The following is a 115,343-nucleotide window of genomic DNA, read 5'->3' on the forward strand; positions in this document are numbered from 1 at the left end:
CTGAAGCCCTAAGGCAACTGGGCAACGCGGTTCATCAACAGGCCGGATGTACGACTGCAGCCGCTTCTCTGTCTACGCCTAGATCCAAAAAGCTCGACTGCCACTTGCGGGAGGAGTCCATGTACGCCGGGTTAGGCTGCAACGCGATGATCTTCAGGCACGTCACCTTCCGGGAACTGCCACCCTTGCTACGCTTCATCTCGGTACTTCCTGGCCGACTCGATCATATCCACGTAGGCCTTATCATTATCTGGGGATAGCGACCATTCCTCCTCCTCGTCCAGCGGCATCCGATATTCGCTAAGGAGCGACTCGAGCGCCTCAATCACCGTCATGGGAGCGTCCGATACAAGCGCGTTCCTACAAGTCCACTTAGGATCCGCACCTCGGGACAGCAGAAACGCAAACATCTCGGTATCAAGGGCACGAAACGCCCCAAGAAGAAAAACACATCCATTTGCCGGACTGATCTCAGCCCCACGGTGCAGCATCCAGTCTACGGCCTTCTGGTTTGCTGTGCGGCAGTGGTTCCGTTGTGTAGGTGAGAAGTTGGGGTGCCTACACCAGCTGTGCCGGTCAACCAATCGGACCAGGGTCGGCATTTCCGAACCCTCGCCTATTATGAGAGCACGCTCCTCAAGAGCACTATCCTCGAATCGCTCGGCCGCTATACACGCAAGATACACCTCTAGCCTAGAGAAAATCGGCTCGCTAACATCAATGCCGATTGGCCCGGATCTACGGGTGTATACCGGTGTCCCCGCAAAGCAAGTGAGCAGCAGATTGTCCACGTAGAGCGTATCCCCAACGTGGTACCAACTCACTCTAGTGCGGATATGCGAGGCCACAGCAAGGGCAATGACTGCCACCACGGCAATACACCCAACCAGAGCCACGTTGCGACCGTTCATTGCAGCCTAACAGCCAATTCTATCGACACCGCGACAATTTCCCACGCGACGTAATCCCAGGCTGGTTTTCCGCAAGTGAGCTACTAACACTCTGACCTGCCGACAGCTTTGACCGACGAGGCCTCGGTTGCAGTCTCCGAAGTTTGGCGCAAGCGCATCAATTTCCCACGCGACCTTTCCACGTTCCTGGGCCACAACCTACCAATCGCAAATCCCTGCGAGGACAGCGAAAATTCCATCAGCATGCGGGTTATATCGCGTGGGAAAATGTCGCAACACGCGACACTCTCCATCCTCGACCCCAATCCCAGGACATCATGCAGGACATCCGCCCAGCCGTACCCCAAAACCCTCCCCGCTTCATGGACCAGCTTCGCCTGACCATTCGCGCCAACGGCCTGAGCTACGAAACCGAGAAGACCTACGTCCACTGGACGCTTCGCTACATCCGCTTCCATTATCGCCGCCACCCGACAGAACTAGGTCCGGCCGAGGTTGAGCAGTTCCTCGGCGACCTTGCCGAGAACCAACAGTGCGCGGTAGCGACCCAGCGCCTAGCGCTCAACGCTATCGTATTCTTATACCACCGCCACCTACGAACCCCTTTGGGACACCTGGACTACCGCCCTGCCAAGCGCCAACGTCGCATGCCCACGGTCTTTACCCACGCCGAGGCCCAGGCAGTCATCGCCGAACTCACAGGCACCGGCAAAGTCATCGGATCCTTGCTCTACGGGTCGGGCCTACGCGTCTCGGAGGCACTACGCCTGCGCATCAAAGACCTGGATTTCGTCTCCCGCCAAATTACCGTCCGCGACGGAAAGGGGGGCAACGAACGGGCAACACTCTTGCCTACCTCGCTAGACGAGGTGCTGGAAGAGCAGATCCGAGAGGTCGAAGAGCTCCACGCCTACGATCTAAACCGCGGCTACGGCGAGGTCTGGATGCCGGATGCGCTTGCGCGGAAGTACCCGCGGGCGGCGAAGAGCACGCCGTGGCAGTTCCTGTTCCCTGCTACTCAGCTAGCGCCGGACCCTCGCAGCGGCGTTGTCAGACGCCACCACGTCCACCGGTCGGCGGTCCAGCGCGCGGTCGCCAACGCCATCCGGGCGTCCGGATTTCGCCGCCGCGCGAGCTGCCACACGTTTCGCCATTCCTTCGCCACCCGCCTGGTGGAGACGGGCTACGACATCAAACTCGTCCAATCCCTCCTTGGTCACCGGGACATCCGGACCACCGAAATCTACCTTCACGTGGTCCGCAATCGCGCGGGAGCCATCGAGAGTCCGGTAGATCGCGCGCCTTAGCCGCACTTGCATCGCTTCACCAATGGCCCCAGGTCCCTCCAAACCCGTGACCTTGGAGCCCCCACCGCTCCACCAGTACCATAGGCGGCTGCCCTTCCCAACACCCTGACCCCAAAGGCCCGCAGCGCATGGCGCCATCCGATAACCAATCCGACGAGCAACCCCAAGACTCCGCCACCTTCTCCTTCGTCGAGATGGAGCACGCCATCCTGGCCTTCTGGGAGCGCACCGGCGCCTTCGAGCGCAGCCTCGAGCGGACCCGCGACGCGAAGCCGTACATCTTCTACGACGGCCCCCCGTTTGCCACCGGCCTGCCCCACCACGGCCACCTGGTGGCAAGCACCCTGAAGGACATCGTCCCGCGCTACTGGACGATGCAGGGTCGTTACGTCCAGCGCCGCTTCGGCTGGGACTGCCACGGCCTGCCCATCGAGCACGAGATCGACAAGCAGCTGGGCATGTCGGCCCACGAGGCGGTGGCGAAGCTGGGGATTGCGGGCTACAACGATGAGTGCCGGGCGATCGTTCAGCGCTACGTGAAGGAGTGGCGCCACACGATCACCCGCCTGGGGCGCTGGATCGACTTCGACAACGACTACAAGACCATGGACCCCTGGTTCATGGAATCGGTGTGGTGGGCCTTTAAGCAGCTCTGGGACAAGGGCCTGATCTATCAGGGCGTGAAAGTCATGCCGGTGTCCACGGCGCTGGGCACGCCGCTGTCGAACTTCGAGGCCACCTCGAACTACCACGACGTGCAGGACCCAGCGGTCACGGTGCTGATGCCCCTGCGCGACGAGCGGGCGAGCCTGGCCATCTGGACCACCACGCCCTGGACCCTGCCGTCCAACCTGGCGGTCTGCGTGGGCGCGGATATCGAGTACGTGCTGGCGGAGGACAAGCAGACCCAGCAGCGCCTGTACCTGGCATCGGCGCGCCTTGAGGCCTACGGGGGCGAGGAGCGTCTAACGGTCCTTGAGCGCCTAAGCGGCGACGCTCTCGTCGGCAAGGCCTACGACCCGGTCTTCCCCTACTTCGCGGACCAGCGCGAGCAGGGTGCCTTCGTGGTGGTGAGCGATGACTACGTGACCACCGACAGCGGCACGGGGCTGGTGCACCAGGCGCCGGCCTTCGGTGAGGACGACTACCGCGTGCTGCGCGCCCACGACATCTCGGCCTTCGCGGCGCCGGTCACGGTAAACGGCGAGTTCACGGCCCAGGTGCCGGACTACCAGGGTCAGCACGTGAAGGAAGCGGACAAGGGGATTATCCGCCGCCTGAAGGACACGGGCGCGCTCTACAAGCAGGACGTCATCGACCACAGCTATCCCTTCTGCCCGCGCTCGGACACGCCGCTCATCTACCTAGCGGTGCCGTCCTGGTTCGTGAGTGTCACCAGCATTCAGGAGAAGCTGGTCGACGCCAACGAGCAAATCCGCTGGGTGCCGGATCACATCAAGCACGGCCGCTTCGGCAAGTGGCTTGAGGGCGCCATCGACTGGGCGATTTCGCGCAACCGTGTGTGGGGCACGCCCCTGCCCATCTGGATCAACGATGAGACGGGCAGCATGAAGTGCTTCGGCTCCATCGCGGAGCTGGCCGAGGCGACGGGCGTCACGGTCACAGATCTGCACCGCGAACACGTCGATCCGTTGACCTTCACGGTCGACGGCGAGGCGGGCACCTACGCGCGCATCAGCGAGGTGCTGGACTGCTGGTTCGAGTCGGGCTCGATGCCCTACGCGCAGCTGCATTACCCGTTCGAGAACGAGGAGCTCTTCCAGGAGGGCTTCCCGGCGGAATTTATCGCCGAGGGCCTGGACCAGACCCGCGGTTGGTTCTACACGCTCACGGTGTTGGCGGCGGCGATCTTCGATCAGCCGGCGTTCCAGAACGTGATCGTCAACGGCATGGTGATGGCGCAGGACGGCAAGAAGATGTCCAAGCGACTGCGCAACTACACGCCGCCCGACGACCTAATGGAAAAGTACGGTGCGGACGCCCTGCGCCTGTACCTGATCAACTCGGGGCTGGTGCGCGGCGAGGAGCAGCGCTTTGCGGACAGCGGCGTGCGCGACATGACCCGTCGCGCGTTGCTGCCCTGGTACAACGCCTTCTCCTTCCTCAAGACCTACGCGGAGATCGACGGCTGGTCGCCGGGCACCACCCACGCGGGGAGCGACAACGTCCTGGACGCCTGGCTCATCTCCCGCCTGCAGACCTTGAAGACTCGCATCGCCGAGGAGATGGAGGCCTACCGCCTCTACAACGTCGTGCCGCAGCTTTTCAACTTCATCGAAGATCTGACCAACTGGTACATACGCTTAAACCGCTCGCGCTACTGGGGCGAGGAGAACACGGCGGACAAGCAGGCGGCCTACGCGACGCTGTACACGGCCCTGATGGAACTATCCAAGGTAATGGCACCCTTCACGCCGTTCCTCTCGGAGCACCTGTACCGCCAGCTGGCGGGTCTTGCAGGCGCTGGCGCGGCGCCATCGCCGGAGTCGGTGCACCTATGCGACTACCCGAAGGCGGACGAGTCGCTCATTCGTTCGGACCTGGAGACGGCCGTCGACCGAATGCAGCAGGTGATTCTGTTAGGTCGTCAGAAGCGCGAGGAGATGAAGATCGGCCTGCGCACGCCCCTAGTGAGCCTGACCGTCGTCAGTCGCGACACGCACCTGCTGGACGACATGCGCGCGCTCGAGTCCTACCTGCGCGAGGAGCTGAACGTGCGCGAGGTAGGCTACGACAGCGATGAGTCGGCCTATATCGAGCTGGTGGCGAAGCCCAACTTCAAGCTGCTGGGTAAGCGCTTGGGTAAGCGCATGAAGACCTTCCAGCAAGCGATCCGATCCTTGAGCCACGAGCAGATCAGCAAGTTGCAGTCTGCGGGGGAAATCACCCTCGAAGATGAGACCTTTACAACGGAGGAGATCGAGGTTTTGCAGCAGGCGAAGCCGGGCACGAACACGGTGTCCAACGCGCGTATCGCCGTGGACCTCGACTGCAAGCTCACGCCGGAGCTGATCCGCGGCGGCTACGCCCGTGAGATCGTCAATCGCATCCAGCGTTCGCGCAAGGAGATGGGCCTGGAGGTGAGCGATCGCATCGAGGTGGTGTACGCGGCCGAGGGCGATTTAGCGACGGCAGCGATGGAGCATGCGCAGTACATCGCGGGCGAAGTGCTGGCGACGTCCTTCGCCAAAGGACAGCCGGATCAGCTGAGCGCGCAGATCGATGGGATGGACCTGCGCTTCTCGATCACGCGCGTCAGCTGAGCGGCCTCGCTGCCGCAACAGCAGAACACCTGCGGCCTCGGCGGGGAGAGGATGCAGCTAAGTGGGGGCGGCGGGCAGCAACTTGCGTCGCCGTCTCACCCTACCACCGCGCTGTAGCACGCTCGTAGGCCAGCCGCTCCTCGCGCCGATCGAGTTCGATTAGCAACTCGGTGATCTCGCTCTCCAGCGCCCCCTGCTCCTCCGCCAGCGCCTTCACCTGCGCGAGCAATTCGGCGCGGCGATCGGCCGTCACGCCGTCCCGAATCAGCTCGGCCTCCGCCTCCTGCACATCTTCCTTCACCGAGGCCAAGCGCGACTCCCTACGCTGCAACTGCTGTTCCGCCTCACGCACGGCCGACGCGACCTCCCAGATCTGCCTCCCGGCGTTCCAGCCCATCAGGAAGTCCGCCTCCAGATCAGCCGGACAAGCGCCCCGGTAGGCATTTCCGGACTGGCCCTGATCGAAGCCGTTAGCTGGACGGCAGAACTGGCGTAAACCCGCTTCTCGGCCATCCTGGTACGCGGCCAGGTCCGGCGATACCCCATGCCGGGCGCACACCTCGCGGTGCTTCGATATGCGGGACGCATCGAGCCCCCGGGCGCCGTCCTCGAAGCCAATCGTGCGCCAATCCGCGAGCTGGCACTGCTCTTCGTCCATGTGCGCACAACCGGCGAGCAGCCCTGCCAGCACGGCGAGGGTACCGAGCCGACGCGTGGGGGAAACGGGGTGAGAAAGAAGCATGGAGGCACCTGAGAGCGACGGTAGTATGAGAGCGACTGTCCCGGGTGCGACGCTGATCGCCCCGACTGCCGAACCCTACCTGCTCCACCGAGCGGCCTGCGTGCACTGACACACGTTTGCGTTATTGCAGCGCCCGACGGCGGGACATAATGCCCGTAGAAGGCTGCGGCACAGCTCAGCCTGATCATCGATGGCTTGCCCTCGACTAGCGCGCAGATCGCCCTGGCAGTGGAGCTGATGATCGCCTTCGCCTGCACGTTGCGTTCCTAGTCCCACGCCCTCGTGCGCGGGACTGAGCAGGGGAAGACCCGGCGAGCCAAGCGCGGTATCAAGCTACACTCCCTTCACCCACCACGGCTCAAAAGGAGTGCTGCTGATGCGCGCGCTAATCGTACTGATCATCACCACGGCAGCGGCGGCCTACGCCCAAGCCCCAACGGGGAACGCGGACGACGCCTCGATCACGCAAGCCAACAAGGCCCTGGCACGTGGCTTCTACGACGACCTGTGGTTCAACGACCGCACGGACCGCTACGAGCAGTACCTGGCGCCTAACTACGTGGCCCACGACATCGGCGATCGCAAGGGCGTGACCGAGCCCGCCGCGGAGCAGAAGCTGATCGCCGATCAGTTCTGGGACAACGGCGACATGTCCGCATCTTCCCTCGACTACCAGATCGCCGAGGGCGACCTGGTCGCCACCCGCTGGACCTGGCGCTACGAGCCCGAGACCCTCTTCGGCAAGCTCCTGTTCGGCAGCACGGACATTCCCATCATCAATGTGTTCCGCGTTGAGGACGGGAAAATCGTCGAGCTGTGGAATCACCGCCACGATATCGATACGGGCATGACCAAGATTTTCATGGCCAAGGGTCTGGGCGTCGGGTTACTGATCGCGCTGATTCCCACGCTTTACGCCTTCCGCCTGCGAGGCAAGTTGCGCGCGGCGCTGGCCGCCCACTGAAAGCCCAGGACTGCTAAAGCTGATCCCGGGCATGGAGTCCGTCGTTTAAAGCAGGATTGAGCGAAACAGGCGAACCCTCGAGCTGAACTCCCGACAAGACTCAACCTTGCGTTGGCAATTGGGTCTCCCTCCACTGCCCTCGATAGCCGCTGCCGGGCGGATGGCCGCACGTCGCGGCCATCCATAGTTAGGGAGAAAGCGCCCGGGCGCGCTGTTAGTCCTCAAGCGCGTCGACGAGTTGGCGCAGCATCGCCACTGACTCAAGCGACGGGGCCGCACGCAGGAACGGCGACGATGAGGCGACCGGCGTCTGCCGTGGATCGCAGAGCACCTCCAGGCATCGCTGCAGCTGCTTCGGCTCGAGGCCGCAGCGCTCCAACCACGCCTTCGCCTTCGGCGACGACTCCACTTGCTTGAGCAAGCACTCCAGGAAGCGGCACCAACGCTCGGTGGCGCCATCGGGTTCGTCGCGGCCCGTGGGCGGCGGGTGGTTGCCCCCGTGCCAGGCGGCGCCGGTCACGATCTGCTCCCGCGTGAAGGGCCGCTGGCGCAGCGTGTTGCCCTTGGCCCGCAGGAGGAAGCGATAGACGCCGTTCGCCGTCGCCGTGGTGCTGGTGCGAAACACGCCGGGCTCCTCCTCCACCAGGGGCAGGCTCACCTGCGTACCGTCGGGTCGGGTGATTTCGGCGTGCACGCTCGCCCGTTGCTCCACGGGTAGACCGTACTCGGTCAGCACCGCTTGCACGCTCATCTCGGCACCCGCCTCGTAGCCCGTCTGCGCCAAACTCGCGCGCATGCGCAGGTTGCTGTAGCTGTGCACGTTTAGGCTATAGCGGATCCCATGCTGCAGGGTTTGCTCGTAGAGGGCGAAGTTCTCCTTCTCGAGCCGACTGAGGTAGCGCTTGTAGGCGCGATCGTCAATCTCCAGCACCGCGCGCCATTGCCCCGCCGCCGCGCCGGCGCCGAGCGGTACCGGTAGGCTCATGCGGTAGTAGCTCGTGTTCTGGCCGGAGATGTACTCGGTGCCTGGCAGGGCGCTGGCGACGCTCGGGGTCAGCAGCTCGCCGTCGGGCGTGAGCAGGGAGAAGCAGATCACCTCCGGCGCGGGCGTGAGCAGTATCACGTCGCTGGTGATATCGGTCTCCGTGAGGTTGAAGGGGATGCAGTGTTGCTGGCGCGCGCCGAGGAATCCCTGGGGGTCGAGCACGATGTCCTCGTTGGTGACGCCGGCGAGGATCTGCAGGTAGTACTTGGCCAACAGGAAGTAGTCGTCGCCGGCGAGATCGCCGGTCAACAGCAGGTAGCCGCCGGTGCCGTTGGTCAAGGCGGTCAGCGCCGTCGGCTGGATGACATCGGCGGTGCCGAGGCCGATCGCGTACACGCGGTCGTCGATCATGTGATCGACGTCGGCGATGTAGTCGGCGGCGGTCTCGTGACCGTCGGTGAACACGATCATCGCGCGCACGTCGTAGCTCGTCTGCGGGGCGAGCGCGCCCTGCGCCTGCTGCACGCCGTCGCCGATGGCGGTGGCGCCAGCCGGGTTAGGCGTATGGCCCTCTACGGCGATCTTGGCGGCGGCGCGACCGGCACCGAACACGGGCACGCCGGCGACAGTGACGGGCATGACGTCGTAAGCGTCGTGGTCGAAGCTAACGATGCCGATCGCATTGTCCTCTTGAATCACCTCGAGCAGCGGTGGCACCGAGGCCTTGAGCACGTCCACGCGCTTCGGTAGATCCGAGAGGCCCGACGCCCAGCCCATGCTCTGGGACTGGTCCAGCACGAGCTCGACGGCCACCGTGGGGCGCGTCACCGTATTGGCGCTGATCGGGATGGTCCATTGCTGGCCGGTCTCGACCCATTCGATGGTAACGCTGCCGTTCGCCGTGTCGCCGTCGTTGGTGGCCGTGTAGGCGAGCCAGAGCTTCGCGGGCCGTGGCCCGAGGTCCGCCGAGAAACCCAGCGTCTCGGTGATGCCGAGGGGCGTCGAGAACGGACCGCTTGGCCCGGCGACGATCGTCAAGGTGACCGGCTCGCAGGACTGCACGGTGAAGTCAGCGGCACGCACCGTCGTCTCCCCTTCAGGCACGTCGTTGAAGTTGATGCTCAGCGAATCCAGGGTCACGGTGGGGTCGACGCCGCACACGGCACTGGCCGCATTGATGCGGCCGAAGCCGTACCACTGGCTGAAGCCGCCGATCCACTGCCCGACGGGGTCGGTGTTGGCCGCATCGATCTGCACGGCCGTGTTGCGCAGGCGGTCGCGCACGGCGGCACGCGACAGGGAGTCGTCGTTCGAGAGCATCAGCCCGGCCACGGCGGCCACCGTGGGCGCGGCGGCCGAGGTGCCGCCAAAGCTCTGTTCGCCACCGGACGCATCGAGCGAAGGCGCGCCGGCGCCCTGGGCACACACGTCGATCTCAGGTCCAAAGTTCGAGGTGCCCGCCTTGCGCTCGACACCGGTACCGTCTGGCTGCAGCGAGTTGGCCACGGCGATCGTGTCGGGGTGCGCGGCCCAGGTACGAAAGCCCGTGATCAACGTGTTGTCGTTCCCGGCGGAGTAGACCACGACCGTGCCGAGGCCGCCTCGACCGTTGTTGGCGAGGTCCTGGAAGGTGTCGTCCATGATGCCGGAGAGGGCCAGCCCGTTGCTGCCGTGGGAGCAGCTGATGATGTCTGCGCCGTTCGGGAGTGGCTCCGCTGGCCAGCCGCTGCTGCTGTTGCCGGTGCTAAAGCCGGCGGCCCACAGCAGCACATCGGGGTAGTTGGCGTCGGTGAGGCTGGGGCGTTCCATCACGATCTGATGGGTATTCGAGGCGATGCCTGCGACGCCCGTGTTGTTGTCCGTGCGGGCGGCGATGATCCCATAAACGCCCATGCCGTGATCGGTGTCCGGCGTATAGCCGGCCACCGTGCACTCGCGCAAGCCTGAGAAATCGTAGCAACGCGCCACCTGGTTGGTGCCATCGGTCAGGTTGCCGCCGATGTCAGGATGATCCGTGTCGAGGCCGCGATCGAGGGAGGCAATGTAGATCTGAGGTCGGCCGAGCGTATGGTCGGGATCCGCACTGTTGAGGATCTGCCAGGCGATGTCGACGTTTTGCAACGTCAGGTTGGCCTGGGTGGCGTAGGTGGGATCGTCCGGTGCGTCCTGCGGGAAGGCATCGTCGGTGATCTCCGCCATGATGTCGGGCTCACCGTAGACCAGCAGGTCATCCTGGTACCATTGCTCGATGATCGCCAAATGCTGCCGATAGTCCCCTGGAGGAAGCTCGATCAACCAACCGTTGCGGGCCTGGCGGAAGCCGCGCAGGATCGTGCCACCGGCCTCAGCGACCAGCTTGTCGACCTGCGCTCGCTCCACCCCCTCGCGGAAGCGCACGACGAAGCGATTGTCGATCACCTTGCAGCTGCCTGGCGTAAGATCGGTGGGGACGCCGATCCGTGCCTGATCTCCGGTTATCTTGCGAATGGCGTGATGAAGTTCGGCGCGCGCGGCGTCCGTGTCATCATCGGTGCAGCGGAAGGTCCAAACGGCGCCTTGCGCCTGGATGAACGCAGGTTGATCCTCCTCCCCGCTCTGCCCGTCCAGAGGCGCGGGATCGAGGGGAAGCGTCTTGAGGATCTTGGAGCAGATCCTATCCGCCTTCTTGGCGTCCGGCTGGCCCGCGGGGAAACAGACAGCGAGTAGATCGCCCGGCGGCTCAAACGGCACGGTGTTTTGGCCGAGGCGGTAGAACGGCCAGTCCGGATCGCCCACATACGCCGAGGCGGTGGCCCCCGCCGCCCCGACCTCTAGTGAACGTGCGGGCGAGAGCCCCGCTGCGCACGCGACGTGTAGGGTGTAGGTGCCTTCGGGCGCGTGTACTTCGTAGGCGGCGCTGGCGCCCACTTGGTCGAGCGCATAGGTACGATCGTGTGCGCGTAGCTCGACCTTAGCGGCGGCGACGAGCGGCCTGCCGTGAACATCGTGGACGGTAACGCGCACCGGAACGGCGCCGGGGACCTCATTCGGGTCAGTCTGTTTTTTCTTGCTCATTGTGTTGTCTCCTGTGGTGCTTATCCCGCCCATTCTTTTTCTTTGGCCTCTGTCAGCACAGCGATGGTCGAGTACTTGCTCCTTCACCGATCGCCGGGAGGCGCTCGCAAGATCGTGCGACGGTGTTAGCGAGCGCTGCCCTGAGGGCGCTCCCTACAGGCCTCAGGACTCCCTAGCGCCGTCGATGCCGCAGTCTCGCAAGGCGTCTTTAAGTTGCGTAATCAACGACTTAAAGCGCCGCTCAGCGACCCGTCGACCGCAGCCCAGGCGCTCGCCGATCACCCGAAAGGAAGACCCCTCCTGCACGCGCAGGGTGAGCAGATGCCGCTGGCTCTCGTCGAGGTGGACACGCGCGCATAGCGCGTCGAGCGCACGCTTGTATGCACGGGTGGACAGGGTGTCGTCGTCGCTGGACGGGTGATGGTGCCGGTTCGCGCTGCTGGCCAAGCGGCCGAGCGTCGACAACAGCAGCTCCCGCTCGTCTTCCAGCAAGCCTTTGTGCTGAACAGCAAGCTCTAGGGGAACGCCGAGCAGTACCTCCCCACAAGGCGGGCCAGCGCCCGCCCCGGCTGTCTTAAGTTCGCGAAGGATCGCGACCACCTCTGCCTGGATGACCTCATCGCCGCGGCTTACACGCTTGATGATCGCCTCGTCTGGCTCGTGCTGGACACGCGCGCTGAACACGCGAACCCACAGGGCGCCGCGCCGCTGCACCCAGGCCGGGGGACGGCGCCGCCCCATCTTTGCTCTGGCGTAGTTCTCTAGTAGCCTATAAAAACAGGTGGCCAAAAAAGCCTCGGGCGCGCCAACCTGCCGATAGCTGCTGCGCAAGATGGCCCAGCCATCTTCGCTGAGCGCACACAGCGCGTAGTCGAACGCGGCAGCACCGTCCGGACTCCACCGAAAGCGCCGCTCCGCGCGCGCATCGAGTTGCTCGTAAAGCGAAAAGAAAACGCGGCCCCAATCGACCGAGTCACCCGGTTCAGCGTCGACAATCGGCGCGGCGATAGGCGGAGAAATAGGCGGATTGTTAACGGCTTGCGACGTACTTGCGGACACGGTCGTCACCTCCCTTAGGCGAGGACGACATACGGCCCTCACAAGGGAGAGCCCGCCCCCGTCCTATCAATCCGAATCCGGTAGCGAAAGCGGGATCGGAGGGAAAATCCCGCTTTTGGCGGCGACTTCGGATTTTCTGTAGAGGAGGACGTCGATCGGAGAATGAGGCGTCTACGGTCAGTCACACTTGACTTCAGGGAAATGAAAATGAGCAGTGTTTTTGATCACCGCGATGCAACGATCTACTGCCACGTAACCCACGTGGTGAAGAACGACTATGGAGAGATCGTTGAACTAGCCAACCCAGAGGCAGAGCCGTGCTGGAGTGTTCCCTTGAACATGGTGCGGGAACAGCTGACTGGGGGGTTCGCGCGCTACTTTACGCGGGAGACTGTAGGCAGCACGGAAAAGGTGTTCGAGATCAGCCAAACCGCCACGGGCGTGGAACTTGATCCAGACGCACCTACGCCGCTGCATGAGCTACCCGTGCTCACTGAGCCGTGCGAGGAAGATACGGCGACCCTGATAGGAGCCGTGCAACAGGTCGCTCGTTTGCTTTACGCCTTGCCGGCGGACCTGCCCGCTGTGAGAGAGCTGCAGATCGCTTACGGGGACGTCACGCGAGCGACGGCAAGAACGGCAGCAATCCTACGGCTGGTGACGGACGGGGTTGGGAACAGCCGCGGCCACACCTCAGACCCTCCTAAGGAGAGGGAACTGGGCATCTCGCCATAGCGCTGCGTACACGCTCGATCTGCTCGAAGATGGGATGATCTTCTGGCCAATGCACTCGCAGCATCCGTTCGGCCTGATGAAGGTGCATCACGCCTTCATCGGGCCGACCACCCTGAATGAGAGCGGTAGCGTAGCTCACGCGCGCCTGGTTGGCTGTGGTATTGGTATCGCCATAGCGTTTGCTCATGGACGAATACGCGCGTTCGGCAAGTACGAGGGCGCGTGGGGGATCCGTGCACCGCTCGTTCAGATACTCGGCATAGTGTAGGCGGGCGTGGTTTTGTAGGAAGTCTGCCTGTCCCTTCTCAAGCGCTAAAGCCTGCTCGAACTTCGCACTCGCTCGCTGGTCATCAGCCGCTCCCATGGCGCGGGCGAGGCGGGCTTGCATGAAAGCCTGAGTCTCCACAGCAAACCGCCTACTCACAGCAAGACCTTCAGCTCGAGTCATCAGATCGACCGCTTGCTCCGCGCGATCGGTCGCCTCTAGGACAGACGCTAGGTAGGTAAGCGTCCAGGCGATCTCAAGGTGCTCCTCGCGGCCGATGGTACGCTCGAAGGTGGCGAGTGCATGACGATAGTGACGCTCGGCCAACGCGTAATCGAACATGCGAGCCGCCACCTCTCCGATATTTCGCGATAGGTAAGCGTGGTCGACATGGGTCTCGGGCAAAATCGCCTGCAGGATAGCCTGCGCTTGCCCGAACAGATCCAGCGCCTCCGTGAAGCGCCTGCGCTCGGCAAGAACGCCACCAAGGGAGATGAGCGCGTTGGCGTATTCGGAGTGTTGATCCCCGTACACTCGCTGCGCGCAAGCGACCGTGGCGCGGCCCCACCGCTCGGCTTCCTCGAGCTCGCTAGCAATGCGTTCGATACCCGCCAAGCCCGCTTGTGCCCGACAACTTGCGGGCGAAGCATCGTCCAACCCCCGTAGGGCCTTTGAGAACTCTTGACGGCCGCGCTTGGTATCACGTCGTAGATACGCGACATTGCCGAGCACGTTGTGGGCCTGTGCGAGTAACACTAAGTCACTTCGCGAGCGATCGCTGGCGAGGGCGGCACCTATACGAGCCTCGGCGTCGTCCAAGCGATCGAGCTCGACCATGCAGCGCGCCGCGTTGACGCGGGCACCAAAGCTCTCCACACGGCCTGAGAGGTTGATGCAGGCTTCGAACAGGCCGAGGGAACGTGCCGCGCGCCCCAAGGCGTTGATGACCTCATCGGCCACCGCCAACGAGGGCCACTGACGGGTGGTCAGCTCCTGCTCCGCGCCGCTCAGGAGGGCGGCTGCGTCCACCACCACTCGCCCATCGGCGAGCGTGGAGACCGCGGCGTTGGGATCGCTCGCCTCGAACATTCCGCTGATCAGCTGCAACGTGGTGTCGCGAACGAGCTCGGCGCGCTGCGTCTCACGAGACTGCTGCATCACCGAGACCGCAGCACCTAAACCTACGGCAGCTACTACAGCGGCGCTCACCACGGGCGCACGGTGGCGAGCCACCCACTTTCTAACCCGGTAGGCCGTGTTGCCCTGTCGCGCCGATACGGACCGTCCCATGAGGTACTGATCCAGGTTGGCTAGGAACTGCGCCATGCTTCGAAAGCGGGTCTCCGGCACGGGCCGCAGCGCCGTCAATAGGATCGCGTCCAGGTCCCCCCGCAACGCGCGCGACCGTTCGCGCACGTCAAAGCTGGCCGAAGCCGATGACAGAGCCTTGGCGCTCGGCGCGGTTAGCCCACGCTGGACGTTCGCCAGCACCGTTGCGGCGCTTGGTTGCTCACCGTACGGCGCGGCGCCCGTGAGCAACTCGTAGAGCACCAGGGCAAGCTGGTACACGTCCGTCTCAACCCGCGACTGCGCCGAATCGAGCTGCTCCGGCGCCGCGTACGCGAGCGTGCAATACTGGCCGTAGCGCAGGCTGAGGGCCTCGTCGCCATCGACCGGTTGATGCAATGACTTGGCGATGCCGAAGTCCATCAGCTTCGCCTGGCCATCCTCGGTGATCAGCACGTTGCTGGGCTTGAGATCGCGATGGAGGACCGCGCGACTGTGCGCGTAGGCCACCGCTTCACCAACATCGCGAATCAAGCTCACGATGCCTGGCACGTCGAGTCGACGCTCTTGCACGTAACGGTCGATGGGCAGGCCCTGCACGTACTCCATCACGTAGTAGGGCTGGCCATCCGCGCCGACACCACCGTCCAGGAACCGACACAGGTGCGGATGACTAAAGTCCGCGATTAGCTGGCGTTCACGTTCAAAGAGAGCCGTCAGCGCCTCATCGAAGGCGACGCGCGGCCGCTTGATCACCACCTGTTGCTCGAATTGGCCGTCGCCGCGCTCGGCGAGAAACACGTCGGCCATGCCGCCTTGATCCAGCCGTTCGAGCAACCGGTAAGGCCCCAGCATGGCCGGGGCATCCGTCACCTGCTCGAGCTGGACAATCCCCACGACGCAGTCGTCGAACAGCTTGCGCACCTCGTCAGCAAGATCCTGTGACCGCAGTGCGGCAAGCTTCTCCTCGGTGGGATCCTCGCGATACTCATCCAGGAGGGAGCAGACCTGTTTCCAGGTGATCGGGGAGATATCCATGAACCCGTCCTTTGCAAGGCCTCCTAGGCAGACCCTGTCCTCTGCGAGGCATCGCCCCCCCGCTGCTGACATAGGGTGCGAATCAACAGCATGGCGTTGCTGAAGTCTGCCCGCGCCGTACTCTCATCGATGCCGAGATCCTGTCCAATCTGCTTCCAGGTGCGGTCGAACCATAGGCGCTGGATGGCCACGGCATGCTGGCGCTCATCCAGGGCCTCTAGCCGTTGCCAGCACTGGGCGTGCAACACCAGCTCGTCCGTGCTGGGTGCGCTGGCGCCGTGGAGCTCTTCGCAGAACTCCTGCTGGTGCGCCGGGCCGCCCGAGGAGCGCAAGCTCTTCATCCGCTCGTACTCGCGCTTGAGCACCTTGTCGATCGCCCAGGAACACAGGGCGAGCAGATGGTTGGTGTTGTTCGGCCGCTTGCCGTACTGCTGCAGCTTAATAAACGCTTCGTGGAACAGCGCGGTGGTATCGAGATCTCTCGGCCGCAGATTTCGTTGGAGCGCGGCGTGGGCACGAGCGCGTACGATCGGCTGCAGCACTCGCCACAGGCGCTCCGTCGCCACCCGGTCCTCGGGCGACCACGTGGCGAGCACGCTTGCGACCTCGCCGATGATGGGATCTTCCGGATCAGACATGGACCGCTCCAGCACAGGGGAGACTGTTACGATCCTAGCGACGGTTGCGGCCAACAGCGAACCTGCTAGGCACCTCGTCAGTAAGTGCGACGAGGCGCCTAAATTTCGCATGCTGGCGTCGGGGGTGTCTGCACCGGACCCGGTGCCGTTGTTCGCGTCGACGTACTCTCCTGCGCGTTGCAGCGATCAAGCAGCGCAGACCCTCCGCAGCCAACTCTGCTGCGGAGAGCCCACTAGCGCTCAAAAGGTGTTGATGACCAAGTTGGACGTATCGCAGTCCGACAGATCGAGCGCTTGCAACAGGAGGGTCTGGTCCGATGCCGCTTCGGGAACGTTGCGCGTGATGGTGACAACGCCGTCGAGATTCGCATCGCCGCCCAATCCCAACAGGCGCGCGTTGTCCATCAGCAAGTTCGTACTGCACGCACCAACCACCACGGCGGACTCCCCTTCGCTGGTACCGAAGTAGAGCGCCACCTGGCTGCCCAAGCTGCCGTCGATCGTGGTGAAGTCATTGGCTTGGCCCGCCTCCCCGGGATTCGGTGGCAGCAGGGTGAAGCCCTCAGCCGTATCCCGAATATCGGCGGAGATCCGAAAATCCAGGCCATCGAAGCTCACGGTGACGCCCTTGGTGAACCCAGACACCAAGATGGCATCGCGGTTCTTCATGGTCACCAGGCCATCGAATAGCTTGCGCGTGGTTGCACCGTCATCCGTGCTCACGGTCAGGTCTCCCGCGGGGCGAATGGGCGCACCCGGCTCCCGCGTGGCGGGGAAGTCGATCACGCCGACCGTGGTGAAGTTCGGCGCCGCAGACTGGAAGCGGGCGTTGAACTGGTAGCTCACCACGCCCTCCTCGAACTGAAAGTCCGTGATGCCCAGGTGTACATCGCCGTTGTCGAAGCGAGCCACGAAAACCTCATCGATCCCCTCAGGCGAGTCGTTTGGGGTGGGGTTGACGCAGAACTGCGCGCACGGGTCCAGCTCGAGTGGATCCTGGCAGATGATGGCGCAGAAGATCGGTGGAATGTAGTCGAGCGGCGGCTGGATGATCCGCTGCACAAACTCCAAGGGGACGGATGCGCCCGGGAAGATCTGCTCCGGATCCGGCAGCGTACCGGTGACGATGATGTCAGTGCCCGTATCGGGATCGCCGACATCGTCGATTCGTATCGGCACCCTAAACGGTGCCGACTGCAAGAACTCTCCGTTGAGGGTTCCGCTGATGCGAAAGGTGAGGTCCCGCTCTTGAGCCAACGCCTGCGATGCTCCCAACGCCACTCCCAGCAGCAGGGCGAGGCCAGCGCCGATCGAGCGCAGGCGCGGCAACTGATGATTGAGGTCCATAGCTGTCTCCTTGTGTTCTTCTGGTTGAACGCCAAGGTCGAGACAAGCCCCCTCGCTTAGCGCCCATCCTCTAGGAGGGACGGGCACGGCGGATTGGACATCATCGATCAGCCTCGTGTGTCCCCTTTGACACAAGATCATCGGTGACGACGCCACTCTTGGTTGAAGGACCGCACGCGATGTCGGGTCCAAGCTGCGCCGCGGCTGAGCACCCGGCGGGCTCCACGGCTTGCCAGTAGCTCCCGCCGGCAGACAGGGATGTCGCCGAAGCCGCTGGCGAGAAGAACCCGGCGAGTGGTTATCGTGTCGCCACTCGCTGGGTTCGCTTCTCGACGACCCCGGGCGCCGCGGATCCGCGGCACGATGGCAACAAGCTAACGTCTAGTGCCCTGGATCCTCACCGCCACCGTGTCTCCCGGCGCAAACTCCAGAGCTGGCGCCGCGCACTGCCAACGCCCGCCCAGGTCCGTGACCGTAGTGAACAGGCGATCTGCCGTGCGATTGAGGCACAATACGCGCGCCCCTGCCTGCGCGCCGAGCACGCGACCGGATACGGCGGGTACGTCTATCCTCAAGGTGCCTTGCGCCAACAGGGTGAGGGCGTCTTCTGGATCGGCCGCTAGGCCGAGCGCTTCGCAATCCCAGCGTGCCGTGAACGTGTTCTCCGGGAACAGCTCGGACACGAGCTGACCGCTCGAGCGATTGAGACACACGCTGGTGGCCAAATCGAAGCCAGTGATCTCACCAGCAACGCTGGCGCGGCGACCGAACACGACGTAGGCCTCCCCTGACTCGGGTCGCTCCGCCTGCCCTGCGCCTGGGGCGCCGATGATGAGATCAGCAGTGCCGTCACCGTCGACGTCACCCGATCGAGCCAGGGAGCTGCCTGCCAGATCTCCCGCATCGGCACCGTTCATCACGAAACCGCGGCTGCCATCAGCGCCCTGTTCTTCCCTCAGGCTCAGCAGCTCTAGCACGGCCGCGAATGGACGCGTGGAACCGTAGAGAACATAGCCGCTGCCAGCGCGACTCCTCCCGCCGGGCGAGTACACCCCACTCACCAGCAGATCATCAAGCCCATCACCATCGACGTCGCCCACGCCATCGATCGACGCCCCCACGGAGTCTCCAACATCACTGCCGCTGACGACGAAGCCGGCGCTACCGTCTCCACCGAATTCTGGCAATAGGTTGGCGAGCTCTACCTGGGGATCAAAGGGCTCCTGCTTGCCAAACAGCACGTAGACCTCTCCGGCGCCGTAGTTGGCGCCCTGCGCGCCAACCGCAACGTCATCTACGCCGTCGCCATTGAGGTCACCGATACCGGCGACAGCGCTGCCTGCGGCATCATTCGGCCGAGCACCGGTCAGTACGAACCCCTCCTCGCCCCCGCCGCCATTCTCTGGCAGGAGCTCTCCTACGTTCAGCTCCGCCGCCAACTCATCGCTACCGAACACGACGATCGCGCGACCGCCAGTCTCCCGCTCTGGATCCGGCGGACCTCCGCGAGAGCCGATGATCACATCGTTGGCGCCATCACCATTTACATCCCCAGCACCGGCACATCGGATGAAGCCTCCTTCGCCCGGCAGTTCGAAGTTGATCACCATACCGCGGGAGCCATCGCCGCCGTTGACGATGAGCAAGTCCGTAAGATCCACCTCAGGATCCATGCCGTCGATCTGCCCGAACAGCAGATAAGCGCGACCGGCGAACTCCCCGTAGGCAGTCGTGCTACCGTCTGCGCAGATCAAGACATCGTTGATATCGTCACCGTTAACATCACGAATCAGCGCAACATCCGTGCCGGCGAGATCCTGCACTCCGCCCTTCAAGACCACGCCTGTGCTGCCATCGCCATCGTGTTCCTCACGCAGCGCGTTCAGATCGAGCGAGGCACCGAAACCATCGGCACGGCCGAACACCAGATAGCTGATCCCTGCAAGCGCCCGGCCATCGACATCGCTATATCCGTCGCCGAGGATAAAATCCGCTACGCCATCGCCGTTCACATCGACACCCCCAGCGGCTGCCGATTGCCGCGAGGCGCTTAGCGGTGAGGCGACGAAGCCATCCTCCCCATCTCCTCCGTTCTCAGGTCTCAGGGCAGCCAAATCGATATCCGGCCCGCTGCCTGCCGCCGCCCCGAACACCACGTATGCGCTGCCCCTGGACGTCAGCACGACGACGTCATCCTTACCGTCCCGATTGATGTCTCCGACACCCTCAACGCGGACACCGGCAAGGTCCTCGGTGTCACCGAACAGAAAGCCCCCCAGATCTCCGGTCGCACCGTTGACCCCTTGCAGGTCGGCGAGTTCGAGGGTTGTCGGGAACGGCTCGGCCGCATCAGCGGGCGCTAGCGGCAGCGCTACGCATGTCCCTGTTGCGCTAAGCGCTAGCCGCACGGCAAGCGCCAACGATCCGCACGTGGGCCGGTGGTCTCGACAGGTGGTGTGGTCTTGAACGCGCACAGGGAAGCTCCCTCTCCCGCCGTTGGTAGTAGACGGCAGCAACAACGACAAGGTGATGATGTTCTTCGGCAGTACCGTCGATCGCTAACGCGCGTCGCGCATCTCGGGCGCGGAAACCGCTCTGCTCGGTGCCCTCATCGCTGGGCACCGAGCAACACCGGTCACCGCGCTCAGCGCGAACGCACGATCCGCGCGGCCATGGTCTTCATCTCCTGACCGCCCATCTCCTGGAACATGGTCATCGTCTCGGAGTTCTCATCCGGAAAGGTGGAGATCATGCGCGAGGGGATCTTGCCGCCGCCCACGGGGTCGATAGCATCGCCGTGGAACACGAACATGCCCTTCTCTTCGTTCCAGTCGCCATAGGAGACGAACAGGCCCGTTGAGTTGTTGTCGGTCCAGGTGCTCCAGTAGCGACCCGTCACGTTGTCGTAACCGGTACGGCCCATGCCGTGGAAGTCCATGCCCATGACCTGGCCAGTCCAGTGCTCCTCGAGCACGCGACCTCCCATGGTCATCTCCCGGCGCACCTGAAGGGTGCTCTCCATCGGCGGGGCCTCGGGGTCGCCCCAGCTGTTCATGGTGGCCTCGTAAGTGCCCGCCATCTCGGCCAGGCGGCGGTGCGGCGCACTCACGGCTGCAGCGCGCTGCATGGCCTGCATCACGGCGGCTTCGGCGGCGCTCGACGCTTGCGCGTCCTCATGGTGATCCGCCAACGCGGGGGTCAGCGGCGCGAGCAGGGCGCCAACGCCGAGGGCGGCGAGGGTGTAACGCAACGACATGGTCCTTCTCCTTGACCGATGGAGGCCTATGCTCCGGGGTCGCGATACTAACGCCTTAACTTGCCTGGACCGAGCCTAAACTACCCAGACGGTCCGCCGACCCGAGCGCTACCCCCCGGGCAGGAACGCCTGGCACCAGTGGGGCACCCGGATCGTGCGCACCCCTAGGGAACACTCCTTGCGCACATACTGCTCGAGCGTGTAGCACTCACGCTTGGCCAAGCGCGTACCGATCTCGGGACGGCGTTCGCAGATCATCGGCACGCCCGTCTCGTCTGCCTCATCGATGGGTTTCGCCTCTAGCCGTCCTTCCTTCAGGTCCGGAATGAGCTCAGTCAGCTCCTCCCAGGTGTAGGTGCCGCCGTCGTGGCCGAATGAGCCGGCGTCGAACATAGCGTTGTGTGCATCACCCCCGATGGTAGCGGCGGCGGTGGGCAGGGCGTGGCTTAGCCCCAGGGCAGCGGCGAGGGGCCACAGCAGTCGGGAGCGGAATCGGATGTCGTGTCGAGCTTGCATCGTGCCCTCCTGTCGGGATTAGCAAATCGCAGGTCGCTGATCTGGGAACGTATTCGCGTAGGTATCTTCCACGGATCTTAGGCACGGCGATCATTGCTACCCTGCCGTGGCCCTCGTCCTAGGCACCCTTCCCGCCATGCCCGTGCCCTACCGACCCTACGACCCATCGCTGCCCTCCCAGGGAAACCGCCGATGATGGAGTTCGGCCTGGTCGCGGCACTTCTGGTGGGCCTACTCGGCGCTGGCCACTGCTTGACTATGTGCGGTGCCATCGCCGCCGGCCCCAGCCTGGGCGCCCCACAACGCTGCGCAGGCTGCGCCACCTGGCGCCGCACCCTGGCCCCGCGCATCGCTTACAACGCAGGGCGCATCACCAGCTACGGCGTGGCCGGCGCGATCGCAGGCACGCTAGGCGCTGTCCTCGGCTACTCCACGGATCAACTGACGCCGCTGGTGGCCGCCGGCATGCCCGCGGGCCTGGCCTTGCGGGCCGTAAGCGCCATCTTGCTGATACTCGTGGGCCTGCGCCTGATGTTGCGCTGGCACTGGCTCAGCTGGCCGGAGCGCGCCGCCTTGCATCTGCTGCGCCGTGTTGCCCCCAACCTGCTGCAACGGCTCGAGACCGGTCCACCGCGCGCTGGCGGTTCCAACCTGCCCCGCCACGCCACGCTCGGCTTGCTCTGGGGCTGGCTTCCCTGCGGCCAGTCCTACTCGATGCTGCTGGTAGCGGCCGCCACCGCCAAGGCGAGCGGTGGCGCCGCGATGATGCTGGCCTTCGGCATCGGCACCCTGCCCGCCATGCTGGGCGTGGGCGTCGCTGGCGGCCTCGCGACAGGCCTGCGCAAGGCGGGCCCCGTGGCTACGGCCACGGGATGGGTGATGGTGGTGCTCGGCAGTGCCGTGCTGGCGGGCACCGCCGCCCCGCTGCTGTCACATACCCCCGCTGATCTCGCTCAGCCCCCTCAGCACGCACTCGCGCAGGGCCCGCCTGGCTGGCCGGCGCTCTCGCCGCTCGACGCGCCGATGTGCCACCCCCCGCGGTCGACGACACACCCCTGATTTCCGGTGCACGTCTGCGCTGCAGTACATTGGCGCCGATGGGGCCAGCGCGGCACAATACGCGCCCTCATGGGCGTTGCGGCAAGGGCAGCAGATGACGAACAAGCGGGCGTTGATCACCGGCGTCACCGGACAGGACGGCGCCTACCTGGCCGAATTTCTGCTCGATAAGGGCTACGAAGTGCACGGCGTAAAGCGCCGCGCCTCGTCCTTCAACACCGAGCGCGTGGATCACCTCTACCAAGAGCCCCATGAGTCGGACCGCCGCTTCATCCTTCACTACGGCGATCTCACGGACTCCACAAACCTCATCCGCGTGATGCAGCAGGTGCAGCCCGATGAGATCTACAACTTGGCGGCCCAGAGCCACGTCGCCGTGTCCTTCGAGACGCCCGAATACACGGCCAACGCCGACGCCATCGGCCCCCTGCGGATCCTAGAGGGCATTCGCATCCTCGGCCTGCAGGAGAAGACGCGCTTCTACCAGGCCTCCACTTCCGAGCTCTACGGCAAAGTTCAGGAGATCCCGCAGACTGAGACCACGCCCTTCTACCCACGCTCGCCCTACGCGGTCGCCAAGCTCTACGCCTACTGGATCACCGTAAACTACCGCGAGGCCTACGGCCTTTACGCATGCAACGGCATCCTCTTCAACCACGAGTCACCGATCCGCGGCGAGACCTTCGTTACCCGCAAGATCACCCGCGCCCTAGCCCGCATCAAGCTCGGCCTCCAGGACCAGCTGCACCTAGGCAACCTAGACGCCAAGCGCGATTGGGGCCACGCCCGCGACTACGTGGAGATGCAGTGGTTAATGTTGCAACAGGAACAGGCCGAGGACTTCGTCATCGCCACCGGCCACCAGTACTCCGTGCGCGAGTTTGTCGAGCGCGCAGCGGAGCGCCTGGGGATGAAAATCGCCTGGGAAGGCAGCGGCCTCGACGAGCAGGGCATCGACGCCACTACAGGCACGCCGATCATCGCCATCGACCCGCGCTACTTCCGGCCAACCGAGGTGGAGACGCTCCTCGGCGACCCCTCCAAAGCTAAGGAGAAGCTTGGGTGGGCGCCGCGCTGCACCTTCGCCGAACTGGTGCAGGAGATGGTGGCCTCAGATCTTGAGCGCGCCGAACGGGACGAACTGATCAAGAACCACGGTTACCGCCCCCTGGACTTCCGCGAGTAACCCAACCATGAGCACACCTCCCCCAGCTTCAGCGGCCACTGCCAAGTCGCGTATCTTTGTGGCCGGTCACCGAGGCTTGGTCGGTGGCGCCATCGTGAGGCGCCTGCAGCAGGCCGGCTGCGAGGCGTTGATCACCCGCACCCGCGCCGAGCTCGACCTCACCGATCAGCGCGCCGTGGACCTGTTCTTCGCCGGCGAGCAGCCCGAGTTTGTGATCCTGGCTGCCGCCAGGGTGGGCGGCATCCACGCCAACAACACCTACCCGGCCGATTTCATCCGCGACAACCTGGTGATCCAGAACAACGTGATCGACGCGGCCCACCGCCACGGTGCCACCAAACTCGTCTTCCTAGGCTCCTCGTGCATCTACCCGAAGTACGCACCGCAGCCGATGAAGGAAGAGTACCTGCTCACCGGTGAGCTTGAACCGACCAACGAGTGGTACGCCATCGCCAAAATCGCAGGTATCAAGATGTGCCAGGCCTACCGTCGCCAGCACGGCTTCAACGCCATCTCCCTGATGCCCACCAACCTCTACGGCCCTGGCGACAACTTCAACCTGGCAAACTCCCACGTGCTGCCTGCCCTGATTCGAAAGTTCCACGAGGCGCGCGAAGCGGGCGAGCGAACCGTAACCGTGTGGGGCACGGGCACGCCGCGCCGCGAGTTCCTCCACGTAGACGATCTGGCCGACGCTTGCGCTCACCTCATGCAGCAGTACAACGGCGAGGAGCTGGTGAACGTGGGCGTGGGTGAGGATGTCTCTATCGGCGAGCTCGCCGCGCTGGTGCGTGAGGTGGTGGGCTTCGAGGGGGACATCTTCTACGACACGACCAAGCCGGACGGCACGCCGCGCAAACTCCTGGACGTGAGCCGCCTGCACACGCTCGGCTGGCAGGCGAAGATCTCCCTGCGCGAGGGCGTGCGCAGCACTTACGCCTGGTTCTGCGAGCATCAATCGGACTTCCGCGACTGACACGCGAGCCCGCCCTTGAGCGCTCAGGACACCCCGCCCGACGAGGACGTGCTCCTCCTATCGCCCTTCTTCGCTCCCGAGCCGATCTCCACCGGCAGGTACAACGCACACCTCGCCCGCGGCCTGGTCGCGGCGGGTCACCGAGTGCGCGTCATCTGCTCCCACCCCCTCTACCCCGACTGGGTCGCCTCGCAGAGCGACGCGCAGGAAGTGGGGATGGTCATCGAGCGCGGCGGGGCGGGCCTGCGCTACCCCCGCTCGAACGTGCCTCGGCGACTCGTGCTGGAACTGTGGTACGCATGGCACACAACGCGGCGACTCCACGAGCGACGCACTCGCGCCCACCGCGTCATCCTCGTGCTGCCGCCCGTGCTGTTCGCCCTCCCGCTGCTCCTGGGTAAGCGCAGGGGGCAGGTGATCGCAGTGGTGCACGACCTGTACGGCATCATGGCCACTTCGGCCACGGGCCGCAGCCGGCGTTGGGTGGCGGCCCTGGTCGGGCGCATCGAGCGGGCAGTCCTGGGCCGGTGCGATCGACTAATCGCCCTGTCCAGCGCCATGCGCGAGGCCATCGTAGAACGCTACGGCGTGGGGCGCGAGCGCATCGAGGTGGCGTACCCCTTCGAGACCTTGAGTGAGCTGACCGCCTCCAACTCGGCCCTTGCCGGCGAGATGCCAACCGCGCAGCGCCACGTGGTCTACTCGGGTGCCCTGGGCGAGAAACAGATGCCTGGCGTGCTGGTCGAGGTGTTCGAGCAATTGGCCGCCGCCGAGGCCGATGTGGTGTGCCACATCTTCAGCGCGGGCCCCCAGTTCGAGGCGCTCCGTCGCCAACCCAGCCACCACGAGCGGCTACGCTTTCACGCCCTAGTGCCGGAGGCACAGCTGCTGGAGCTCTACGCGCGCTCGACCCTTCAGGTGCTCCCGCAAGCGCCGGGCACCGGTGCCGGGGCATTCCCCTCGAAGCTACCGAACCTCATCGCTGCCGGTGTGCCCGTGTTCAGCATCTGCGATGAGGACAGCGAGGTGGCGCAGGTGCTGCGAGAGGCTGAAGCAGGCGCATGGGTCGCCGGCGTCGATGCGGGCGAGATCGCCCAGGCCATTCAGAACTACCTAGGGCAGCTGAACGATGAGCCGCGGGATGCGCGGCGCGCCCGCCTAGGGGCCTACGTCGATCAACACTTCCGCGTTACGGGCCTGCTGGCCAAGCTGTCCTCAATGAAGAGCTAGCCGCAGGTGCCTGGCCTGGGTTGTGCGCGGGTGTCCGCGCGAGGGCGCCAAGAGCCGTAAACCGCACCGACCGTGGGAGCTATGCACCGGTGGCGCTGAGTTCATGGAGGGCGGCGAGGGCGGCTTCGGCGCTACTCGTGGGCACGAACAGATGATCGTGGAAGTAGCCGGCGATCACATTCACGCTGATGCCCTTGGCGGCCAAGCGCTCGGTCACCACGGCCGTGAGCCCCACGGAGTCGAGGCTCGAGTGCACGCCGAAACTCACGGCCCGGTAGGTGCTGGCGTAGCGCAAGCCCTTCGCATCAGCAGCCTGGCGGGGCACCACCAGCGTAAGGCCCTCGCGCTCCCAGCAGGAGGCGATGGGCTCCATGTCGGCGTGGTCGCCGTAGGCCGCGCCGGGCAAGGTGCAGAACACGTATTCGCCGTGGCGAAGGGCAGGGTCCAGGCTCTGCAAGATCACGGAGAGATTGTTCTCCCCGCGGTCGCTAAAGTCGGTGGGGGACATGGCGGCGTCGGTCTCCTCGGGAACGCTTGGGCACGGCGGATTATAACGATGAAAGGCGGATGAGCTGGTGACCTACACGTGGTTCGACTTCGTGGGCAACCTCGGCGTGATGCTGGTGCTGCTCACCTACGCTATGGTGCAGCTCGGGCGCCTCGGCGCGACCTCGGTCACCTACGGCAGCCTAAACGCCGTAGGGGCTGTTCTCATCCTCGTCTCCCTGAGCAACACCTTCAACCTCTCGTCCTTCGTGATCGAGATCTGTTGGCTCACGATCAGCTTGATCGGTGTTACGCGGACCCTGTGGCGACGCCATCGCGCTCGCCGCGAACACGCTCCTTAAAGGCGCGCCGGTAGCTGTGCAGGAGCGGTTCCGTATAGCCGTTAGGTTGCTCGCGGCCAAGCAGAATCAGATCGCTGGCCGCCTGGAAGGCCTCGCTCTCAATGGGCTCGGGCCCTAGCGGCACGTAGGTGCGGTCGCCGGCGTTTTGCTCATCCACCACAGCGGCCATGCGCCGGAGACTGTCGCGCACCTCGGCTTCGCTGAGCACCCCGTGGCGTAGCCAGTTGGCGAGCAGCTGGCTCGCTATGCGCAGGGTGGCGCGATCCTCCATCCGGCCGACGTTGTCGATATCCGGCACCTTCGAGCAGCCGATACCCTGGTGCACCCAACGCACGACGTAGCCGAGGATGCTCTGCACGTTGTCGTCAAGCTCGCGCTGGCGCCGGGCGTCACTCCACGAGGAGGGGTCTGCTAGCGGTAGCGTGAGCAGGCGATCGAGCGATGCGGGCGCCCGCTTAGCGAGCTGCGCCTGGCGAGCCCGCGCGTCGACCCGATGGTAGTGGAGCGTGTGCAGGGTAGCCGCCGTTGGGGAGGGCACCCAAGCCGTGCTGGCGCCCGCCTCCAGATGGCCTATCTTCTCCTTCAGCATCTGCGCCAACAGGTCGGGCATTGCCCACATGCCCTTGCCAATCTGCGCCCGGCCAGGTAACCCGCAGGCCAGACCCACATCCACATTAGAATCCTCGTAGGCCCCGATCCAGGGCTCGTGCTTCATCGCCGCCTTGTCGACCACCGGCCCAGCTTCCATGCTGGTGTGGATCTCATCGCCCGTGCGATCGAGGAAGCCGGTGTTGATGAAGAACAGGCGATGGCGCGCTTCGTAGAGACAGGCCTTGAGGTTGGCGGAGGTGCGACGCTCCTCGTCCATGATGCCCATCTTGAGCGTGTACCGGTCGAGACCCAGCACATCCTCCACCCGATCGAACATGGTGTTGGCGAAGGCGACCTCTTGCGGGCCGTGCATCTTCGGCTTCACCAAGTAGATGCTGCCGGCGCGACTGTTGCGCAGGGCCTGATCCTGCGGTGCTCTTCGCAGGTCATGGATGCCGATGAGCGCGGTGACCAGCGCATCCAGCAGGCCCTCGGGGGCGGGCTCGCCGTGAGCGTCCAGCACCGAGTCATCCAGCATGAGGTGACCGACATTGCGCACCAGGAGCAGGGCTCGGCCGGACAGGCTGAAGGCCTTGCCCTCGGCATCTCGGTAGTGGCGCGGGGCGGCGAGGCGGCGCTCGTAGGATCTACCGCCCTTGTGCAAGGTGGCAGTGAGGTCGCCGCGCATCAGCCCTAGCCAATGGCGGTAGGCGTGGACCTTGTCGTTCGCGTCCACGCAAGCTACCGAGTCCTCTAGGTCAAGGATCGTGGTGAGGGCAGCCTCCAGGTGCACGTCAGCGATGCCCGCTGGGTCGTCGCGACCGATCGGATGGTCGCGATCGATCTTCAGGTGAACGTGCAGACCGTGGTGGCGCAGGAGCACCGCGTCGGGGTGGTCGGCCGGGCCCGCGATGCCGGCGAACTGGGCGGGGTTCGTAAGGCCCGCCTGCGCCTTGTCAGCAAGGTGTATGGTGAGCGCACCGTCGCGCAGCGTGTAAGCGGTGGCGTCGCGGTGACTGCCGTCCGTGAGCGGGAAGGTTTGATCGAGAAACGCCCTCACGTAGGCGATCACCCGTTGACCGCGCACCGGGTTGTAGCTGCCGTCGCCGCGTTGCGCGCCCCCATCCTCGGGCAGGGCATCCGTGCCATGGAGGGCGTCGTAAAGCGAGCCCCAGCGAGCGTTGGCAGCGTTGAGGGCGTAGCGCGCGTTGGTGATGGGCACCACCAGCTGCGGCGCGGGCACATCTCCCACTTCCGGGTCGATGTGGTGCGTACCCAGCGTGAATGGCGCCGGCGAGGGCACCAGGTAGCCGATCTGCTCGAGCAGCCGCCGGTAGGCGGTCGGGTCGGGCCGGCCAGGGTGCTGCCGATGCCAGCGATCGAGGCGCTCCTGCAGCTCATCACGTTGATCGAGGAGCGTCCTGTTGCGCGGCGCCAGCTCGGCGATGAGCTGCTCGAGCCCACGCCAAAACTCGGGGGCGGCGATGCCCGTGCCCGGTAGGGCCTCCCGGTCGATGAAATCGCGCCATTCGCTGACGACGGAAAGCTGACCGATGGCGACACGAGCAGCTGCATAGGGGGAAGTCATGGGATTGCACTCTCCTCAAGAACTCCAGAGCGCGCGTGTAGCGCCCACCAGATCCTATTGCACCGCAGCAAGAGATGGGAATCAAGTCGCTGGAAACCGCGGTCATTGCGACCGCATTTAGGGGCGTCAGGTACGGAAAAGGCGCGCAGCTCACGCTGCGCGCCTTTGAGAAAGGGTTTGAGGTGACTGGGCCTACGCGCGGCGGCGACGGGCAGCCCCGGTTAGCATCAAGGCGCCAGCGAACAGGGCGAGCGCCGGCGGCACGGGCACCGTGGCCGCCCGTAATGCCGTGACCCGGAAGCCCTCGTCACCGGATAGGCCCACGATCTGGAAGGTGGTGCCTACGCCAACGCTGCTCACGTCGAGGCTCACTATGTTCACGACGTCTTCAGTCAGGTCGAAGACCCCCGCTTGCACACCATCCACCAGGATCGCGAAGAACAGCGGGGTGGTGATGCTGATCTCGTCGAAGGCGATCAGCCGGTCGAGAGATACAGGCTGTGAGAAGGTGAACAGCAGCGACTCGCCTGGGCCGATACGATTGCCCTCAAATGCAGGCGTGTTGCCCACGACGCCGAGGCCCGTATCGCCGTTGATGTGAACAATCCGGGCTTCCTCGCCGGCGAAACCTTCTGCCGTCAGGATGATCCCACCGTCTGTATAGGTTACCGGTGCAGTGCCTTCGCGATTGCCAAGGCCGTCCGCGAAGTTGAATTCGACAGTGGTGGCGTGTGTAGCAGCGGCGCCGAGCAGCGCCGCGGCGGCGGCGAGTGTCTTGAGGTGCAGATTCATGGAGATGAGCTCCTACGACGCCCGTCGAGGGGCGCCAGGTAAACGAGTTCCGAGTGCTCCGATCCTGAGGATCGTGGTTATTTTTCAAACACATTGCGCAAAAGGCGCGCTAGGTGCAAGTGCTTCTTGCAATCGATTTAACATACTGAATTATTGGAACTATCGAGGATAGGCGGCTGGCGCTGCAGGCCGCGCTGCGAGCGGTGCACCGACGGCGCTCTCGTCCGTTGAAACCAAAGCGGCCGTGCGGAAACTTCTCCAGGAAGCTCATGCCACTACTTCGCCTCCAATGCATCGCCCCGCGAAGGCGCCTGGCCAGCCGGAATCGCCTGCGCCAGGCCAGCCCGTGGGCATTCGTGCTCCTGGGGTTGATGAGCGCGAGCGCAGCGTCTGCCGCGGTGGGCGACGCCCTGCGCGCGGCCCTGCTACTGCAGGCGAGCAGTGACCAGGCAATCGAGCGCCAGATCGCAGCCCTCGATGCCCAGCTCGGCGTGGCACCCGTGGGCAGCGAGCTGGATCGGCGCTTGGCCCAGGTGGTGACCCACTTGGGCGAGGTCAATGGCTACCCGCTGAACTACCGCGTGTACCTTGCCCCCCAGGTCAACGCCCTCGCTTTCCCCAACGGGGAGGTGCGCGTGTTCGCCGGCCTGATGCAACTGCTCGATGATGATGAGCTGACGTTCGTCATCGGCCACGAGATCGCCCACGTGGTGAAGGAGCACGGCATGGCTTCGATGCGTCGCCAACAGACGCGGAATCTCGCCGGCATCGCCGCCAGCCTTCTCGGTCTTCCGGCGGCGGGCCCGGGCCTTAACTCCGGCCTTGGCGCCCTTGAACTTCACTTTGGTCGCAGTGCGGAACTCGAAGCGGACCGCTTCGGTCAGAAGCTGCTGGAAGTGCTTCACTTGAACCCCAAGGCTGGGGTCAGCGCACTCACCAAATTGGCACAAGCCAACGGCAGCGCCGGGCGATTTGCCAGCTGGTTCCAGACCCATCCGGATCCGCTCGTGCGCGCGGAGACGCTCGACCAGGCGACCAAGCCGTAGGGGCGCCAAGTCACCTATGTTTCTCATTCGCTCTCTCGCCGAGAGGAGGTAAGCGTGAATCCCCTTGCTCCCCACCGCTGGATGCTCGGCCTGCTGCTCACCGCGGGCAGCACCGTGGCCCTCGCAGATGTCGGCCCGTCCCGCTCCTCCGCCTACGATCCGCAGACCGGTCAGGCGCGCTCGGAGCGCACGTCGATTGCAACCAACACGCCGCTCAGCGTCGTGATCCCCGTGTTCGATCCCGGCCTCGACGGCGATCCGCCGAAGCCCTACCACAAGGACGAGAAGTGGGATCAGGTGTTCGATGAGATCCGACGCACGGAAGCCAACCTGATCGCCGCCGATCTGCGCGATGCCCTGCGCGATACGGGCCTGTTCGAGAAGGTGCGCGTGGCACCGTCCTCGCAAGCGATCGGCGAGCTGTACGTGATTGGACGCATCATGCGCTCGAACAGCGAGGACTTTCACCTGCAGGTACAGGTGATGGACATCTCCCAGCGCGAGTGGTTGAACGACATCTACAAGATTCGCGTAGAGGAAGCTGACGTCTCGGAGACCGCCCGCCTGCGTCGGGTCGATCCCTACGAGGCACTGTACACGCAGATCGTCGATGACGTAGTAGCCGCCCTCGCACGCCGGGACGAAGGCGACCTACGAGAGCTAAGAGGTATCGCCGATATGGTGTTCGCCAGCAGCTACTCGGAGGAGACCTTCGGCCGCTACCTAGGTGAAGATCGCGTGCGCGTGCGCACGGGCGAGCGCTCCACCCGCATCAGCGTGACCACCCTCGAGGGCCTACCGGCTGCGGGCGACGAACAGTACGCGCGCATCGCGGCCATCCGCACCAAGGAGGAGCTGTTCCTCGACGACCTGCAGCGCAACTACGACGAGTTTTCCGGCCGCGTCGAGCCCGTTTACGAAGAGTGGCAAACAGACGCCTACCCCTTGGCCGTAGACGCCCGCAAGGAGCGCGCTAAGTCCACTCGACGCAAGGTCTTCGCTGGCCTCGCTGCCGCTGCCGGCGTCGCCGCAGGCTCGGAAGCCGATGAGTTCAGGACTATCGCTCTGGCGGGCAGCGCGGCGCTCGCCTACACGGCCTATCGCTCTTCGCGCCAGTACAACGCCCTGCGCGAGTCGCTAGCCGAACTCGGCGAGTCCGTGGACATCCAACTGGCCCCGACCAACGTGGAGTTCGAAGGTCGTACGCAGACCCTAGAGGGCAATGCCGCCAAGCAGTACCAAGACATGCGCAATTTCCTACGCGAGGTATACGCGGAGGAAGCCACGCCCGATCGGTCTCTGGTGATCGACGAGGATCTCTGACCGCAGTCTCCGTCCGCGCGGATGAGAAAACCTGCTTGCCCTAGCTTGCCCGGAGCTGGCGCTCAGCGACCCTCGCCCGCCGCTTGCCGCCTTGGAGCGTTAAAACGCCGTGACCGACGACACCATCCCTGCCAAGGAGAGCCCAGACCTCGAGGCGCTCGCCCAAGCGGCACGCAAGCGGCGACGCCACCTTGGACTGTTGAGCGTGTCCCTACTCATTACCGCGGCCCTGGTGGTCGGCATCTTTCTGTGGGTGGAGGCGACCTTCACGCCCGCGGTGAGGACGCTCCCGCAGGCCGAGCAAGCGCGGGTTGAGATCTCTTGCGGCGAGAGCACCGGTGAGGAGTGCTCGCGCCAGGACTTTCTCGACGCCCTGCGCAAGTTCAACTTCGACTCGCGCCCTGCTCTCGATAAGGTATCGCTGGAGCGATGGGATGCTCCACGGGCAGAAGCGATCGATGCGCTGGAGCGGACCGCGCTCGATGCCTTCGACGCAGGCAAGTACCTCGACGCAACCGTCGCCATCACACGGGCCATCGAGGCCGCGGATGAGGCAGTCAAGCACGCCCTGCAGACCTACCGCATTCTGCTGCGCACGGCCCAACGCGCCTTCGCCGACAACGATGCGCCCCTCGCCCAGCAAGCGATTGAGCGAGCGCGCCTGATCGACCCGAACGCCGCCGATGCGCGAGCCCTGAGTGAGCGCATCGCGGTACTGCCCGCGGTGCTGGACGCCCTCGAGGCCGCGCGCGTCGCCGCCGTTGAGAATCGCCCGGAGGAGGAGCTGCGCCAGCTGCGCGCCGCCCTCGTTCTCGACCCGCAACGAACAGCCCTCGGCGAGCGTATCGCCGCCCTTGAGGGTGACGCCCTCGCCGACCGCTATCGATCCGCCGTGAACACCGCCGAGCGCGCCCTCACCCGCGGTGAGCTCGAGCGGACACAGCGGGCGATCGATCAAGCCCGCGCCATCGATCCCGCGCAAGACCTCAGCCTCCTGCAACACCGCCTCGACGCTGTTCGCACGCAGCGACGCCTGGACGAGGCCTTAGCCAGCGCCCAGCGCGCCCGCGACGCCGAGGACTGGCGCAGCGCGCTCGCTGCCTACGAGCGCGCCCTGACTCTGGATGCCGCCAACGCCCAGGCCGTGCGCGGCGCAGACGATGCTCGCGCTGTGGTAGAGGCCTTCGACGAGCTTGCGATCTACCTAAAGGATCCGTTGCGAATCGGCTCGGCGCGCGCCGGCGAAGCAGCCCGTCGCCTGGCCAGTGACCTCGCGCCACAGCGCGGTGTGAGCGCCATTCTCGACGGCCAACTCGATCAGCTCGATGCCTACTTGGCCCTCGCGACGCAACCGGTGAGGATTACCCTGATCTCCGACGGCATGACCGAGATCAGCGTGCGGCGCGTAGGCCAAGTGGGTAAGCGCAAGCGGGCCACGATCGAGCTCACCCCTGGGCGCTACGAGGTGGAAGGGCACCGCGCCGGCTACCGGTCCAAGCTCGTTGCGCTCGATGTGAACTTCGGCATCGAACAGATGCAGGTGGAGGTGGTGTGCGATGAACCCGCCGCTTGACGGGGACTTAAGCGGCGAGACGCCCCTGGACCTCGCCCTGCGCAACGCCCGACGCCAGCGCACAAGACGCCTATTGCTAGGCCTAGGTGCTATCGTCCTTGCCCTGGCTGCCGTCGCCGTATTCGCCGGGCTGTCCCGCGGCGTACGCCTACTGATCACACCGCCGGACGCTGCAGCTACTCCTGCGGTGACCCTACGTGACGGTCTTGGCCTCGTCGTCGGCGAGCGCGTATACACCTTCTCCTCACGCCTTCACGCGATCGTCGAAGCGCCGGGCTTCTTCGCTGAGGAGGTCGCCCTGACCCCAGCACCGGGCAGCAACTACGTCGAGGTGGCCTTACGCGAACGGCCCGCAGAGCTTGCCCTGTCCACAGCCCCTGCCAGCGTCGAAGCGCGGTGGCGCCTGGACGGCGAGATTCTCGGCGACGGCGAATCGCTGGCGCTCAGCATCGAACCGGGCACGCACACGGTGCAGGTAGACAGTCCCTTCCACGACCTCGCCGAACAGACACTCACCCTAACCCGCGCCGAGGAGCGCGCGCTTGCCATCGCGCTGGTGCCTGTTCAGGGGGGGCTGTCCATCAACTCCGAGCCCGCCGGCGCCGAAGTGCTCGTGGACGGCGAGGTGCGTGGCGTAACGCCCTTCAAGGGCGCAGTTTCCGGGGGTGAGTACGTGATCGCTGTGCGCCAGGCGGGCCATGCGGACGTCGTTGAGCGCGCGCGCGTGACCCGAGACCGACCGACGCTAACCCGCAACTACCGCCTGCTGCCCAACCCCGCCACACTGGCGATCAGCGTGAGCCCTGCCGGCGGCACCCTGCTCATCGATGGCACGCGGCGTACGGTCGCCTCATCGCCCTTCCAGGTGGCCTCCAGCGTGGCGCACACGTTGGTCTACTCCTCACCGGGTTACAGCACGGAGGCGCACACGCTCACGCTTGAGGCCGACGAATCACGCCAGCTAGATCTCCGCCTAAGCGCGCAATTTGGTGAGGTCGAAATCGTCGCAGAGCCGCCCGCGGAGGTGTTCGTCGACGGTCGTGCGGAGGGGGGAACGCCGCTGGTCCTAGACTTGCCCGCCCTAGCCCATCGGATCGAGCTCCGGCGCAGCGGCTACGCGACAGTGACCCGCGTGGTCCACCCAACGCCGACGGCGCCCCAGCGCATCGACGCCACGCTCCTCACGCAGGCACAGGCCCTCTCAGCCGAAGCCGCGCCACGCTATCGCACCGTGGGCGGCTTAGAGATGCGACGCTTCGACCCCAGCGCTACCTTCACCATGGGTGCGCCGGCCAGCGAACGCGGTCAACGCGCCAACGAGTACCTGCGCGAAGTGAGGCTGACCCGCCCCTTTTACGTCTCCCGAACGGAACTCACCAATGCCCAGTTCGCTCAGTTCCGCAGCAGCGGTAAGCGCAACAACCTACCCGTGTCCGAGGTTACCTGGACCGACGCTGCCCGCTTCTGCAACTGGCTGAGCGAGCGCGAAGGCCTGCCTCCCGTGTACCGCTTCGCCGGCACGCGCTACCTTGGCGCCAACCTCGCTGCCGACGGCTACCGCCTGCCCACCGAGGCCGAATGGGAGTGGTTGGCACGAGCAGCAGGCCGACGCCAACCGGCGCGCTTTACCTGGGGCAGCGAGTATGAGGTCCCCGCCCAGGCGGGCAACTTCGCGGACGAGACCGCCGCCGCCGACAGCACGGTGCGCGGCGATCTCAAGTTCTACCTGTCGCAGTACACGGACGGCTTCGCCCGCCTCGCCCCTGTCGGTAGCTTTGCGCCGCACCGTTCGGGGCTACAGGATCTCTCCGGCAACGTGCGCGAGTGGGTCCACGACTTCGACGATCTAAACCCACCGCGCGAGGGCATCGCCCTGGACCCTAGCGGCCCTACGCGCGCCGGCGGTGGCAGCCAGGGGCATGTCATCAAAGGCTCCGGGTGGCGTGACGGACGCGTAGAGACCCTACGCGCCGCCCACCGCAGCGCCGGCGGCGACGCGGCGGACGACCTGGGCTTTCGCATAGCCCGATACATCTACTGAGGAGAGCGCCATGGCGCCAGCGACACGACACCGACTGCTCTGGACCACGATGACCGCCCTCGGCGTGCTGTCCGTACTGATCGTCGGTTACGCCGTGGCCCAAAGCGGCGTCAGCCTCGACGCCCCAGCCACCCTACCGGCGGACATCTGACATGGGCGATGCGAAAGGACGCGGCACAGATTGGCGCCGCCTAGCGATTTACTTCGGCCTCCTAGTGGGTATTGGCTTGCTGGTGCACCTACTTTACATCGGTCATATCCGTCCCACCGCGGATGCGCTCATCGATGCCGCGCGTGCCGCCGGCACCTCCGCACCACGCTCCCCCTACGTAGTGCTGCGCGACGGCGAGCAGGAGCTTTGCATCATCCTGTTCCTGTGGAGCTTCGTGCTCACGATCTGGCGCCTGGTGGAGCTGTCCGCCCAATGGGACTACTTCGATGCGCTTGCCACAACGGCCAGCGAGGCCCTGGCGCAGTCCGCTGCGACGGCCAACCACCCACTGATCAAGGCGGTGACGGACAGCATGGCCTTGGGCCAAGACGGCGACATTCACAAAGCGCGAGAGGCCGCGCACATGCACCTGGAGACCTTCGGTCGCACGCTGGAGGCCAGCAACTCCCTTTTCCGCTACGTGATCTGGGCCGTGCCCTCGATCGGCTTCGTCGGCACCGTGCGCGGCATCGGCTCCGCCCTCGGCGAGGCCGACAAGGCTCTGGCTGGCGATATCGCCTCAATGACGGCCAACTTGGGCGTCGCCTTCAACTCCACCCTCGTCGCCCTGGTGCTGAGCCTCGCTCTGATGCTGTTTATGCACGTGCTCGAGGGCACCCAGGACAAGCTGATCATCGATATCGAAGCGGAGTGTGAGGAGCGCATCCGGGCGGCCGCGCGCAAGGCAAAGCCAGCAGCGAGTGAGGTGGCCGCGGCGTGAACGCCGTCGATCGCATGCGCAACCGACGTCGTGGAGCGGGCTCGTCGCTCTCCTTCCTCGACGTCATGTCCTGTGGGCTTGGTGCGGCGATCCTCATTTTCCTGCTCATCAAGCACAATACAGACGCCGGGTCGGTGGAAACCGACCGCCTGCTCGAGCAGCTCGAAACCATGGAGCGGGAGACGGAGCAGTTCCGCGCCGAGATCGCCGACATCGCGCGCCTCAACGCGCAAGAGGAGAAGCTCGGCAGCGAGCTCCTCACACAACGCGAACGATCGCTGGCGGCCCTGGCGGCCCTGGACGTACGCATGAGCGCCCAGCGCGAGGTGAACCAGCAGCTCCAACGCACGGTGCAAGAACGCGAGGATCAGCTGGCGGAGACGGACGTGATCGAGATCCTCGGCAGCGGCCAGGAAGACTACGTGACAGGCCTGCAGGTGAAGGGCCGACGCATCGCGATCATGCTCGATCACAGCGCCTCGATGACCGACGAGATGCTCACGGATATCTTCCGCTACAAGGTGGCGCCGGCGCAGGAGCGCAAGAGCGCCCCGAAATGGGGGCGCGCCGTCAAAGCCTCCAAATGGCTGCTCGCCCGCACACCGCAGAGCAGCCTGGTCGCGGTGGTGAGCTTCGCCGAGTCGGCTGAGGTGCTCGGCTCGGGCAACTGGTTCACCACCTCCAGCGACGAACAGCTCGCCAGCGTACAGCGCGACCTCGAGGCGCTGACCCCTAACGGTGCCACTAACCTCGAGGAGGGCCTCGCAGCCCTCGCAGAGCTCGACCCGCCGCCGACGGACGTCTACCTCATCACCGACGGCCTGCCGACGCGCGCCACCACGGGCGGTCGCTGCGCCCGCGGACCGCGGGTCACAGCGGACTGCCGCGACACGCTCTTTCGCAACGCCACCCGCAACGCCCGCGACAAGCTCGGGGCATTCACCATGAACGTAGTGTTGCTGCCCCTGGAAGGCGACTGGAATGCGGGCCCCGCCTACATGGCCTGGAGCGTCGGCAACGGCGGCACGCTGATCAGCCCGCCGGCGAGCTGGCCATGAACACCGTACGCCGCGCGCGCAGTCGAGACGTCTTCGGCCTCGCCCTGCTGGACGTGGTGTCCTGCGGCTTCGGCGCCATCGTGCTGCTGATTCTGATCTCACGCACAGGCCTGGTGCCGACACCGTCGCCCGCCGTCGACTCGGGCGCACTCCTCACCCGCACCTTCGCCCTCGAGCAGGAACAGCAGCAGCTGGATGACCTCCTCGAGCGTGAGCGCCTGAAGCTCGCCGAATCCCAGGGCAACAACGCCGATGCCCGCCTCGCCCTGCAGCGCCTCGCCGCCACCGAACAGTCACGTTTGGCCGACGCCGATGCTCTGTCCGCCTCCACGGACGTCCTCAAGCAGCGCGGCGAGGACCTGGAACGCACGATCCAGCTCACCCGCAATGACACGGACGCCCAAGACGAGGAAGTCGGTGGCATCCCGGTGGACGGCGACTACGTGATCTTCGTGATCGACACCTCCGGCAGCATGCGCCAGATCTGGAGCTGGGTGGTGCGCGAGATGGACTCCCTGCTCACGATCCACCCGCAAGTGAAGGGCTTCCAGATCATGAACGACAACGGCATCTATATGTACCCGGGCCAACGCGGCGGCTGGATCAAGGACACGCGCGGCAATCGCTTGCAGGCCTTCGCCAAGCTGAAGGCCTGGGGCGCGAACTCCAATAGCAACCCCATGCAGGGCATCACCGAGGCCCTGCGCACCTATGGCGCGCAGATGAAACGCGGCGACAAGGTATCGATCTACGTGCTAGGCGACGACTACACGGGCCCGTCCTACGAGCGCGACGTGACCATCGCCGGCCAGCTGAACGGCGCGCCCGGCGAACGCCTGGCGCGCATCCACGCCCTCGCCTTCTTCGTCGCCCGCACGGCGCCGAAGTTCGCCACCCTGATGCGCGAGATGGCGTATCGCAACGACGGCACCTTCATGGCGCTCACGCGCTAGGGTCGCTCAAGCACCGAGGAGCTTTAGCCATGCTCACCCACACCCAAGCATCGTTGACCCTCGCCCTTGGCCTTACCTTGGGCGCGTACCTAGCCCAGGCACAGCAAGCGGGCGATGCCTACGAGTGCACAGACATCGAGCTCGAGTACTACGACCCGACCTACCCTTACACCGAGCAAGAGCTCATCGCCCTTCGCAGCCAAGAGCTGGACCGCACGCTCGGCGAGCTCAGCTACTGCCGCGAGCAAGCGGGCGAAGGCGACGGTGGCGATGGGGGGGGCGCAGGCGGGGCGGGAGGCGGTGGCAGCGCGAGCGCAGGGGGCAGCAGCGGCGGGCCAATCCCTAGCAGTATCACGGGGACAGAGCCACGGATCCTACCCGCCCTGAGCGCACGACCGTCACGCCAGGGCCGCGAGACCCGCCGAGCGATCGACCAGGAGCAGATCGAACTCACCAATCCTCCACCGCCCCGCGATCAGCAGCAGGCGCCTTCTTCTGGCGATAGCGGAGCGCCGCCCGAGCGGATCCGGCGCGTCGACAACGACGACGCGGTGGCCGCACAGATTCGTAAGGCCGCGGAGGCGGAGACGGACCCAGCTCGCAAGCAGGCCCTGTGGAATGAGTACTACCGCTACACCGGACGCCAACCACCGCAGTCGCCCTAGGGGCGGCTACTGGCCGGGGCGGTAGCGGCGCTCGATGTGCCCGGCAAGCTCGTCGGGCCAAAAGTACACGGGGCGCAAACGACCCTGCGCATAGCGCCTTGCCTGATCGTTGAAATGGGGCGAGGCTGGGTCGCGCGACAGGCCACCGGCGGTGACCGCCACGGCGCGCACGCGCTCGGCGAACTCCACCACAGCCACGAAGCTGTTGCCGCCCGTACCGTACCATCGCCGCGTGCCCTCCTTCGGCCCCGCACCAAACGAAGCCAAAGACCCCCACCGCCCGGAGACGAACCCAACTGGCGTGCTCGGCGCGTCGTCATCGTAGGGCGGTGCGATATCTCCCGTCAGGCGCTGGAAGCGATTGATCTCACCCCAAGGCGTTTGCCACGCGCCGAAATCTTCGCGCAGCTTGTCCACGGCAGCTTGTAACGCCGCTAGGTAAATATCCGACTCCAGGGATTGCGCCATATAGGCGATCACCTCCTGGCGCGCCGCGCGGGCTGCCGCTCGCGCATCTCTCATAAGCGGGTCCGCCCAGAACATGGCCAGGGAGGTGGCAACGGAGTCCGTGCTCCAGCGCCGATCCCAGGCACGCAGCTCCTCGATCGGCGCGGCCAGGGCGCCGCGCCGCGCGTCCTGCGTGGCGAGCCCGTCGTACGCCTGAAAGAGGCCAGGCAGAAGTTGATCAAAGGCGGGCAGGGCGGGGTCATAGGCCAAAGCGACCAGGTCCTCCAAGGACAGCTCTTCCACTTGCGACAATAGCGCGAGGGCGTGCACGCCGCGCGGGTTCTCCGTGCCGATGTCCATGTAGGATGGGTAGTCGGCGTAGCGTGGGCTCGCACCAGGACCGGCGGCGGAGTAGGGCCAGTTGTTGGTGTTCTGTAGCCAACCCGTGGGCGGATTGATCGTGTTGGGGCTCTCCTCTATCGAGTGCAAGCCCTGCCAATCGCTCGCGGGATCCGCACCATCGACAGGCAGGCGGTAGTCGAGGTCCGGGTTGCGCACGGGCACGAAGTTAGAGTGCAAGTAAGCGATGTTGCCCTCGGCGTCGGCGAACACCGTGTTGTTTGACGAGTTGGTGTGCAGGGACATAATGCCGAGGTAATCGGCTAGGTTCATGGCCTTAGTGCGCAGGTACGACTGCATGAGCGCTCGCATGGGTTGCTCCATCAGTGCCACAGCCACCCAACGACCTTGCTCACTCCGCACAACAGGGCCGTGGTGCGTGCGGTAGGTGGTGAAGGTCCGCTCCGCCATACCCTGCTGCGTGCGGTAAGGCACGCTGATCCGGCGCACCTGTACCGGTAACTCGACGTCACCGTAACGATAGGCAAGCCCCTTCTCACCCGCCAGCACCTCCTCGGCGAACTCGTCGATGTTGTCGACGCTGCTTGAGGTGTGCATCCATCCGGCGGTCGGATTGAAGCCTTGGTAGACGAAGAACTGGCCCCAGGTGAGGGCGCCGTAGGCGTTTAAGCCCTCGGCACTGGTCACGTGGGCCTCGTGGCGGAAGAAGAAAGAAGTGTGGGGGTTGATCAGCAGGAGGGCCGCATCGCTGGCGCTCCTCGCGGGAGCGATCGCGATGCCGTTGGAGCCGACCGGCTCGCCCTCGACGCCCGCGGCTTCGGCAGCGCTGGCCGCGAGGCGGATACCGCTCGCAAGCGGGGCGGAAAGTGGGCTGCGCTCGACGCGATGGCGGGCGATCGACGGCGGCAGGTCGTAGAACTCGCGCAGGGCGTCCAGATCGATGCGTTCTATATCGCCGCCGATGCTGCCTTCGCTGAAGGTGAGCGCCATCCATGGCTCGAAGCGCTCGATCACGCGCGGAGTCACCTGTGGATGGGTGTGCAAGAAGAAGTTCAGGCCGTCGGCCCAGGCGTCCATAAGCGCGCGCAGGAACGGTGGACTCTCGGCGTAGAGCGCGCGCATCTCATCGGGGTCGATGAAGAGCCTCATGCGCAGGTCGCGCCAGATCTCCTGCTCTCCCTCGGCCTCCGCCAAGCGACCCTGGGATAGGAGAAAGTTGTGTTCGATGCGGGGGAAGTCGTCTTCGGCCTGCGCGTACATCAGAGCGAAGACCGCGTCCGCGTCCGTGGGCGCCGAGATATGCGGCACGCCGAAGTCATCGCGGGTGATCGTGGTTCGAGCGGCGCGGGCCCGCCAGCGCTCGATCTGCCCATCCACCACCTCGCCACCTTGCGCCGGCACCAGCCAGGCGATCGTCAAGGCCAGCACAGTGATGGCCCGCCCTCGTGTTTCCCTCAGCAACATCCGCGCGCTCCTCCACTGAAAACCGGGTGTACCTACTATGCCAAGCTACCTCGTGTCGCGCGCCTCGAATGCCCCGCGAAAACGCTTGGATCGACCTCGGGTGGATACGAACGGCGTCGAACGACGCGCGCTACCGGCGTTTCTTTGATACTTTCGCCCAGCAGGTGCCGCTAGGCCCGGCGAGCGTCGACCGCTGGCGCTGGACCCAACCCAAGAGATCGAAGGAACGCGAACGCATGACGATTGGCACCCCAGCGCAAGAACAATGGTCGAACCGAGGCGCCTTCCTGATGGCGTCGATCGGCTTCGCCGTGGGCCTCGGTAACATCTGGCGCTTCCCCTACATCACCGGCGAGAACGGTGGCGCTGCCTTCGTGCTGATCTACCTGGCCTGCGCCTTCGCCATCGGCGTGCCCATCCTGATCGCGGAATTGATGGTGGGCCGGCGAGGCCAATCGAGCCCCCCTGGGTCTATGAAGGCGGTGGCCACGCAAGAGGGGCGCTCTGGAAACTGGCGCCTGGTCGGCGACATGGGGGTACTCGCCGCCTACATGATCGTCATCACCTACGCCGCCGTTGTCGGCTGGGTGCTCTGGTACCTCTACAAGGCCGTCCTTACCGGCTTTGCCGGCTTCGATGCAGCCGCCGCGCAAGCCGAGTTCACCTCGGTCACGGCTGATCCGCTCGGCATGATCGTTTGGACCATCGCGGGATTATTCGTCACGGGCGCGATCGTCTTCGCCGGTGTGAAGAACGGCATCGAGCGAGCCGTCACTATCCTGATGCCCCTCCTGTTCCTCCTATTGCTGGTGCTGGCAGGTTTCAACCTCGCGCTCGGCGGCATGAGCGAGGCGCTCACGTGGTTGTTCACGCCCGACTTCAGCAAGATCGACAGCTCCGTATTCCTCGTCGCCATCGGTCAGGCCTTTTTCTCCATCGGCGTGGCCATGGGTGGCATGATGACCTTCGGCTCCTACCTACCGCGCTCGATCTCGATTCCCGGGTCCACCTTGATCGTGGTGGGAGCGGACACGCTGGTGGCGCTGCTCGCCGGTTTGGTGATCTTCCCCATTGTCTTCAACAACGGCCTGTCACCGGACGCGGGCGCGGGTTTGATCTTCCAGACCCTACCGGTGGCCTTCGCGGAGATGCCCGCAGGCTACGTGTTCTCGATCCTGTTCTTCCTGCTCCTCGCCGTGGCCGGAATCACCTCGATGGTGGGCCTGATCGAAACCAACGTGAGCTGGGTGGAAGATCAATACGGCATGTCGCGGCACAACAGCGTGTTCTTGGTGGTGGGCTCGGTCACCGCCTTCGCAGTGGTCAGTGTGCTCGGCTATAACGTGCTCGCCGACGTGACCCTGCTCGGCAGAGGCCTCAACGGCTTGGCGGACTACATCTCCAACCAGATCCTGCTGCCCCTGGGTGGCCTGCTGATCGCTGTGTTCGTTGCGTGGCGCGTGTCTAGGCGCACCAGCGTGGAGGAGCTCGCCATCGGCGAGGGCGGCGCCTTCGGCGTGTGGAATTTCCTCCTGCGCTTCATCGTGCCGCCAGCGGTCGCCATCATCTTCATTACGGGCATCGGCGGCTGAGGCAGCTCTGCGCGAGGTGCTGACCCAGCCTCGCCCTACGCGAGCCTAAGGATACCGATAACATCGGCGTGTTCGGTCAAGCACTGTTGCGCACAGCCCACTCAGGTAAATGCCTGACCCCGCGGGGCATCGATTCCCCTCACCGCCCGTCGGATTAATTTACAAACGGCGATTTAGCGACACCCCGCTCTCCTCGCTGCGCCCTGCTACAACAGCACTCTCCGGGCCCTGGCGCAGTACTTGCTTACCATAAGCCTGGTTTGCACACCCAAATAACAACGAGCATTGGAAGGATCATCGATGTCCCGCACACCCACTTCAGTTGGCGCAACCATAGTCGCCACCTTTGCCCTGCTACTGGGCGCCCAAGTCACCCACGCCATGCCGGTGACCCTCACCTTTGACGAATTCAGTGTCGGCCAGCTGGACGGCACCACTGTGTACCAGCCGTTCGGTATCGATAACTTCGAGAACGTCTCGCAGACCTTGAGCGGCCTGTTCGACGACGGTGTCGGCATCACCAACTCGCCGGGCACCGTGGGCGCGATCGACTTCATCAGCGTCGTGACCGACCTCAGCTTCACCTGGGTGACCTCCGGACCCGGCGTCAACTTCATGGCCGAAGCCTTCGACACGGCCGGCAACCTGCTCGATACCTTCTTCTTCGATGGTTCGGGTACGCCGGACGCGACCGTGGGGGTTGGTTCACTGGCCGGCTTGGACATCGCGCGCATCGAGTTCCAGGACGGTGCCGCACAGGTGGCGATCGACACCCTGAACTACGTGATCGTCGACAACCTCGCCGTGAGCGAACCCGCCGTCTTGGCGCTGTTCGGCTTTGGACTGGCAGGTGTTGCAACGGCCACCCGCCGGCGCCGCACAGCTCAGTAGGAACCCCGAGCACCCCGCCGGCCCCATTGGCGGACCGGCGGGGTGAGAGAACGCCAGCACCTGCCGTTCTTCATCTCTCCTCCATCGGGAGGCCACGCGCACTACCGGTCGCTGCGCTGGGCAACGGCACGAGCGCTCCCACATAATCCGCCCATGGCAGATACGCTGGGCGATCACATCGCGCGCATCGTTGACGGCGACCGCAAGGCCATCGCCTGGCTCTACGACACCTTTGCCCCGGTGTTGTTTCGACGTCTTCGCGCCCGCTACGGCTTCCCTGGCGGGCTAGACGCGCAGGAACTGCTGCACGACGCCTTTGTGTTCTTCCTTCAGCACGACGCACGGGTCCTGGGCCAATTCCTCGCCCGCACGGACGATGATGAGCGCACGCTCGACGCCCTTGAGCGACACCTGTGGGACCTGGCCTGCGGCGTGGCCAGCAACCGTCGACGCGAGCGGAGCAGGCGCCCGGAAGTCGCTCTAATCGATGCTGACGCGATAGGCGACAACGGCGATCCCGCTGAGTACTCACTCAAGGAAGACGTGCTCCTGCGCCTGGACGACTGCCTGCGCCAGCGCAACCCGCGCGTCTACCTCTACTTCACCCTGCGCTACCTGGACGGCCTGAGCCCCGAGCAGATCGCCCAAAGCACGGGCTGGTCGCGCAAAGCCACCTACAAGCTGCGCCAGGCCTTGAACGACGCGGTTAGCGAGTGCGCCGAGCAGCTGCACCTGTCGTGAGGTGGGCGCTGCTGGCTTTGGTGATCGCCGCCCTGAGCATCTCCTGCACTAAGGGGCCAACTGCACTCGTTGGCGACGACACCTCCATCACTCTGCGCGATCACACCGAGCTCCTCTTGGGCGAGGACGGTGCGGTGCTCCCCCTGCACATAGGCGGTGACAATCCGCCTCCCCTGACCCTATGTCTGGCACCACCGGCGAGCATCGACACCAGCCAGTGGCAGATCCGGCTGCACCTCAAAGGGCAGCTTGCCCCCGGCGAGTTCTCGCCGCCCACCACACGCTTGGGCGCCACCTTGTGCTTCAGCGCCGACCTCCAGCCTTGGGCGCGCGAGCGTAAGGCAGCCCTATGCGGGGAACTAGCCGATCGCTACGACGGCAGACGCCAGCGGCTGCCTTGCCAATCCGTGGTCCTTCGCGGCCATGACGCGCCCCGCCAAGCCGTGCTCGAAGCCTTGGTCGATGTGTTGTCCACCGTCGGCGATCGCGCGGACCCAGCGACGGTGGCACGGCTTCGCGAACTGCAACAGCGCGCCATCACCTATCCCCTGCTGCACACGCGCCTGCGCCTGGTGGCAAGCTTCTTCGCCAGACGAAGCGGCGACCCCATGCTGCTCGACTGCGCTCGCCGCGACCTCGCCGATGCGCCTCCTTGGCTAGATGCCCCTCCCGCGCTGGCATGGAAAGCCCAATGGCGCTACGAGAGCGCAGCCCTAGCGCTGGAGGCACCGGCGGATTTGCAGCAGGCGTGGATCGCCCTGCGCGATTCCGAGCGCGCCTACCGCACCATTGCCCATCCCAAGACGATCGCCGCGGCCATGAAGCGCAGCGAGGTACTCACCCGTCTGGGCAACGCGACTGACGCCACCCACCGCCTCGATGCGGCCCTTAGAGACTGCGCCACCGCACGTTGCGACCCACTCCTGCTGCCCTATGTTCGCAACACGCTCGCCTGGGCCCTGCTGATGCAAGCCGACCCCGACACGCCAACGCTGGCCCACGCGAAGGAGATCCTCGAAGACGCGCTCATCACCCAAGGCGATGATGCCCCGCTGGAAAGAGCTAATATTATCATTAACTTGGCCCTGCATGCGGTACGCGACGGCGCCTCCCCAACGAAATTCTTAGCGAAAGCCGCGGCGCTACTGGACGCAGCCCCCAACGCCAGATCAGGGCGCGCGGGCGCGCTCAGCGAGTGGGCGACGTTAGTCAGCGCCGACTACGCGCTGTTGCGAGGCAATACCGAGCGTGTGCAAGCGCTCGCCCGGCCGCTCGCTGGGACCTCCAGGCAACCGCGGGTGGCCGCCTGGGCCTTCAGCCTGCTCGGTCGCGAGGCCCGCCAGCGCGGGGCACTAGATGAAGCCGCCAGCGCCTTCGAAGCAGCGCTTATCCTCCACGCGCAACGCGATGCGAGTGGCGCCACGGCCAGCGCGAGCGCGCCCGGGCTATGGGCCGACGACGTCTACCGAACGGCCCGCGTGGCCGTGGAGCGCGGACGGGCCGAGGACGCCTGGCAGCTGCTCGCTTCGCTGGATGACGTGCTCATCAGCACGCCTTGCCCAGCTGTAGACAACGGGTCCGATCAGGCCAGGTATACCTACCTGCTGGGGGAACTCGCCGCCTTGCAAGCGCCCGCATCGGGTCCGCGGCGCGCACAGCAACGAAGCGCCCGGCGCATCCTCCTAGACGAACTCCTACAGCTATCGCGCGATCGCTGCCCCTCACCGCCAGCGGCATCCTCCTTAGGCACCGCGGCGCAGCTGCGGGCCTTTGCGCTGCCCGATGAGATCCTGCTCTTGCATCGCCAGGGTGACAGCGACGTGCAGCTCTACCGTCGCACGACCTACGCGCGAAGCACCTTGAGAGCTGACCTAGCGAAACTCGAAAGCGCTATGGCACGCACGGTCGACGACCGCACCTGGCGCGCCTTGGCGAAACCACTGGCCGAGGCCTTAGCGCCCCGCGCCGAGGACTTCCCGGCCGATATCCCTCTGCACGTCGCCCTGCACGGACCCCTTCAGCGCGTACCGCTCGAAGCCCTGCCCACAGGCGACTCGCCGACCTCGGTTTGGGTGGCAGACGCGCTCACGGTGACCTTAGGCACTGGCGGCGTGCGCAGCATGGAGCCACGCCTCGTCGAGACCACGCGCACGCCCCTGTTCGTGGTCAACCCGAGCGCCGATCTTCGCGCTGCGGCCTCCGCCGCCCCACGCTACCGACGTTGGTTCCCCTCGGCCCTCGTGCTAAGTGAACAAGAGGCACGCTACGAGGCGGTCAAGCAGGCTCTGGCCCAGGCCGAGTTCATCCACGTAGATGCCCACGCGATCTACGATCCTGCGTTTCCCGGCCTGTCGCAGATTCGCCTGGCCGGTGAGCGTGGTCTGCTCGCACAAGATCTCGTGCGCGCGGATGCGCCCTACGCCTTCGTCAACCTGAGCGCCTGCGACTCCGGCCGCTGGCCCGAGTCCGCCGGCTCCGGCGTCTACGGCCTAGGCGGTGCCGTAGCTCGCGCCAGCGCGGCGTGGGTGATCGCCGCCCGCGCGCCCCTCGCCGACGAGGTTGCCGCCACCCTGAACAACAGCTTTTACCAGCGCCTACGCGACGGCGCAGACCCCGTGTCGGCCTATCGCTTCGCCCACGCGCAGGTTCGCCAGCAACACCCCGCCTCGCGCTGGGGTCCGCTGATGTTGCTTGGTGGCGTGGGGGGCAAAGCATCGCAGCGCTGACTCCTCGTACTTCTAAAGGGGCGTGCAAACGCCAGGAGATGGATAGATGAAGCCGAACACGCTGCTATGGCAGCTCACCCGGAGGGTGAGGCGCCAGCGGGCCGAAGCTAGGCCGCTGGATGACGCCACGCTCATCGCCTTTCGTGAGGGTGCCCTCTCTAGCGCCGATCAAACCCAGGTCGAGCGTTGGCTCGCAGACAATCCGGCGGCGCGAGCCCGCCTAGCGGCCCTCAGCGGTGTGGTAGCCGACCCCGCACCCACCACCGTGCGCGAACGCCTGCTCAGCGCCGACCCCGCACCGCCCGCAACCCCCGCCGCCCAGCCACAAGCAAGCGCCACGCGTGGACGCTGGGCGCTGGCGGCGGCCGCACTCGGCATCGCCGTGTTGCTTCCCTTTTTGGCGCGTCAGGGGGCGATCGAACCCTGGGTGGGCGATAGCGCCTTCGACGTGAGCGTCGAGGCACTCGCTAGCACCCGCGCTGCGGATCGGCAGACCGCAGATGCGGCGACGCCGATCAGCGCCCACGCCGACACCCAAGTCACCATCACCGTGCAAGCCCAGGGCGGCGCTCGTGAGGGGCTCGAGTACGCGGTGTTTCGACGGGACGAAGGCGGCCGACTCGCCCCCATCAACAGGGGCGTGGAGATCACCCCTTACCGCGGCGCTGCCACCCTCAGTGCGCCCGCTCGCAACCTGGTCGGAGAGCAACCCGGCGTCCGTACGCTATGGGTGGTAATCGCGGAGGCGGGCGCCATGCCGAGCGCAGCGAGGGCCGCGGCGCCGGAAGAACACTTGAATGGCCCGCGCAGTCGCGCCTACCGCTTGCAATTGCAACTGCTACCGCAGGAGGAGCGCTAGTGGTCACCAGCAGCTGATTCAGTCGCGATGGGGGGGATTTGCCGTCGCGCCGAGCCAGCCGAGCGCCAGCCTCGCGACACCCGGTCTGTCCCAAGATCCCGCCCCTTGCGCGATGAGCGATCCGCAACACGCGCTGGATCAGCTGCTGGAGCCCATCAACCCTCCTCGGTGCATTGGAGACAAGGAAGTTGACGATGACAACTAAGACCGCTCACTCGCGAACCCCTCGCCCACGCACGCCATCGGCGATCGCCATCGCGGCGCTGATTGCCGGCATCTCCCCTGCATTCGCAGGCACACCCTGGGCGCTCTTCGAGCGGAGCTGCCCGCGTGGCACATCGACGCTGGAGGTACCGTGCGGCGACTTGGGGGTCTACCACTTCGTCGATGTGGTAGCGCCCGCCGGGTGTAGCGCCCTGGACTCGGGCGTGGACGAGAACACCGCCTACCCGGTTCCGCGCCAGAGCCAGGAGGCCGGTGGCCCGGGCGCATTCGGCGTGCGCGGCGCTCAGCAGCGCATGCATTTGCCAGGCCGTCTAGGCGACCCTTCCCCCATGGGGATCGACTGGATAGCGGTCCTCGACTTCGACTCGGAACACGGCACTAGCACGCATTGGCTAGCGGACACGGTGGCGGGCCCCGGCGCCCGCGCTGAACTCCTCCTGCTCGACGACCCTGCCCTGGCGAGCCTGGGGGAAGCCGTGACAGACCTGCACGTACTGGCGACGGCCTGCCGTGTGGCCGAGGCGGTCGACTACGAGGGCCGTCGCCCGCCGCTCGCCGTGAACATGAGCTTTGGCCGCACGACGATGGAGGACGATGCGCGCAGCGCGCAGAACTGCACCCGCGAACGGGCCTCATGCCAGCTCGCGCAGGTATTTGAGCACTTGCGCAACAAGGACGTGCATTTGGCGAGCGCCGCCGGCAATCACGGCAAGAAGACCCATCCCGCATCGCAGCTCGGCGTCATCGACGCTGGGATGCTCGAACTGAACCAGTTCTTCGCTAGCGCCACCACCACCGGTGCCTGGGAAAGCCCCTCGCCCACGCAGGCCCTGATACCGGGCAACGCCCTGTGCCTGCGCGGCGGATGGCCTGCCCCAGGCGGCTCGTCCTACTCGAGCGCCTTGCTCGCGGGTTGGCTCGCTCACCTAGCCTCTCAGGGGATAGACGTCGACACCGACACGCCCACCGCCGCCCCCTTCGAGCCGCGCTACGACACCGAACACGCGTGCTACACGCTCGCTCGCGGCGAGGAGACCTACGGCACGTGCAACCATGCGGCGGGCGCCCTGTTCGACGGCATCGTGAACGACAGCTTCGGACGCTGCTGGTACGGCAACCGTCCGAACGTCATTCACAGCGACCCGCTCGGCGAGGCCGAGCAGGCCCTCGCGATCACGCCCTTCGACGAGTGGGTGGCGGGCAACGGCCCGCTGCCCGAGTCCGACCCCTGCGTGCCGTGCATAGGCAATCTCTTCGGTCCGCAAAGCGATCAAGACCTGTCGATCAACATGTCCCAGTCAGGCGCGATCCCCAAGCCCTTGCTCCTCGACAAGGTGTATCTGCGTGCCGATCAAGACTTCTTCCCCCTGCCCCTCGGGAGCACGCAGCTCGGGTGGATCGCCGAAGGTTTGGTGAGCGAACTCATTCTGCCTTCTTGGGGCACAGTAGCCGGCGATGCTGACTCCAGCTCCCTCGTGTTCATCCTGCGCACGTCGAACCAGAGCCACTGCGACGCCCCTCCCACGCCAGGGTGCCTGTGGACATCGAGCGCCCTGTTCATCGCCCCGTGAGCGCGCGTGGGGTCAACTCGGCTCTTTCGCGACTCCCCCTACTAGTGGAGGCCAGCACAAGGCGATAAGCTAGTAAAAATCATCGCCTTTCAGGCCTCCATGTTCGGAACATCTATTCGTTCCGCTTACCTTATGAAGGGGGAGATCATGAAGGGTAACTTCGCGCACCGCTTGGTGAGTGCCGGCGCAGCGCTCGCTGTTTGTCTGTCGCTCGCCACAGCACCGTCGGCCCACGGCCAAGGCCGGACGGGCTACTTCAACGTCGAAAGTCCACAAGTCCACCCGATCGAGCTCGTCACGATCGGCGCCCAAGACTTCCTGCTCATCGTCAACACGCCGGACAACTCCCTAGAGATCTGGCAAACAGATGAGTCCGTGCCGGTCGATCAACGCTTCGTCATGCGCCTGCCCGTGGGCTTGGAGCCCGTCTCTGTGCGCTGGCACAAGGGCCTCAAACGCGCCTACGTCGCTAACTTCCTCGGCGATTCGATCACCGCCATTTCCCTCTCGCGAGACCCCAGCAAGCTCGTGCGCGCCACCCTGATCACCACGCAACAGGTGACCGACGCGCCCCTCGATATGGCGTTCGCCACCATCGTCGACGAGGGCGCTCCGCGCGATATCGTCGTGGTTACCCACATGACCCTGGATGCGATCAGCAAGCTCAAGGCCACAGATCTGCTGCCCCTAGCCCCCGGCGATGAACGGCTCGACGCGGTGGTAAGCGCCGGCCTAGACCTCGACTTCGATTTGAACGGTGATATCGACGACATCGCCCTAAAGGAGCCACGCACGGCGCAGGTGGCCTGCGATCGCCTGTTCGTGATCGGCCACAAGGGTGGCAATACCGTGCGCTACGACTTCGATCTCTACACCGAGTCGCTCACGGGCGGCGGGAAGAGCGCCCTCGGCGGGCTCGGCTCGCAGAACACCAACATGGCCCTGGGACCGAACGAGGAGCTGTTCGTAGTCGGCGCCATGGCCAGCAATGAGGTACAGGACGAAGACCAGGTAGCTGCGGTCCCGACCGGCTTCGTGCAGAGCATGTTCTACCTCGTGGAGAATCCGTGTGGCGACGACCCGGTGGTGCACGCGCGGGATGTGAACGAGGAGGTCGCCGCGCTTCCGATCGGCAACCTCGCCCCAAACGGGCGCCCCATAGACCCCTTTATCGACCCTAATCCGATCACCCAACCGGTGCCTAAGGCCGATGCCCTCGCCTATCTGACCGACGTAGTGCCCTACGTCGCGAACGACACCCTGAAAAAGGTGTTCTTCACCGCGTTCAGCAGCGATCGGATTGGGGTCATCGAGCCTAATCTAGCCGTGAATCCGCTAAGCTGGCCTCTGCGCCGTATCGATGTGAGTCCGCTCATCGCCAGCCATGCGGGGCCGCGGGGCTTGGCCCTGCGTGGGGGGGATACGCCTCGCCTGTACGTGCTCAACCGCGTCGACAACTCTGTGACCATCATCGACGCCAACGCCGAAACGGTGCTCGACGCCTTCGCCTTGGCTGCGGATCCGACGCCAAGCCACATCACACAAGGGCGCCGCTTCCTCTACGATGCGCGCCTGTCTGGCAACGGTTTCGTGAGCTGCGCGAGCTGCCACCACGACGGCCGCACGGACGGCCTCGCCTGGGATCTTGGCGATGGCATCGCCGTGGACATCCCGCCGGCACTGCTCCCGCCCGCAGAGAACTTCCCGACCGAGTTCGACGCAGACAAGGACTTCATGGTGACCCAATCCCTCGAGGGACTGCTGAACTTCGAAGTGGCGCCGGAGAGTCAGCAGCTGTTTACCAACGCGCCCTACCATTGGCGCGGCGACCGCGTCGACTTCCTCGCCTTTCAAGGCGCATTCACTTCCCTTTTGGGAGGCGACGGGGTCTCAGACGAGGATATGGTGCTGTTCCAGGAGTTCGTGAACTCGATCCAGTACGCACCGAACCCGAAGCAGCCTCGCGACCGCATCCCCTCGGGCGAGCTTGGCGACCCTGACAACGCCAACACGTTTATCGTGGACGGGAGCGGGGCCATGCTGGGATTGAAGTTCTACCACATCGTGGTCGCATCCGGTAACAGCTGCGCAGGCTGCCACGCGTTGCCGGAGGGCAGCGACAACGTCATCACGGAGAACATCGGCGCGGTCAATCCGCACCCGTTGCAGGATCCTCCCTTCGCCGTTTTCGGCGACGCCAAGGTGATGGAGACCGCCGCCATGCGCATGCTCTTCCAGAAGGAAGCGCGCCTGGATCGCAATGGCTCCTCTCAGTTCGAGGACTCACCGATCACCGGCTACGAAGGGGTGATGCACACGGGCCTGCTGAACCCCACGCTGTCCGACGTGTACAACGGCGTGGCGTCGATGAACGCGTTCAACACCACATTCTTCAGCGGTCGTTTCTGCCTGGGCACGCAGTACTGCGAGAGCCTGGAGGCCCTGATGGAGTTCGTCCATCAGTTCGACAGCGGCGTGGGGCCGATGGTGGGGCGCGCGCTGACTGTGACGCCGAGCAATGGCACGGATCCAGACCTGCTCGGCGAGCTCGATGATCTGCAGGAGCAGGCAGCCCGCGCCAATGCGGGCGTGAGCGCTCAGCTATGGGCTGGCGGCACTGTGCGCGGCTTCTGGTACGACCTAACAAGCTCGCCCCCGGCCTACCGCGAAGAGCCCACCGGCCTCACCGTGGACCGAATGACGTTACTAGGTTTCCTAAGTAGCACGCGAGATCGCCTGGTGTTCCAGGGCGTTCCCCTCGGCACGGAGCGCCGCGCGGCTGATCCGAGCGGTCTTCCCGGCCCGTTGACCGGCCCTACCCCAGCCAATGTCCGTTTACAGCCAATGGTCACCAACACGGGCTACGCCGAGGTGCCGAGGTTCACCGCCTTGTGGGATGGCCCGCCCGCCTTCAACGGCACCCACGGTCACTCCGTGCGCGTGTACCAATGGGGGCTGTTGAACGACGCGCCCAATGGCTACGGCCTGTGCACCTTACGCCACGAGGCGCCCAGGCGCTTTCGCGTGAGCGGCGAGCACATTCGCCACGGCGCGGCCCTGGAGCTGTTCGTGCACGACAGCGAGACAGCCGGGCCGCCGATCGTGAGCTTGCGCCCTGACGACCCTGGGCAAGTTCCCCTGCTGCCGATCGTGTTGCCGTTGCACCCCACGGACGAGCGGGACGACGAGGGCGCGCTGATCTGGGAGACAGCAGCCGAGATGGAACCGTTGCTGTTCTACCGCCTGATGGTCGGCCGCCCGGACCAGTCCCTGTTCCCGGACACGATGAAGGCTCTCACGGATCTCGACTACCAGCTGAACATCCAGGTCGAGAATACCCCCGGGCTGTTCGATCCGCCGAGCTGGAATCAGCACTACTTGCGGGTGGTGAACGCGGACGGCACTCGAATCGACGGCGGCTGGCAGCGCCTGACCATCGAACCGGGCCCACTGTGCCCGTAGGTCACTAACCGTACTCATGATGCCGGGATGCGGGGCAGGCCCCACGGGAGGAGGAGCAACGTGCCCAGGGGCAAAAAGCACCCGCGAATTCTTCAACGAACTTGCGGGACAGGACACTAGATGCGCAGGGAAGGCAATGCGCGCGCCAATCCCAGGGGAGCTGCGGCTGGCTCCCCTGGGTCAACGAATGAAAGAGCGAGGAGGCCTTAGAACGGCGACCCCACATCGACCGTATCCCAGCCCTCGACACCGAAGGTGATCATTGCTTGATTCCAGTCGCGCACGGAGATCCCCGATGCGCCAGGCAAATAGTACTCGTCGCTCACCGTGATCGTGTGGAAGGTACCGTCCTCGATGAAGGTCCGGTAGTTACGCAGCCCCTCCGTGGCGTTGGTGATAGCCTGCATCTTCAGGTACCACTCGAGGGGAATAGCCGGATCGTCCAGCGGTCTACCATCTAGCGCTTCCATGAGCGCGTAGAAGTCCACCTGAGTGTCGTCGAGATTGCTAGTGAACATCGCCAGCTTCGCACGCGGTCGATACTGGGCGAGCGCCGCAAACCAGCCCGGCACAAGCCCCAACGGCTGAGTTACGTAGGTAGCCAAGAAGTTCTCATCGAGCCCCATGAAGTTGGGCAAAGCGTTGGCGATACCCCAGTTGGCCGCCTCGGGGGCCTGCGGATCGAACAGCGCCGTGGTGTAGAAGGGCTCATTTAGTACGCCGATGCCAGCATCAGCGAGCAGGCGAAGACGAGCCCTAGGTGCCAGCTCAGCCACGTAAGGGAAGGCGATCATCGTGCCGTAGGCGCCCGCGCTGGCGCCCATTACGGTCAGGTTGCGCACGGCCTCGAAATCTACGCCCACCTCATCGCCCTGGGTGCGCAGCCAATGAAGCACGGAAAGGAAGTTATCCGTACCGCGATGGCGCACGGTCCACTCGAGGGGCGGGAAGGCGAGCGTATAGGTCGTGTCGCGGCTGCCCCAGTGCACATCTCCACTGCAGTAGGGGACGGCCACCTTGGTGTAGTCCGCGTAGGGGTTGTCCGGGTTGTCGGCGGCGAAGACGCCGCCGCTCGCAGCGAGCTCCTCCGGCGTCTCGTCCACCGTAAGGTTGTAGGTGGAGGCGTTCAGCAAAGGCGTCCCGACGCAGGTCTGCGCGTCCCAACAGGCACCGCCCCCATCGAGGAAGATCAGCAGGCGTCGCGAGCTGCCAGGCTGCACGAAGAAGGAATACTGGGTATCGGCGGCGACGATCTCGCCATCGACCAGAATGGGGCCGCCGGAGCAGCTGGGATCGATGGTCTTGAACTCACCGTTCGGCAGCTCGTACTGCATCTCCCCGGACACCGGAATCTGAATCCACTCCTCAGCGGCCACGGCGCTGAGACTGATGGCGCTCAGGGCGACGACGCTCAGTGTTCTCATTTTTCGCAACATCATCGATGCTCTCCTCGGGTAGGCCAGAACCGCAAAGAACATAGCACGCACGTTGCTGCGGGCGGTGCAGCGCCGATGCCGTGGGCCCGCCGCACTGCGACAATTCACCGCCGTTGGGAATACAATGGCGACGCTGGCAAAGTACCGAATCGATGGCCACCGCGACACCAACTCGCCAGTTCACGAGTTACGCAGCGAAGGCGGCGAGGAATGCGCGTGTGAGCAATGACAACCTCCGAGCCATCATCTTCATGGTGGTGTCGATGGCCGCCTTCGCCCTGGAGGATCTCTTCATCAAGAAGGCCTCCGGGAGTCTGCCGATTGGGGAGATCGTGATGATCCTCTCCATCGGCGGCGCGATCGTCTTTGGCTCCCGCTGCTATCTGCGCGGTGCGCCCCTGCTCTCGGCAGACTTCCTCCACCCGCTGGTGGTGGCGCGCAACGTAGCAGAAGTGTTAGCCACCGTGTGCTACGTGAGCAGCCTCGCCCTCATTCCCCTCTCCCTGCTCGCCGCCATCCTTCAGGCTACCCCGCTGGTGGTGACGGTGGGGGCTGCCCTGTGGCTGAAGGAAGATGTCGGCTGGCGACGATGGCTAGCGGTGCTGGTCGGCCTCGTCGGCGTGATGATTATCCTTCGCCCAGGCTTCGCGGGCTTTCGCCCCGAGGCGCTGCTGGCGCTCCTCGCCACCTTTGGTCTCGCGGCCCGCGATCTCGCCTCGAGGCGCATCCCCAGTAAGATCCGCTCGGAACAGCTGGCCTGGTGGGCCTACCTCTGCATGCTGCCCGCCGCGGCCTTGCTCAGCGTAGCCACTGGTCGCTACGTGGCGGCGAGCCTCGAAGCATGGGCGTTTCTCGGGCTTGCGATCGCTATTGGTGCGGTCGCCTACGCCAGCCTCATCGCGGCCACGCGAATCGGCGATGTCTCGGCGGTTATTCCCTTCCGCTACTCCCGCTTGATCTTCGCCCTGGCCTTGGGGGTGCTGCTGCTCGGCGAACGCCCCGATACCCCCACGCTCCTCGGCGCCGGCATTGTCGTGGGCAGCGGTCTCTACGCTTGGGTACGTGAGCGCCAACGCGCCGCCCTGCGCGCGTAACGCGCCACAAGGAAGCCCGGCAAGAAAGCCGGCACCTGCCAGCCAGCCTACCTATCTTTTTCGATAGCTCATGCGGGAACGCATCACCCTCGCGCGCGTCGCCCTGAGCACCGCGGCGCATTGCGCAGTCGCACAATGAAACGCCGTTGCAATTTCATGAAAATAATCGCAATGTAAGATCTCTTTAGCATTGGGCCAATGCATATTTTGAAGATTGCAGTAATGAAACTTTTTGCAATCATCTGAAAGCAAACGAGGGGTCAGGGAGATGGCAGCACTACGTGTTCACCACCAGGTGGGGACGCGCCTCGCACGTCGCGGCGCAGCAATCATCGCCGCGCTCGCGCCACTCGTCCTTTGGGCGAACAACGGCTCGGAGCCGTCCACCGTCACGATCGCCGGCAGCCTACAGGCGGCCCTCGGCTGCCCCAGCGACTGGCAGCCCGATTGCGAGGCCACCTACCTCACCTTCGATGGGGACGATCGCGTCTGGCAGGGCACGTTCACGGTCCCCGCCGGCCAATGGGAGTACAAGGCGCCGCTGAACGACTCCTGGACGGAGAACTACGGCGAGGGCGGCGAACTCGACGGCGCCAACATTCCCCTGAATCTCGGCGCCGATACGGCCGTGAAGTTCTACTACGACCACGGCACGCACTGGGTCACGGACAACGTGAACTCCCTCATCGCCACCGCCCCCGGCAGCTTCCAGAGCGAACTCGGCTGCGCCAGCGACTGGGACCCGAGTTGCCTGCGCTCCTGGCTGCAGGATCCGGACGGCGACGAGATCTACACCTTCCAGGCCTACCTGCCCGGCGGCGACTACGAGGTGAAGGTGGCCATCGGCGAGAGCTGGGATGAGAACTACGGCGACGGCGGCGTCCCGGGCGGCGACAACATCGCCTTCACTGTGCCCGGCGACATCGCCAAGCTGCAGTTCGCCTTCGATAACGCTACCAAAGCGCTCACGATCACGGACGCACCGCCGCGGCCCGAGCCGGCCACGGTGACCGTCGCCGGTAGCCTGCAGGAGGAGCTCGGCTGCCCGGGCGACTGGCAGCCGGACTGCGCGGCCACTTATCTCGTGTTCGACAGCGATGACCTCATCTGGCAGAACACCTTCGCCGTGCCCGCGGGCAGCTGGGAGTACAAGGCACCCCTGAACGACTCCTGGGACGAGAACTATGGTGACAACGCGGAGTTCAACGGCCCCAACATCCCCCTGAACCTCGAGCAAGCCGCCGACGTGAAGTTCTACTTCGACCGCGGCACCAACTGGGTGACGAGCGATGCCAACGCCACTATCGCCACCGTTCCCGGCAGCTTCCAAAGCGAACTTGGCTGCGCCGCCGATTGGGACCCGAGTTGCCTGCGCTCCTGGCTCAAAGACCCGGACGGCGATGGCACCTATCGCTTCTCTGCCACCCTCCCCGCCGGCGACTACGAAGCCAAGGTGGCGATCGACGAGAGCTGGGATGAGAACTACGGTGACGGCGGCGTCCGTGACGGTGCCAATATTCCCTTCACAGTGCCGGAGCCGATCGCCGAGGTGTTCTTCACCTACGACCCGAACACCAACATACTCGAGATCGGCCTCGAGGAGGGCGGTCCTATCGGCAGCCTGGCCCGCGCCACCGCCTACTGGGTAGGCGAGGACACAATCGCCTGGAATGCGGGCGGCACGAGCGACACCTATCGATTACATTACGCTGCTGACGGCGGTATGAGCACGGACGCGGAGGGGGTCACGGGCGCGGAGGGGTCCCTCACCCTCGCCTTCGATGCGAATGGACTGCCCGAGGCCGTGCGGGAGAAGTTCCCGCATCTCGCCGATCTGCAGGCGCTGAAGATCGCCGCGGAAGATCTTGCATTGGTGCCCGAACTGCTGCGCGGCCAGGTCGCCCTCTCCGTCGCCGACGAGGCGCGCGGACCCTTCGATGCCACCAGCCTGCAGCTCCCTGGCGTTCTCGACGACCTCTACACCTACGACGGTCCCCTTGGCCCGCAAATCAGCGAGGACGGTGTGCCGTCCCTGCGCCTATGGGCGCCGACCGCCAAGCAAGTGAATCTTGTGCTCTTCGATAGCGAAGACCCCGACGCAGGCGGCACTTCCCTCGCCATGACCGAGGATCGCGCCACGGGCACCTGGAGCAGCACTGGCAGCGCCGACTGGATCGGGCAGCACTACCTTTACGAGGTAGAGGTGTTCGTGCCCGCAACCGGGGAGGTCGAGCGTAACCTAGTGACCGATCCCTACTCCCTCGGCCTCTCCATGGATAGCCAGCGCAGCCTACTCGTGGATCTCGCAGATCCCACCATCGCTCCCGAGGACTGGGCAACCTATACGAAACCTTCGCTAAGCGCGCCCGAGGACATCGTCATCTACGAGCTGCACGTGCGTGACTTTTCCGTGAACGACCTCACGGTACCTGCGCAGGAGCGTGGCACCTTCGCGGCGCTCGCCCGCAAGAGCACGGCAGGCACGAATCACCTACGAGCGTTGGCCAGCGCGGGGCTTACCCATGTGCACCTGCTGCCCGTCTTCGACATCGCGAGCGTGGGCGAGGACAAGACCGTCTGGCAAGCACCAGACCCTGCCGACCTCGCTCTTCTGCCGCCCGACTCGCAACAGCAGCAGGCAGCGGTCACCGCCACCGCCGACCAGGACGGCTTCAACTGGGGTTACGACCCCTGGCACTACACCGTGCCCGAGGGCAGCTACGCCACCGATCCGAACGGCACGGCCCGCATCAACGAATTCCGCGCTATGGTGCGCACGCTAAACGACGCTGGCCTGCGCGTGATCATGGACGTGGTCTACAACCACACCAACGCCTCGGGGCAGAACGCGAAATCGGTCCTCGACCGTGCGGTGCCCGGCTACTACCACCGCCTGAACGCCAGCGGTGACATCGAGCGCAGCACCTGCTGTGAGAACACGGCCACCGAGCACGCCATGATGGAGAAGCTCATGGTCGACTCGATCATCACCTGGGCCCGCAACTACAAGGTGGACGGCTTCCGCTTCGATCTCATGGGCCATCACTCGAAGGCCAACATGCTGGCCGTTCGCGCCGCCCTCGATGCCCTGACCCTCGAGGCGGACGGCGTCGACGGCAAAGCCATCTACCTCTACGGCGAGGGCTGGAACTTCGGCGAGGTTGCCAACGATGCGCGCTTCGTCCAGGCCACCCAACGCAACATGGCAGGCACGGGCATCGGCACCTTCAGCGATCGCCTGCGCGACGGCGTGCGCGGCGGCAACCCCTTCAGCAACATACGCGACCAGGGCTTCATCAACGGCCTGTACTACGATCCGAACGGAGAGGACCAGGGCGATGCCCTAGCAGCACTCCTGCGCAGCTCGGACTGGCTGCGCATCGGCCTCGCCGGCGACATCGCGGACTACGTGCTGGTCGACGCCGACGGCAACGAGGTGCGCGCCGATGAGGTGGACTACTTCGGTCAGCCCGCCGGCTACACGGCAGACCCGCAGGAGAACATCACCTACGTCTCCGCTCACGACAACGAAACCCTGTTCGACGCCACGGCGCTCAAGGCACCCCCCGCCACCTCGATCGATGACCGCATGCGCATTCAGCAGCTGGGCAACAGCCTAGCGCTGCTCGGGCAGGGTATCCCCTTTATCCATGCGGGCCAGGAGTTCCTGCGCTCGAAGTCGATGGATCGCGACAGCTTCAACTCAGGTGACTGGTTCAACGCCATCGACTGGACTGGCGAGAGCACCAACTGGGGCAACGGACTGCCCGTGGCGGAGAAAAACCAGGACAACTGGGGCCTCATGGGTCCGCTTCTCGCCGACCCCCTCCTCGCGCCTCAGGCGGGCGATGTGCGCACCACTACAGCGCGCTTCGCTGAGTTGCTCCGCATCCGCAGCTCGAGTCCCTTGTTCCGCCTGCGCTCAGGTGATGAGGTGAAGTCACGCGTTAGCTTCCACAACACAGGACCGAGTCAGGAGCCGGGGCTCATTGTGATGAGCATCGACGATGTGAGCGGCGAGATCGACCTCGCCCGCAGGCAGATCGTCACTCTGTTCAATGCGGGGAACGACGCGGTGAGCTTCCCCTTCGCGCCGCCGGGCGAGGATATGGCGTACGCGCTGCATCCGACGCAGGCCGAGTCCGACGATCCGGTGGTGCGCACGGCTTATTACGATCCTGCCTTAGGGGCTTTTGAGGTGCCGGCGCGCACGACAGCTGTGTTCGTGGCCGCGCGGCCAGCCGTGGAACAGATCGACGTGCTGATCGCCCGGGTCGACGCGCTGGAGGCCGAGGGCGCACTGGAGAGCGGCCCTGCTACCTTGCTCCGCACGACGCTAGGCGCTGCCCGCGGCAACCTGGCGGACGATGCGCCCACGGTAGCGCGCTTCCAACTGCGCCTAGTCGTGCGACAAGTGCAGCGTTTGGTAACGGATGGCCGCCTGGACGATGAGCGCGGTGCAGCACTCATCGACGGTGTGCGTACCGTGCTCGCCTCGATCAGGTAGCGGTTCCCCTCAACCGCTGGGCAAGGGCCGGCAGTCTCCCCCCGGACTGTCGGCCCGCGTCCATCCAAGCGCCAGCGCGGTGACCGCTCAGCTTTTCGGCGCTACGGGCTTGCCTCGTAGGTCGAGCTCACCGCGCAAGATGGCGAACACCTCACGGATTCGTTTCTCCTGCGTGGGCGCTGTCTTCGCACTCGCCACACGATAGGCCAGGGCGCGCTGCTTACCTGCGCTAGACGCTGCCCACAAGGCCTCGAGTTCTGCGTCACCCGCCAGCGCCTGGCGCAATGATGCAGGCACCTCCACCGCATCCTGATCGGCGACACGAAAGCGCACTGCCACCGTATCGCCTACCGTCGAGTCAATCGCCTTCAGGAGGCTCTTCGATAACAGCACGTACCACTCACCGCGTACGGGAGTGAGCGAGGCTTCCAGGGGGTGATCGTTCACCTCGCCACTGATGCGCAAGCGCGGAAACTCCTCGAGCGGCAGCACCGTCTTCAGCGCGTCAGGCAAGAAGACCACCGTGTAGCGGTAACGGGTGCTACCGACGTCGTGGTGGCAGATCGGCGCTTCAAACTCGTGATCGAAAAACAGCGACATGATTCGGTGACTCGCCTGGGGCGCGGCTCGCCGCCATCACGAGGACGCCGGCAAGGGCCACGTAGGGTGACGGGTCGGGTACTATGCAGCTCACGCTAACGCCCATCATCTCAGGAAGAGCACGCCCCGTGGAACTGACAGGCAAAATCACCCATGCACTGCCGGAAGTCTCCGGCAACTCCGCCCGCGGCCCCTGGCGCAAGCGGGAGTACGTGATCGAAATCCCCGGCGACTACCCGAAGCAGGTGTGCTTCATGGTGTGGGGCGACAAGATCGATCAGTTTCAAATCCAGGAGGGGCAGGAACTGACCGTGTACTTCGATCTGGAGAGTCGTGAGTATAACGGCCGCTGGTACACGGACGTGAAGGCTTGGCGAATTCAGCAGGGCGAAGCGAGCGCCCAGGCCGCCGGCGGACCCGCCGCCGCAGAGCCGCCACCGGCAGCGTCATCCTCGATCATCGACGACGACGTCCCGTTCTAGGGCATCCCTAGGCGAGACTGCGCCGGCGCCTACACCTCCATGGCGTCGAACAGAGCCTTGTGATCAGCCACGATCTGCTCCGCGAGCCCCACGTCCGTCGCCAGGCTGAACTCCCCGCGCTCCCAGGAGCCACCGAGCACCAGCTCGCCGGTGCGCGGGAACATGTAGCGCACCCCGCGACCGCCGCCGATCGTCGCAAAGTCGACCTGCTGGTCCGGCAACACGAACACGAGCTGCCCCTTGGCTGGCGTTAGCTCCACATCGTTGAATAGCTCTCGCGACCCAAGCCCTGTGCAATTGAAGAGTGTCTGCTCGGGCAGGGCGAGCAACTCCTGCGGTGACTCGAACGCTCGTACCACGAAGCGACCTCCAGCCAGGCGAATGTCGGCCTCCAGCTGGCGCAGGAATATCGCGGGCTCGATCTGCATGGTCACCGTGCGATGGACATGAGGGACAGGGAAGGGATGCTCACCGGGCAGCAGATCCGACATCTCGGCAAAAAGCTCCGGCAGCTCACGCGCGTAGTAGCTCGGCTCGTGGGGGCGATCGCCTAGGTAGTAGTTCTCCAAAAAGCGCACGCCGTAGCGCGGACCCACCAGATTCTGAAAGGCGTGGTGGGAGATGCGCGCCGCCCACTGGTAGCGCGCCTCGAAGGCGGGATCGACGCGCGTGAGTTCGAACACGCTAGTCGGCCCCCACTGTCCGGCAGCGATATTGGACGTGGTGTGCCTAGGCATCTGGGCGGTGTAAAGCGTTACCTGCCAGCCCGCATCCTGCAGCAAGCGCGCGGTGGTAAGGCCCATGACCCCGGCGCCGATCACCGCTGCCTGTGCAGGCGCCTCGCCCCGTACCTCCCGCACAGCCAGGGCAGAACTGCCCCATGAGAGGGAGATTCCCCCGCCGCCGTGACCGTAATTGTGAACTAGGATCTTGTGGTCGAGGCGCTCGCGACGCACCACGAAGCCCGACGGCCGATAGGGGCGCAGGCCGGCGATGACACGCACGATACGCTCGGCGCTCACCCGCGGTGCGACGAAGGGTCGGCGAGAATGAGCGCGCACATAGTGGGCTCGCCCTCGTTGACCCGCGCCCGTGCACGCCCCGAGCAGCTGGAGCGCCGCGCCGCCCGTCATCGCTTCGACTAGGCGACGACGTGTCGCCCGAGATACTCCGCCCAAGGCCGCTCCTCGCCTAGTAAACGTCTCCTCGAGAGGAGAATAGCAGCCCTCGCAACGCCCTCGACCCCTCAGGGGAACACCTGAGCTTGCGAGATCTGGGTCGGGGATCTGTAGCCCTACCTGCCGTGCAGCGGGCGAAACCTGAGTCAGATCGCAGGCTTGATGACAACGCATCCCTAGGATCAGTACAACGCGCAGGCCCGCCCGGCCTTCGCCAGCCTGAACCCGGAGATTCAGAATGGCCAGCAATATCTTCCGCCTCCTGCGCCGATTGGGCGTGCGCGGGACGCTGCTTGGGCTCGCGGTATTGGTGATCACCCCCACCCTGCTCGCTAGCGTCCAGAGCATTCGAGGCGATCAGCACCGACTCGAGCGCATCCGCGCCGCCGCCGAATGGAATGAAGCACTGCAACCGCTACGCGACTTGACGCGTCTGATGGCCCTGCATCGCGGTCTTACCTCCCGCGTCCTGAACGGCGACGACAGCGCCCGCCCAACACGGCTCGAGGCGCGGTCCAAGATCAAAGCCCTCTTCGCCGGCAGCAGAGCGCAGATCCCGTCGAACTCGAGCACCGGCGAAGCGCTCCAGCGCTTTGAGTCACGTTGGGCGCAGGTGCGGAGAATGACCGACACGCCGGGACTTGCGCCCCGCGCGGTGTTCGGTGCTCACACGCTGCTGATCGCACGGATTCAGGCGGCGGTGCGCTCGGCGCAGAGCCGCGATCTCAACGCCCTTCCGCCACGCGTGCTGTCGCTCAGCGAGCTGCAGATGGACTTGGGGCAGGCCGCCGAGTACACGGGGCAGATTCGCGGGCTGGGCGCCGGCTACGTGAGCAGCGCGGGCGCCGACGCCTCCGTGCGCGGCGACGTGCGCGTGCTTGGCGAGCTGGCGAGCGCGCTGGTCAGCGGCATCGAGGAGAATGCAGCCGTTGGCGAGCGTGAAGCCTTGGGCAAAGCCGTGCGTGGCGCCATCCAGGCGCTGGGCGCATACACCGATCACGCCAGCGAGGTAATGGCAGCCCCCGAGAGCACCACCGGCGGAGCCTACTTCGATCGAGGCACTCAGGTGATCAAGGGTCTGAGCGCCGCCAACACCACCGTGCGCGAAGTGCTCCTCGAGGAGCTGGATGGGGTGGCAAAGGCGGCCGCTGCTGGGGCTGGCCGCAGCATCGCCACGGGTATCCTCGTGTTGCTCATCGTGAGCGGCGCAGTCACTGCGTTTGGCCTGTACCTATTCGCTGAGCTAGGCGCTGAACCTACGGTGGTGCGCGAGATGACCGATCGTATCGCGCGGGGCGATCTGCGAGGGCATGAGCCAATCCGGGCGCGCAACGGCATCATCGTTGCCGTGGATCAGATGCGGGAGCAACTGCGCACAACCCTCGCAATGGTCTCGAGCGATGCCGAATCGCTGGCGAGAGCCTCCGCCGATGTTGCGTCCGCCGCCGAGTCCATCGCCGAAGGCGCGCAGAGCCAGGCGGCGCGCGTGGAGCATAGCCGCGCTGCCCTCGCCAGCGTGCAAGCCGCGATCCGCTCGAACAGCGGCAGCGCTGAGCGCACCGACGATATCGCACAAGAGACCTCGCGCGAGGCCGAGCAAGGCGAGACGACGGTGCGCGAGGCCGTACGCAGCATGCGTACGATCTCCGACAGCATCGCGGTGGTGAAAGAGATCGCCTCGCGCACCAACACGCTCTCCCTGAACGCTGCCATCGAGGCGTCTCGCGCCGGTCGCTACGGCAAGGGCTTTGCGGTCGTCGCCCACGAGATCGGCAAGCTCGCCGAGCGCAGCCAGAACGCGGCGCTCGAAATCAACGAACTCGCCCAAGACTCGGTGAAGACTGCGGAACAGGTGCAGGGGGTCTTCGCCGCCATCGCGCCGAAGGTGGCGGAGACGGCCGATCGGGTGGGTGAGATCCGGTGCGGCTCAGAGCACCAGAGCGAGTCGACGCAGGAGGTGGCGAGCGCCATGGGCGAACTGCTGTCGGTCGCGCAGTCAAACACCGACGAAGCACAGCGCTTGGCCGCGACCTCCGAAGCCCTGCGCGAGCGCTCTACCTCGCTGAACACGCGCGTGGAGCGCTTCCGCTTCGCCTAGGCGTTGCTCTGGGCCGGCGATGCCTGGCGCGCAAGGCCCATCATCGCGCGCAGCTGAGCGCCATCGACACCGCCCGCCCGTCCTCGCGCGGTGACACTAATGCGGTGAACCCCTCGCGCTGCCAACGCCACCCCACGGGCGCGAGCGGCAAGCTGGCGGCCTGCGCCGCCGGCCACGGCGCCACGTACCAGTAGGGCGCACCGATATGCGCATCGTCCGGTGCCAGACCGACGCCGAGGGACTCAAAGGGATCGCTATCGGCCACGAGCGTCGCGATATCGAAGTGGTGTGGCCACAGACGCACGGGCGACGCTTGGGCACTTGCTCCGGCCACGTCCGCTAGGGCCTTCGAGGCGTCTTCGTACAAGCCCGCCAGCAGCTGCACGGCATTCGGCTCGACCGCACGCTCCGCCGCAACGTTGGCGTCGGGCGCCTCGCCGCTCCACGGCAGGGCTACCTGCAGACGCGCTCCCTCCAGCCCCACCATCGCCAGCAAGGCGAGCACCGCATCGTGGCGCTGGCGTTCATCGAGACCGGTGAGCGAAACGGTGCGTCCGCCGAGGGTGAGGACCAGAGTGACCGCATCGAGCTGTGCTGGGCCCGCCGCGCCCAGATCCTCCGTTTGCAGGGTACCGTCGCGCCACAGCAGAGCGCTGTGACTGTCATCCTTCTTCGATTCAGCAAACGCATACGCTAGGCGGGCAAGCCACTGGCTGGCCGCGTGTAGGCGGCGGCGAGCTGGAGTGATTAGCGACATGGGAGACTCCACGGGATCGAGCGGGGTGAGGGAGACACGCGATGAATGGCCGCCCCTCAGCGCTACTCGAGGCGACGCGCCAGTATCGGCGCGAGCCTAGGCAACCGGTCGAGGCCGTCGACATCCACCGGCTGCGCCGTCTGCGCTATCGTTGGGAGCGAGAACTTGCCGACGGATTCAACCTCCAAGGGCGAGAAGAGCAGCCTCACAGGACAACATCGTTGACCCTAGCGCTACAAAGCCGACCGACTCGCCTCCGTCGCAAGTTAGTGGTTCCATACGCGGGATTGGTTACGCTGATGGCAATCGCCCTGCTTACCGCTTGCGCCACCTCGCCACCGCGCGATCCGGACAACATCTGCTCGATCTTCGCCGAGAAGCGCAGCTGGCGAAAGGCCGCCCGTAAATCGGAACAGCGATGGGGCACGCCCGTTCACGTGCAGATGGCGATCATCTACCAGGAATCCGCCTTCTATCACGACGCGAAGCCGGCGCGCAAGAAGCTACTTGGCCTCGTGCCCTGGAAGCGCCCCTCCGACGCCTACGGCTACGCACAGGCGCTCGACAGCACCTGGGACGCCTACCGCGATGCTACCGGCCGTCGCTTTGCCAGTCGGGACAAGTTCGCCGACGCCATCGACTTCGTCGGCTGGTACACGAACCAGTCCCAACGCGCGGTCGGTATCTCCAAGTGGGATCCCTACAACCAGTACCTCGCCTACCACGAGGGCGCGGGCGGCTGGAAGCGCGGCACCTACCGCAGTAAACGCTGGCTCATGGACACGGCCAGACGCGTCGACCGGCGCGCCCGCGAATGGGGTGCGCAGCTCAAGCGCTGCTGAAGACCAGCGCCTCAGGGGCGAAACTGCTCCAGAATCTGCGCATCCACCCAATAGATATCATTGCCACGGCTAAAGAAGAAGTACTTGCCGTCCGGCGTGACGGCTGGGCAGTAATCGATGTCCGCCGAGTTGATGACATCGCCCATATGCTGGTCCTGACTCCAGCTGCCGTCTTCCTGGCGCAAGCTGATGTACAGATCGCCGCGCCCGAGGCTATCCGGCCGCCCACCCGAGACGTGGATGAGCAGCGTCTCCTCAGCGTTGACGAACACATCGCCCTCGCCGTGCTCGCTGTTGATTGCCGGCCCAAGATTCACGGGCGCATCGAAGCGGCCGTCGCGGTACTGGGCTCGATAGGTATCGAACTGCCCGAGGCTATCCGCTCGCTCAGTAGTGAAGTAGAGACTGCCATCGCCAACCACCCAGGGGTACAGCTCGTGGGGGGCGCCGTTCAGGTGCGGCCCTAGGGGCTCTGGCGGCAGCAAGCCCTCTGGAGTGCGATCGGCGTACCAAAGGTTGTAGGTCTCGAGCGCGTAGCCCCGGAGAGGGCGTTTGGAGATGAAGTACAGACGCTGACCGCCAGGGGCGAAGGACATGTCCACGTCCGCATGGCCGGGGTAGGTGCGCGACAGGGCTGCCATGGCCGGTGCTGTCCATTCGTCTTCACCGGTTTGATAGCTGTAGTGGATCTTGAAGACGCCATCGATCTCGCGGGTAAACATGAAAATACGCATATCGGGTGAGAAGACCGCGTTGAGTTCGCGCGCATCGTCGAGAGAGATCAGGCCGGGAGCGAACACCTCGGGCACGAGCCCGGGCGGCGTCTGCCCGAGGTAGGGCCCCTTAGACAGGACGGCGGCATCTGGCGTTTGGGCAAGGGCTGGGGTCGTGAACAGCGCCGAGAGCAGAGCACCGATCAGCATTGGGCGATGGATCATGTCAGTCCTTCGAGTGGCGGAATGAGAAAGGCGCCGCCGCTCGTGCGGGAGAGGTGCCTGGAGCTGCTGCGCAGCCTAGCCGATCGATAGCGCATCGGGAACGCCCACTTCTGCAAGCGGCGGGGAATGAACCACTTTTGCGCGAGAACGCGTAGTAACTGATGAACGCGGGCCGCTTTGACCCGTGGGGCAGTGCCCGTCGACGCCGCTCAAGAAGCACCGAGACCATTCCTATGACAATGAATTTACTGCGAATCCTCCTCCTCTGCGCACTCGCCGCAGGGCCCGTTTCCCTGGCCCGGAACCTCGCCCCCACCAGCCACACGAACATCGTGGTCAACGGCCAGGTCTTGAGCTCGGAGAAGGCGATGGCCGTGGCCAAGACCCTGGGGCAGGTGATCGCGCCCGGACGCTACTGGTACGACCACGTGTCGGGCCTGTGGGGCTACGAAGGCGGTCCGGCCGCCGGGCAGCTCCCGCCGGGACTCGATCCCATCGACGCTCCCCTGCGGGCCGATGCGTCTGGCGGCCTCACACCTGTGTTCATCAACGGTCGCGCCCTACACCCGACGGAGGTGCAGCAGCTGATGATGCTCCTCGGTCAGGTCATCCCGGGGCGCTACAGCATGAATGAGCGTTGGCAGATCGACGCGGAGGGTGGTGCCTTTTCGCCGCCACTGGTCGATCTTGGCCTGCTCATGGCCGCCCGCAACGGCGGCACCCGCACGCGCTGGTTTGGCGCGACCGACACCGGCAACAGCGTGTACTTGCCTGAGCTAGGGGGGCGCTCGGGGGGCACCTCCGTGGGCCGCGCGAGCGATGGCTGCACGTACGTGGTCAGTGGGGGTTACTCCACCGAGGTCTGCGACTGAGCCTCAGGGAAGGGAAGACCGGCGGCCGGCTCAGTCGCCAGCGGCCTGCGCGAGTACTGAGGACGTCCCGACTCGTAGGATCGACTCCCGATCGCCTTCGCCCATCTCGAGCGCCTCAGCTTAGCGCCGAGCCGTGGGCTGGCCTCTGGGTGGGTTGGCCTAGACTGCTCCTGCTGCTGAGACAAGAAAACACTTGTGCGCCTCGCACCCAGCAGAGCGCTCTCGCGTCCCACATCAGGGCTTGACGTCGTAGTTCATCTCGACCGGTGTCGGGTCTGTGGCTTCGCCGATGAGCTGTCGCATCTGCAGTCGGAAGCGCTCCACCATCTCCCGCTTCATCATGAACCGGCGGAAGTCGCCCGGGGAGGTGTTGTGGTGCAGGACCGATCGGTAGCCCGCCGGCGCTTCGACGTCCATGCGCACTGGGAACTGCAACCACTTGCGCTGGAACTCATCAGACAGCATCCAGTTCAGGTAGAGCCTCGCAGCGGCCTTGTGCTTGGCCTGAGTGGGAATGGCCGCCGTCTGAAACCAGGTCAGAAAGTAGTCACTCTCGGGCAACAAGAAGCGGGTGTTGCTCCCAGGTGCTGCTTCGAAGGCCCAGAACGTGGTGAAGCTCGCCGCGTACCAGCCGTTGTTCACGGCCACGTAGGGCATTGCCGTACCGCGCACCCACACGGGCTCGTTGTCTAACAGGCTCTCCAGATACGTCCAACCGTAGCGTTCCTTCAGATTCCAGAACTGGTAGAGCACGGCATCATCGTCGTGCGGATAGGTGAGGATGATGCGGCCCCTCAGCGCGGGGTCCAAGTAGTCCAGCGCATCGCGCGGCGCGTCGGCGGGTGCTACCAAATCCGTATTGACGTAGTTGCTGAAGGTGACCCCATACAGGCCGGTCCACCTCCCGTGAGGATCCTTGTGATCGGGGAACACCTTGTCCCAGTGCTTCGGCTTGTAGGGCTCCAACAGGCCGCGTTCGGCGTAGTACTCGAAGTCGTGGAGCGTTTGGAACTGGATGATATCGGGGATGTTGGCAATGTCGGCGGCGGCGCGCGCGTTGTCGTAGCGCGGCGCATGGTTGAGGCTCACATCCACCGAATGCACGACCTTCAGCTGAGGGAAACGTGCTTTGAACATGTCGAAGTAGTAGTCGATCTGGTCAGGCTTGTCGCCGCCTGCGCGCAGGACGAACTCTCCACCCTCCGCAAGCGCGTCTGCGTAGAGCTCATCGAGTGACTTGGTTTCGATATCGGTGGAGGCCGCTCCGTCACCAGACGTGCCTATGCCCAGCACGAGCAGTGCAAGGGCGAGGAAGGTTGTGCATTGCTGCTTCATCACATCTCTTTCGTCGTGCTGGAGTTTGATAGCGCGGCCAGTTACTCAGTCGCCGCCTCGCCAGAGCACCGACGCGTGCGCAACGCACGCGATCCCCGAATGCTCAACGCACAGCAAAGATAGATAATGAAGCTGCCGGTGATAATGGCATTACCCTGGGATGCTCTCTCCCAGCAATCGGGACAAAGGCGATGGACGTGCTGAAGGCAATGAAGGTATTCGCACAGGTAGCGAAGGACGGCAGCTTCGCGGCCGCCGCTCGCTCGCTCGACCTATCCACCTCGGCCGTCAGTCGACATGTGCAGGAGCTGGAGACGTGGCTTGGTGTAGGTCTCCTGCAGCGTACGACGCGGAAGCTGTCGCTCACCGCGGAAGGCACCAACTACCTGGCAGCGTGCCGAGAGGTGCTGGAAAGCGTTGAGGACATCCGGCGCAGTGCCAACGAAGGAAGCGCCGAACCATCCGGCACCCTGCGGGTCACGGCACCGGTGTTCCTGGCGAGCGCCTGCATTCAACGCGCCCTTCCGGCCTTCTTGAAAGCATACCCCCTCGTGAGCGTGGAACTCCATGCAGCGGATCGATTCGTTGACCTAGTGGACGAAGGCTTCGATATCGCCCTGCGCGTCGGTGACTTGGCCGACTCGTCACTGGTGGCCAGAGGGCTCGGTGATGTGCGTCTGACTATCGTGGGCAGCCCGGAGTATCTTCGAGTCCACGGAACGCCGAATTCGCCGCCGGACTTGGAGGACCACAACTGCATCATCGACCGAGCGGCGAGCTTCGGCAATCGATGGCCCGTGACCGGCCACGACGGCAAGGGCGCCAACAGGGCGGTCACGGGGAACGTCGCCGTCAACAACGGTGAGCTGGCGCGGGATCTGGCCCTGCAGGACATAGGCCTAGCACTCCTTCCAGAGTTCTTCGTGACCCGTGAGTTGGCGCAGCGTCGACTGATCGAAGTCCTCAACGGGCACGTGCACAGCTCGGTGGGCCTGTTCTTGCTGTACCCAAAGGGTCGCTACACGAGCGCAAAGGTGCGCGCATTCATAGACTTCCTCGTCGATGTAGCTAGTGAGCAACACCCGCGAAACCGGTGACTCGCCTAGCCCGCCAGCAGCCGGGCGAGAGTCCCCTCGCAGTGCCAGCTGCCGCGCCGAAGGCGCGATCGAATGTCGCATTCTCTGGCTCGCGCGCCGAGCCGAACACCCTATCGAAAGAGACTCGGTTACCTTCGCCATAGCTGTAGAACGCTATGAGTTCTCCTAATTCCTCCGCGATCCAGGCCGGCCCCCGTCGCCTTGGCGAGGGTGGCCTCGCAGGCGTTCGCCCCTCTTCAGCGGTCTCCCCACGAAGTTGAAGGTCCTCGGCGCTCGTTCTCGTATTGGTGAGTACGGCTTGAGCGCGCTTCGTGCCAATCGATGACGGGGCGTACCGCGCCAGGTGACCACACTAGGAGGATGACGCGGTGATCAACTGGATATCTGAAGACTCGATGACGAGGTCGGCGCAAACCGGTGGTGCGTGGCTATTCCTGCTGGGGCTCAGCGCCCTCTCCCTGGCAACGCACGCCGAGGACGAAGGAACGGGGCGTCGACCCGCTGCGTGGACGCTTGCGCAAACGCAGGGCTTTCATCCAACGCCTCGCGACACGGCGAGTGTCTTCGACATGTCTGGCAGCAGCTCCTTCGGCGCCTTTGGTGGCTACGCGGAAGCCCTCGACATCTCCGGCGCCACGGCACCGAGCACCAACACCTTCTTCGACGATCTCTTCCTGTTCAACGCCAGTACCCGGACTTGGCACCAGGTCAGCGGTAACGGGGCGGGACCGGCGCCGCGGGCGTTCGCCTGCGCCGTTTACCACGAGGCGAGTGAGAGCGTGATCGTCTTCGGCGGCACGCAGTTCGAGGCTGATTTCTCCGCCTTCACCTATTTCGACGACCTATGGCAATTCGACCTCGCCAGCGCGACCTGGAGCGCCCTGCAACCCACCGGTGCACGGCCCTCGGCTCGGGCTGGCTTCGGCTGCGACATCATCGACGAGGCGATCTACCTGTTCAGCGGCAACGGCGATGACTTCAATACCGACAACGAGCTGTGGCGCTATGACATCGCCGAGCAGGCCTGGACACTGGTACAGGCCGACGCACCCGATGACAGCACGCGGCCCGTCGCACGCACGCAGATGATCTTCACCCGCATTCCCGGTCGGCGCGAGATTCTGATGGCGGCTGGCGATGCCTTCGAACAGATCCCCGAGCCACCGTTCCTGGTCGCGGTCACTCAGGAGGATGTGTGGCGCTACGACATCGACGCCGACCGTTGGACGGAGCTCGACACCCAGAACAAGCCCGAACCGGCGCGCAATCACCGTGCTTACACGATGATCTCCGATCGCCTCTTGCTTGTGCAAGGCGGCGATGCACAAGGCGACCTAACCACTGACGACACCTGTCCAGCGCCGCTGTTTTGCCTGATCCCGGCCTCGCCAACGAGCGATACTTTCGTCTACGACATCGTGGGCGAGCGATGGTCCCAGCTCGACCTACCCACGGGGGCACCCCCCGCAAGGCGATCTGCTATGCGCGCCGTCGAGGGCACCGTCTACCTGTTCGGAGGTTACGGATGGGACGGGGACAATGCAGTCGGCAAGATCGCCAACCCCTACACTTGGCAGCTCAGTCTTCGGCGCCATATGCCCTGACGCAAAAGCGCCTACCGGCGCCCCGGTCTCTGCCAGGCTTAGGGCCTGGCAGAGCATATGTTAGCGATTCGACTTGGTCCGGGTGGAGCGAACAAGTCCGCACGGGCGATGCGCAGGTCGCGCCCGTTGACGATGCCATCGCCATTTAGGTCAGCATCCTCACCACTGCTCTGCAGGGCAGCGCGAATGAACGCCAGATCCTGGACGTTGACCAGACGGTCGTTGGTGAGATCCGCATCGCAGAAGTTGCCGATTCCATCGCTATCGGTATCCCGTTGATTGGGGTTGCGCGGGGAGAGGCGGTCGTCCGTAAGGCCTTGCGCCGTCGGCATCACAGTCAGCTTCCAACACGATGGTGTATTGCGCCTCTAGGCTGGCCTCAGCTGTCCCTAGTGGGCCGCTTGGTAAATAAGGTGACGCTCAGCGAGTAGCACGGGCGTCATCGCGGCGTTGCATCGCTTGCCAATGGCGATGCCATTGGCTGCGCCACGCGCCTTGCTGACGCTGCCCCTACGCAGACTGAGCGTTGCCTTATTTGCCAAGCGGCCCACTCGTTCGGCGATCCCTGAAGCAATTGACGCCCTTTCCTATGCTGTACTGCAGCATGTAGCCCTGTAGGTGACCGTCCCTGCGGTATAGTGCATCCAATCCAGAACAAACCGCTTGCTAATTCCGCTCGTGCCCCCCTCCACACAGCAAACCCAGCTCACCTCGCTACTGAATCAGTGGCGCACAGGTAACGAAGACGCGTTAAGCGAGATCGTGCCCGCCGTGTACACGGAACTGCACCGCATCGCGAGCAGCTACATGCTCAGACAGCCCGAGCAGCACACGCTCCAGGCGACCGCTCTGATCAATGAGGCGTTCCTGCGTCTTGGTGACGTCAAGGTCGAGCTAGAGAACCGGGGGCACTTCATCGGCATCGTGGCGAATCTAATGCGCCAGATCCTGGTGGATCACGCACGGGCGAAGGGCGCGCAGAAACGCGGCGGCGGAGCTCAGCGTGTCGACATCGACGATGCCAACCTGCACAGCCCGCCGCCTTCCGTCGACGTGCTCGCGCTCGATGCTGTTCTGCAAGCACTCGAGAAGCGGGACGCGCGCAAGGTACGCATCGCCGAGCTCTACTACTTCTGTGGGGCAACCTACGAAGAGACGGCGGCCGCGCTGAACATCTCCGTCGCCACCCTATCCCGCGAGCTAAAGGTACTGAGGTTGCTGCTCGCCAAGAGCCTCGACGCGACGCCCCGATGAACGCCCTGGAGCGTGCGCTCGACAACTGGGAACGCTTGGACGATCTACTCATCCAGGCGACGGCGTTACCGGTGGACCAAGTCGAGGCCTTTTGCAACGATGCATGCGGCGATGATCAGGAGCTGCGAACGCTGCTTCTGGAGCTGGCCACTGCCACCGTTGTTTCCGACGAGCGCATCCGCGGGTCGATCTCCCAACTGGCCGATGGCCTGAAGCATGACACGTTGCTCAGCGGAGAGCGCTTGGGCGCCTATTGCATCGAATCGCTGCTCGGGCGCGGAGGCATGGGCGAGGTGTACCTGGCGTCGCGCGCAGACGGGCAGTTCGAAAAGCAGGTCGTGGTGAAGGTGATTCAACGCCGCCTAAACGAGGGCGAGTTCGTGGATCACTTCCGCACCGAACGCCAAGTGCTCGCCACCTTAAGCCACCCGTATATTCCCGGCCTGCTCGACGCCGGTCAGCTCGAGGACGGGCGACCCTACCTAGTCGCCGAATACGTTGAAGGTGGAGTGCCTGTAACGGACTACTGTCAAGAGCATGGCTTGTCCCTGCGACGGCGCTTGGCACTTGTCGAACGGCTGGCACAGGCCGTGCAGCACGCTCACAGCAAGCTCGTGCTCCACCTTGACATCAAGCCAGCTAATATACTCGTACAGCACGATGCTACCCCGAAGCTACTCGACTTCGGCATCGCCCGCCTAATTAACGATGCACAGACGGGCCACGCGGCCTTCACCCCGGACTACGCCAGCCCCGAGCAGATCCGCGGACAAACCCCCACAGCGGCGAGCGACATCTACTCGCTCGGGGTGTTGATGTACGAGCTGCTAGGAGGCGAGAGACCATTCCATGCGCCTCCTTACGCAGATCTGCAAACGAAGCTCGCGGAACGAGATCACCTCGAACGCCACCTGCGCACAGCAGCACAGCTGACCGATGTACCGCAAGACCTCCGTGCCATCATCGGCAAGGCCATGTCAGCACAAGCTGAAGACAGGTACGGCTCCGTCGAGGCGTTCCTGCAGGACCTGACCCGTTTCCGCGATCACCGGCCAGTTAGCGCTCGAGCGCCGACGGTTGCCTATCGGCTGGGAAAATACTTGCGCCGCAACGCCGTGGCCCTCGCGGTGGCGTCGGCGATCATCTCGCTATTGGGGACGTTCGCCGTTCGCGAATACCAGCTACGCACGGAGGTGCAAATCGCCTTCGAGCGGGCCGAGCAGGAAGCGCTGACGTCTCAGCAGGTCTCCGATTTCCTCACGAACCTGTTCAAGGTCTCCGACCCTAGCGAGGCGAGAGGAAACTCGGTGACCGCACGTGACCTTTTGGACAAGGGCGCGCAGCGCATCAGCGAGGATCTCCAACAACAGCCCCTAGTCGCAACCCGAATGATGGGCGTTATCGGCACCGTTTATGTGCAGCTTGGCTTGTTCGACGAGGCTATTGAGCAGTTTGAGGAAGCTATCGCCCTGCGAGACGCGGTGCCAGGCGGTGATCCGGCTGAGCGCTTCGAGCTTCGCAACGTCCTGGGCGATGCTTACTTGCGACGAGGGCGCTTCGACGATGCGGAATTCACCCTACTCGATAACCTTGCGCTTATCACCGAGGTGCTCGGCGAAGACGATAAGCGCATGGCGACCACGCTACGCAAACTCGGCGATCTCTACATGCGCCAAAGACGCTTGGACGAGGCGGAGAAGGCACTCTTGCGTGGACTTCCCATCAGGGAAAAAGCGGTCGGGACTGAGCACCCGAACTACGCTAGCCATCTCGTCTCCCTGGGCATCGTTTACTCACAACAGAATCGAAACGAGGAGGCGGAGGAATTGTATCTTCGCGCCATCGACATCATCGAACGAACTGATGGAGTGGACGGCCCTATCCTTGGCATTTACCTCACTAACCTCGGCAACGTCCTTGGGCGCATGGGGCGCGATGAGGATGCCGAGCAAGCGCTTCTGCGCAGTCTGGAGATCGCGCAGAGGGTGCTAGAGCCGGATCATCCTCGAATCGCGAACAGCACCATGAACTTGGCAGCACACTACGCGAGCCGCAAGCTCTTCGAGCAAGCCGAACGCTACGGCCAACGCTCCCTCGAGCTGAACACGAGACTGTTCGGCGAGGCGGACTACCGCGTTGGCGTGTCTCGGTACAACCTGGCTGAGGTATGGTCTCAAATGGAGCGCTACGAGCAGTCCCAGGCGATGGTCTTCTTAGCCATCGATACCTGGCAAAAGGTGCATGCCCCAGATCACGTACACTTTGGCTACGCTTACGAGCTAGTCGCAGCCAACTACCGGGCCCAGTCGCGTGAAGAGGAGGCAGAGCGCTACCTGCTCCAGGCCATTGAGATCTTCGAGACCAACGGCGACGAAAGAAAGCGCAGGATCGCCCTCGGCGAGTACGCAAAGCTGCTGCGGGCCACGGGCCGAGAAGCCCGCGCCGATCAGATCGACGCCTCCTTGGGAGAGCCTTCCTAGCACCCAGGCTCTGCGCATAGGCGTCGCGTCGGATAGAAGCCACTGCGGCTGCGCCGGCTATCCTTCCTTGAGTCTGTCGATTTCCTCGGACAGATAATGGCTTTTGTGGCTATCGGTGACGATCGCCTCCAACACTTGTACGCGCTCGCGCAGGCGGTCGATCTCCTCGTCGCGTTCGGACAAGGCCCTTTCCAGCATACTCTTCACCCCAGGTGAGGACGCATCGGCACTGCCGGAATCGTCAATGCCGTGCTTGGCTCGGACAATGGCCACGGCGGCCCAGGCAACGATCGCGACGACCGGGATGATGTACGGGGTGTCGAACATTATGCGCTTGCCTCAGCTGTAGCTTCCAGACGCCTGACCACTCTACCGCGAGCGCACACGCCCTTGTACTCTAACCGCTCTGCACTCTCTCTCCCGCTCAGGTTATCGCCTGGGCCGTCCGCATCAGCTGAAGGACCTACGCTTCCCTGGGACACTCAGGTCGTCCTCAACCCCCTTCCGCAGCGCTTGAGCGCCCGCGACCGCAGGGGCGACCTATCCTACCGAATCTAGTGTCCTGAGTTGGTAGTTCGTTGTTTTATTGGCACCCGGGGTTTTTTGCCGGTGCGCGGCGGGGGGTGGCCGCCCCTTGGTGTTCTCTATCCCTTCGTCGGGGCCCCATCCGCGCCCCCAAAACAAACCCCCCACTCCCAACTCAGGACACTAAGAAGGAGCACGTATGAAGCCACACGTTGTCTTCGCCATCGCTGCGGCAATCGCAAGCCTCACGGCGGTGCTGCTGGTGCGGGCTCCTGCGCCGTCGACTAGCGCTGATTCGGATGCCCCCGCGGACGCCCCCGCCAGCACCGTGGCTCCGGTGATCGAACGAACTGATCCGCAGGAGACTCTGGTATCCCCAGCACCGGAGGCCGCTGCGGAAATTAGAGCGCCATTGCCCGAGCACGCCATTGAATCGCTGTCCCTTGAGGAGCTGCAGGTTCCGTGCGGCTGCCGCTGGGAGTTACACCAGCGCCAGGTGCAGTACGAGCAAGACCTGCGCAACGCCCAAACAAAGGATCCCGGCTGGGCCTATGAAACCGAGCAGCTACTGCAGCAGTTCGTGGCGTCGAATCTGCGATCGCACGCGGTGGACGAGGTCAGCGTCGAGTGCCGAACAACGTTCTGCGACATACGCGCCAACGGCTCGATCGAAGCCGCGACTGCCTTCGAGGAGGTCATCAAAGAGGCCCAGATCGAGCCCTGGAGCACGTTCAATTCTGGTCGGCAGATCCGCACCACACCCAAGGACACCAATGCTGCGTCCTACCAAGCACTGGTGTATCGAGAGTCGGTGCCGGACGATCTCGTGTTGCCAGACCTTCCGGAGCCGTCAGCCGAGGGGTCGTGCCCGTGCGCTTCCGATGCGTGGCAAGGTCGCCGCCTCAAGCTCGAGCAAGAAGCGCGTGCAAACGAAATCAAAGACCCTTACTGGGCGTATGAGAAAGAGCAGCGACTGAACACGTTGGTAGCTGACCATGAACTGTCATCTGTCCTCGAATCGTGGACGGTCGACTGCCGGCAAACCTACTGCGACATCCGAGCCACCATGACGGGCGAGGAGCAGGGAGGATTCAACCAGTTGATTCTGGAGATTGCCCAAGACCCAACACTTGGATTTGGTGGAAATTGGTCGGTCGCCGCCTCGGGCATCGGCGAAGCACTGGAGCTGGAAGCGCGGTTAATGAGAGCCCCCGATACGGACCGGTAGCTCGTCGACACCACGGCACCAGCACCCAGGCCTTGGTCCGCGACGCGCTTGGCAGGAGGGCCGTAGAGACACGCTACAACTTCGCGAGCGGACCGGTCCCCGAACACAACGGCTTTGCACAGCACACTTCGCCTTCGATGCCAATGACTCGCCCGCTGCCGCGGTGGCTACGACCGGTTCCTACGCGGTGTTACCCTGGCCACGCCGCTGATCGAAGCACGCTTGGGGCTCCAACCACCATAGGAACTGCAATGAAGCCGCGAAACTCATGGCCATTACCCCTTCCAACAGCCCTTTGTTCTCTGCTCGCGATGGCGCTCCTTTGCATCATGAGCCTCAGCCTGGGCGCCGAGACTGCCACCCAGAGCGCCCCCAATGAGGGAACCGAGGAGAAGGCGTCCGCAGAGCTTCCTCGTCGTGAATTACCTGCTGACAGTGCGCAGACCCGAGAGGCCGAAGTAGAGATCCGAGGCAACCGTGTGCCTTATCGCGTGACGATCGGCACTCAGCCGGTCTATGGCGATGAAGATGCGGCTATCGCTGCCCTTCACTACACTTTCTATGAGCGTAGCGACGTCGATGCGCGAGAGCGGCGCCCCCTGTTCATCTCCTTCAACGGTGGGCCGGGGTCTGGCTCCCTCTGGATGCACCTGGGATACACCAGCCCCAAGGTGTTGATGATCGACGAGGAAGGCTACCCGGTGCAGCCCTACGGCGTACGCGACAACCCCCACTCGATTCTCGATGTAGCAGACATCGTCTACGTTAACCCCGTCAATACCGGCTTCTCCCGCATACTGGACGAGAGCGTCGATCGCGAGACGTTCTTCGGCGTCGAGGCAGACGTCAAGTACCTGGCCGGCTGGATCGACGTCTTTGTATCGCGCATCGGCCGCTGGCGCTCGCCAAAGTACTTGATCGGCGAGAGCTACGGCACCACGCGTGTCTCAGGCCTTGCGGGCGAACTACAGAACCGCCACTGGATGTACTTGAATGGCGTGATCCTCGTCTCCCCGACGGGCCTTGGCTTGGAGGCGACGGGTCCTTCTCCCCGTTCCACGCTGCTGAAGCTGCCCTACTACGCCGCAGCGGCGCACTATCACGGCCAGCTCGAGCCTGCTCTGCAAGCGAAGGACCTGATGGAGGTACTAGCGCAGGTCGAGGCGTTCACGATCGAGCAGTACCTGCCGGTAGCGGCCAAGGGGGGCTTCATCGACGAGGATGAGCGCCGCCAAGTGGCTGAGCAGGTAGCGCGCTATTCCGGGCTGTCGGAGCGCTTCGTGCTCGACTACAACCTCGCCGTGCCGGCCTCGGCCTTCTGGAAGGAGCTGCTGCGCGAGGAGGGGTACACGATCGGACGCTTGGACTCGCGCTACCTTGGCTTGGACCGGGAAAACGGCGGCGAAGCCTACGATTACCCACCGGAGCTCATCTCGTGGAATCACGCCTTCGCGCCCGCCATCAACGCCTACCTGCGTGATGAGCTCGAGTTCAAAACGGACCTCCAGTACTACCTGTTCGGACCCGTGCGCCCCTGGGAGGGGCAAGACACCAACGTCGCCGAAGAGCTACGACAAGCCATGGCGCAAAACCCCTACCTCAACGTCATGGTGCAGTCCGGCTACTACGATGGCGCCACGGACTACTTCTCAGCCAAGTACGTACTGTGGAACCTCGACCGCAGTGGACGGCTCCGAGATCGGATGCGCTTCGAAGGCTACCGCAGCGGCCACATGATGTATCTGCGCGCTGAGGATCTGGAGACGTCCAATCAGCACTTACGCGAGTTCATCGAGCAGAGTACGCCCGGCGATGGCGTGCCCGCGAGCTACGGGGTTGTTGGGGATCGTTGAGTGGTCACGCTGCCTGGGCGCTTTGCGTCCGGGCGCGCAAGCACGAATGTCGCCGCTCCGATTCCTACAAACAGTGCAGCCGCAAGTAACCCCAGGAAACGAGACAAGTCTGCTGGGTAGGTATCCTCGTAGGTGTTCATAAGCGTGTCTTTATCGTCCTTTTTGGCCTCGGCCAAACCCACTTGCATACTCAATGCGGACTCATGCTCCAGATACGTCTGGAGTAACGCCTCGGAGAGTTCCTCACAATTGTCTTTCAAAGCACTGCGAAGAACATACAGGCCGTTGGGGATACTTACCGTCTGACCCGTAACCACCTTGAGCGCCTGCTTGCCGGTGAATCTGCTTTTGAGATCGTCGAAGCGGAATCGTGCGATGTATCCGAACTCCACGCCATTATCTGGGTCAGCAACGGACGCCACAACTTCGTACGGCGCGCTATAGTACGTGTATCGCGAACTATCAATGTCTTTGTGAGCCTTTGCGAGGAAAGCGTAGCCCGAAGCAGAAGCGAAGTTCTCCGGCGGACCGACTGCCGCCACTCTTACGCCATCCCCTGGATCGGGAGGAAAACTCGCATCGCTATCCTGCCTCCCAATGACAATCGCTTCGTAGTCAGTGGCACCCTCTCTGAACACCGGCATTGCTACAGGGCAGTGCCCAAGCGTTATTGCCTTACCCGCTGGGATAGGAGGCAACTCTGCTATGTCTATCTCCCCACTATCGAGATCCGCTAGCATGTCATCGTACTCATCACGAATCTCCTCTGACCTCGAACCACGTGACCCTCGGTTACCTGAGTATGTCTTCGAAAGCTCGAGGAAGATGTTATGCCGAGAGTACAAGAGCCGCTGGAGCCCTTCCCAGTTTTTTCGTTTAGCACGCTCAGACTGAGGCTGTACAGCCAACGAAGCCCCTAGGCGAAGGTGGGCTAGCTTGTTGTCGTTTAGAATGAGATCGAGCCTAGCCGACATCCGTCTCACTGGGTCATAGTCCCCATCGTTCGCAATGCGCAGACCCGAGATTGTTGAAGTTGAGCTTTCGGTTGCTCCATCTGCCGGCTCCGCCTGGCCTTCATCAAGCTCTCTCCACTGCTCATCAGAGTATGAAATCAGCCGTGTAAGCGCTTCACGGTAGCCTGCGACGACCTCGTCCGCCGCTGGCAGGATGATAATCGGATCGAAGGGAATGTCCTCAGGACCGTGCAGAAGCGGCCGGTAGTGCGCCAGCTCCGTGTACTTCGGCTGCCCCGGTTTTCGGTGGTATCGCTCGGAAGACAGGGCCGCAAAGCCCTGAACTTGCTCGGCGCAGGTAAGCGCACCTCGATGCGAGGCTTTGAGCTCTACACATTCCTCTACATCTCCCAAACGCCTCTTGTTGAGCTTGGCGACATTGAGCTTTGCTACCTCATCATGGAGCAACACGAGCGGTGCCAGATAGCCAGAGGTACTCTTCTCATCTGGGTACACGAACGTCAACTCTTGGAGCTGATCAAAGGTCGGCACGCTTACGGTAGAAAGTAGGACGGTACCGTAGTGCGTTGCGCCGAAGCGCTCGATGCTGGCTACTGGCTCTGGAATGGCGGGGTACTGTCTCTTCGCTGCAACGTATCGATACGGGGGCGATACAACGAGCGAAAATTCCCTACTATCGAGCTTCCCCTTAGTGAGCACCTGCCCAGTTTGCTCGTAGTCCAACTCTATGGCCTCATGACAGAATCCCGTTTGTCGCTCCAGCGCATTGACGAGACCCCTAATCGCATCGGGACTGTCAGATGAGCCGATGTACCTGGTAGGCACTTCGCAAGCGCTAGCCATAGAGGGGAGAGCAAGGCAGAAGATCCAACAGCAAATCCCCAGTTTTGTACAGCGCATTCCGCCTATCCTTCTGCAACCGTAGTCGCCAATACCAACGCAAGAGCTGCTGTGGTCATCAGCAGTAACGCCAGTGCCTTCTTCCGCTGAGGCGGTTGATCAGGTTTTGCCGGCATTGACCAGTCGATCGCCACGATCAACGCCCCGCTAAGCCCAACCATCGGAACGATCACCGCGGGCGGACCGACCGTCAGTGCTTGCAGATAGCAACCAAAACCCAGGAAGTTAAACAAACCAATCGCTATCGCTTGTGCCGTTTGCTTGATAGATGGCTTGGGTGGCGCTGCGGCAAACCCTCGGGAGGTTGCAGGTGCAAGCAACACCGAAATCCCCAAAACGGCTGCAACTGTGTTGGTCGCAATCATGAACGAGATTGGCTCTATCCTGAGATCCATCATGAGCGTGTCCAGGATCTTCAGTGCACCGCCTACGAAAACCGCGCCCAAAAGGGAGAAAAACGAAAGCCATCTATGGCCCTTTGGCGCCCCCTGACGCTTCCCGCTCCAGGCAACGGCAAGTATTGGCAACGTCAACACAATCGGAATCCAGATCTGCTCAAGTCGAAACCCGTCGTCCATCAGGAATACGAACACCAAGACCGGTAGAAACACACCGAGCCGTCGCACGCTCTGCACGGTAGCCACGGAGAGGCCGTTGCTAGCACGGGATTTCAACTCGCGCTGCAACCAATAGCACCCCCCGCTGAACGCGGCCGCGAATACTAGAATCCAGACCGACCAATCCCCTAAGGCGTCGGGGCCAACAATGGCCATTCCAGCAGCCGCAAACAGAAGTGTTGACGCGGTGGAAAGAAGCCGTCGAGAGCGACCGGCCGATTCGCTTGTGGATCGTACGTCCACGCGCAACTCAAGGTACTCGCGAGTAGTCGTGAACGCCGTGGCAGCCAGGGTCAGGCTTAGCCAAGAGCCGAAAATCTCGTTCACCAAACGAACCTACATGAGTACCGATGAAGACTGTCGAGCGATTGGTCGCCCCAGAGAGCTGCCCGCGCCACCTGCGCTTGGCAATGCCGCGGACCAAGAGGCCCGTATTCACTAGTGTACGCTGCGACCGGAATCTCTCACCACAACGCACGCGCGTTGAACGACGCTCGAACGGCTGCGGTGATCACGATGCCGTACCGCGCGCGGCGTTGGCGGGCGATTCAGGCTACTGCGTTCCCACCCGATCCTGACGCAGCGCTGCTAGCAGGCGATTCACCTCGCTGGAGAAGCACTCGGGGTCACAAGCCCATTCGCGAAAATCCGCAGCGTGGCGATCGCGAAGCTCCGCAGCGAAGGCACCGATGTAGTCCTTAAGCAGGTAGTCATCCAGCAACACGGGCAAGATGATGTGCTCCCCGCGGCGCGCCTCTTCGTCGAAGGAGGTCGTGAGCTCGCTGTTCACCCACGTGCTCTGCAGGGAAGCGGTCGAGCAAATCAACAGCACCCTGTCCCGTGCGCGAATAGCCCGCGAGATTTCGGTGCGTAGGGATGAGCCCACGGGCAGCGATTGCTCATCGCGCCAGCAACATACCCCGGCGTGCTGCAGCGTCTCCTGCAAGTGAGTCGCAAAGGCTCGGTCCTGGCGCGAGTAGGAGATAAAGCAATCGCAGTAGGCTGCGCCGACGGCAGCCGAGAGAGCGGCCCCTATGACTTGGCGGGGCACCTGACAGTCGGCGAGGAACGCCTCGTGCTCGGCGGCAAGGCGCTCGATCGTCGGCACATCGAGCGCGCAACGAGCGAAGTGCTCTACGGTGGATAGGTCACGCGCACCGTCCAGGCGTAACGCCGCGAGGTTGCAGCCCCCGAGGCGCAATCCGGTGAGCAAGGTCTCGCGCAGATCGACGGCGGACAGGTTGCAGTCCCCCAAGATGGCCTCCACGAGCGATGCACCGCGTAGGTCGACCGCCAGTAGACTCGCATCCCACGCGGTCACCTGGTTGAGATCGGCTTCGCGCAAGGTGGACCTGTTCAAGGTGGAACTGCTGAGCACTGCCCCGCCCAGTGAGGCGCCCTCGAAGGACGCCTCCACCAGGCGACAATGACGCAGCGATATCCTCGTGAGATCGGCTCCACGGAGGGAGGCATGGGTTAAGTTCACGCCGTCCAGCGAGAAGCCAGCGAGCGTGCACTCATCGAGCTCAGCCCCCACGAAGTAGCGCTCGCCTTCTCGGTAACGTGCAAGCAACTCGCTTGCGCTGGTGGGCGCACGGTAAGTGGCGTCGGTGAAAACGGCACCGCTTCGTGCACCCTCACTCATGGCGTACTTCGCGTCCCGTTCGAGCGGTCCAAGGTCTCCCCTGCTCGCTGGGCAAAGTGAGTAATCCACTCCAACCACTTTGGTGTTGGCTTATGCAGCGTGTCTGACTTCAACCAGATCACACCACAGCACTGACTTGCGCCATCCGGCCCTGTGGCCATCATCGGCACGCCAAGGTCGCCCACCTGGTCGCGATCTAACACCCGCTCGTTGACCTTACGCCCCTTCGCGTCGATCTCCTGCCAAGCCCCCTTCCATTCCCAGACCTTGCCTCTATCACCGCACAACTCAACGAACACGGGTCGCATGTGGTCGACCACATATCGCGACCATCCGTCGTCCCTAGGAGTGATCTCAGGGTTAAAGTGATGAGAGGTGCCATAGCCTGGGGAGAATTTCCCCGCCGCCCGCGAATAGGGGAATACATCGACCTCCCTGGCAAAGACCGCACTCTTGGCGATGTACTGCAGCAAGCCCTGCGGCTCGCGCAGTTCCAACATCTGCATGATCACGCCTCGCAGGCGCTCGAGCACCCGCTCATAGGAGTGACAGAACCCACGCAGGGCCTCGCGCAGCATTCGTATACTGGTGGAGTTGAAGGCGTTGACGTCACTGCACTCGATACTGAGCACCAACAGCTGCTCGCTGCCCAAACGCTGCGGGATGACCAAGCTACTCTTCGCGTCGTCCCAGAGCCTGAAGTAGTTCATGGGCTCGGCGCCCTTAACGATGTTCGGAGCGACTAGCGCACCGCGCTCGGCGGCCAGCGGGACCAGTCCGTCGCACGCCTCCTTACAGAACAAACGCTTGTCCGACTCCATCAATGACTGCGGATAAGACGCCGCAATCGTCAGGCTGTTCTCGCTCAGCTCCCCCACGCTCAGGGTGGCGAGCAACTTCGCTGCTGGCCCAACCTCGAGGGAAAGCTGCTGCACCACCAGCCCCAACCACTCGTGGAGAAAATCATTGGGCGAGCAGGCCATGCGCGGCAGCACGCTGGGCGCGTCTGCCACGGGCGATGCTTCCACGCACTCACGCGCATGGAGCCAGATCTGGAAAAACTCTCTCACGAGCTCTTCCTGGTGGCATCTAGCCTCGGACGTTCTCGCGGTGATCGGCACCGTGGCGACGAACAACGCACTCGTCACCCCGTTGACGTAGGCCCGCGCCTCTAGCACCTGGCAGGCCGGGGCCTCTTTACCATCCTCATCGTCCCGATAGGTCTGAAACGGAGGTGTGTCAGCCATGACGTGAGAGCGAGACTCCAGTCCGTGATAGGTGATCTCGATGCACTCATCCGCGGTCGGTGAAGCCATACCAAAGCGCCCTTTTCCGCTATCGCGGACCTCGACTGGCAGCCAGTGCGTCACCAGTCCGCCGAAGGCCTCGATATGCAGCACGGAAGATGCCGGATCTCGCTTGTAAAGTGCACACTCCTTAGCGCCGATGAGTTCCGCTAGTCTCTTCACCCTTAGCCCTACTGGCTCTCGAAGCTCCATCGCATCGCGGGCGAGCGCCGCCAACTCCTGATCCTCGTCATCTGCAAGTTCTTCCCAGAAGCATAGCCCTCGTGTTCGTTGCAGCTCGATGATTCGTTCGACAGGTGCAGTCACTTGCACAGACTTACCCTTGGTTTCCATGAGGCTCCTCTCATGTCGATACGGCGCGCAACCCCTGCGCGCGCAGATACCGACGAATAACGTGAAATCCCGTGCCAACTAGCTCGGATCGAAGTGCTCGGCCAGGTAGCGCAGCAGTCTGCTCCATTGCATGCGTACGCTCTCTACTGATTTGTCGAGGACCTCGGCGATCTGTCGATAGTCCATTCGGTGAGTAATCAACAGGTCGAACAGCTTCTGATCCTGCAGGGAACGCCGTCGCACCAAGTACCGCAGACGCTCGAATGCATTCGCGTATTCGGCGGCCAACTCTGGCCGCGTGTAGATCGAGTCGTCAGAACCGAAGCGCGACAGGACTACACCAAAGCTTGCATCCGACTCGGGCAGTTGATCGTGGGCGGCGAACACGAGCTCGTCGTTCAGGTAGTCCACGAGCTGGGAGAATAGAAAGGCGTGGAAGCGACGCTCCGCAGCGTCGGACGGTACACCGGCGGGACCACCGTGACTGGCAGCCCCCATGGGCCCTACGTAGCAGAGAAATCGTTGCTCCGTGTGCGTCGACCAGAGTAGACGCCTAAACGACGCGCCCAGATCAAAACTATAACCTGCCAGGGCGTTGGCGTAACGGGAGAGTAACCTCTCGATCAGCAATCGATGTTTCACCATGTAGACGCCACGGATGAACATGATCTCATCGCGCGACCAATCACGGCCCGGACTGGCGACCACGCGCTTGAGCAGCTGGTCGTAGATGTTGCCAGCGATGGCGTCGATCAGGGCTTGGGTTGCGGTCCTTTCGCCCAGATCGATTTCGACGAGCCTTTGCAGCGAACAGCGGAAGATCACGTGCTCATCTAATTCCCGCAAAAGGCGCTTGCAGGCGGCGAACACGAATTCCAGACGGTTGTTCGGTATGAGTAGGTCACAAGGCGCTGCCAGCGACTCGACAGCATCCAGCATCAAAGACGCTTGCTGGGAGCGAACTAGTCTTGCCTCCTCCGTGGTCCAGTCGCTTTGGTGTTTACGAAGAAGCGCTTCAAGTTGATCGGGCGGCAGTGTCATTACGGTCTCCCTAGGTGAAGTGCTGTGCGGTCGCTCAAGCCAACTAACTGCCTTTGCGCCCGCGACAATAATCAGCGTACTGGTCGTCAGCGGAGGCGTAACATGGAAGTTCGATCTGCGGTCGGTCTCGCTGGAAAATCGTTTGCGTGCGGCGGGTACGCAGCCGCTCTAGATGTCCCCATCCTTGTCGAAGTTCTCCGTCAGAAAGCGCTTCAATGCCTCCCACTGCGCCTTCACCTCGGCGGTGGGGCGTCGCAAGAGCTCCGCGATCTCGTGGTACGCCAAGCCCGCACGAACGGTCAGGTCATAGAGCCGCCGGTCTTCCGGGGAGCGGCGTGCGAGCAGCCATTTGATGCGAGCATCTGCGCTGTTGTGCGATGCAACGCTCGCGCGCGGATAGGTGACGACGCTGCCGCCCGGCGAGGTGGACGGAGCCTGCGGCGCCGAAGTGGATGACTCCGCGAGCGGAATGGGCGGAGCGGAGAAGGACAGGCTCTCGTGCAGCTGATGGATCACGCTCACGACCACGAAAGTGAACAGGCGCTTGGTGGCCTCTTCGGGCGAGGGTTTGTCGTCCAGACTTCGGATCGGAGGCGGGCAGGCGCGCAGTCGCTGCACGGTCGGCGTTGACCAAAGGAGTCTTTTGAAGCATTCGAAGACGTCGATGTCAGCCCCCGGGAAGCCGTCGCGATATCGGGCCAGCGTTCGCTCCAGCAAATCGCTACGAGACCCCAGCAGTGGACCCTGGATAAAGACGACGTCGTCCGCGCCCCAGTGCTCACCGGACGTCGAGACGATTTGCTTGGTGATCTTCTCGTAGAAGAGCCGGCTCACCATCCCCAGGAACTTGGCTTGGTCGGCCTGGGGTCGATTCTCCTGTTGTATCCGCGCCAGTGCGACACGCAGAATCGCATCCACATCGAGCGCCTTGACTAGGCGCTGACACGCCTTGACGATTTCCTCCCGCTGCGCCGCGGAGGTGTAACTGCTCGCCGTATTCGCCATCCCGACGATGGCGCCCCGAATTAGTGCAGGCCGCGCTTCATTGAACCGGCGCCAATCAGCTGGGCACCACTCGGAAACAGGCTTCCGTAGTAAGGCGTCGAGTTCGCTGCTCATATCCTTCCCCTTGGATTTGAGTGCTCCAAAATGGAGCGATCCCCTTTCCATCAACATCGTTCTTTGTTAAGGGCACGACGCGTAGCCTCGATGTGGCCTAGGTCATCCCTTACAAGTGAAACTTGTTAATAAAACCATAGAATATGTTGATCCCAGGATGGTTCCCCAAACCGCATAACGGTTGCTGATGCCAACATCAGCCCGCGCAACAGTGCCCCCACGGATAAGCGAGCTTCTTCATTAGTAGGCAACGAAATCGCAGTGCAGCATCGGCGCTCGTTGAGCGCGGGAACGCGTACGCAGCGTAGGGGCTGGTCCAACCCTGGCCTGAACAGATCGGCTCTTGGCGCACGGCCGTCGCACCCAGACTTCCCGCCGGTGCCGGTGCGCCATGTGACTTGCGCAGCTAGCGATATCGCTCAATACCAGTGCAGCACGAGCGATGGACACATTACCTATTTAATGCAATCGCCTACTTCAACCTGACGTGCATCTCAGGTCATCTCGACAGGCGCGCAGTCACCGACGTTGACGGATCGGGGGTCTCATCATCGTAGCGCAGGGTGGGCTAGAAGTCGGTCGCGCAAAGGCTGAACTCTCCAGCGCTCAATTGAGTCGGCTCCGCGGCGTTCGCGGTCGTAGTGCGTGCCCGGCCGGGCCAAATTGCATCTACGATCAGAGCAGGCTCCGTGCCTGCGAAGAAATCGACAGCACAGGCGCGGACCCGGCGGCTCGTGTGCCTCGAAGCGAGCACTTGCTGAAGGGCGAGCGCCGGCTCATGGCCGACGCGCCCAAATTACGACATTAGGTAGAAATGACTCGCCGGCGGCGCAGCAAGCCGATACCAAAGAACCCCAGGGCGAGGAGGGCAACGGTGCCCGGCTCCGCGATTCCAGTCGGCCCAATCACCTCTAGGAAGTCAGCGCCGAAGTTCAGGGACGCCGAAGTAAGGCTGGCCCCTCCCGTCGGTAACAATACGCTGAAGAACAAGCCGCTGTGCGGAATGTCGTACTGCGTCGACGAGCCGCTTCGGTAAATCACTGAATTGCCAAAGGTGCTGACGCCACCGGATTGCTCGGAAACAACAGCGCCGAACTCATCGATCAGCCCCACCCTGAGGATGCTCCCGCCAGAGATCGGCAGCGCGTAAGTGAGATTCAGGCCGAAATTAAAGCTGGCGCCCCTGACCTGTTTGCCATCGGCGTAGAGCACACGGATGTCTAGGCTGGCCCCATCAGCGCTGGTGGGCAAGCCGGCCGCCGTCATGGCACTGGTGATGTCTTCGTTGAAAGAGCTAATTACACCGGGACCTCCCGGGTCGATGGTGATCTCCACGGCTCGCGCATCCATCGTTGTCATGAGTAGTGCCAGCGGAGCGAGTGCCGCGGCGAGCATGCGTTTTCTGGTTGTACACCTCAGAGCGTTCATTGCCCTTATTTCTCCCTTTCTTGTTGCTTACGCACAGTGCTTTTTTTGAATTTCCTAAGCGCGCTAATCGATTCCCGCCCGAGCATTGTGAGTCGCCGGAGCCGGGATCGAGAGCATCCAACGGCTGACAGACACACCGCCAGCCAAAGGTTAGTGGCGTATAAGGGGCGGAGCTTGTGTCACCGGTTGCGCCCCTACCGGTTTGGGGTAGCGAGCGGGTGAGGAATCCTGGCAAAACTCAGCAGGTACGCGGCGAGTACGACATTGCCCTCTTGGCGCCAGAATGCGGCGACAGGCGCTGCCCATCGCTGTCATCCTGCTCTGCAGGGCCGCCGCGCCAGCAGCCTTCGCCCTGACCACTTCTGCCCACCCCACGTTATCGAGCCCTCAACCCGGACTTCCGTGTCGCGTATCGACAAGGCGGCAATGCGCACACCCATTGTCGCCACCCTGAACTATCTACTTCATTAGGCACGCTGTGCGCCGCGAGAGCGCCGTTCATGGCGGTGAACAGGCAGCACGGATCGGTTGATCTGCCGGCCCGGTGTCGTCAGTATGCGCGCATGCTGTACAGAGCCACCCTGATCGCTCTCGCGCTGCCCGCTCTCGGGGGGTGCGCCACGGTCGTGCGAGGCACCACCGACACGCTCACGATTGCATCTTTCCCTGAAGGAGCGACGGTGACGTCGGATATCCCCGTGCCCACATCCGACTCATCAGTCAACGTACCTGGTGGCGTTTACGGCTGCGACGCCACGCCGTGTTCGATCGAGGTGCCCCGGCGCGCGAGCGGACGCATCACCGTGTCCCTCGATGGGTACCGACCCATCAGCTATCGGATCGTATCGTCAGCGACCACGAGCAACGACGTGCTCGTCCCTGGCACGCTCATCGCCGGCCTGCCGCCTGGGAGTCACGTGGTCGTCGGCACGCCGCAGAGCGGTCAGGTCGGCCTGCGCGGCGCAAGTAGTCTGACAGGGATGGCTACCTACGGTGCAGGGAGCGTGATCGACGCGATGAGCGGCGCCAATCTCAATGTGGCGCCGCAGGTGGTGACCGTGTTTCTCGCTTTGATCGCAGGCGCCACTGGAGGCGATTCGACCGATGAGACCTCGCCAACCTCCCCCTGAGATAGACCCACCGAAGCCTTCGGGACGGCGTGCGACTCGGGTCTGCGTGCTCGCGGCGCTCGTGATACCCCTCGCGGGTTGCACGACGGTGAACCGCGGCACGACGGACTACTTCTTCGTCGACACGATCCCCCAAGGAGCGCGGGTCACGATCACCAAGATGACCGAGGGGAAGCCCGCAGACTGCCCGAGCACCCCGTGCGCCATCGCCAGGTCACGCGCCGACGAGTTCATCGCCACCATTACCCATGAGGGCTATAAGCCTGTAGAGCTACTCATTCTGCACAGCACCCGACGCGCCTCCTTAAGCGGCACCGTGGTGGGTAACACCGTGGTAGGCGGCGGCCTGACCGTCGCCGGCTTCGCCGCAACTGGGGCCATGATCGGCGAAGTCGTGACCTTGGGCTTTGGCGGATCCGGCGCTGCGGGGACGCTCGCCGCAGCTTCCTTACCCATTGCTGGTGGCGTCGCGGCCAGCATGATGCTCGTCGACGTTGCCTCGGGCGCGGGGCAAAACCTGTTCCCAAACCCCGTCGTTTTAGCGCTGGCGCCCGAGGGCGAGGGCGCGTCCGAGCTGAGCGATCCGCGCGTGCCCCTGTTCGAGGAGCAGCTGGTACTGGAGGAGCGGACCGCTCGCGCGTGCGGTCGCACGGAAGCACGCTACCGATCGCAAGCGTGTGTGGGGGCGCGGCGCGAACTGAAGGCGAAGAAGCGCGAGATTCGCAAGGCGACGGGGGTGCTGTTTACGGTGGAGGAGTCGTCTTCTGCGCAAGAGGGTCCGAAGACAGGTCCAGCGGAGTAGCTGCGGTTACGAGGAGAGCGCTTGTCCTGTAACTTGAGTAGTTGAAACACTCGACTGGTAGTTGCATCCGGCGCAAAGGCCGTCAGACGCGAAGGCCACGGGATCGTCGCCCTGCCGGCTTACCTTTGTCTCCAGGCAGTGGAACAAGGTCACTTGGCGCGAGTACTGCCAGATTGGATCGCCGGGGACGCGTACCGGAGCCTACTGATGCCGCCTCGCCGGGGCGTCATGCCCGCGGTTGATGCGCTCGCGCGATACCGGCAGCACGCGCTGCCCGCGCAAGTGAGCCCCTAGCGCATCGTCGTTCGATGCTGTTTCAAGCAACACATGAAGGAAGTACGCATGTACACCGGAGCCTTGCTCGGCCACCCCCTGGCGCAGCAATGCACGCGCTTCGTCACTCGACACAAGCCACTGACCCACCGGCAGTGGTTGCGACGTATCGAACAGGTGCCGGAAGTTGACCTGGAGGTGGACTGCTACGGCGACGGACCCGCCATGCAATTGCTCGAGCGAACAATGGCCGATCTGCTTGGGAAGGAGCAGGCACTGTTCGTACACAAGGGCAGCGTGGGCCAGTACGCGGCCCTACTCGAATACGCTCGCCGCTCGCGCAGACAGCACATCGCGATTCACCCTCAGTCTCATTTCGCCGTTGACGAAGCCGACGCCTACCAAGCGCTGCTTAGGCTGCAAGCGGTGGCCTTCGGCAGCGAGAACGAGGCGATACGGGACGAGGACATCACCCGACTCGCGCCACACGCTGACCAGCTGAGCACGGTCTGCATCGAGCTTCCGGTAAGAAGGGCAGGCTTCCGGCTGCCCGACTGGCAGACCTTGCTCGCGCTCCAGGCCTTCGCACAGGAGGCTCAGGTGCCGCTCCACATCGACGGCGCCAGGCTACTGGAGTCCGCTCACTACTGGCACAAGCCCTACGACCAGGTAGCCGATCTCGGCGACAGCGTCTACGTCTCCTTGTACAAGATGCTGGGCGCAGCGGCAGGCGGCGTGATCGCCGCAGACGCGGAGTTCATCAGCAGCTTGCGCGTATGGCGCAGCAGGTTGGCGGGGGATCTGTACACCGCGTTCCCCTACGTCTTGAGCGCCTTGTGGGGACTAAAGAACTACCTGCCGAGGGTTGGCGAGTTTCACGCCCGAGCGCAGCGCCTGTCCGAGTGCTTCGCTCAACGGTTCGGCGATGCTGCCATCGCCCATCCGGTGCAGAGTAGCGGCTTCCAACTGACACTCCCTATCGCGCCGCAGGCCCTCCATACGCTGACGCTGCAAGTAGCACAAGCGCAGAAGACCTGGCTGTTCGACCGCGTGTACGCCAACGGCCAAGGACGCTCCATGGTGGAGATCCAGGTCGGCGATGCCTTGGACGACTGGCAGGATGACGAGCTGGTGGACTTCCTGTTCGACGTGATCGATGCACGCTCACAGTCGCCGCCTTAGCGCGTGCAGTTCGCAACACTCGGGGCGAACACTGGAAGGCTATACTGCGATGATCATGGAACAGTCACTACACGGGGACACACGCTTATGGGCCTTCTCGATTTCGTAAGGGATGTGGGCCGCCAGGTCTTCAATTCCGATGCCGAAGCCGCCGAGAAGATCCGCCAGGACCTGGATATCCAGCTCTCGGGGATCAAGCATCTCGATGTGAAATTTGACGACGGCGTCGCCACCCTCTGCGGCGACTGCGCAAACCAGAGCACCCGGGATACTGCAGTGTTGATCGTTGGCAACATCAAGGGTGTCGAGAGGGTGGTCGCCGACGAACTGCGCGTGACAGCCCCTGCTGAGCAGCCGGCGCCCACGGCCGAGTCGGCCACTGCCGTACCCATAGAGCCCGAAGAGAAGTCGGAGATTTACGAGATCGTCAGCGGCGACACGCTAGGCGGCATTGCAAAGCGCTACTACGGCAACGCCGGCGCCTACATGCGCATCTTCGAAGCCAACCGAGGCATCATCGAGGACCCCGATCGGATCTATCCCGGTCAAAAGATCCGCATTCCGCTCGACAGCTAGACCGCACCCGGAAGCCAACGCCAGCGCGCTGCCGGCACCCTGCCTGGCTACTCGATAGCCGGACCTGACCCAAACGGTGAAGGTTCTGTGCGCCGGGTTACGTACGAAATAGGCAGGAGCTCACGAGGCTCGCTCATCGTCCCGATGAGCGATGACTGCGCCCACCCCATCAGCGCCCCGTGTGCCCCAAACGGCCTTAGATCGACCCACTCACAGGCAGGTGATCCACATGCAGGTACACACAACCGTTTTCGGGCGACTCGTCGCCACCGTGCTCTTCGTCGCCGCCTCAGTGCTCCCCCCTGGACTAGCTGAAGCACCGCTTGGCACGGTGGCCTTCTTCGACGGCATTGACGACTGCGACCAAGGCGCGGGCTGGTCGTACTCGGCCGATTTCGCCGGCGTCGCACCGCTGGTCGTCAACAACCCCAACCGCTCCGACGAGACGGCAGGACAGCCGCTCGAGAGTCGAGAGCTAGCGGATCATCAGCACGACTTCGAGCTCACCATGCGCGTGAAGCCAAAGGTGATCGCGGCGGCCGGCGGGTCGGGCACGGATTTAGGCAAGGCGAAGAAGTACCACAGCCACGGCAGTACGGACGCAAGCAACAGTGACCTTCCCCTCATCCAGATGCCCGTGTGTATGCAGGGCGCCACCGACGCGGTCGATTCCATGCCGCGCGGGTCGGCCGTGCTGCTGTCGCCAAAGGTACCCGGTGCACCTAACCGCTGCCCTAATGGTTGGCAGTCCTTCGATGCGGCGAATGGCCGCTTCGTCGTGCCGCTGCAGGAGGGCGGCACTCCGCTCGGCATGGGCGGCGGGCCGGCGGTAGAACAGTTCGGACTGCCGCTCACGCACCAGCACGGGCTCAGCACGGAAGTCGATATCGGCAAGCGCGCGGTCGCCGCATCGCACAGTTGCTGCAACACCAATCCGGGGAACACCAAAAACAGGACGATCGCAGGGCCCGCCGATGGCGCCGAAGGATCACTGCCCTACTTCACCTTGATGCTGTGCCTGAAGACCGAGACGCCCACCCAACCAGCCCCGATTGCGCAAGGGTTGGTTGCGTTCTTCCCGAACCGGGACAGCTGCCCCCAGGGCTGGAGCACGAACGACGACATGCGTGGTCGCTACCTTGTGGGGTCGGCGCTCGGCGATCAGGCCACCTTCGGCGGCGCGCCTCTCACCGATCTTGAGAATCGCGTGCACCTTCATGAGTTTTCCGGCGAGGTGGCCCTGCACAAAACGGAGGTGGTCGCTGCCCCCGGGGGCGATCACCACTGGGCCAAGAAAAAGAAGTACGACTACAACGGCGAGTCGACCGAGCAGGGATCAGGCGCGCCGTACATTCAGATGCTCACTTGTACCAAGGACTGAACGGCGCGCCGATAGGTACCCGCTGGGCCTAGCCTTTAGGCAGGTAGGGGATTGTACCGGCCGCGTCGGCGTCGTCGATGATGTAGAACTGGCTCGCGGTCCCCGCCTGCCTGGAGGCGATAAACGGCGCGTACTCGGGATCGCTGGCGAAGGCCTTTGCGGCATCGACGCTCGGAAACTGCAGCAAAGCAATCAGGCTGACATCGGGGGCATCGCCCTCGAGAGGAGTGATGCTGCCACTGCGGGACAGGTATTTGCCCGCGTGCTTGTGGACGATGTCGTGAACCTTCGCCGCGTACTCCGGCACCCAGGAGTCATCGTTAATTTTTACGTTAGCAATTAGGTAAGCGGTCATGGCGGATCCTCCGTTATCACGATGGAGGCCATCGTACCTTATCGCCCGGGAGTGCGCGCAACGACACGGCGTGGCGCTGGTACCATCGCCAAACGTCTATCGTCCCTGAGGGACTTCTCTTCGCTCTTCCGTGTTGGGAGCAGGCGGCCGATGGGCCTTGAGAGAGTCCGCGCTCGCGCTGTCGTCGCCACGGACCCACGCGCCGCGCTTGGCGCCTCGCGGCGGCAGCTTGCTGGCGAAGCAGACGGCCTGACATCAATAGGCGTCTCGACGCCTGGCGGGAGTGGGGTTGTGCACCCTCCCAGACGTAGCCCTAAGCGCGACGGCTGACCGGCGCTTCGCCGCCGAGAAGCTCGGCCCTGGCGGCACGCGGGGCTACACTCAGGCATACTTGCCGCTACTCCTAATGCAAGACAAGGCGCCGATGTTCCAGCAGATCAAGGGCGTCATCGCGCTCGTCGCCCTAGCAGCGAACACCGTCTTCTGGTTCATTCCCATCATGCTCGGCGCGATCGTCCGCCTGCTGCTGCCCTTCGCCGCGGTGCGCCAGTTCACCTCCCGCCTGCTCATGGCCTGCGGCGAGCATTGGATCTCCGTAAACAACTGGTTGCTCGAGACAACGCAGGGCACACGCTTCCACATTACGGGCGTAGATGCGCTCCGCCGCGATGACTGGTACCTCGTCGTCTCGAATCACCAGAGCTGGACCGACATCGTCGTGTTGCAGCGCGTGTTCAACCGGCGCATCCCGTTTCTCAAGTTCTTCATCAAGCAGGTGTTGATCTGGGTGCCGTTCTTAGGGCTGGCCTGGTGGGCAATGGACATGCCCTTCATGCAGCGCTACTCGCGCAAGTTCCTCGAGAAGCATCCACACCTGCGCGGCAAGGACCTGGAGGCCACGCGCAAGTCGTGCGAGCGCTTCGCCGAGGTGCCGACCACGGTCATCAACTTCGTCGAGGGCACTCGCTTCACACCCGAGAAGCAGGCGAAGGCAAACGCGGCCTACACGCACCTGCTACCGCCGCGGGCCGGTGGCGTCGCGTTTGCCCTGTCGGTGATGGGTGAGCAGTTCCACATGTTGCTCGATGTCACGATCGTCTACCCGGGCGGCCGAAGGAAGTTATGGGATTTATTCACTGGCAAGATCAACGACGTCGTGGTCGACGTGCGCGAGGTGCCCGTCGAGCCCTGGATGCACAAGGGAGACTACGCTCAGGATCCGGAGTTTCGCGCCCGTTTCCAGGCGTGGTTGTCCGCCCTATGGGCCCAGAAGGACGATACGTTCACTGCCCTCGAACGGGATTGGGACCAGCGATAGCGGGATGCTGGAAACGGGTCCGCGCGGCACGGGTCGAGGGAGCGTTCACGATCCGCTACGCTAGGCGTCATCTAGGCTGAGCGCTACGAGCATTCCCGTGACCCAACTCCTTCGCCGCCCCCTGGTGATCATCTTGGCCGGCTGCCTGATCTCCACCGTAGGGTTTGGTGCGCGCTCTACCTTCGGGCTGTTCCTCGAGCCGATGACGGCCGCGAGAGGATGGGGGCGGGAGACCTTCGCCATGGCCCTGGCGTTACAGAACTTGTGTTGGGGCTTGGTGCTACCCTTCGCCAGTGCCCTGGCCGATCGCTACGGCCCGTCACGAGTGCTCACCGTGGGGGCAGTGGTGTACGGCGCTGGCGTGTGGGGCATGGCGATGACAAGCTCTGCCTTGGGATTCAACTTGCTGGCCGGAGTGCTCACGGGGACGGGCATCGCACTCACGTCCTTCTCCATCGCCCTGGCGGCCATGGTGCAAGTGGTTCCAACGCATCGACAGACCCTGGTGCTCGGCCTGGGCACCGCGGCTGGCTCCGCGGGGCAGGTGCTGTTCTCGCCGTTGAGCCAGGCCTTGATCGGCGCCCATGGCTGGTCCTCCGCGCTCGTCATACTCGCCAGCCTCGTGCTCGTGGTGGTGCCTGCCGCCTGGCTCTTGCCGCCTGCCGACACACCAGAGGCGAGCGCTTCTCGCCAGGCCCTTACTCAGACCCTGGGACAGGCGGTACGAGAGGCCTTGAAGCACCGCGGCTACCTGCTGCTGACCGTGGGCTTTTTCGTCTGCGGCTTTCACGTGGCCTTCATCACCGTGCACTTCCCTGCCTACGTCAAAGACCTAGGACTCCCCGCGCAGGTCGGCGCCTATGCGATTGCCCTGATCGGCCTGTTTAATATCGCCGGGTCTATTCTCTCGGGGCTTGCCGGCCAGCGGTGGCCCATGCGCCACGGTCTCGCGGTCATCTACGCCCTGCGCGCCGTGGCCATCACGGCGCTGCTGCTGCTGCCGAAGACTAGCCTTAGCATGCTCGTGTTCGCCTCAGCCATGGGGTTGCTTTGGCTGTCCACCGTGCCCCTCACCTCGGGCATCGTGGCGCGCGTCTTCGGGCCACGCTACATGGCGACCCTGTTTGGTATCGTCTTCCTCAGCCATCAACTCGGCAGCTTCAGCGGCGTGTGGTTAGGGGGATACCTTTACGACAAGATCGGCGCCTACGATCTCGTCTGGTGGACGGGTGTGGGCTTGTCTCTCCTCGCGACGCTCATCCACCTCCCTATCGATGAACGGCCGCTGCGCCGTGAACCCCTACTGGCGAGGGCCGAGGCGCCTCACGCGTAACGGACTTGCAAGCCCGTACAAGCCCGAGCGTGTGCCTCGCCGACCTGCCGAAATCCTCGCACCGTGCCCGGGGGTCGGCTCAAGATCGGCCTCCACTTCAAACCACTCCGGCCCCCTCGCCATCAAACCCTACTTCGGCGCTACGGCGACACCGTCGCCGATGCGTGCTGTGCCCAATGAGCACTAGAGGGATTTCGTATGCGAGGGGTAGCTCGAACCGCATCGTTGGCGATGCTGTGCATCGGACTCACTTCGGTCGCGATCTGCACGGTGCCGAACGCATCGCTCAGCACCGCAGTTGATCTCACGTCCTCGGCGGAAGCCCTCGCGAGGGCGATCAGACACGGTGAACTTACGAGTGAAGCGCTGGTAGCAGCCTCTCTCGATCGAATCTCCTCGCTCGACAGGCGCGGGCCGCACTACCGAAGCATCCTCTCGCTCAACGAGGCAGCGCTCGAGGAGGCACGCACGCTAGACGCTGAAGCGGCGCGCGGCGAGTACCGAGGTCGGCTGCACGGGCTGCCGGTGCTGGTGAAGGACACGGTCGAAACGCGAGAGCTCCCCACTACCGCCGGCTCCCCGGCGCTAGCGGAGAACTTCACGCGGCGGGACGCCGACGTCATCGCTCAACTCAGGTCGCAAGGCGCCATCGTCCTCGGCAAGACAAACCTCTCGGAGTGGTCGAACTTCCGTTCCTCGGATGCGCCGGCAGGGTGGAGCGGCCTCGGTGGACAAACGCTCAACGCCGTTGACCGATCAGTGTCACCGTGTGGCTCCTCATCAGGATCAGCGGTTGCCGTCGCCCTGTCGTTAGCGCCCCTCGCCGTCGGGGTGGAAACGAATGGCTCCATCACGAGCCCCGCTGCGTGCAACGGGGTGGTGGGAATGAAGCCCACCGTTGGCCTGGTGTCGCAGGCGGGCATCATCCCCGTATCTCGATCACAGGACTCGGCAGGACCAATGGCGCGCACGGTTCGCGACGCTGCACTCATGCTGAACGCGATGGTTGGGCCTGATGCCGCGGATCGGTCGGTGGATTATCTGGCGGAGATCGAACGCGGCGTGCAGGGCATGAGGGTCGGCGTCTTTCGCTGGGCCGAGGGCACAAACCCCGAGGTATCTGCAGCCTTCAACAGGGCACTAGGGGCACTCGAGGCTCACGGTGCGGTCCTCGTCGATATCACATCCTTTAGGCCGGATCCCATCACGTGGGAAAGCGGGGGTACGCTCCTGGACATCGAGTTCAGGGCCGATCTCGATGCGTATCTGGCAAACGCACCGGAGGAGGTCCCGGTACGTTCGATCACCGACCTGATCACGTTCAACGCCGACCATGCCACCGACGGTAGCCTCGACCAATCCGGTCTCATTCAAGCGGCCACCGCGCCGAGCATTGAGAGCGCGCAGTACAAACGAATCTCCACCGCCATCAAAGCCGCCACAGGCCCGCAGGGCATTGATGCGTTGCTTAAGAGCCATCGGGTGGAGGTGTTGGTGATGCCTTCGGGCGCCCTACCATCACCGCTCGATGGCGATGAGCGCGCGTCGTCGAACGCCCCTCCCATCGGGGCGAGTTGGCTTGCCGCCATGGCCGGCTATCCTGCGCTATCCGTCCCGATGCAGAGCGAAGCTGATCGCCTCCCTGTCGGCATGCTGATGACGGCGACTGCCTGGAACGATGCGCTATTGCTCCGCGTGGGTCGAGCTCTAGAGATCGCACTGGCACGGTGAAGGCCAAGGCAGCGCACGCCTAGTCGGCTAGCAGCTGGCCTAACTCGGTACTGAGTTTCTTCTTAGCTGAACAGAACACTCATCTGCCGCAGGCATGACCTCGAGCCGCCCGCTACGCCTAGCCGCAGCCGGGCTGCGACGGCTGCCCTGGGCCGCGCGAGTTCGAAAGCCTAACGTCGTCGGACGCACGTCAGAGGCTGCCGATAGCCTTCGGCCAACGCTGGCACGGTCGCGAGTGGCGATGATCGGTCCCAACATCCCTCTCCCCCACGACCGTGGGACAGGCTACGTCTCACAATCACAGTACGCCAGGTCGCCGCCTTAAGCCAGCCACAGCACACGCGACTGCGCGCCAACGTATCACGCTTCCGGTACCTCGCTCGCCGGCAGACCTTTGGTGACGCACTGGCGCTCGGCCTATCGAGTTTGACAAAATCCAATGCGCCTCGTGTGGCGAATCCTCTCCACGCCGCACGTAAACCCCCCCACGACCTAGCGAGATCACGGATGCAAGAGTCGACGCCGACCAGGCGCTCGTTGCTCGTGGGCGATAACGCCCGGCGCGACGACGTCGACCAAGCGTGGGAGCAAGACAACCAAGCCTGGTGGGATTGGTACGTCTCGCTCGCGCAGCCAGAGGCGCCTCACGGCCGTCAGGCCCCAGTCGACGACACGGACGACATGCCACTGGCGGCAGCGTCCGCGCCACCTGCGCTCGACGGGGACGTGCACGCATTTCTGCAAACACCCTACGCGCTCTCGGAAGCGCAGATCGGCGAGTTTCAGCGCAGGGGCTTCCTCAAGCTCAAAAACGTGCTGAGCGCTGCCGTGGCCGCACGCCTGCGCGAGGAGATGGTGCGGTTGCTGGAAGCCGCCTACGCCAGTTCTCTGGATGGCGGCACGCGCGCGCGGTTTCTGAGCCTCGAGCTGGTGTGGCTGGAGAACGCCCTGATCCGCGCCTTCGTCACCAGTCCGCGCATCGCCGGCATCGCCGGTGAGCTGCTCGACGTTTCGGGCGTACGCCTGTACCACGACAATCTCATGTCCAAGGAGCCCGGATGCGGTCGCACGCCCTGGCACTACGACGACCACCACTTTCCCCTCGCGACCCAAGAGGTGGTGACCGCCTGGATCCCCGCGCAGGCGATCCCGCGCCGCATGGGCCCACTGGCCTTCGCCCATCCAATCGACGTTTGGAAACGCGTTCGCGACGTGCCTTTCAACAAGTTCGACACCAGCTACGACCAGCAGGTAGGTGAGATCTTCCGCGATGGCGAAGTGGCGATAGACGACTCCTCCTTCGCCCTCGGCGAGGTGAGTTTCCACCACAACCTTAGCTTTCATACTGCCGGCCCCAACCTCACGGAACTCAGCCGAGTCGTGCTCGCCAACACCTACTTCGCCGACGGTGCCCGCGTGCTCGACCGGCCCACCATGGTGTCCGGGGACTGGCAGAAGTTCATGCCCGGCGTCGCGCCGGGCGGCCTCGCCAACAGCGCGCTTAACCCGGTGTGCTGGTCCCGCGTACGCGCCCAGCCGTGAGGTAGAAGTTCGTTGATGAGTCCACGGTGCCTTTTCGCCCCTGAGCACATTGCTCCTCCTACCGCGGAGCCCGCCACGCTCGTCGTCGCGCCACGCTCAGCAACGAACACTCGCGCACGAATTCATCAATGAAGCCAACTCGCGACACTAGCCTGCGGAGAGTCCCTTTGAGCAATACCACCTTTCAACGCAGCTGCGAGCACTGGAGTGAAGCGCGGCGCGGCGAGATGGATGACTTCTACACCCTGGCGCGGGTGGACTATCAACACCTCGCGAACGCGAACGACTGGGTGAGCTGGCTCGCGGGCCGGCAAGACAGCGCGCCCGGACGCCCGCTGCGCCTGCTCGATGTCGCCTGTGGCTCGGGCAAGTTCCCCGCTGCCCTCCTGTGCGACACGGAGCTCCCACGCGCCAACCTGCGCCCGATCACCTACGATCTCCTCGACCCGAGCGACTTCTCGATTGCGCAGGCCCGCAGCGCACTCGCCCCGCCGTTCATGGCCGGCGAGGAACTGGTCACCACGCTCCAAGGGCTCGATGCCGCCAGCGGCGCGTACGACATCGTGTGGGCGACGCACGCCCTGTACGCTGTCCCCGAGGCCGAGCTGGACCAGGCGCTAGGTCGCTTTTTGCGGGCGATGGATGGCGTGGGGTTCATCGCACACAGCAGCGAAGTCGGCCACTACATCCGCTGCTACGACCACTACCGCCAGGCCTTCCAGACCGGTTCCGACCGTGTTCCTTACAGCACGGCCGAGCAGATCCTCGCTAGCCTCGACCGCCTCGGCGCCGCCTATCGTACTGAGCAGATCCGCTACACCAATGGCGTGGACCATGGCGGTCATGAGCGCGTTGAGGGCTACCTCCAGCGCTGTGTTTTCGACGACCAGGTAAGCCTCGAACAGATGCTGGAAGCCGAACCTCTGGCCACCTATCTGCGCGCTTGCCAACGAGACGATCAGTGGCGCTTCGAACAGCATGTCACCCTGATTTACTTGGGCGAAGACGCATGACTTCAGTCGACCCCATCCTGCACACGCCGTTTACCGACAAGCTGCGTCGACGCGAAGCACCCTCGGCGCAGGAGCTGCGCGAACACCTACTCGAGGTGCATCGTCGAAACGCCGGGTTCACGGAGACCTGCGCCTGGGCGAGCCGCGACGTGCGCGGACGCAACAGCTACCAGTGGCTCGCGGAGCTGATCGAGCCGCAGCGACACACGCACGTCCTGGACCTCGCCTGTGGAAGCGGTCGCCTCAGCGCCCTCTGCCACGAGCAGCACGGCGATGCCGTGTGCTTGGTCGGCGTGGACATGAGCGAAGACGAGCTCGCGCTCGCGCGCGCCCGCTTGCGGCACGCGCAAGTGACGCTCCATCAAGGTCTGGCCCAGGACCTCCACGTGCTGCAGGACGAGTCCGTGGACGTCGCCCTGTGCCACTGGGCACTGACCCTGATGGATCCCGTAGGCCCCGTGCTGGCGGAAGTCGCCAGGGTGCTGCGCCCGGGCGGCGTGTTCGGTGCCATCGTCGATGGCGACATGCGCCGCTCCCCCAGCTACGAGGCGATCCATCAGCTCATCTACGACGCTGTCTGCGATGAGTACCCTGGCTACGGGGAGTTTGATCTGGGTGACGCACGGGTGCGCAGCACGGCGGCGTTGAGTGCGCTTGCGAGCGAGTATTTCGACGGTTGCCCCGTGCAGGTGGAGCCGGGCCTGGTCCACCTCGACGCCCCACCCGGCGAGCTTGCGCGCATCGTCGCCGGGTTTTTCTACGCCTCCTTCGTGCTCTGCGGCGCGAGTAGGGCGCGCATGCTAAGCGCCTTAGAGACATACCTCGCTGGCCAAGGCGACGCGCTTGGCGCTCGCTTCTCGATGCCTATCAATCGCCTCGTGGTGACCAAGGAGACACTCGCCGAACACCGTCGAGCGCACGGCTAAAGATCGCCCACCTATCGCACCCAGCCATCACCACGGCGCGCGCGCGAGGCGTAGGCCCTGCACCCATCGTCATGGGGCTTCTCCCATCTACAATGGCTAACGCCCTCGGCGTACTTCACCGCGTTCGGTGAAGCGGCCAACCCAGTGAATCCGAACTGCGGCGCAGTCACGCAAGGGATGTTGGGCAGTACAAACCTCACGCCCTGAATGGGTAGCGCTATGATCGAGAGCCAGGGCGTCGTTCAGAGCGCACAAGCTTGGCATCGAGCGGCCATAGCGCCACCGGCTATCTGTGTTCCTAGACTCCAAGCAGGGAGGCACCTGGCGCCATCACCGCCAGTGGGCACTAGCCCGCCCAGGGAGCATTGCGCCCGTACCAAGTGGTCCGCGGCTAACGGCTCAATAGCTCCTATGGTGCCGAACACGACCAAGGGTAGTTCTTGACGCGAGGGTTGGAGGCCGGGGGAGCTCGTTTGACAGACTTATGGGTGCTCGCGCCACCAGCTCTAGTGTCCTGAGTTAGAAGTTCGTTGATGAATTCGCACGCGGGTTTTTGTCCCTGAGCGTGGCGCGACGACGAGCGTGGCAGGCCCCACGGGAGGAGGAGCAACGTGCTCAGGGGCGAAAAGGTGCCGCGAATTCATCAACGAACTTCTAACTCGGGACACTAGGATCCGCGCATCGACAAAAAGGGCGAGGCAAGCCTTCCTAGGCCTGTCCTGGGCCGCTGCCTCACCGGGAAGGCGACGGGCGTCCGGCGTACCCCCGGGCTCAAGACTCGCCGACCGCCATCGCAGGACCGGTCGCTAGCTAGCTCGCTGGGCTGCGAAGCCGGCCCTCAGCGCGCAGCGCCGAGGCTCAGCCTAACCGTCTGCAAGGCGTTCGCCGGAATCGTGATCGCAGCGTGCTCCTCACCCACCTGTAAGGAGTAGTCGATGGGCGCCTTGGTCGTGTTCAGCAGCTGCACGCTGATCAGGCCTTCGGCGTTGCGCGTCGCGCTCGCGTGCAGTGCGTCCTCGCCCATGCCGTCGGCGAGCACCGTCGTCGCCTGTAGTGCCCGATCCCCAGGCCGTATCGTGCGGCTGAGCTGCTTGAGCACGTGGAAGATCGGCGTGTAGTAGACCTCGTCCGTCTCAGTGTCGATCATGATCGGCGCGCCGCAGAAGTTGCCCACATGGTTGGGCCCGCCGTTGCTGTCGAGCACGATGTTCCAGTCGATCCAGCCCGACATCCAATTGTTGAAGCTAACGATGATGTTGCGGGCGTAGCGATGGACAGGCGTGTACACAGGATGGAGTTCCGGTGCCGGTGCCCAGGACGCGGTGTAGGCCCAGTCGGTCGCGTTGGGGTTCCACCAGAAATCGTCGTTGCCGAACCACCCGCTCTCCTGGAAGCCCTCCGGGTCACCGATGCCCCCGGGCGCTGGCTTGCCCAGATCGTCGATGGTGCCCTCGGTGTGGATGATGTCGAAGGCTGGGAACTGCTCGTGGGCCTCGACCAGCGCCTCCTCGAATACTTGGGTCGTGCTGCCGTACCAGTGCACGCCCGTGCCGTAGACGTAGCGAGCCGCCTCCGGGTCGCCGAGGATGGCCTTGGTCCAGCGCGGGAGATCGTCCCGGTTCTGGTCGTAGATGAGTAGCTTCAGCTGTTCGTAGCCACCCTCTTGGAGCTTTGGTCCCAGGTGTTGCTTGATGAACTCGCCCTGGGACTGCGGGGTGAAGTGCATGCTCTCCCACTGGCCGCTGTTGCCGTTCGGCTCGTTGACGGGCGTCATGCCCCAGATCTCGACGCCCTGCTCGCGATAGCTGTCCAGGTAGCGCAGCAGATAGTCGGCATAGGTCGCCTCGTACTGTGGCTTGAGCACGCCACCGGTGCCCTGGTAGCCGTTGGCTTCCGTGGGCCTCACGTAGTAGTCCTCGATGTCCTTCATCCAGGGCGGTGCGGACCAGGCGGACGCGACGATCGACAAGGTGGGGTCTGACTGATTGCGCTTGATCGCGAGCGCCTCCTGGATCATCGGCAGCAGGTCAAAGGTCTCGTCGGCGATGCCCGGGTACTGCTCCCGAGCGAAGCCGTCGCTGTCTACCTCGATGCTGAAGTGCTCTAAGGCCGCGTCATCCGCCACCGGTGCATAGGTGTAGCGTCCCTCGACGGAGAAATCAGTCGAAGCGATGACCGTGCGCGCGATGGACAGGTCGGCGCCATCCTCTCCGTACACCTCACGCATGACGACAGCCCGCTCCTGCGGCGGTAGGTGGGCCAGGACGAACGCGGACGACTCGGTGAAGGAGGAGCCTACTCCCGTCATCGTCTGCTTCTCTCGGTCAGGGAACACCTCGATCCGGGCACCGGCCTCCTCGGGCGCCGGGCCCGCGCGTAGGGCGACGTTCTCCTTCACGGCGAGACGATCGCCGGCCTCGCTGGTGACGAGGATCTCGACGGTGGAGCGAGACTCGGGCACCACCGACGCCGACGATGGCGCCTGCTCGGTGCACGCAGCGCAGCACCATAGGCATAAGCTCGAGAGGGTGAGAGGGCGCAGATTAGGCGCGGCGATCCATCGAAAGCGGTCCATTGGGTTTCCTCAGCACTCTTGAAACGTGATGGCGGCGGGGATACCCACTACAGAGCCCGTCACGGCGCCACCCTCCCTCGGCGAGCCGGCCGACGCCGCTTTGCGCCGAGCGCTAGCCCACGCCTTCTCCCTAGCCAGGTGGCGCCAGACCATCATGCCGGCCGTAGGCCTGCCAACACAGTCCTACAACCGCAACGCCGAGCTCGGCTCGGCGAGTGTGGGAGAGGGGTTACTAGTATTCCACGGGTTGGGCCGGTTGACGAGAACGGGCTGCGCCGCCAGCGCCCAGCGCTGGACAGGACGCCGGGCGCAAGGGACTCGCCATCCTCCACGTTCGGTTCATCTCCTGCGGTTTTGTGATGAATTGCACTCGTCTATGGTAGAGCCCGTGTGCTGCCAGCGACGGGGACAGTGTTGACATCAATCGCCAGATCGCTCCCCGCGGGAGCGACGCTACCGCGTCACCAACACGTTACGCCCTACGTAACCCTCGTCCTAGGCGGTAAGTATGTGGAAGCGGGCGACCACGGGAGGTTCACGGTCGGGCCGGGTGATGTCCTCGTCCACGGGAAGTTCGCGTCCCATGCAAACTGGATAGGCGCACGGCGGGATATCGAGACGCTCAATTTCGAACTTAACGATGCCCCAGACATCGAGCCGCTTTGTTCCGCTTCGAATGCGGAGGAAGTCGCGCGCTTGGCGGAATCAGATCTGGCACACGCTATGGCCGCCCTACTCCAGTCCATGACGCCGAGGCATCGACGGCCTCGGATTGGCCTGAAATCATCGCCAACGCCATCCGCGACGATCCCGCAAAGCCGGTGAGCTATTGGTGTCGATCGCTGGGGTTGGCCCCAGGAACCGTTAGCCGCGGGTTCAAACGTAGCTTTGGCGTATCGGCAGCCGAATACCGGGCGACGGCTCGCGCCCGCAGGTCCTACGATGCATTGATCAAAGGTGGTGCAGCCCTCGTCGACATTGCAGGTCAATTCGGGTTTTCAGACCAAGCACACTTCACCCGATCCATCCGCGCCCTGACCGGCGCACCCCCTAGCTATTGGCGACAGGTCAAAAATCTTCAAGACGCGCGGCCGTCGCTGAATTAGAACGTCAGGGAGATCATCATTCTCTGGAGTCTGCATTCATGCGGTCAGCCATCGTGGGACTGTCTCTGCTCTTCGGCGCCTGCACGGAGCCACTAGCGGCGCCAACGCTCGACCCTGATCCAGCGATCCGTGCGAGCGCCACCTCAGCTGAGAAGATCTCCAACGCCATCGGGGCTGGGCTGCAGGGAGATGCTCGCCGTGCCGTGGCACTGCTAAGGACGGTGGACCCTATCGCGCTTGATGGACGGGACCAACAGTACCGAAGCTGTATGTTGGAGCGCTTCGGTAGCGCCCGCCCTCTCGCCTCAGCACGAGGGAACGATAGCGCTTTCGCGAGTAGGGTAGTTGAGATCTACCAGCGATATTGGCGCAGATCACTGAAGGCGCCGGAGTCGCGGCACAGGCACACGAAGGAACTCGAACAAGCGCTGCGGCAGCACATGCGCCTGCCAGATGGCACAGACAGCGTTGCGATCGAACGCGCTTTACGCGCCAGGCTGGAGGCGCAAGGGCTGCACGCCCTGCTCGGCCAGACCGGTGTACTTCGGGAGTTGATGATATGGCGCCGGGAAGAGCGCCGTTCCGAAACCGTCGAGATGCCTCACGGCACCTACAGCACCGATGTTGCGTTTCTGGATGATTTCGTCGTTACTGGCTGGGGGCAGTTTGCAACGTGTGAAACCCGAGGGGCTGGCGGCTGGGTAGCGGACAAGACCTTGTTCGCCGTGGTACCGATCTACGAAGATCTAGAGGGCGAAGAGTTCCGAGTCACCTTTCTCGGCCACGAGACGCAGCACTTTCTTGACCTCGAGCAGTTCCCCGACATGGCGCCCTGGGAACTCGAGTATCGAGCCAAGCTGATGGAGTTAGCCATGGCGCAGGACACGCGCGCACGGGTCCTGCAAAAGTTCATCGAAGACCAAGGCGATGACCCAAGCTCGCATCATTCCTATGCGAATCGTAAGGTACTCAGGGTACTCATGGGTGAGCTCTCGGCCCCCAGCCCCACTTCCCTGCTGTCGGTGAATGGCCAGTCCCTTCGGGACGCGGCCTATCGGTTGTTCAAGTCCGACACGGCCATGCGGGATCGGTAGCAGGCACTCGGGAGGGAAGATGGCAACCGCCGCACTGGGTACGGCGACTGCTTCGTTCGTCGATCGGCAATCGCGCGATCAGTTGTAAACCCCGGGGTGGGTGCCCAAGCCATCTCCACCATCGAAGGTCATGACGTTGCGGGTGTTGCCACGGATGGTGCCGTCGCTTCCGCCTGCCGGGCCGCTCAACACTTGCACCAGGCCTGCGCCCCAGGGGCTGTCGAAGACCTCACAGCCGCCGGCGCCGTAGCCCGTCGATGAGTCGATCACAAAGGGTGACGATGAGCGATAGCGCACCACCAGGTACTGGTCGAGGTCCACCAGCACGGGCGCGTCGCCTCGCCGATCGAGGCGGCTCTTTTGGATCCAATACTCGCCGTAGCCCAGCATCGACCCTGCCGGCATCACCGATCCCTCCCATTCTCCCGCCAGGGGGATGTCCTGGTTGCTGATCACGACCAACACCCAGTCGTGCAGCTCCCAACCGAGCTCGTGTACGTGCTCGCTGGAGAGGGAGCGCACGCGGTAGTTAGCCCGGGGGTCGATGTATGCGTCGAGGAAGGTGATGGCACCCGAGCCGGCGAGCGCGTCGACGTCCACGCCGAAGCGCTGGGAGAAGAACGCCTTGGCGTCTTGCTCGAGCTGAGCCACCTCGTCGGGCGTGCGCTCTGCGATCTGCGTGTGGAAGTAGTTGCCATCGCAGAAGCCGAAGAAGCATCCGGGCACGTTCGGATTCGCGCTGGCCGGATCGTACTCACCGTCGGCGAGCGCGGTAGCGATGGTGGTAAATCCTGCAGGGGCTGGGTTGATACCAGGGAACTCGGTGGCGTGGGCCGCGGTGCCTTGCAGGCCTACGGCGATGAGGGCGGCGAGGGAGAGGAGTCGTGCGCGCATGAGATGCTCCTATAACGTTTGAGAACGATGAGGGCGCAACGCCTAACTGACTGCGCCCGTCGTTTCTCCCTGCGCGTTCTGCTGCTCAAAGAGACCATTCAAGCACCGACGGTGATGCCCGCGGCGGTGGGCCCCAAGACGCTGCCCCGGTATGCTCCGGGCGAGAGATGAGCCGGGGCACGATCGTGCGTGCCTCGACCCAGAGCACGCCTCGTCCACGCCGCACTAGTTTAGGGGCATCGGTCTGCGCTCAAGCTCGACAGAGACGCGCTCGCTGGTCACCAGCACTCCCCTTGGCTGAACAGTGGGACGAGGCTCGCCGGAGCCAGTCCTGCCCAGGTGGTGTTCCGCGAATTCAACCCTGCGTCCTTTAAAGCTTCGCTTGGGCAGGAAGCCTTTGAACCAGGTGGCGAGTCGCGACGCCCAGCTGCTGGAGCGCTGCCCATGCAACTGATCGTTGGCCTGGCGGTAGCTGTTCCTGGCGGCCCTGTAGGCCGCTCGTGAATCTGAGAGATCCAGGCGTCTGTTCGCATGGTTCATCCGCGCAGCGTCCAGCCGCCTACGCGCTGCGCCTTTGCGCTCCGGGGGAGCGCGATCGAATGCGCGTTGGGCCCGCGTGAGTTCGCGCGCCGCCACCTGCAGGTCCTTTCCGGCCTGCTTCTTGACTGAATGGGCCCGCGTCATGTTGAACGCTGCAACATCGTGCTTCTGCTTCGCCTGAGTCGGCTTTTTCTTGTTGTAGACCGACCTGGCCCGAGGGTCCGTCGTTGCGGGGCGGGATTGGGATGCTGACTGCTTTGTCGCCCCCGGTTTGATTTTCTGCGCCTCGGTCGGTTGGGAGTGGAACAACGCAACTACCACCAGTGCTACGCTCAACATCGTCAACGCTTTCATTCGCCTGCCTCCATCACAGTGTCTGCGGTTGAATCCTCTTTGTCGTCGTCCCAAAGCAAATCCGAGATCTCGAACGTGTTGCTGGCCAGGTTGCTGTAGGCACTTAGGGCTGAGAGATCTGGATGTGGAAACTCGGGGTCCAGGGGATCGAGCAGGGCGAAGACGACAAGCTCCTCGAGCTCCACGGCGACATCCCAGACGCGGAACCCACCAACCGCACCAACGAACGGCAGCCCTTCGCCATTGATGCTGCCGATCCACAGCATCCGAGGCACTTCGTTCGGTAAGCCGAAGGTCATCTCATCGAGCGGCTGACCGTCGACGACCACCACCATCGACCCCTGGAGATTGACGATGGCGACGTGGTGCATCACACCGTCGTCGAAATTGAAGGCCACTTCCCCGTAGCCGTCGCCCGTCTGTACCGTGAGGCCGGTCCTGTCGCCGAGCATGGCGATGACGAAACTGAAGTTGTCGTCGGTTTCGCTGGACAGCACCACCGGGTCATAGCCGGGGTCATCTGTCCATCCCGGGGCTACCCAGAATTCGAGGGTGCCTCCCTCGCCTAGATTGAAAGCCGGATGCCCTGCAAAGGACAACCCCGTGCGTTCGTCTAGCTCCGCGATGTCGGGGGTGTAGTCCTCTGCGACGGCACCGAGTGACACCATCATCATCGTGGCGGCTACGGTCGCAGTTCCATAGGCGTGTTGCATCTGTATTTTCCTCAGGTGGCGACGGCTGCTGCCGTCGTCAATTGATACGTTTCATCCGCAATGAAAGCGTGAAGTCCGGGTTGGCTTTCTTGCCGACCGTCCAGCGGTAGTCTTTGCTTGTGCCCGGGCTCAGTCCGCTCTTGAGTGCGCCGGGTTGCTTGTAGTTCTTCTTGCTGTTTTTCGGATGCTTCTTGCCGAACGGCAGGTAGTGCCAGTCCAACTCGAGGGCGATCGTGTACGCCGCGATCTGGGCCCGGGTGCCCTGGATTTCGAGCATGCCGGCGGCGCCGCTCTTGTACTTGTAGGTCTTGCTTTGCTTCTTCTTTTTGCAGACCACCGTGAGCTTCTTGTCCTTGGTCGTCGCGTAGCGGTCGCGATTGGCGCCGATGAAGCCATCCAGGCTCAAGGTGCCTTCGACGTCGCTCACCATGCCGATCTTGCCGTCCGTGCACCAGATCTGGCGCACGTAGATGCGCCAGGTCTCTATCGGCTCGTCCTTCTTCGGCTCCACGAGCGGCAAGAGGCTGCGATCGCTGATGCGGTTGGCGAACTTCGCAATGTACGCCTCTGTGTGCAGGCGCAGCTCTTCGCGGACGCCTTGGTAGATCTCGGGCTCGTTGGGGAAATTCAGCGGATTCAGGAGCTCGTACAAGGGCCGCAGATCCATCAGGATCGGATACGGCGTCGGCCCCGCGCTGTAGCCGTTTTCGTTCCACGAGCCGTTGCCGCCGACGGCGACGAAGGTGGCCCCCTCTTCGCCCACCGAACCGGAGCTGCCCGTGCGCAGGCCGGCATTGGCACCGAAGTACCCCGAGCCGCCCGAGCCGAGCGTCTCCGCGCCGGCGGACACCTTGTAGCCCACGTTGACCTCGGCGGCTTTTCGCCAGGCGTCTTCGGTAAATGAGTGTGTGACCTTGGCCGCGGCACCGTAGGTGACGGCATAGGGGTAGTGCGTGCCGAAGTTGTCGATGATCGCCGTGAAGTTCGCGTAGCGCCTCGCGTCCTCGACCGCGTCGAGGAAGTCATCGGACAAGGTGGCGTAGGGGTGGTCGACGACCAGCGCGTACTGCTTGGCCCTGGAAAAGCCGATTGCCTGAGCCACGGTCTTATTGCTTTCCCAGCTGGCCATTGCCGATGCCGTGGCATCGACGGACATCGACGTTTCTACCGGCACGCCCATGGCGTAGCCGTTGCCCTTGACGTTGGCGCCCATGGCCAGGGACAACGTCGTCTGCAGCTCCTGGCCGGACGACACCGCCGACTTGTTGAACACCATGCCCTGGGTGGCTTCCTGGATCAGGGTCAGCCCGAGCGGCACGGTGCGCTTTTCGGTGATGACGTACGCCTGCGGTCCGGCTTCCGCGAACACGTCGAACTTCGGATTCTCGAGCAGGAAGAAAGGATCCTGCTTCACGACGTCGTAGCCTCGCCGACTGGCCGACAGGTTCTCCAGGTTGTAGCCGAGCAGGAAGGCGTCGTTGGCGGCGATCTGATTGGACATCGTCGTCTTCGATACCCCCGGGCTCGGTCGCACGTAGGTGGTGTCACCAAGCCTTAGCCGTACGCGCCCGGATCGCGTGACATCCAGGGTCAACGACTGCCCGAGTTGAAAGCGCGTGTCGGCGGTGTAGCGCTTGATCGGGCCGCCACGCTGCAACGTCTCTTCGAGGGTGAGACCATCGCTGCTGGTGAAGCGGGCGAAGCCCGTATCCGAGAATGCTTCAGCCACGTAGAGCACCTCGTCATCGCTGCCGACGCTGCCGATGAAGAGAAACTGCGGTGTCGTGTAGTTGCCGTTGGCGAGGACGATCAGCTCGGGCGAGTCACTGCCCCAGACCTTGGGACGGTCCTTGGCGCGATCCAGCGTGATGTTGCCGAGCTCTCGCCACACACCGTCGATACGGAACCAGCACCGTTGGTCGATGATGTCGCCGCCCGCCCCGGACTGGATGTCGTCGAGGGAGAAGCTGGCAAAGCGCCGCTGGGCGATCTTGTCGACGCGATTGGCGTTCTGCATGCGTTCGCGGGGCGACTCGGCCTCCGGTACCGCCTCGTCATCGCCGTCGCACCCAGTGAAGGACTCCCAGGATCGAAACTCGGGGAGATCTTCCTGCAGAGGACGACGACGACCGATCGGGACCGGTGCGGGAGAACGCGGCGATGCGTCGGTCGAGGCGACGGTCGACCGGGATAGCTCGGCCTGCGCGAGGGTCGCGACATCAGGCACTGGCTCAAGCACGAGGTTGACCGGACCAAACGCGCCCGCGACCAACACGCGGATCGTGCCATCCGCTTGCACGGTCATCGTGGACCGCCCTTGCAGGGGCAGGTCATCGGCCTCGTACCGACCGTTGGTGGTGGGCTCGATGTTTTGCATCACCACCATGCCCGGATTGACCCGCCACAGGACCGCATGGACCCAGGGGTCCAGCGCATAGGCAATACCGCGATCGATGCGGATGCGCTTGCCGATCTCACGGATCGTCCAATCGCCATCGATGCCGAGGCCCTCGCTTCTGGTGGCACTGGATTCGTACGGCAGGTTGGCCGGCATCTGGGCGTTTACGGGTACTGCAGACAGACCGACCGCGAGCACGCATGCGATAAGTATCAGAGGGGTAGCACGCATGATTACTGCTTCCGCTTGAACCGCACTTGCAGGTAGAAGTCCGGCGAGATACCGCCGTCGATCTTCCACGTGTAGTCCTTGCGTTCGTTGATCCCGAGGCCGTTCTGCAGGACCCCCGGCTTCTTGTAGCGCTTGCGGTCGGTGCGGGATTTCTTACCCTTCTTGCCGTACCACCATTCGAAGTCGTAGTTGATCGTGTAGTTCTTGATCTGCTCGCGTGTCCCCTTGATCACCAGTAGGCCGGCATCGCCTTCCCGGTAGTCGTAGCGCGTGCGCTCGTACTTCTTCCTGCACTCCGTATTCACCTTCTTGCGCTTGGTCGTCACGGTGCGTCCGGAATCGCCCGACCGGCTGGCATTGACGCTCACGTATCCCGTCGCATCTTTGACGAAGCCCACGCCGGAGCCGGTGCACCAGACGCGTCGAATGTAGACGTACCACTTCTCGATGGGCTCGGCCGTGCGCCCGCCGCCCGTGCCATCGAAAGCTGCATCGCTGGAGAAGTCCGTCTTCGACATCTCATCTGCCAGCCAGGCACCGTCGTCGACGGCTGAGCGAAGCAAGCGGTAGCTGACGCCGAACAGGGCGCCTTTGACCTTGACGTCGATGTTGCCGTCCGTGGCCAGCTTCATCTGGGCCGGGCCGGCAAGCGGCAAGTCGTCGGCAATCCACGCCCCGGGCTCCAGGCGCCGGAGATTCTGCAGCACCACCATGTCCGGCTGGATCTGCCAGAAGACGGCGTGCGTCCAGGGGTCTACCGCATAAGCGCGCCCGCCTTCGAAGCGAATCCGCTTACCGAGCGTGGAGATGGTCCAGGTGCCATCGATCGGACTGGACTCTCTGACAGGCACGGATGACTTGTTGGGCAACGCGGCGGGCGTCTGAGCATGAGCGCCCCAAGGCGCCACCAATAAGGTGGCCAGGAGCATGCCGGCGATGGCGAGGATACGACTGGGAAGGCTCATGAAATTCTCCAAGAGTGTTGGGCCTTGGACACTCAAGCGAGAACTCGACGGAAACTTGCCCAGCGAATTCGCGGTGGGCAAGTTAGATGCAATCCGCCGCTAAGTAGAGGAGAGAGGACGCTTGGAGGAGAACGTCAGTTGGACGATCAGGACTGGAGGCGCCTTGAGACCCTGTTCGCACAGGCAGTGACGTTGCCGCAGGGGGAGCGTCAAGCGTTTGCCGTGCGGAATACGGGCGCCGACCCGGCGCTGCGGGCTCAGCTGCTGGCGATGCTCGAGGCTGACGCGCAGCCTTCCAGTGATGGCGATCTCCTGATTCGCGCGGGCCTGCAGCCGTGGCCCGGGCGGCGCTACTGATTCAGGCGGGTTCGCAGCCAGGCTTTTGCGAAGCGAATTTCACGGTCGAGGGTGCTGCTGGAAAGACCCAGCACCTTTGCCATGTCGGCGTAGGTCAACCCACCGAAGTAGTTCAGCTCGAGAATCTGGGCCTTGCGCTCGTCATGCGCGGCGAGCTCTTCAAGCGCCTCGTGCAGGTCGAGCACCTCTTCACCGAGTTCGGGCGTGACGACGATGGCATCGTCCAGCGGCAGGGGGCGAACATCGCTGCCCCGCTTCGCTGCGGAGCGGGCATTCGCGTAGTCGACGAGCACGCGACGCATCAACCGGGCCGCCAACGAAAAGAAGTGGCCGCGGTCCTGCCAGTCCACCTCCGACTGAATCAGCCGGGCGTAGGCCTCGTTGACCAACGCCGTTGCCTGCAAGGTGTGATCGGCACGCTCGCGCCGAAAGATCTGATTGGCGATGGCGTGCAACTCGCGATAGACGTGCGGGGTCAGCTCCTGAAGGCTCTCGTCGTCGCCGTCAGCCCACTGACGGAGCAGCCGGGTGATCGGTTCCCGGGGATCGTTATCCGACATCAGTGAGCATTCCTGACCCGCTCGAACGTCTGTAACCGCCGCAGGGCGTTGTCGGTCAAACGATCGCCCGGTCGCGCCTGAGCGAGCGCATCGTAGCCACGTCGCAGCAGGGGCTCGGCGTCGTCGAGTCGATTCAGCAACATGTAGGCTTCGCCCAGAATGCTGTCGTTGTTCGCCGCCAGCCAATGACCGCTCGGCAACGATTCCGTGATGATGGTCTGCGCACGGGCGCTCATGGCAATGGTGTCGTTCGGCCTCCCGACCGTATTCAACAGGGCCGCATAGCCGAGGCTGGCCGACGAAATGTAGGGATGGTGCTCACCAAGTTGCTCATCGTATATGCCCAGCGCGGACTGGAAGATCGCCTCGGCTTCGGCGTACTCGGTTTTGATCGTGAGCAGGTTCGCCAGGTTGACCATGTCGTAGGCGACGAAGGTGTGCCTCGCACCTCGGGTGCGAATGACGTGCTCAACGGCCTGGCGAAGATACCGTTCCGCCTCGTCGAGGCGGTTGGTGTCGCCGTACAGGCGCCCGAGGTTGGTCATCGCCGCTTCCCTGTCTGGATGCGCTTCCCCGAGTAGCTCTCTCTCCCGCTCGATCACCTCCAGGTACAGCGGCTCCGCATCGTCATATTGGCCCAGCCCATGCAGCGCCACCGCCAGGTTGTGCATGTACGTCACGGTCAACGAGTTTTGGGACCCCAACGTGGCCGTCGTACGTTCGTAGGCGAGACGGAAGTTTCGCTCGGCGGCCGTCAGGTCGCCTTCCATCAACCGCACCTGCCCGAGGTTGTGCAGTACCGCGGCGTAAGACGCATGAGAGGTCTCGCCCAGGCGCTCGAACATGGCGATCGCCTGGTCGAA

The 115,343-nt window shown here is 64.1% G+C and carries 88 protein-coding genes (1 of these 88 running past the window's edge); 50 read left to right on the top strand and 38 right to left on the bottom strand.

Going from position 1 to position 115,343, the window contains the following annotated elements:
* Nucleotides 1-188: 188 nt before the first annotated feature.
* Nucleotides 189-911, bottom strand: coding sequence for a hypothetical protein (locus AAGA68_10140; protein MEM9385409.1), 723 nt, complete (start codon nucleotides 909-911; stop codon nucleotides 189-191).
* A 317-nt stretch (nucleotides 912-1,228) separates the two neighbouring features.
* Between AAGA68_10140 and AAGA68_10145 the strand changes: the two genes are divergently transcribed.
* Both AAGA68_10145 and ileS read left to right on the top strand, forming a co-directional pair.
* Nucleotides 1,229-2,218, top strand: a complete 990-nt coding sequence (locus AAGA68_10145) for an integron integrase (GenBank protein MEM9385410.1) — start codon at nucleotides 1,229-1,231, stop codon at nucleotides 2,216-2,218.
* A 128-nt stretch (nucleotides 2,219-2,346) separates the two neighbouring features.
* The gene (gene ileS / locus AAGA68_10150) at nucleotides 2,347-5,502 is read left to right on the top strand and encodes an isoleucine--tRNA ligase (GenBank protein MEM9385411.1); all 3,156 of its coding nucleotides are present in this window, start codon (nucleotides 2,347-2,349) and stop codon (nucleotides 5,500-5,502) included.
* A gap of 100 nt (nucleotides 5,503-5,602) precedes the next feature.
* Here ileS and AAGA68_10155 read toward each other — a convergent pair whose 3' ends face one another.
* Nucleotides 5,603-6,244 carry a DUF2799 domain-containing protein gene (locus AAGA68_10155; GenBank protein MEM9385412.1) on the bottom strand — a complete coding sequence of 214 codons (642 nt, stop codon included), beginning with the start codon at nucleotides 6,242-6,244 and terminating at the stop codon, nucleotides 5,603-5,605.
* 376 nt (nucleotides 6,245-6,620) lie between these two features.
* On the opposite strand from AAGA68_10155, the gene AAGA68_10160 reads away from it, so the two are divergent.
* Nucleotides 6,621-7,208 (top strand): nuclear transport factor 2 family protein, encoded by a 588-nt coding sequence (locus tag AAGA68_10160; GenBank protein ID MEM9385413.1) that lies wholly within the window; start codon nucleotides 6,621-6,623, stop codon nucleotides 7,206-7,208.
* Between the two features lie 214 nt (nucleotides 7,209-7,422).
* On the opposite strand, the gene AAGA68_10165 is transcribed toward AAGA68_10160, so the two are convergent.
* Together AAGA68_10165 and AAGA68_10170 are read right to left on the bottom strand one after the other, a co-directional pair.
* Nucleotides 7,423-11,247: a S8 family serine peptidase gene (locus tag AAGA68_10165; protein MEM9385414.1), complete on the bottom strand. Its 3,825-nt coding sequence runs from the start codon at nucleotides 11,245-11,247 to the stop codon at nucleotides 7,423-7,425.
* A gap of 162 nt (nucleotides 11,248-11,409) precedes the next feature.
* A complete protein-coding gene (locus AAGA68_10170; protein ID MEM9385415.1) occupies nucleotides 11,410-12,306 on the bottom strand; it encodes a hypothetical protein in 897 nt (298 codons plus the stop codon).
* Between the two features lie 207 nt (nucleotides 12,307-12,513).
* Here AAGA68_10170 and AAGA68_10175 point away from each other — a divergent pair, with 207 nt between their 5' ends.
* Nucleotides 12,514-13,041: a hypothetical protein gene (locus AAGA68_10175; GenBank protein ID MEM9385416.1), complete on the top strand. Its 528-nt coding sequence runs from the start codon at nucleotides 12,514-12,516 to the stop codon at nucleotides 13,039-13,041.
* Here the strand turns inward: AAGA68_10175 and AAGA68_10180 are convergent.
* From AAGA68_10180 to AAGA68_10205, 6 genes are all read right to left on the bottom strand, one after another.
* A complete protein-coding gene (locus tag AAGA68_10180; protein MEM9385417.1) occupies nucleotides 13,010-15,631 on the bottom strand; it encodes a protein kinase in 2,622 nt (873 codons plus the stop codon). The genes AAGA68_10175 and AAGA68_10180 overlap by 32 nt on opposite strands.
* A 23-nt stretch (nucleotides 15,632-15,654) precedes the next feature.
* Complete coding sequence (locus tag AAGA68_10185) at nucleotides 15,655-16,269, bottom strand: ECF-type sigma factor (protein MEM9385418.1); 615 nt, start codon at nucleotides 16,267-16,269, stop codon at nucleotides 15,655-15,657.
* Nucleotides 16,270-16,509: 240 nt separating this feature from the next.
* The gene (locus tag AAGA68_10190; protein MEM9385419.1) at nucleotides 16,510-17,616 is read right to left on the bottom strand and encodes a hypothetical protein; all 1,107 of its coding nucleotides are present in this window, start codon (nucleotides 17,614-17,616) and stop codon (nucleotides 16,510-16,512) included.
* 374 nt (nucleotides 17,617-17,990) lie between these two features.
* On the bottom strand, nucleotides 17,991-20,090 hold the full coding sequence (locus tag AAGA68_10195) for an integrin alpha (protein ID MEM9385420.1): 2,100 nt from the start codon (nucleotides 20,088-20,090) through the stop codon (nucleotides 17,991-17,993).
* Between the two features lie 170 nt (nucleotides 20,091-20,260).
* Nucleotides 20,261-20,872: a DUF1579 family protein gene (locus AAGA68_10200; protein MEM9385421.1), complete on the bottom strand. Its 612-nt coding sequence runs from the start codon at nucleotides 20,870-20,872 to the stop codon at nucleotides 20,261-20,263.
* A 108-nt stretch (nucleotides 20,873-20,980) separates the two neighbouring features.
* The gene (locus AAGA68_10205; protein MEM9385422.1) at nucleotides 20,981-21,388 is read right to left on the bottom strand and encodes a hypothetical protein; all 408 of its coding nucleotides are present in this window, start codon (nucleotides 21,386-21,388) and stop codon (nucleotides 20,981-20,983) included.
* Between the two features lie 192 nt (nucleotides 21,389-21,580).
* Between AAGA68_10205 and AAGA68_10210 the strand changes: the two genes are divergently transcribed.
* The 4 genes from AAGA68_10210 to AAGA68_10225 all read left to right on the top strand — a co-directional run bounded on the left by AAGA68_10210 (nucleotide 21,581) and on the right by AAGA68_10225 (nucleotide 25,839).
* A complete protein-coding gene (locus AAGA68_10210) occupies nucleotides 21,581-22,447 on the top strand; it encodes a sulfite exporter TauE/SafE family protein (protein MEM9385423.1) in 867 nt (288 codons plus the stop codon).
* A 94-nt stretch (nucleotides 22,448-22,541) separates the two neighbouring features.
* Entirely contained in the window at nucleotides 22,542-23,633 is a 1,092-nt protein-coding gene (gene gmd / locus AAGA68_10215; protein MEM9385424.1) for a GDP-mannose 4,6-dehydratase, read from the top strand.
* Between the two features lie 7 nt (nucleotides 23,634-23,640).
* A complete protein-coding gene (locus tag AAGA68_10220; protein MEM9385425.1) occupies nucleotides 23,641-24,609 on the top strand; it encodes a GDP-L-fucose synthase in 969 nt (322 codons plus the stop codon).
* Nucleotides 24,610-24,624: 15 nt separating this feature from the next.
* Nucleotides 24,625-25,839, top strand: coding sequence for a glycosyltransferase family 4 protein (locus AAGA68_10225; protein ID MEM9385426.1), 1,215 nt, complete (start codon nucleotides 24,625-24,627; stop codon nucleotides 25,837-25,839).
* Nucleotides 25,840-25,918: 79 nt separating this feature from the next.
* On the opposite strand, the gene AAGA68_10230 is transcribed toward AAGA68_10225, so the two are convergent.
* On the bottom strand, nucleotides 25,919-26,347 hold the full coding sequence (locus AAGA68_10230) for an ACT domain-containing protein (GenBank protein MEM9385427.1): 429 nt from the start codon (nucleotides 26,345-26,347) through the stop codon (nucleotides 25,919-25,921).
* A gap of 67 nt (nucleotides 26,348-26,414) precedes the next feature.
* Here AAGA68_10230 and AAGA68_10235 point away from each other — a divergent pair, with 67 nt between their 5' ends.
* The gene (locus AAGA68_10235) at nucleotides 26,415-26,687 is read left to right on the top strand and encodes a hypothetical protein (protein MEM9385428.1); all 273 of its coding nucleotides are present in this window, start codon (nucleotides 26,415-26,417) and stop codon (nucleotides 26,685-26,687) included.
* On the opposite strand, the gene AAGA68_10240 is transcribed toward AAGA68_10235, so the two are convergent.
* Together AAGA68_10240 and AAGA68_10245 are read right to left on the bottom strand one after the other, a co-directional pair.
* Nucleotides 26,635-28,866, bottom strand: a complete 2,232-nt coding sequence (locus AAGA68_10240) for a malate synthase G (protein ID MEM9385429.1) — start codon at nucleotides 28,864-28,866, stop codon at nucleotides 26,635-26,637. The two genes, AAGA68_10235 and AAGA68_10240, sit on opposite strands and share 53 nt — an antisense overlap.
* 192 nt (nucleotides 28,867-29,058) lie before the next feature.
* The gene (locus AAGA68_10245) at nucleotides 29,059-29,658 is read right to left on the bottom strand and encodes a hypothetical protein (GenBank protein ID MEM9385430.1); all 600 of its coding nucleotides are present in this window, start codon (nucleotides 29,656-29,658) and stop codon (nucleotides 29,059-29,061) included.
* A 269-nt stretch (nucleotides 29,659-29,927) separates the two neighbouring features.
* On the opposite strand from AAGA68_10245, the gene AAGA68_10250 reads away from it, so the two are divergent.
* From AAGA68_10250 to AAGA68_10290, 9 genes are all read left to right on the top strand, one after another.
* Complete coding sequence (locus tag AAGA68_10250; GenBank protein ID MEM9385431.1) at nucleotides 29,928-30,704, top strand: M48 family metalloprotease; 777 nt, start codon at nucleotides 29,928-29,930, stop codon at nucleotides 30,702-30,704.
* A gap of 54 nt (nucleotides 30,705-30,758) precedes the next feature.
* On the top strand, nucleotides 30,759-32,027 hold the full coding sequence (locus AAGA68_10255) for a hypothetical protein (protein MEM9385432.1): 1,269 nt from the start codon (nucleotides 30,759-30,761) through the stop codon (nucleotides 32,025-32,027).
* A 109-nt stretch (nucleotides 32,028-32,136) separates the two neighbouring features.
* Nucleotides 32,137-33,600: a hypothetical protein gene (locus tag AAGA68_10260; protein ID MEM9385433.1), complete on the top strand. Its 1,464-nt coding sequence runs from the start codon at nucleotides 32,137-32,139 to the stop codon at nucleotides 33,598-33,600.
* Nucleotides 33,584-35,641 (top strand): SUMF1/EgtB/PvdO family nonheme iron enzyme, encoded by a 2,058-nt coding sequence (locus AAGA68_10265; protein ID MEM9385434.1) that lies wholly within the window; start codon nucleotides 33,584-33,586, stop codon nucleotides 35,639-35,641. Before AAGA68_10260 ends, AAGA68_10265 begins: the two co-directional genes overlap by 17 nt.
* Nucleotides 35,642-35,651: 10 nt before the next feature.
* On the top strand, nucleotides 35,652-35,792 hold the full coding sequence (locus tag AAGA68_10270) for a hypothetical protein (GenBank protein ID MEM9385435.1): 141 nt from the start codon (nucleotides 35,652-35,654) through the stop codon (nucleotides 35,790-35,792).
* 1 nt (nucleotide 35,793) lies between these two features.
* Complete coding sequence (locus AAGA68_10275; GenBank protein MEM9385436.1) at nucleotides 35,794-36,573, top strand: MotA/TolQ/ExbB proton channel family protein; 780 nt, start codon at nucleotides 35,794-35,796, stop codon at nucleotides 36,571-36,573.
* Nucleotides 36,570-37,631, top strand: a complete 1,062-nt coding sequence (locus AAGA68_10280; GenBank protein MEM9385437.1) for a VWA domain-containing protein — start codon at nucleotides 36,570-36,572, stop codon at nucleotides 37,629-37,631. The genes AAGA68_10275 and AAGA68_10280 overlap by 4 nt, the downstream gene beginning before the upstream one ends.
* Nucleotides 37,628-38,584: a hypothetical protein gene (locus AAGA68_10285; protein MEM9385438.1), complete on the top strand. Its 957-nt coding sequence runs from the start codon at nucleotides 37,628-37,630 to the stop codon at nucleotides 38,582-38,584. The genes AAGA68_10280 and AAGA68_10285 overlap by 4 nt, the downstream gene beginning before the upstream one ends.
* Nucleotides 38,585-38,613: 29 nt before the next feature.
* Nucleotides 38,614-39,249 (top strand): hypothetical protein, encoded by a 636-nt coding sequence (locus AAGA68_10290; protein ID MEM9385439.1) that lies wholly within the window; start codon nucleotides 38,614-38,616, stop codon nucleotides 39,247-39,249.
* A gap of 6 nt (nucleotides 39,250-39,255) precedes the next feature.
* On the opposite strand, the gene AAGA68_10295 is transcribed toward AAGA68_10290, so the two are convergent.
* Nucleotides 39,256-41,520, bottom strand: coding sequence for a penicillin acylase family protein (locus AAGA68_10295; protein ID MEM9385440.1), 2,265 nt, complete (start codon nucleotides 41,518-41,520; stop codon nucleotides 39,256-39,258).
* A gap of 68 nt (nucleotides 41,521-41,588) precedes the next feature.
* Here AAGA68_10295 and AAGA68_10300 point away from each other — a divergent pair, with 68 nt between their 5' ends.
* The 7 genes from AAGA68_10300 to AAGA68_10330 all read left to right on the top strand — a co-directional run bounded on the left by AAGA68_10300 (nucleotide 41,589) and on the right by AAGA68_10330 (nucleotide 53,587).
* Complete coding sequence (locus tag AAGA68_10300; GenBank protein MEM9385441.1) at nucleotides 41,589-43,112, top strand: sodium-dependent transporter; 1,524 nt, start codon at nucleotides 41,589-41,591, stop codon at nucleotides 43,110-43,112.
* Between the two features lie 300 nt (nucleotides 43,113-43,412).
* Complete coding sequence (locus AAGA68_10305) at nucleotides 43,413-44,003, top strand: PEP-CTERM sorting domain-containing protein (protein MEM9385442.1); 591 nt, start codon at nucleotides 43,413-43,415, stop codon at nucleotides 44,001-44,003.
* 153 nt (nucleotides 44,004-44,156) lie between these two features.
* Entirely contained in the window at nucleotides 44,157-44,744 is a 588-nt protein-coding gene (locus tag AAGA68_10310; GenBank protein ID MEM9385443.1) for a hypothetical protein, read from the top strand.
* A complete protein-coding gene (locus AAGA68_10315; GenBank protein ID MEM9385444.1) occupies nucleotides 44,741-47,470 on the top strand; it encodes a CHAT domain-containing protein in 2,730 nt (909 codons plus the stop codon). The genes AAGA68_10310 and AAGA68_10315 overlap by 4 nt, the downstream gene beginning before the upstream one ends.
* A 46-nt stretch (nucleotides 47,471-47,516) precedes the next feature.
* Entirely contained in the window at nucleotides 47,517-48,329 is an 813-nt protein-coding gene (locus tag AAGA68_10320; protein MEM9385445.1) for a hypothetical protein, read from the top strand.
* 194 nt (nucleotides 48,330-48,523) lie between these two features.
* On the top strand, nucleotides 48,524-50,125 hold the full coding sequence (locus AAGA68_10325) for a hypothetical protein (GenBank protein ID MEM9385446.1): 1,602 nt from the start codon (nucleotides 48,524-48,526) through the stop codon (nucleotides 50,123-50,125).
* Nucleotides 50,126-50,272: 147 nt separating this feature from the next.
* Complete coding sequence (locus tag AAGA68_10330; protein ID MEM9385447.1) at nucleotides 50,273-53,587, top strand: hypothetical protein; 3,315 nt, start codon at nucleotides 50,273-50,275, stop codon at nucleotides 53,585-53,587.
* A gap of 206 nt (nucleotides 53,588-53,793) precedes the next feature.
* Here AAGA68_10330 and AAGA68_10335 read toward each other — a convergent pair whose 3' ends face one another.
* Nucleotides 53,794-55,026, bottom strand: a complete 1,233-nt coding sequence (locus AAGA68_10335; protein MEM9385448.1) for a pectin acetylesterase-family hydrolase — start codon at nucleotides 55,024-55,026, stop codon at nucleotides 53,794-53,796.
* Nucleotides 55,027-55,241: 215 nt separating this feature from the next.
* On the opposite strand from AAGA68_10335, the gene AAGA68_10340 reads away from it, so the two are divergent.
* Both AAGA68_10340 and pulA read left to right on the top strand, forming a co-directional pair.
* A complete protein-coding gene (locus tag AAGA68_10340) occupies nucleotides 55,242-56,117 on the top strand; it encodes a DMT family transporter (GenBank protein MEM9385449.1) in 876 nt (291 codons plus the stop codon).
* Between the two features lie 268 nt (nucleotides 56,118-56,385).
* The gene (gene pulA, locus AAGA68_10345) at nucleotides 56,386-60,624 is read left to right on the top strand and encodes a pullulanase-type alpha-1,6-glucosidase (GenBank protein MEM9385450.1); all 4,239 of its coding nucleotides are present in this window, start codon (nucleotides 56,386-56,388) and stop codon (nucleotides 60,622-60,624) included.
* An 87-nt stretch (nucleotides 60,625-60,711) separates the two neighbouring features.
* On the opposite strand, the gene AAGA68_10350 is transcribed toward pulA, so the two are convergent.
* The gene (locus AAGA68_10350) at nucleotides 60,712-61,224 is read right to left on the bottom strand and encodes a YdeI/OmpD-associated family protein (protein MEM9385451.1); all 513 of its coding nucleotides are present in this window, start codon (nucleotides 61,222-61,224) and stop codon (nucleotides 60,712-60,714) included.
* Nucleotides 61,225-61,352: 128 nt separating this feature from the next.
* Between AAGA68_10350 and AAGA68_10355 the strand changes: the two genes are divergently transcribed.
* Nucleotides 61,353-61,706, top strand: coding sequence for a DUF3127 domain-containing protein (locus AAGA68_10355; protein MEM9385452.1), 354 nt, complete (start codon nucleotides 61,353-61,355; stop codon nucleotides 61,704-61,706).
* 29 nt (nucleotides 61,707-61,735) lie between these two features.
* On the opposite strand, the gene AAGA68_10360 is transcribed toward AAGA68_10355, so the two are convergent.
* Entirely contained in the window at nucleotides 61,736-62,884 is a 1,149-nt protein-coding gene (locus AAGA68_10360) for an FAD-dependent oxidoreductase (GenBank protein MEM9385453.1), read from the bottom strand.
* 238 nt (nucleotides 62,885-63,122) lie between these two features.
* On the opposite strand from AAGA68_10360, the gene AAGA68_10365 reads away from it, so the two are divergent.
* Nucleotides 63,123-64,982, top strand: coding sequence for a methyl-accepting chemotaxis protein (locus AAGA68_10365; GenBank protein ID MEM9385454.1), 1,860 nt, complete (start codon nucleotides 63,123-63,125; stop codon nucleotides 64,980-64,982).
* A gap of 40 nt (nucleotides 64,983-65,022) precedes the next feature.
* On the opposite strand, the gene AAGA68_10370 is transcribed toward AAGA68_10365, so the two are convergent.
* The gene (locus AAGA68_10370) at nucleotides 65,023-65,739 is read right to left on the bottom strand and encodes a hypothetical protein (GenBank protein ID MEM9385455.1); all 717 of its coding nucleotides are present in this window, start codon (nucleotides 65,737-65,739) and stop codon (nucleotides 65,023-65,025) included.
* A gap of 299 nt (nucleotides 65,740-66,038) precedes the next feature.
* Here AAGA68_10370 and AAGA68_10375 point away from each other — a divergent pair, with 299 nt between their 5' ends.
* The gene (locus AAGA68_10375; protein MEM9385456.1) at nucleotides 66,039-66,581 is read left to right on the top strand and encodes a hypothetical protein; all 543 of its coding nucleotides are present in this window, start codon (nucleotides 66,039-66,041) and stop codon (nucleotides 66,579-66,581) included.
* 11 nt (nucleotides 66,582-66,592) lie between these two features.
* Here AAGA68_10375 and AAGA68_10380 read toward each other — a convergent pair whose 3' ends face one another.
* Entirely contained in the window at nucleotides 66,593-67,519 is a 927-nt protein-coding gene (locus AAGA68_10380) for a hypothetical protein (protein MEM9385457.1), read from the bottom strand.
* 233 nt (nucleotides 67,520-67,752) lie between these two features.
* On the opposite strand from AAGA68_10380, the gene AAGA68_10385 reads away from it, so the two are divergent.
* Entirely contained in the window at nucleotides 67,753-68,391 is a 639-nt protein-coding gene (locus AAGA68_10385) for a hypothetical protein (protein MEM9385458.1), read from the top strand.
* 234 nt (nucleotides 68,392-68,625) lie between these two features.
* Here the strand turns inward: AAGA68_10385 and AAGA68_10390 are convergent, their stop codons facing one another.
* On the bottom strand, nucleotides 68,626-69,726 hold the full coding sequence (locus AAGA68_10390; GenBank protein ID MEM9385459.1) for an extracellular solute-binding protein: 1,101 nt from the start codon (nucleotides 69,724-69,726) through the stop codon (nucleotides 68,626-68,628).
* Between the two features lie 191 nt (nucleotides 69,727-69,917).
* Between AAGA68_10390 and AAGA68_10395 the strand changes: the two genes are divergently transcribed.
* Together AAGA68_10395 and AAGA68_10400 are read left to right on the top strand one after the other, a co-directional pair.
* Nucleotides 69,918-70,823 (top strand): LysR family transcriptional regulator, encoded by a 906-nt coding sequence (locus AAGA68_10395; protein ID MEM9385460.1) that lies wholly within the window; start codon nucleotides 69,918-69,920, stop codon nucleotides 70,821-70,823.
* 368 nt (nucleotides 70,824-71,191) lie between these two features.
* On the top strand, nucleotides 71,192-72,427 hold the full coding sequence (locus AAGA68_10400; GenBank protein MEM9385461.1) for a kelch repeat-containing protein: 1,236 nt from the start codon (nucleotides 71,192-71,194) through the stop codon (nucleotides 72,425-72,427).
* 38 nt (nucleotides 72,428-72,465) lie between these two features.
* Here AAGA68_10400 and AAGA68_10405 read toward each other — a convergent pair whose 3' ends face one another.
* A complete protein-coding gene (locus AAGA68_10405; protein MEM9385462.1) occupies nucleotides 72,466-72,759 on the bottom strand; it encodes a dockerin type I domain-containing protein in 294 nt (97 codons plus the stop codon).
* 57 nt (nucleotides 72,760-72,816) lie between these two features.
* Entirely contained in the window at nucleotides 72,817-72,969 is a 153-nt protein-coding gene (locus tag AAGA68_10410) for a hypothetical protein (GenBank protein MEM9385463.1), read from the bottom strand.
* Between the two features lie 121 nt (nucleotides 72,970-73,090).
* Between AAGA68_10410 and AAGA68_10415 the strand changes: the two genes are divergently transcribed.
* Nucleotides 73,091-73,681: an ECF-type sigma factor gene (locus tag AAGA68_10415; protein MEM9385464.1), complete on the top strand. Its 591-nt coding sequence runs from the start codon at nucleotides 73,091-73,093 to the stop codon at nucleotides 73,679-73,681.
* Nucleotides 73,678-76,161, top strand: coding sequence for a serine/threonine-protein kinase (locus tag AAGA68_10420; GenBank protein MEM9385465.1), 2,484 nt, complete (start codon nucleotides 73,678-73,680; stop codon nucleotides 76,159-76,161). The genes AAGA68_10415 and AAGA68_10420 overlap by 4 nt, the downstream gene beginning before the upstream one ends.
* A 57-nt stretch (nucleotides 76,162-76,218) precedes the next feature.
* On the opposite strand, the gene AAGA68_10425 is transcribed toward AAGA68_10420, so the two are convergent.
* Nucleotides 76,219-76,488: a hypothetical protein gene (locus tag AAGA68_10425; protein MEM9385466.1), complete on the bottom strand. Its 270-nt coding sequence runs from the start codon at nucleotides 76,486-76,488 to the stop codon at nucleotides 76,219-76,221.
* 610 nt (nucleotides 76,489-77,098) lie between these two features.
* Between AAGA68_10425 and AAGA68_10430 the strand changes: the two genes are divergently transcribed.
* Both AAGA68_10430 and AAGA68_10435 read left to right on the top strand, forming a co-directional pair.
* The gene (locus tag AAGA68_10430) at nucleotides 77,099-77,914 is read left to right on the top strand and encodes a hypothetical protein (protein MEM9385467.1); all 816 of its coding nucleotides are present in this window, start codon (nucleotides 77,099-77,101) and stop codon (nucleotides 77,912-77,914) included.
* 329 nt (nucleotides 77,915-78,243) lie between these two features.
* Nucleotides 78,244-79,767, top strand: a complete 1,524-nt coding sequence (locus AAGA68_10435) for a carboxypeptidase (protein ID MEM9385468.1) — start codon at nucleotides 78,244-78,246, stop codon at nucleotides 79,765-79,767.
* Here AAGA68_10435 and AAGA68_10440 read toward each other — a convergent pair.
* The 7 genes from AAGA68_10440 to AAGA68_10470 form a co-directional block, all read right to left on the bottom strand.
* A complete protein-coding gene (locus tag AAGA68_10440; GenBank protein ID MEM9385469.1) occupies nucleotides 79,743-81,641 on the bottom strand; it encodes a PhnD/SsuA/transferrin family substrate-binding protein in 1,899 nt (632 codons plus the stop codon). The genes AAGA68_10435 and AAGA68_10440 overlap by 25 nt on opposite strands.
* A 5-nt stretch (nucleotides 81,642-81,646) precedes the next feature.
* On the bottom strand, nucleotides 81,647-82,585 hold the full coding sequence (locus tag AAGA68_10445) for a hypothetical protein (GenBank protein MEM9385470.1): 939 nt from the start codon (nucleotides 82,583-82,585) through the stop codon (nucleotides 81,647-81,649).
* A gap of 226 nt (nucleotides 82,586-82,811) precedes the next feature.
* A complete protein-coding gene (locus tag AAGA68_10450; protein ID MEM9385471.1) occupies nucleotides 82,812-83,903 on the bottom strand; it encodes a toll/interleukin-1 receptor domain-containing protein in 1,092 nt (363 codons plus the stop codon).
* Complete coding sequence (locus AAGA68_10455; protein MEM9385472.1) at nucleotides 83,900-85,543, bottom strand: hypothetical protein; 1,644 nt, start codon at nucleotides 85,541-85,543, stop codon at nucleotides 83,900-83,902. Before AAGA68_10455 ends, AAGA68_10450 begins: the two co-directional genes overlap by 4 nt.
* A 78-nt stretch (nucleotides 85,544-85,621) precedes the next feature.
* Entirely contained in the window at nucleotides 85,622-86,584 is a 963-nt protein-coding gene (locus AAGA68_10460) for a hypothetical protein (protein MEM9385473.1), read from the bottom strand.
* A 168-nt stretch (nucleotides 86,585-86,752) separates the two neighbouring features.
* Complete coding sequence (locus tag AAGA68_10465) at nucleotides 86,753-87,589, bottom strand: hypothetical protein (GenBank protein MEM9385474.1); 837 nt, start codon at nucleotides 87,587-87,589, stop codon at nucleotides 86,753-86,755.
* A gap of 918 nt (nucleotides 87,590-88,507) precedes the next feature.
* Nucleotides 88,508-89,062 (bottom strand): PEP-CTERM sorting domain-containing protein, encoded by a 555-nt coding sequence (locus AAGA68_10470; GenBank protein MEM9385475.1) that lies wholly within the window; start codon nucleotides 89,060-89,062, stop codon nucleotides 88,508-88,510.
* Nucleotides 89,063-89,694: 632 nt separating this feature from the next.
* Here AAGA68_10470 and AAGA68_10475 point away from each other — a divergent pair.
* The 5 genes from AAGA68_10475 (at nucleotide 89,695) to AAGA68_10495 (ending at nucleotide 94,475) form a co-directional block, all read left to right on the top strand.
* Entirely contained in the window at nucleotides 89,695-90,261 is a 567-nt protein-coding gene (locus tag AAGA68_10475) for a hypothetical protein (protein ID MEM9385476.1), read from the top strand.
* Nucleotides 90,262-90,349: 88 nt separating this feature from the next.
* Entirely contained in the window at nucleotides 90,350-91,063 is a 714-nt protein-coding gene (locus AAGA68_10480; GenBank protein ID MEM9385477.1) for a hypothetical protein, read from the top strand.
* A gap of 342 nt (nucleotides 91,064-91,405) precedes the next feature.
* A complete protein-coding gene (locus tag AAGA68_10485) occupies nucleotides 91,406-92,518 on the top strand; it encodes a beta-eliminating lyase-related protein (protein MEM9385478.1) in 1,113 nt (370 codons plus the stop codon).
* Nucleotides 92,519-92,605: 87 nt separating this feature from the next.
* Complete coding sequence (locus AAGA68_10490) at nucleotides 92,606-93,094, top strand: BON domain-containing protein (protein ID MEM9385479.1); 489 nt, start codon at nucleotides 92,606-92,608, stop codon at nucleotides 93,092-93,094.
* A 229-nt stretch (nucleotides 93,095-93,323) separates the two neighbouring features.
* Nucleotides 93,324-94,475, top strand: coding sequence for a hypothetical protein (locus AAGA68_10495; protein MEM9385480.1), 1,152 nt, complete (start codon nucleotides 93,324-93,326; stop codon nucleotides 94,473-94,475).
* Nucleotides 94,476-94,503: 28 nt separating this feature from the next.
* Here the strand turns inward: AAGA68_10495 and AAGA68_10500 are convergent, their stop codons facing one another.
* On the bottom strand, nucleotides 94,504-94,830 hold the full coding sequence (locus tag AAGA68_10500) for a DUF1330 domain-containing protein (protein MEM9385481.1): 327 nt from the start codon (nucleotides 94,828-94,830) through the stop codon (nucleotides 94,504-94,506).
* A 406-nt stretch (nucleotides 94,831-95,236) separates the two neighbouring features.
* On the opposite strand from AAGA68_10500, the gene AAGA68_10505 reads away from it, so the two are divergent.
* The 6 genes from AAGA68_10505 (at nucleotide 95,237) to AAGA68_10530 (ending at nucleotide 102,693) form a co-directional block, all read left to right on the top strand.
* Nucleotides 95,237-96,148, top strand: a complete 912-nt coding sequence (locus AAGA68_10505; protein ID MEM9385482.1) for an acyltransferase — start codon at nucleotides 95,237-95,239, stop codon at nucleotides 96,146-96,148.
* A 97-nt stretch (nucleotides 96,149-96,245) separates the two neighbouring features.
* Nucleotides 96,246-97,481, top strand: a complete 1,236-nt coding sequence (locus AAGA68_10510; protein MEM9385483.1) for an MFS transporter — start codon at nucleotides 96,246-96,248, stop codon at nucleotides 97,479-97,481.
* A 198-nt stretch (nucleotides 97,482-97,679) separates the two neighbouring features.
* Complete coding sequence (locus AAGA68_10515; GenBank protein ID MEM9385484.1) at nucleotides 97,680-99,212, top strand: amidase family protein; 1,533 nt, start codon at nucleotides 97,680-97,682, stop codon at nucleotides 99,210-99,212.
* A gap of 507 nt (nucleotides 99,213-99,719) precedes the next feature.
* Nucleotides 99,720-100,754 (top strand): phytanoyl-CoA dioxygenase family protein, encoded by a 1,035-nt coding sequence (locus tag AAGA68_10520; protein MEM9385485.1) that lies wholly within the window; start codon nucleotides 99,720-99,722, stop codon nucleotides 100,752-100,754.
* 167 nt (nucleotides 100,755-100,921) lie between these two features.
* Complete coding sequence (locus AAGA68_10525) at nucleotides 100,922-101,767, top strand: class I SAM-dependent methyltransferase (protein ID MEM9385486.1); 846 nt, start codon at nucleotides 100,922-100,924, stop codon at nucleotides 101,765-101,767.
* Nucleotides 101,764-102,693 (top strand): class I SAM-dependent methyltransferase, encoded by a 930-nt coding sequence (locus AAGA68_10530; GenBank protein MEM9385487.1) that lies wholly within the window; start codon nucleotides 101,764-101,766, stop codon nucleotides 102,691-102,693. The genes AAGA68_10525 and AAGA68_10530 overlap by 4 nt, the downstream gene beginning before the upstream one ends.
* An 838-nt stretch (nucleotides 102,694-103,531) precedes the next feature.
* Here AAGA68_10530 and AAGA68_10535 read toward each other — a convergent pair.
* Nucleotides 103,532-105,268, bottom strand: coding sequence for a glycoside hydrolase family 30 protein (locus tag AAGA68_10535; protein MEM9385488.1), 1,737 nt, complete (start codon nucleotides 105,266-105,268; stop codon nucleotides 103,532-103,534).
* Between the two features lie 1,144 nt (nucleotides 105,269-106,412).
* Between AAGA68_10535 and AAGA68_10540 the strand changes: the two genes are divergently transcribed.
* A complete protein-coding gene (locus tag AAGA68_10540) occupies nucleotides 106,413-107,468 on the top strand; it encodes a hypothetical protein (protein MEM9385489.1) in 1,056 nt (351 codons plus the stop codon).
* Nucleotides 107,469-107,546: 78 nt separating this feature from the next.
* Here AAGA68_10540 and AAGA68_10545 read toward each other — a convergent pair whose 3' ends face one another.
* The 4 genes from AAGA68_10545 to AAGA68_10560 form a co-directional block, all read right to left on the bottom strand.
* Nucleotides 107,547-108,362 carry a hypothetical protein gene (locus AAGA68_10545; protein ID MEM9385490.1) on the bottom strand — a complete coding sequence of 272 codons (816 nt, stop codon included), beginning with the start codon at nucleotides 108,360-108,362 and terminating at the stop codon, nucleotides 107,547-107,549.
* Nucleotides 108,363-109,252: 890 nt separating this feature from the next.
* The gene (locus tag AAGA68_10550; protein MEM9385491.1) at nucleotides 109,253-109,969 is read right to left on the bottom strand and encodes a LamG-like jellyroll fold domain-containing protein; all 717 of its coding nucleotides are present in this window, start codon (nucleotides 109,967-109,969) and stop codon (nucleotides 109,253-109,255) included.
* Between the two features lie 37 nt (nucleotides 109,970-110,006).
* A complete protein-coding gene (locus AAGA68_10555) occupies nucleotides 110,007-112,598 on the bottom strand; it encodes an MAC/perforin domain-containing protein (GenBank protein MEM9385492.1) in 2,592 nt (863 codons plus the stop codon).
* 2 nt (nucleotides 112,599-112,600) lie between these two features.
* A complete protein-coding gene (locus AAGA68_10560) occupies nucleotides 112,601-113,563 on the bottom strand; it encodes a hypothetical protein (protein MEM9385493.1) in 963 nt (320 codons plus the stop codon).
* Nucleotides 113,564-113,701: 138 nt separating this feature from the next.
* Here AAGA68_10560 and AAGA68_10565 point away from each other — a divergent pair, with 138 nt between their 5' ends.
* Nucleotides 113,702-113,920 carry a hypothetical protein gene (locus AAGA68_10565; GenBank protein ID MEM9385494.1) on the top strand — a complete coding sequence of 73 codons (219 nt, stop codon included), beginning with the start codon at nucleotides 113,702-113,704 and terminating at the stop codon, nucleotides 113,918-113,920.
* Here AAGA68_10565 and AAGA68_10570 read toward each other — a convergent pair.
* Together AAGA68_10570 and AAGA68_10575 are read right to left on the bottom strand one after the other, a co-directional pair.
* Nucleotides 113,914-114,480 (bottom strand): ECF-type sigma factor, encoded by a 567-nt coding sequence (locus AAGA68_10570; protein ID MEM9385495.1) that lies wholly within the window; start codon nucleotides 114,478-114,480, stop codon nucleotides 113,914-113,916. The two genes, AAGA68_10565 and AAGA68_10570, sit on opposite strands and share 7 nt — an antisense overlap.
* Nucleotides 114,480-115,343, bottom strand: the end of a protein-coding gene (locus AAGA68_10575; GenBank protein MEM9385496.1) for a tetratricopeptide repeat protein. The gene runs 1,716 nt beyond the window's last position; the window shows 864 of its 2,580 coding nt (coding positions 1,717-2,580); the start codon falls outside the window, past its right edge — the gene reads right to left on this strand; its stop codon occupies nucleotides 114,480-114,482. The genes AAGA68_10570 and AAGA68_10575 overlap by 1 nt, the downstream gene beginning before the upstream one ends.

Source organism: Pseudomonadota bacterium (assembly GCA_039193195.1).
Classification (GTDB): Bacteria; Pseudomonadota; Gammaproteobacteria; order Steroidobacterales; family JBCBZW01; genus JBCBZW01.

Coding starts and splice junctions, on each gene's coding strand:
- AAGA68_10560 (MEM9385493.1), bottom strand. CDS start 113,563: ATGAGCCTTCCCAGTCGTATCCTCGCCATCGCCGGCATGCTCCTGGCC.
- AAGA68_10535 (MEM9385488.1), bottom strand. CDS start 105,268: ATGGACCGCTTTCGATGGATCGCCGCGCCTAATCTGCGCCCTCTCACC.
- AAGA68_10530 (MEM9385487.1), top strand. CDS start 101,764: ATGACTTCAGTCGACCCCATCCTGCACACGCCGTTTACCGACAAGCTG.
- AAGA68_10405 (MEM9385462.1), bottom strand. CDS start 72,759: ATGCCGACGGCGCAAGGCCTTACGGACGACCGCCTCTCCCCGCGCAAC.
- AAGA68_10175 (MEM9385416.1), top strand. CDS start 12,514: ATGAGCAGTGTTTTTGATCACCGCGATGCAACGATCTACTGCCACGTA.
- AAGA68_10305 (MEM9385442.1), top strand. CDS start 43,413: ATGTCCCGCACACCCACTTCAGTTGGCGCAACCATAGTCGCCACCTTT.
- gmd (MEM9385424.1), top strand. CDS start 22,542: ATGACGAACAAGCGGGCGTTGATCACCGGCGTCACCGGACAGGACGGC.
- AAGA68_10470 (MEM9385475.1), bottom strand. CDS start 89,062: ATGACAACGATGGATGCGCGAGCCGTGGAGATCACCATCGACCCGGGA.
- AAGA68_10210 (MEM9385423.1), top strand. CDS start 21,581: ATGATGGAGTTCGGCCTGGTCGCGGCACTTCTGGTGGGCCTACTCGGC.
- AAGA68_10320 (MEM9385445.1), top strand. CDS start 47,517: ATGAAGCCGAACACGCTGCTATGGCAGCTCACCCGGAGGGTGAGGCGC.
- AAGA68_10540 (MEM9385489.1), top strand. CDS start 106,413: ATGCGGTCAGCCATCGTGGGACTGTCTCTGCTCTTCGGCGCCTGCACG.
- AAGA68_10460 (MEM9385473.1), bottom strand. CDS start 86,584: ATGACACTGCCGCCCGATCAACTTGAAGCGCTTCTTCGTAAACACCAA.
- AAGA68_10300 (MEM9385441.1), top strand. CDS start 41,589: ATGCCCCGCGAAAACGCTTGGATCGACCTCGGGTGGATACGAACGGCG.
- AAGA68_10370 (MEM9385455.1), bottom strand. CDS start 65,739: ATGTCGCTAATCACTCCAGCTCGCCGCCGCCTACACGCGGCCAGCCAG.
- AAGA68_10265 (MEM9385434.1), top strand. CDS start 33,584: ATGAACCCGCCGCTTGACGGGGACTTAAGCGGCGAGACGCCCCTGGAC.
- AAGA68_10395 (MEM9385460.1), top strand. CDS start 69,918: ATGGACGTGCTGAAGGCAATGAAGGTATTCGCACAGGTAGCGAAGGAC.
- AAGA68_10165 (MEM9385414.1), bottom strand. CDS start 11,247: ATGAGCAAGAAAAAACAGACTGACCCGAATGAGGTCCCCGGCGCCGTT.
- AAGA68_10330 (MEM9385447.1), top strand. CDS start 50,273: ATGAAGGGTAACTTCGCGCACCGCTTGGTGAGTGCCGGCGCAGCGCTC.
- AAGA68_10335 (MEM9385448.1), bottom strand. CDS start 55,026: ATGATGTTGCGAAAAATGAGAACACTGAGCGTCGTCGCCCTGAGCGCC.
- AAGA68_10295 (MEM9385440.1), bottom strand. CDS start 41,520: ATGTTGCTGAGGGAAACACGAGGGCGGGCCATCACTGTGCTGGCCTTG.
- AAGA68_10570 (MEM9385495.1), bottom strand. CDS start 114,480: ATGTCGGATAACGATCCCCGGGAACCGATCACCCGGCTGCTCCGTCAG.
- AAGA68_10310 (MEM9385443.1), top strand. CDS start 44,157: ATGGCAGATACGCTGGGCGATCACATCGCGCGCATCGTTGACGGCGAC.
- AAGA68_10425 (MEM9385466.1), bottom strand. CDS start 76,488: ATGTTCGACACCCCGTACATCATCCCGGTCGTCGCGATCGTTGCCTGG.
- AAGA68_10140 (MEM9385409.1), bottom strand. CDS start 911: ATGAACGGTCGCAACGTGGCTCTGGTTGGGTGTATTGCCGTGGTGGCA.
- AAGA68_10155 (MEM9385412.1), bottom strand. CDS start 6,244: ATGCTTCTTTCTCACCCCGTTTCCCCCACGCGTCGGCTCGGTACCCTC.
- AAGA68_10375 (MEM9385456.1), top strand. CDS start 66,039: ATGGCAATCGCCCTGCTTACCGCTTGCGCCACCTCGCCACCGCGCGAT.
- AAGA68_10220 (MEM9385425.1), top strand. CDS start 23,641: ATGAGCACACCTCCCCCAGCTTCAGCGGCCACTGCCAAGTCGCGTATC.
- AAGA68_10230 (MEM9385427.1), bottom strand. CDS start 26,347: ATGTCCCCCACCGACTTTAGCGACCGCGGGGAGAACAATCTCTCCGTG.
- AAGA68_10385 (MEM9385458.1), top strand. CDS start 67,753: ATGACAATGAATTTACTGCGAATCCTCCTCCTCTGCGCACTCGCCGCA.
- AAGA68_10180 (MEM9385417.1), bottom strand. CDS start 15,631: ATGGATATCTCCCCGATCACCTGGAAACAGGTCTGCTCCCTCCTGGAT.
- AAGA68_10420 (MEM9385465.1), top strand. CDS start 73,678: ATGAACGCCCTGGAGCGTGCGCTCGACAACTGGGAACGCTTGGACGAT.
- AAGA68_10515 (MEM9385484.1), top strand. CDS start 97,680: ATGCGAGGGGTAGCTCGAACCGCATCGTTGGCGATGCTGTGCATCGGA.
- AAGA68_10520 (MEM9385485.1), top strand. CDS start 99,720: ATGCAAGAGTCGACGCCGACCAGGCGCTCGTTGCTCGTGGGCGATAAC.
- AAGA68_10160 (MEM9385413.1), top strand. CDS start 6,621: ATGCGCGCGCTAATCGTACTGATCATCACCACGGCAGCGGCGGCCTAC.
- ileS (MEM9385411.1), top strand. CDS start 2,347: ATGGCGCCATCCGATAACCAATCCGACGAGCAACCCCAAGACTCCGCC.
- AAGA68_10325 (MEM9385446.1), top strand. CDS start 48,524: ATGACAACTAAGACCGCTCACTCGCGAACCCCTCGCCCACGCACGCCA.
- AAGA68_10455 (MEM9385472.1), bottom strand. CDS start 85,543: ATGGAAACCAAGGGTAAGTCTGTGCAAGTGACTGCACCTGTCGAACGA.
- AAGA68_10200 (MEM9385421.1), bottom strand. CDS start 20,872: ATGTCGTTGCGTTACACCCTCGCCGCCCTCGGCGTTGGCGCCCTGCTC.
- AAGA68_10290 (MEM9385439.1), top strand. CDS start 38,614: ATGCTCACCCACACCCAAGCATCGTTGACCCTCGCCCTTGGCCTTACC.
- AAGA68_10505 (MEM9385482.1), top strand. CDS start 95,237: ATGCAAGACAAGGCGCCGATGTTCCAGCAGATCAAGGGCGTCATCGCG.
- AAGA68_10270 (MEM9385435.1), top strand. CDS start 35,652: ATGGCGCCAGCGACACGACACCGACTGCTCTGGACCACGATGACCGCC.
- AAGA68_10350 (MEM9385451.1), bottom strand. CDS start 61,224: ATGTCGCTGTTTTTCGATCACGAGTTTGAAGCGCCGATCTGCCACCAC.
- AAGA68_10205 (MEM9385422.1), bottom strand. CDS start 21,388: ATGCAAGCTCGACACGACATCCGATTCCGCTCCCGACTGCTGTGGCCC.
- AAGA68_10490 (MEM9385479.1), top strand. CDS start 92,606: ATGGGCCTTCTCGATTTCGTAAGGGATGTGGGCCGCCAGGTCTTCAAT.
- AAGA68_10500 (MEM9385481.1), bottom strand. CDS start 94,830: ATGACCGCTTACCTAATTGCTAACGTAAAAATTAACGATGACTCCTGG.
- AAGA68_10390 (MEM9385459.1), bottom strand. CDS start 69,726: ATGAAGCAGCAATGCACAACCTTCCTCGCCCTTGCACTGCTCGTGCTG.
- AAGA68_10145 (MEM9385410.1), top strand. CDS start 1,229: ATGCAGGACATCCGCCCAGCCGTACCCCAAAACCCTCCCCGCTTCATG.
- AAGA68_10245 (MEM9385430.1), bottom strand. CDS start 29,658: ATGAATCTGCACCTCAAGACACTCGCCGCCGCCGCGGCGCTGCTCGGC.
- AAGA68_10475 (MEM9385476.1), top strand. CDS start 89,695: ATGCTGTACAGAGCCACCCTGATCGCTCTCGCGCTGCCCGCTCTCGGG.
- AAGA68_10450 (MEM9385471.1), bottom strand. CDS start 83,903: ATGAGTGAGGGTGCACGAAGCGGTGCCGTTTTCACCGACGCCACTTAC.
- AAGA68_10365 (MEM9385454.1), top strand. CDS start 63,123: ATGGCCAGCAATATCTTCCGCCTCCTGCGCCGATTGGGCGTGCGCGGG.
- AAGA68_10440 (MEM9385469.1), bottom strand. CDS start 81,641: ATGCGCTGTACAAAACTGGGGATTTGCTGTTGGATCTTCTGCCTTGCT.
- AAGA68_10550 (MEM9385491.1), bottom strand. CDS start 109,969: ATGCAACACGCCTATGGAACTGCGACCGTAGCCGCCACGATGATGATG.
- AAGA68_10185 (MEM9385418.1), bottom strand. CDS start 16,269: ATGTCTGATCCGGAAGATCCCATCATCGGCGAGGTCGCAAGCGTGCTC.
- AAGA68_10495 (MEM9385480.1), top strand. CDS start 93,324: ATGCAGGTACACACAACCGTTTTCGGGCGACTCGTCGCCACCGTGCTC.
- AAGA68_10465 (MEM9385474.1), bottom strand. CDS start 87,589: ATGGCGAATACGGCGAGCAGTTACACCTCCGCGGCGCAGCGGGAGGAA.
- AAGA68_10250 (MEM9385431.1), top strand. CDS start 29,928: ATGCCACTACTTCGCCTCCAATGCATCGCCCCGCGAAGGCGCCTGGCC.
- AAGA68_10285 (MEM9385438.1), top strand. CDS start 37,628: ATGAACACCGTACGCCGCGCGCGCAGTCGAGACGTCTTCGGCCTCGCC.
- pulA (MEM9385450.1), top strand. CDS start 56,386: ATGGCAGCACTACGTGTTCACCACCAGGTGGGGACGCGCCTCGCACGT.
- AAGA68_10190 (MEM9385419.1), bottom strand. CDS start 17,616: ATGGACCTCAATCATCAGTTGCCGCGCCTGCGCTCGATCGGCGCTGGC.
- AAGA68_10380 (MEM9385457.1), bottom strand. CDS start 67,519: ATGATCCATCGCCCAATGCTGATCGGTGCTCTGCTCTCGGCGCTGTTC.
- AAGA68_10435 (MEM9385468.1), top strand. CDS start 78,244: ATGAGCCTCAGCCTGGGCGCCGAGACTGCCACCCAGAGCGCCCCCAAT.
- AAGA68_10485 (MEM9385478.1), top strand. CDS start 91,406: ATGTACACCGGAGCCTTGCTCGGCCACCCCCTGGCGCAGCAATGCACG.
- AAGA68_10275 (MEM9385436.1), top strand. CDS start 35,794: ATGGGCGATGCGAAAGGACGCGGCACAGATTGGCGCCGCCTAGCGATT.
- AAGA68_10240 (MEM9385429.1), bottom strand. CDS start 28,866: ATGACTTCCCCCTATGCAGCTGCTCGTGTCGCCATCGGTCAGCTTTCC.
- AAGA68_10555 (MEM9385492.1), bottom strand. CDS start 112,598: ATGCGTGCTACCCCTCTGATACTTATCGCATGCGTGCTCGCGGTCGGT.
- AAGA68_10545 (MEM9385490.1), bottom strand. CDS start 108,362: ATGCGCGCACGACTCCTCTCCCTCGCCGCCCTCATCGCCGTAGGCCTG.